The organism is Sphingobium sp. LSP13-1-1.1 (genome assembly GCF_040676415.1).
Classification (GTDB): Bacteria; Pseudomonadota; Alphaproteobacteria; order Sphingomonadales; family Sphingomonadaceae; genus Sphingobium.
The window spans coordinates 114,588-229,930 of record NZ_JBEGHU010000045.1; the positions used below are offsets into that span (position 1 = coordinate 114,588).

The window sequence follows — 115,343 nt, forward strand, 5'->3', positions numbered from 1 at the left end:
CCGCCCTCTATGCCGTGGTGAACTGCACCCTCTTCCTGGCGGCGGCGGATCAGGGGCCGGGCGCGATCGCAGCCGCCTTCACGCTCCGCGCCTGGTTGCTTTATCCGCTCTCCGTCCTGGGCGTGATCCTGTTGCTGCCGATCAGCTGGAAGGACTATTGGAAGGCCGTTCGGCCGGGCTTGTTCGCGTCCGCAGCCATGGCGGGATGCGTATTGGGCGCGCGGCCTTTTCTTGTCGAGATGGCGCCGGCGGAAGTCCTGACCCTCACTATCCTCATCGGAGCGCTGACCTATGGCATGGCCCTTTTGTTGCTCGGGCGAAACGCTCTGGTTCAGCTGTTGATGTTCGCCAAGGGGCGGTACGGAACAGTGTAACCTATGCTAGCATATTGCTCTTGGGCGATTTTGTTGCCGTAAAGATGTAAAATTCCGTAGCAATACCTACTAGGCAATCCCCGATCATGCTGTTACGACCATTGCAACGCAGCAATTTCCCTTAAGCTATTTCCCTTAAAGGGGCTGGCGTATGGGATGATGCATGAGCTGAGCCGGGCCGATCCCGGCCGGGTCCAATAAATACGGTAAACCGAGGTCGCAAGAAATAGTTCTGGGCTATAAGCGCGGAGTGAAAGACTATGCTTGCAACCGGCGCCGATGAGCGTCTTCAGCGGCGTTTCTCGCTGGCACTCATGCGTAATGCGTCGCAGCGGTTCACCCCTGCCGCGTGGATTGTCGAAGTGCGTTGGAGCGGCCTTGGCAAATATATTGCCTCGCTGATCATCGTCTTTCTCGCCTCCTCCTGGATTTTCCGCGACGGGGTCGCGTCGCTGGCTGCCGAGGACTATGCGATCCTGACCCTGATCGTGATTTCCGTCGCAACCCTGATGGGAATTGGCCCGGCCGCTGTCACTACTACCGGCCTGCTGACGGTCATCTACGCCATTGTCGACGTGCAGATCAGGGGCGGAAGCGGCGAGGACGGCCTGGCTTTCCTGCTGGTCATGGTGGCGGCCAATGGGGTGGCGTTTAAATCCACCTTCTGGCGCGCGCGGGCGGAGCGGCAAGGCGCCTATGTCAACCGGCTGACCGAGCAGTTGAAGCTGTTGACTGACGGATCGGTCAACTATGCCCTCTATATGACCGATGTGGAGGGGCGGGTCGTCCACTGGAACAGGGGCGCCCAACGCTTCACCGGTTGGGACAGCCGCGACATCATGAATCGCCCCGTATCGCTGCTCTACTCACAGCTTCCCGGCATGGGGGACAATATGGCCGAAGCCTTCGCCCTTGCCAAGGAGCATGGGAGTTGCGAATTCGACTGCTATTTCATCAGGAACGACCGTAGTGCCTTCATGCAGAATTGCGTGGTGACGGCGCTGCGGGACGGCAAGGGTCGGCTCCAGGGTTTCGCCAAGCTGGTACGCGACGTGACGGCGGAAAGGGCGCAGGAAGTCGCCCTGCAGGAACGGGAAGCGGAACTGCGCTCCATTCTGGAAACGGCCCCCGATGCGGTGTTCGTCGTCGATATTTCGGGGCGAATCGATTATATGAACAGCACCGCCTGTCGCATGTTCGGCTATGGTCTGCGCGAACTGGAAGGCGGAGAATTCGATCTTCTCCTGACCGGGGCGCAGCCGCCGCGAGAGGTTCGCGAAGAGCCTCTCCATGTCGAGAGCGATACCCCGCTATCCTATCCACGCAGGCTGATCGGTCGCCGCCGCAATGGCTCCAACTTTCCTATCGAGATGAGCTTCGTGAAGATGGAGGGCGCGCATGAGACGCACTATACTGCCTTCATCCGCGACCTGACCGAACCGGAGGCGACCAAGGCGCGGCTGGAACTGCTCCAGACCGAGATGCTGCACGGTACCCGCTACAGCGCAATGGGTGCGATGGCATCGATGCTGGCGCATGAACTGAACCAGCCGCTGACCGCGCTCGCCGCCTATATGGAGGGCAGTTCGATCCTGCTGATGCGCGGGCAGGAGGCCGACCGGCCGAAGCTGAACCGTATCTTCCGCTCTGCCGCGCAAGAGGCGGTGCGGGCCGGCGCGATCATGCGCCGCCTGCGGGATTTCGCCAGCGACGGCGAGGCGCTGTTGGAAATTCATGATGCGCAAGATGTGGTGCGCAGCAGCCTGGCGCTGATTGCGGCCATGGCCGCGGCGGCGGACATCACCGTGGAAATGGAGGTCGCGCCGGACACCGGGTCGATATTTGCCGATCCGATCCAGATTCAGCAGGTGATCGGCAATCTCTGCCGGAACGCCATCGACGCCATGCGCGACGAGCCGGAACGGCGACTGACCGTGCGGGTCGCGGCGGCAGATGACCTCACTACGCATTTTCTCGTTTCCGACACAGGCTCGGGCATTCCACCCGCGATCAAGGACCGGATTTTCGATGCCTTCGTCAGCAGCAAGGAAGAGGGTACCGGCGTCGGCCTGTCCATCTGCCGCACCATTGTCGAAGCCCATGGCGGACGGATCTGGCTGGAACCGAGCGCCACGGGAAGCTGCTTCGGTTTCAGTCTCAGACGCAAGAAGGGAAACGCCATTGGAAGTCACTAAGCTGATCCACATCGTGGATGACGAAGATTCCGTTCGCGCCGCAACGGCCTTCCTGCTGGAGCTGGAGGGCTATACGGTCCGTACCTGGCAGCGCGGCACGCATTTTCTGGCTGCGGCCGCGAATGAGCCGACGGGTTGCGTGATCATGGATCTGCGTATGCCGGAAATGGACGGGATAGAGGTGCAGCGGCGTCTGAACGAGGCGGAGCTCTATTTCCCAATCATCATGCTGACCGGCCACGGTGACATTGCCTCCACCGTGACCGCGATGAAGATGGGCGCGGTCGATTTCCTGGTGAAGCCGTTCGAGCGGGAAACGCTGCTGCGCGCGGTGGAAAATTGCTGGACGCTGTTCCAGGATAGCGGTGCGCGTCGTCAGCGGGCGATACGCGCCGGGGCCATGGTGGAAAAGCTCACGCCCCGGGAGCGCGACGTGCTGTCGGGCCTGACCATGGGCCTGCCTAACAAGCATATCGCGCTGCAATTGGGGATCAGCCCACGTACCGTGGAAATACATCGCGCCAATCTGATGTCCAAACTGGAGACGCGAAGCCTGTCCGATGCGTTGCGCGTGGCCTTTGCCGCAGGGATCGGCGGGCAGTTGGATTGTTGAGAAGACTGGCGATTTGCGACCTGTAGGTTTTCTGCGCTGAAGAGGCAGTTTCTTGAAAATGCATCGCGTTCGGCCGCCACTTCGGATGAATGAGTCATAAGAGCGGTTCGACCGGCAATGTTTTCGGTCGAACCGCTCTGTCGCGCCTGGATGCCGAGCCTTCGTCCTCCGTTCCATGGCGCGACGATGCCTTTTCCTTCTTGTTCTGGAAGTTCAGCGCGGTCGTCCTGCTGGCAATCTAATCGTGAACAGGGCATCGTCGGGCGCTGCCCCGTTCCTGACGACCTGCAATTGCGATCCGCCATTGGGGGCATGCGGCAGGCTGGTTTGCCTGCTTTTTCCGTCCAGCTGGACAGACGATTTCACCAGCCGCAGCGAGGCCCGTTTGGCGTGAGCCGACCGGCGCCATGAACGTCCTCTCCGCTTTCGCCTGATCAGATCCCAGGTGAGATAGGGCAGCGAAATGACCAGAAGATAAAGCGATACCGGCAACCATATGATCGCGAAGAGCCGATCGCGCCATCCAACCTTCACAATGTTCCGCGACTTGTTCTGCAATCGCCACAGATTGCAGGAACCATGAACCCATATCCCGGAGAGGACTGCCATCGCGATAATCATTGCCATCCTGCTCCATCATCCAATCGCAGCTCTTCGGGATGCGTCGCGAAGCTGTTTTCAGACAAAATATAGATGAAAGTAATCACCTGTCATCTACGCAGGAATACGCACCGATGGATATCGGGACGACCCGTCAACCCCTCTGTATTCTTCCGGATTGTACGTAAAGCGATAATATGTCTGATTTGGAGGGGGCAAGGATCGGTTGCAGGAACGGATATTCTGCGACAACTGCGTTTCGATCGAATGCGTGCCATGGCGCGGAGAGCCCTCCGAGCGCGCAAAATGAGGTGTGCATGTCGAGAATTGACCTGGCGATGGCGACCCGTCCAGCCGGCGGACGGGGTCCTGCCACGGCGCATCGCGCGGTGCGGATCGGGCTTTGCCTTGCACTTGCCCTGTGGGACATGGTGGCGTTGACATGCGGACTGAGCGTTGGACTGGCGCTTGCGCCCTTGGATGTCGGGCTTCGCGATAGCGGCGCTTCTGTCGCGGCGCTGCTCATGGCCTATCTCATCATCGCCTTCCACAATCAGGCCTATGACCCCCGCAGCCTTACCAACGCGACGACCAATTGCCGCAATGCCGGAAGGGCCTTCGCCGGCATGGTGCTGATCTTCTTCCTCCTGCTGTTCGCGGTGAAATCCGCCTCGACCTTCTCACGCACCGCAGTGCTGGCCGGGCTGAGCTGTGCGGGCGGGCTGCTGCTTGCGCAACGGCTGCTGCTGAGCCGTCTTATCGAACGTCATTTCGGGGATCGGCTGTTTGCCGAGTTGTTGATCGTGGACGATTGCCCGATCCCCGAGGATCCGGGCCGGTTGGCATTGATCGATGCGCAGGCCATCGGCCTTCGCGCTGATCTGGACGACCCCTATATGCTGCACAGACTGGGTATGCTGCTGCGTGATCACGATCGGGTGGTCGTCGCCTGTCCAGCTGATCGGCGTGTGGTCTGGGCGCAGATGCTGAAGGGCGGAAATATATTGGGCGAGATCATTTCTCCCGAAGTCGAATCCATGGCGCCGCTGACGGTCGGGCGCTGGCAGGACATGGCTACATTGGTAGTCGCGCGCGGGCCGTTGAACCTGGCGAACCGGGCGACGAAGCGACTGTTGGACCTGATCGTCACGGTGCCCTTGCTGATCGGATTGTTGCCGCTGATGATTGCCGTCGCCATTGCGATCAAGCTGGATTCGCCCGGTCCGGTCTTTTTCCGCCAGCAGCGGATCGGGCGGGGCAACACCTTGTTCAGCATCCTGAAGTTCCGCAGCATGAAGGCGGAGCGATGCGACCTGGACGGCGTCCGGTCGGCCAGTCGCACTGACGACAGGACCACGCGGGTCGGCCGGATCATTCGCCGGACCAGCATCGATGAATTGCCGCAGCTCATCAATGTCCTTCTGGGGGAGATGAGTCTTGTCGGGCCAAGACCTCATGCCATTGGATCTACTGCGGAGGACATATTGTTCTGGCGCATCGACCACCAATATTGGAAGCGGCATGCGTTGAAACCCGGAATCACTGGTCTCGCGCAGATTCGCGGATTCAGGGGTGCAACGGAAACCCGGGCGGATATTTTACGGCGGGTTGAAGCCGACCTTGAATATATGAATGGCTGGAGCCTGATGCGCGACATCGTGATCCTTTTCGGCACCATCCAGATTCTGATGCACAGAAACGCTTTCTGATCCCTTTGCAAGAAGTCATTTCAGGATAGGAAAAGGGGCAATCCGGCCGCATGAGATCAACCCCTCCATCCCAATTTTACCGCGTCCGCTTGAGCATTCCGTGCATGTCGATCCACCGCACGAAGGCATCGAACCAGCCGGTGCTGGTGGTCGCCTTCGGATACATGCCGAAGCCGTGGCCGCCCTTTTCGTACAGGTGGAATTCCACGGGGCGACGTGCTGCACGCCAGTCGTCGATCAGCTTGAAGTCGCGATTGCCGAACAGCGGATCGTCGGCGGCGATGGCCGCGAACATCGGCGGCGCGTCCTGGGGCACGGTCATGCTGCCCAGCGGGCCGTAGATGTTGCCGATGAAGGCGGGTTTCGCCTCCGTGGTCGACAGCGTCGTCGCCATGGTCAGCATCGCCCCGGCGGAAAAGCCGATCATGCCGATCCGGTCAGGATCGACATGCCACTGCGACGCGCGGGCGCGGATCAGGCGAAAGGCCGCCGTGGAATCCGCCAGTTGCGGAGCAAGGTCGGTCGCCGCGGAGGTGGGAGCGGGCAGCGGCGTCCTGGCCGCGCCGGAGAACATTTCCTGCATCGACCGTTCGAAACCAGCCATGTCGGCCGGTGTCTGGCGCAGCCGATATTTGAGGACGAAAGCCGCAACGCCCCTGGCGGCCAGCGCTCGCGCGACGTCATAGCCCTCATTGTCCATGGAAAGCGTGCGGAAGCCGCCGCCGGGCGCCACGACTACAGCTGCGCCCGACGCCTTGGCCGGATCGGGAAGGAAGGGCGTCAATGTCGCCACCGTGACATTGCGCGCAAAGCGGCTGCCATATTGGCGGTGCCAGCTTTCCTTTGCCGTGGCGCCGGGAAGCGCGCCGGTGCCCAGTTCGATCGCGTCGGGCTGGGCAGGGGCGGCAATAGGCGTCATCCTGTCGTCCTGTGCCTGCCCCGGTGACGGAGCAGCAAGGGCGCATGCGGCGATGCCGATGGCGAGGGCGCATGCCGCCGGGAAACGGAAGGGGCGCCGCAATGCGTCGCCGGCAGATAGAAGCATCATGTCATCCTCCTCTGATCATCCATTCTCATTGCAGATCCAGCACAACCACCGACTTGGGCGGCAACGTCACCGTCAGCGCGCCGCCGCTGATCTGCGCACCTGCAAAGGCCGCGGGCTTCACCACCTCCGGCGCGTCGAAGCTGTTGTGCGAATTGATCGCCGGGGCGGTCAGGACGCGGCCTGAGACGTTCGCGGCGTTCAGCCCGTCCAGCTTCACCGTCACCGTGTTGGCCTGGTTGGGGTCGAGGTTGGACAGGGCGACATGCACCTTGCCGTCCCGCGCCCGCACCGCCGATCCGCTGACTGCCGGCATGACGAACCTGTCCTTGTTGTACCAGGGCGTGTCGATGTCGATCGGCAGCACCGTCGCGTCCTGCCAGGGCTTGTACATCTCGAAGACATGATAGGTGGGCGTCAGCACCATCTTCCTGCCCTCGGTCAGGATCATCGCCTGGAGCACGTTCACCATCTGGGCGATGGCCGTCATCCGCACCCGGTCGGCATGCCTGGCGAATATGTCCAGGTTGACCGAGGCGACCAGCGCGTCGCGCAGCGTGTTCTGCTGTCGCAGGAAGCCGGGATTGGTACCGGGATCGGGCGCATACCAGGTGCCCCATTCGTCCACCGTCAGGAAGATGCGCTTCTGCGGATCATATTTGTCCATCACCCTGCTGTGGCCGGTGATAAGCTCGTCCATCTTCCAGGTGGCGGCCAGCGTGTCGGCCCATGCGGTCTCGTCGAAATTGACCGGGTCGGCCTTGGGCGGCCAGCCACCCTGCGGCAGCGTGTAATAATGGAGGGAGAGCGCATCCAGTTGCTTGGCGGCATCGCGCATCATCACTTCGGTCCAGTTATAGTCGCCGCCATTCGCGCCCGACGCGATCCGCACCAGCGTCTTGCCAGCGGGAACCTTCAGGAAGGTCGAATAGCGCTTCGTCACGTCGGCGGCATATTCGGCACGCATATTGCCGCCGCATCCCCAAAGCTCGTTGCCGATGCCGAAGGCGGGCAGCGCCCAGGGTTCCTTATGTCCATTCTTCGCGCGCTCATCGGCCAGGCTGCCGGCGGGCGCGGTGATATATTCGACCCACTCCGCCATTTCCTGCGGTGTGCCGTTGCCGACATTGCCGGAAATATAGGCTTCCGCGCCCACTTGCCGCAGCAACTCGAAATATTCATGCGTGCCCACGCTATTGGGCTCGGTCACGCCGCCCCAATTGGTGTTGACCTTGATCGGGCGCTTTGCCCTGGGGCCGATGCCTTCCCGCCAGTGATATTCGTCCGCGAAGCAGCCGCCCGGCCAGCGGATCACCGGGACGGAAAGGTTGCGCAGCGCGGCCACCACGTCATTGCGGAAGCCGTTGGTATTGGGGATCGACCGATCATTGCCCACCCACAGGCCGCCATAGATGCCATGCCCCAGATGTTCGGCAAATTGCGTGAAGATGCGGCGGTCATAGACCGGACCGGGCCGGTCGGCATGGACGGTGGCGGTGGTCGGCTTGCCGTTGGTATCGGCGCTGGCGGTCGTCGCTGCCAATGCGCTGGCACACAGGAGCAACGCGGCAGTCTTGCGGCGCAGGGTCTTGATCATGGTCGTCCTCTTGGGAAATTGGCGGCGGAATGGGTGAAACCTATTTGGGCAGGGGGATCATTTTGGTGATGGTGTAGCGGGCCTGTTGGCCCTGCACGCCCTCGTCCGGCTGGCCGCTGCCGACGCTCAGGCCATAGTCGCCCGGTATCAGGCCGCGCTCGCCCGCGATGGTGACGAAGCTGAGATCCCGGGGGCTCAAGGTGAATTCGACATTCCTGGTCTCGCCGGGCTTCAGCGTCACGCGCTGGAAGCCCCGCAGGGCAAGGCGCGGCGCGCCCTCGAAGCGGGGCGGCGTGATGTAGAGCTGCGCCACGTCGTCGCCGGCCCGCGCGCCCGTGTTCGTAATGGCGGCGCGCACATGCAGTCCATTCTCGACCGAACCGTTCACCGGTTCGACCGCCAGCAGCGCGTAGCGGAAGCTGGTGTAGCTGAGGCCGTGGCCGAAGGGATAGACGGGCTTCCCCCTGAAATAGCGATAGGTGCGTCCCTCCATCCCATAGTCGCCAAAGGGCGGAAGGTCGTTCACGCTTCTGTAGAAGGTGACAGGCAGCCGGCCGCCCGGATCAACCCTGCCCGACAGGACATTGCCTATCGCCAGCCCGCCCGACTGGCCCGGATACCAGGCCTCGACGATGGCGGCGGCATTGTCCTTCGCCCAGGACAGGTCGATGGCGCTGCCGTTCATGGCGACGATGACCAGCGGCTTGCCCAGCGCCTTGGCCTTTTCCAGAAAGGCGCGCTGGTCGGCGGGCAGGTCCAGCGTCGTCTTGTCGCCGCCGTCGAAACCATCGACCTTGATGGGCATTTCCTCGCCCTCCAGGTCGGAGGTCAGACCGACCACCGCGACCACGACGTCCGCGTCCTTCGCGCCGTTGGTCAGGTCACGGTCAACATCGTCAGTGACGCGCTTCCAGAAGATGGCCGGGCTGGCGGCGACGCCGCTCTCTCCCTGCAGGTGGATGGCGTAGCGCTCGCCCCTGGTCATCCGCACGTCGACCAGCTTGAGCGGTTCTGCCCAGCGCGAATATTCGCTGGCCGAGACGACGGCTCTGCTGTTCAGCGAAACGTCGCCCTTCACGCCGGTCAGGGCCAGCCGATAAACGCCGGTTTCGGGCGCAACCAGATAGCCGCTCCAGCGGACCCGATGCTTTTCCGATACCTGCCTGAACTCGCTCGCCCGCGACACGATGCTGGTCTCGGTCCGCGTCAGCACCGGACGGGTTGCAAACTGGTCCTTGCCCGTGGCGTTGAAATATTCGGCCTTGATGCCCGGCTTGCCAGCCGGCGTCAGCAGCGCGGTGCCCGGAACGAGGTCGCCGTCGGTGATGGACGGGCTGAAGGGGATCACGGTCACGGCACCCCCGCCCATGACCTGCTTCAGGCCTTCGGCAACGGAAATGGGCGGCGCGCTGCGGGCGGAGGAATAATTGCCGCGCAGCACGCGGGTCGCATCCGCCAAAGGTCCGGCCAGCGCGATCTTCGTGCCGGGCTTGAACGGCAGGACGCCGTTATTCTTGAGCAGCACGATGCTCTTTTCCGCCGCGCGCAGCGCCAGCGCCTGGTGATCGGGCGTGCCGATGGCGCTCGGCGGGGTCGCGTCGGGCTGACGGGATGACAGGCCCGGCAGGTCGCCATTGCGGTATCGCGCGGAAAAGAGCCGGACGAGGGCGGTGTCGATGTCGGCCATGCCGATATGGCCCCGCGCCAGCGATTCCTTGTATCGATCGCCCAGGTCGGTGCGCCCGCCCAGCGTCGCGTTGTTGCATTCGCTGTCGACCCCGTATCGCAGGGCAACGGCGACGCCGGTGGCGGCGTCGGGCGCATATTTGTGATGCTCGTAAATATCGACCACGGCGTCGCAGTCGGACACGACATAGCCGTTGAAGCCCCAGGCGCCGCGCAGATAATCCTGAAGCAGCATATGGCTGCCGCAGGCCGGTTGCCCGTCGACGCGGTTGTACGCGCACATGATTGACCCGGCCTTGCCCTCGACAATGGCGGCGCGGAAGGCGGGCAGATATGTATCCTCCAGATCGTGCGGCGTGGCGAAGATATTGTCGGTGTGGCGGCTGGGTTCCGGGCCGCTATGGACCGCGAAATGCTTGGGCGTCGCGACCACGAGCGGCAGGTCCGGATTGTCCCCCTGCATGCCCTGGATAAAGGCGACGCCGATCCGCGCTGTCAGATAGGGATCTTCGCCATAGGTTTCCTGACCCCGGCCCCAGCGCGGATCGCGGAAGATGTTGATGTTGGGCGACCAGCTGTCGAGGCCGGTGCCGATCCGTCCGAGATGTCCGGTCTGCCGCCCTAAAGTGTGCAGCGCGCGGACCTCTGTCCCGATGGTGGAGGCGACCTGATGGATCAGCGGCGCGTCGAAGGTAGCGGCGAGGCCAATCGGCTCCGGGAAATTGGTGGTGGGCACCGCACCGATCGCCCCGTGCAGGGATTCGGTCCACCAGTTATAGGCGGGTATGCCGAGCCGCGGAACGGCAGGCGCGACGTTCAGAAGCTGCGCGACCTTCTCGTCCAGCGTCAGCTTGTCGACAATCGCCCGCGCCTTGCTGTCGGCCTCCGCCCGAATGTCGCTGGCCTGGGCATGGGCCATAGGGGATGTGGCAAGGCACAATAAGGCGCCGGCCGCGCAAAGGGCGAGTGCGGTCTTCATGATCATTTCCCCATGAGCGCGCCGTTTTCGGCATCGCCCTTCGCTTTCAGTCAAACAGGTGGGCGCGGGGGATGGCACTTCCCCCGCGCCCGGCGCGCTCATTGGGCGGCGGCGCCCTTCGCGCCCTTGGCGACGAAGGGATTGATCGTCCGGATCGTGCCGTCGGGGTTATAATGCAGTTCGGTCACCTTCACGTTGCGCAGGCGGGTCTGGCCCGACAACTGGCTGTCGGCGTAGAACAGCCACCATTTCCCGTTCCATTCGACGATGGAATGATGGGTGGTCCAGCCTTCCACCGGGTCCAGGATACGGCCCTTGTAGGTGAAGGGGCCATAAGGGGAATCGCCGACGGCATAGACCAGATAATGGGTGTCGCCGGTCGAATAGCTGAAATAATATTTGCCCTTATATTTGTGCATCCACGACGCCTCGAAGAAGCGGCGGTCATGGTCGCCGCCCAGCAGCGGCTTGCCCTTGTCGTCCAGGATCCGGATCGCGCGGGGCGCTTCGCTGAATTCCAGCATGTCGCCGGTCAGTTTCGCGACGCGTGGCGCCAGCGCGGGCTTGTTGTCCTGGCCCAGGTCGGTCTTCGAACCGTCCGGATCATATGTGCCGCCGACATTGCGCTGAAGCTGCCCGCCCCAGATGCCGCCGAAATAGATGTAGCTCGAACCGTCATCGTCCGTGAAGACGGCGGGATCGATCGAATAGCTGCCCTTGATCGGCTGCGGCCGCGCCTTGAACGGGCCCATCGGGTTCTTGGCAGTGGCGACGCCGATGCGGAAGGCGCCTGCCTTGTCCTTGGCCGGGAAGTAGAGATAATAGGTGCCGTTCCTGTACGCCGCGTCCGGCGCCCACATCTGCTTGTCGGCCCAGGGCACGTCCTTGACGTCCAGCGCCACGGGACCGACGGTCACGGGGCCGCCGATCTTGTCCATCGACAGGATGCGATAGTCGCGCATCTCGAAATGGCTGCCCAGGTCATCCTCCGGCGTCGGCCCGTCAATGTCGTGGCTGGGATAGACATAGATCTTCCCGTTCCACACATGGGCAGATGGATCGGCGGTGTAGATGTCCTTGACGAGAGGCTGGGACAGATATTCGGACGCGTCGCGCTTCGCCTCAGTCTTTGGCTGGGCTTCGTTCGCCGGCTGCGACTGCTGGCACCCGGCGGTGAGCAAGAGGACGGCGAGCGGCAGCACTTCCAGGGCAGGTTTCGATCTTCTTGAACCAGATTGCCGCTCCCGATTCGCGGCCTGCGCAAATGTCCTGACCTGCGACCAGGCCCGATCGGCTGGAAATCGCTCTGCTGCGCGCAACATCTTGGGCATGCTGATCCTCTCCGTTATAACTACCAAGATAGCGCTACCATTTTGTGAACGCAATCTTCTCTGACAAATTATCCGGCACCGTCGACGATCTTCGATCGCCAGACCTGCAGGTCAGACGGGCTGCAACCCATGGCTCACGATCTTGTTGATCAGGTCGCGATGAGGCGGCAGGCCGGCGAGCAGCTTTGCTGTCATGGCCGCGTTTTCGCGCCGCGCGCGTTGTGCGAGATGAGCATCGCGCGCCAGTGCAGGCTCGTCCACCTCCGTGCGGAAGCCCATGCCGTAGAGTACATATTGATAACTCGCCGCGGGGAATATTTCCTCAACCCGGTCGAACTCGTCAAGGAACCAGGGCGACTGATAGCGCCATAGCAGCATCAACTCCTTCAGCCGATCGGGAATGCTGTCGTCCCGGATATTGTCGCGCCAGAATTCGCTGTCGGTTCGCTTGGTCAACACATAATGCAACTTCAGGAAATCAATGATCCTGCCCCAGCGATAATGGGTCGTCGCATTGAAGCGGGCAGCGACGATGTCCATCACCTCGCGACAGGCGGGCATCTGTTCGGCGATGATCTTGGCCGACAATTCGATCAGGACGATGGCGGATGCTTCCAGCGGTTCGAGGAAACCGGCCGCCAGCCCGACGGCGACGCAATTGCCCTTCCAGAAGGTTTCGCGATGGCCGGATCGGATCGCGATCTTCCGCGCGGTCAGCCCGTCGGCAAGCGGACCGATATAGGCACGCAGTTCCCGTTCCGCCTCATCCTCCGAAATATGGCTGCTGGAATAAACATGGCCGACGCCGCGCCGGGTCGGCAGGCCGATGTCCCAGATCCATCCCGCGCTCTGCGCCGTCGAAATGGTGTGCGACGCCATGGCACTGTCGGGTCGTTCATAGGGCACCTGCATCGCAAGCGCGGTATCGCAGAACAGCACGTCCCCGCAGTCCCTGAACGGCACCTTCATTGCGCCCTCGATCAACAGCGCCTTGAATCCGGTGCAGTCGACGAACAGGTCTCCCTCGATCTCGCCGGCCTGAATGGTGCGGATGGCGCGAATGTCGCCATCTTCCTTCATCAACAGCTGCTCCACATCGGCCAGGACATGACGCACGCCCAGTTTCTCGCAGCAATGGCGTTGCAGGAAGGGGGCGAACTTGCCGGCGTCGAGATGATAGGCATAGTTGGCCAGCGCATCATATTCGGCGGTGGCGATCGTCTTGGGCGCCAGGCCGTCGTCGCAGATGCGGCCCTGCGAACAGACGCTGTCGCAGAAACTTTCGTCCCCCTCGCTCGCCAGCCAATGGGGCGCAAGGTTCACCTGCCCGAAATTCTGGGGCAGCATCAGGGGGTGGTAATAGCCGTCGTCTGGCGTTCCCGTCGTCCAGCGGGCGAAGCGCGCGCCCTGCTTGAACGCGGCATCGCATTCGCGGAACAGGTCGGTTTCGGAAATCCCCATGCGCGACAGGGTCGCGCGCAGTGTCGGCCATGTCCCTTCGCCCACGCCGATGATGGGGACATTGGGGGATTCCACCAGCGTGACGCTGAATCCGCGGCCGATGCGGCTGCGATGGCGGGCAGCGATCACGCCTGCCGTCAACCAGCCGGCGGTGCCGCCGCCGACGATCACGATGTTGCGGACCGGATGGACCATATCGAAATTACCCGTAAAAAGGGAGGGGATGTCAACCGACATCCCCTCCAGGGCGAGATAGTTCAGAAGCGGTAGCGAACGCCCGCGGTGAACCGCCGGCCATAGCCATAGACGTCAAGCAGTTGATTGCTGAAGCGGCCATGGGTGCTGTAGGTTTCGTTCGTGATGTTCAGCGCTTCGCCAAAGACGCTGAACTGGTCGGTCAACCGGATATTGGTGCTGAGATCGATCTGAAGCGCGGAATTGACGAAGGTCGGTTCCGCACCGAAGGCCGAATTGTTCTGCGCCTGGCCGAATTGGAGCAGATATTTGTCGCGCCAGTTCACGGCAGTCCGGAATTCGAAGCCGTTCTTGTCGTAAAAGGCGACGAGGTTCGCAGAATTAGCGAGGCCCGTCACGGCAAAGCCGCTCTGCGACAGGTCGGCCCGATCGTAGGGCTTGTTGGTCTCCACGAAGGTGGCGTTGGCGTTGAAACCAAAGCCGCTGTCGCCGAACACATGCTGCCATGCCAGTTCGATGCCCTTGACCGTCGCATTGGGTCCATTCACGCGCTGCGACACGGTGAATATTGCCGGCTGGCCGGTCGTTGGATCGATGACATTGTTGATGGTCTGGCGCTGGGTGCCCGCGACGATGAAGTTCGACACATTCTTCAGGAACAGGTTGACCGCCGCGTAGGAGTTGCGCTGGTAATACCATTCCATCCCAAGGTCGAAATTATCGGCCAGATAGGGCTTGAGGAAGGGATTATTGCCCGTCGCGCCCAGTGCGCCCACGCGCTGGCCGGCGCCGACGTTCAGGACCGGCCCGAGATAATCGAGACGGGGCCGGGTCATGGTGCGCGACGCATCAAACCGCAGGTGCAGATTGTTCGTCAGTTCCAGCTTCATGTCCAGGGCGGGCAGGAAGTAGGAATATTTGTTGCGCTCCGTAACCGCCTGGTTCGGAGAGAAGGCGACGGTCAGCAGTGTGGGATCCGCCGCGCTGCCCGTGATCGATATCGGCAAGCGGCCGATGCCGGACGATACCAGGCTGGTGATCTCCTCGCGTGCGCCCGCGTTGAAGTGGAAGGGCATGCCGGCCACTTCGGTATTGAAGTTCACGCTGATCCAGGCAGACCAGCTCTTTTCCTTGATATCCTGGACGCTGCCCGGGTCGAGGGCGAGATCAAATGTACCGTTAAAGCCCGTGCAACAGCCGCTATTATATCCGGGGGTGTTCGGCCCGGTCCAGAGCCCTTCCAGATATTGCTGGTAAGCGCGCGCATCATAATTGAGCAGGACCGGCGGAAGCGAGCCGGAGAAGCCCGGAATCCAGCCTTTCGTGCTGATCGTGCCCTGGATCAGGCTCGCCGGGATCGGCACGCCGCTGGTACGGCCGGAAGGCGTGCCGTAACCGGCATAGGCCTGCCAGAAATTATTGGCGAATGTGTTGCTGTTCTGGAGGGTGAACCGATCCTCCATATAGCGACCGCCCAGCTTGATGGTGAGGTCGTCCTGCTTCCAGGTCGCGCCCAGCCGGAACTGCTTGATGGTGTCGCTGTTCTTCTGCGCCTGGCGGACGGTCACATGCGAACCGATGATCGACTGGTCGGTCCAGCGTGCCTGATCCCCCGCCGGGCCGTAGGTCGTCAGTTCCGGGAAGGAATTGCTGCTGTTGCCGGTGACGCGGACGCCCAGCGAGGTGCCGAGCAGGCCGCCATAGCCGATGTCGCCATTCTCGCTGCTGACCTGACCATCCGGGTTGAGCCGGCTCTTGGAATAGCTGGCGTCGGCATCGATCGTCAGATTTTCGGTCGCTTCCCATTTAATGTTGCCGCCGACCTGGTTGGTTTCCAGGATGTTCTTGTCGGTCCCGGCGGTAAAGTCCGTGGGCGAGCCTGCCTGGAGGAAGTTGACCGTGGTGCCGTTGCTGTCCAGTTCGACATTGCGCAGATCGCCCTGGTTGAACCAGATGCCGAAACCGGCAATGTCGGTCACCACCTTCTGGCGCGAATAATTGTCGTCGATCGTCAGCACGACATCGTCGGACGGCTGCCATTGGAAGGCGATCCGGCCGTCGAGGCGCTCATCCTTGGTATAACGCTGGTCCGCGCCATATTGCTGCTGGTACCAGCCGACCACATTCTGCCTGTTGGTCGGCGTCGCCCAGGCAGTGGAGGTGGGGTCGGAGGTGGGCGAACATGCCGCCGCGGTGCTGCCCGCGATCTGGCACGGCGCATAGCGGCCGCCCTGCCAGCCCGACACATAGACGCGGTTCGTCTGCGTGTCGCGACGGGTGTAGATGGCGTCCACCAATATGCCCATCGTGTCGTCGGCGAAGGTCGTGCTGAACAGGCCGCCCACGGTGGGGACGATCTTTCCGGCATCATCCTGGATCGATCCGGCGGCGCTCAGCGCCACATGGGTGCCGGGCTTGTCGAACGGCTTGGGGTAGGAAATGTTCAGCGTGGCGCCGATGGAACTGCTCGACAACGAAACTTCCGGCGTCTTGTAGACCGCGAGCTGCCCGACAAAGTCGGCGCCAACGGTGGTGAAGTCCACCGAACGACCGCCTGATGCAGTAGAAAGTCGTCGTCCATCCACCAGAGTTTCATTGAAGTCGCCACCAAAGCCGCGTACCGTTATTCCCTGCGGTTCACCGCGCGATCCATTGCGCTGGATCGACACGCCGGGCAGTCTTTGTAATGAAGCCGCAACGTTCGAGTCCGGGAATTTTCCGATATCTTCGGCAGAAATGACATCGACGACGCCGGATGATTCGCGTTTGATATCAAGATTGCGCTGCAGCGACCCGCGAATGCCCGTGACTATGATGTCCGCATCGCTCGCCGAAGGGGCGGCAGCATCCTTCGCCGTCTCCTGCGCATGGACCGGCGTCGCGATGGCCAGGACCAGCAGGCTTGCCGTGGCAGCAAGCGCGGCCCGGCCACGCCCCGACTGTGCTTTGTTCATTCTATGCGTCATGATCCTCCCCTTGTTCAGACAATATCTCGCCCGAACGCCGCTGCACTATTGCTGCGGCGATCATGTTTTCTTGATCGGGGTGATTTGCGCCGCTCTTTTTAAGCGGTTTTGATCATCCTCACCCTTCTCTTCTTTTTTCTGTGGGAAAATGTTAGCGCTATCTAAAAGCGTGATCAAGCGGAATTGTAGGTGTAATCATTATACGCCAGGATGCAGTCTCCGCATGCGCCTGAAGCTGGCCGGGAAGGCAAGTCGAATGGCGGCGAATCGGGAGGGTGAGGATATGGACAAGGTGGAACTGCTGAACAGCGCGCGTCACGCGGCCTTGCGGATGCGACCGGCATATAGGGAGGTTGATCCCTTCGTCCGTATCGTGATCAGCGAATTTCCGGCCGCCGCCATTGCCTGTCCGCTGCTTTTTTCCAAGCATGCGGATACCGGCGCATTCTATGTCGGCGCGCTCATGGGTTTCAGGAAGGGAGAATGCCTGATCGATTCGCCGGACGGGCGCCCGGCGTTCCGGCCGCTGGAGGCGGATCGCGCAGGCTTCTTCGCGATGGGGGAGAGTATCGCCTTCGACGCGGCGCACAGCCGTTTTGGCGAGTGGGACGGCGAATCGCTGTTCGACGCGCAGGGCGCGCCGACGGCATCGCTCAAGGCTGTTCAGAACGCGCTGGGGCGCCTTATGGCGGGGGCCGAGGCGACCGACGCCTTCATCGCGGCCATGCTGGAGCATCGGCTGATAGAGCCGATCGACATCTCGCTCAGCTTCGACGACGGGGATCGGCTGCGACTCGACGGCCTCTATACCATCAGCCTCGACGCGCTCGGCGATCTGGACGACGCGACGGTGCTCAGGCTGTTCCGCGCTGGCCATATGCAAAGCGCTTATGCAATGACCGGCTCGCTCCGGCATATCGCGCTGATGGCGCGCCGGCGCAATGAACGGCTGGCGGTGCCGGCCTGACCATGGGCGGCTCCGGGCCAATGGTGGAGCTTGCGGCAGCGGACATGGCGACCGCGGATGACCTGCGCTCGCTCGCCGCACTGTGCCGGCCCGCAGTGATCCGGCAGGGGTTCAGCGACTGGCCGGCGGTGGCGGCAGGCAGGCAAAGCGCCGCGTCGGCACTGTCGCACATCGCCCGTTTCGCGGCCGGACTGAGCGCGGAATATTTCACTGCCGGCGCCGAGCTGAGTGGACGTTATCATTATGGCACGGGGCCGGGCGGCTATAATTTCAGGCGGGAAACGGCCAGCGTCGGCGACGCGCTGGGCCGGATCGCAGCCAATGCGGAGAGCGGCGCGGAAACCGCCTATCTGGGGTCGCTGCCGGCAGATGCCTATTTTCCCGGTTTCGCGGAGGAAAATCCCTGCGGACTGGTGAGTGCAGGGGTCCATCCGCGCCTGTGGATCGGCAATCGATCGACGATTGCCTGTCATTATGACGGTTATGACAATCTCGCCTGCGTGGTGGCGGGGCGACGGCGCTTCACCCTCTATCCGCCGGATGCGATCGGTGATCTTTATGTCGGGCCGGTGGATCATACGCTGTCCGGTCAGCCCGTTTCCATGGCGGCGGGCAAAGCCGATGCGGCGACGACCTATCCCCGTTTCGCTGCCGCGCAGGCAAGGGCGCTGGTGGTCGACCTCCTTCCGGGGGACGCTCTCTACCTGCCCAAGCTCTGGTGGCATCAGGTCGAGGCCACGGATAACGTCAACATCCTCGCCAATTATTGGTGGGATGGGTTCGCGGCAGGGCCTGACGCGCCCTATACGGCGATGCTGCTCGCGATGATCGCAATTGCCGAGCGGCCCGCGCCTGAACGCGCCGCGTGGCGGGCCTATTTCGACCATTATGTCTTTCGCCCGAACGGGCATCCGCTGGCGCATCTGCCGGATGAACGGCATGGCGTCCTGGGTCCGCTGGCGCAGGGCAATTACGGCCGCATCCGAACATTGGTCATGCGCCTGCTGCGCGGCGGCTGAGCCGGAACGACAAATCAAAGGAAGAAGAGGGGACGATATGAAGAACAGGATCATGGCGGCGTTGATCGGGTCGGCACTGGCGATGGGCGCCGCGCCCGGCAAGGCGCAGCCGGCGACGGACGGACCCGCGGCCGCAGCAGGCGCGAAAGCCGCGACCATCGAGCGCATCAAGGTGCATGCGCCGACCATCCAGGGCAATCTGGAGGGAGACGCCGCCGATCGCGACGTTCTGGTCCTGTTGCCGCCCAGCTATGGCCGCGAACCGGCCAGGCGCTATCCCGTCATCTATGCGCTGCACGGTTATACCCTGAGCGCCGAACAATGGACGAAGGATCTCAACGTCCCGACGACTGCGCAAAATGCCTTTGCGAAGGGCACCAGGGAGATGATCGTCGTTTTTCCCGATTCGAAGACTGCGCATAACGGGTCGATGTATTCATCTTCGGTGACCACGGGCGACTTCGAAACCTTCATCGCGCGTGACCTGATCCGCTATATCGACGCTCATTATCGCACGATCGCCCGGCGGGAAAGTCGCGGCCTGGTGGGGCACAGCATGGGCGGCTATGGCGCCAGCCGCATCGGCATGAAGCATGCGGACATGTTCGGCGCCCTTTACATCATGAGCCCCTGTTGCATGTCGGCGCGCCCCGCCGGGCAGATGGACGCGGCAGCGATGAAGACGCTGGAGGCGCTGAAGGCCCCCGCCGATTCGGCTGGCCTGCCTTTCTTCCTCCGGGCGCAACTCGCAGCTGCTGCCGCCTGGTCTCCCAACCCCAAAAATCCGCCACTCTATCTGGACCTGCCGATCAAGGACGGCCAGATGCAGCCGCAGGTCCTGGCTCGCTGGGCGGCCAACGCGCCGCTTGCCTTTGTCGACCAATATGTCGGCAATCTGCGCCGCTACCGGGCCATCGCCATCGACGTGGGGGACAAGGATAGCCTGAAGGATGATACGCAGACGCTGCATGAAGCGCTCGACCGCTACGGCATTGCCAACAGCTTCCAGATCTATGACGGCGACCATGGCAACAGGATAACGCAGCGCTTTCAGGACGATGTGCTCCCCTTCTTCTCCACCCATCTTGATTTCGGAGCGACGAAATAGAACAGCCTTTGGGTAGCGATAACAAAAACGGTTGCCGCCGGAGGAAAGTGGATTATCCCGGCGCGCAACGGCCCGGCACAGGGCCATGCCAGAGGGAGGAGCAACGGCCCATGTTTTCCCGCCACATCATCCGCCATTCCGGCCTGACCGCCATATTGGCAGCGCTGGGTGCGGTTCCGGCATTGGCAGCGCCGCGCTTCGATCCGATGTTTGGCGATCATGCGGTGATCCAGCGTGACCATCCGGTGACGGTTACGGGCCGATCCGATCCCGGCGAAACCATCGCGGTCACGCTATCGGATCAGGTTCGTCAGGTTCGCGCCGACAGGGAAGGGCGTTTCGCGGCGTCCTTCGGTTCCCTCGCCACCGCTGGCCCGGTGGTGCTGGAGGCGCGCGCCGCTTCGGGCAGCATCGTCGCGCAGGACGTGATGGTGGGCGATGTCTTCCTCTGTTCAGGCCAGTCGAACATGGAGCTGGAGGTCCGCAACGCGCAGGATGCGGTTGGCCAGATTCGCGCTTCTGCCGACGCCCAGTTGCGCTTGATGCTGGTGCCGCGCGCGGTCGCGGACGTGCCATTGCGCGACTTCCCGCAGGCGCCGTCCTGGCGCCCGGCCGGACCCGACAGCGTCGCTGATTTTTCGGCGGCCTGCTATTATATGGCGCGGGAATTGCGGAAGATGACAGGGGCGTCGGCAGGGGTGCCGGTCGGCGCCATCGCCAGCAGCTGGGGCGGTTCGCGGATCAGCCCGTGGATGGGCGCGCAGGCGCAGGCGGTCATTGGCCAGGCGGCGCAATCCGCGCTCGTGTCGCTGCATGGGCGGGACCCCTTCGCGGCAGAACGGGCGGCGAGCGCCGAATGGGAAAAATGGTGGCGCAAGGAAACCGGCGACACCCCCGGCAAGGAACCCTGGCAGCCGGACAGCAGCCTTGCGTGGCAGGACGTGCCTCGCATAGGCCCCTGGGAAGAATGGGGTGTTCCCAGGCTGGCGGATTATAATGGCATGATCTGGTTCCGCCGTGAAATCGATCTGACGGCGGCGCAGGCGAGGCAGGCGGCCACGCTGTCCCTGGGTCTGCTGGACGATGTCGGGCGCGTGTGGATCAATGGCAAGCCGGTGGCGATGAGCGCGCGAAGCTGGCAGCCCAGCATGTTCGACGTGCCGCCCGGCATGTTGAAGCCGGGGCGCAATGTGCTGATCGTCAATGTGCAGGACAATTACGCCAATGGCGGGCTGTCGGGCCCGGCGGAGGTCATGAAACTGGGGCTTGGGCAGGGCGTGGAACTGCCGCTGGGCCAGGGTTGGCGCTATGCGGTGCCGGCGACTTCGCCTGCGGGCGCCCCGCGTGTTCCATGGGGCGACACGACCGGCTCCGGCACGCTTTATAACGGCATGATCGCGCCGCTGGGTTCCATCGGGCTGAAGGGCGTCGCCTGGTACCAGGGCGAATCGGATGTCGACCTGCCGGGTTATGCCGACCGCATGAAAGCGATGATGGAGGATTGGCGGCGGCAGTTCGGCGCGCCGGACCTTGCCTTCGTCGCCGTCCAGCTCGCCGCTTACGGGCTGCCGGTGACCCAGCCGGAGGAAAGCGGATGGGCGGCGATGCGGCAGGTGCAATATCAGGCGATGGCGCGGGATGCGCATGGCGGCCTCGCCACCGCCATCGATCTGGGCGACCCGTTCGACATCCATCCGGGCGAGAAGCAGGAGGTCGGTCGCCGCCTGGCCCGCGCGATGCGGGCCGTCGCCTATGGCGAGCCGGTGTCGCGCATCGGGCCGCAGGCGGCGCGGGTGACGGCCACCGCTGACGGCGGCGCGGCGGTCGAATTCACCGGGCTGACCGGAATGCTGCGCTTGCGCAGCGCGAGCCAGGCAATCGGCTTCGAACTATGCGGTACGCAGGCGGGAAGCTGCCGGTTCGTACCCGGCCGGGTCGAGGGGGCACGCGTCATGCTGGCGGGCGATGGCCTGCCGGCGACGCGTGTGCGCTATGCCTGGGCGGAATCGCCGGTCGTCAACCTCTATGATGAAGCGCCGCTGCCGGTCGGATCGTTCGAATTGCCCTTCACGCGGTGACGGGCGGAGAGGATCAGCGCTACAGCGCGGCGGATGGAGCTCATGGCCGCGCACCCTGCGGAAGCGGCATGAGGGTGAAGCTGTCAATGTCGAGATAACCGCCCGCCGGCGCGGGATTGTAGCAGGAAAGCGCGATCTGCTGCCCCTGGAACGTGCCGGTGCGCCAGTCGAAGGCGAGCGGGAAGGCACCGCCCGCCTCCGCCCATTTCCGGTTATCGAGGCTGTAGGCGACGCGCCCCCGGCTGCTGTCGAAATCCATGTCGATGCGCAGCCAGAGCGTGCGGCCGGGGATGGACAGGGCGGGGACGCGCACCTCCGTCCTGGGCCCGTCCTTCATGCTCTCGGTCAGCATCATGCGAAGCGACCGCCTGCCCCTGGCGCCGCCGACAACCGAAAGCTGGGCGCTATATTTGCCGAAGCTGCCAAGGCCGCAAACATCGCCCGGCCGCATACCGGCGGTGTCGATCTTCGCCACGGCGCGCATCCTTGGCCCCTGCGCCTTCTCAGTCAGCGTGTTGCGCGCGGTCCAGATGCCGTCGGCCTGCGTGGCGTGAAGGCGCAGATAGCCAGGACGCGCCGTCAGCGACCACTTGCGGTCGTCGGGATTATGGTTCCACTGCCATTGCAGGCCAAGCACGCGTGACGAGAAATCGTCTGAAGAGGCTGGTTCGGCGAAGCCCCGGCCCTTGATCGGCTTGGGCGATCGTTCGGGCACCTGGTCGGGCCGGTCGGGGGTGCCCCACCAGGGCCAGTCATCCTTCCAGAAGATCGGGCTGATGTTGGTCATGCGGCCGATCGCGCCCGCGTCCACCATGACGAAGCCGTACCAGCTGCCATCAGGCATATCGACGATCGCGCCCTGATGCCCGCCTGTCCTGTCGTCGATGGAGCGCTTTGTCTCCCATGGTCCCCAGAGGCTGCGGGATCGTGAGACGGTCATCGCCAGCTTGCCGGGAATGGCATTGAACAGATAGTACCAGTCATTATGGCGGATGATCTTCGATCCTTCCGCGCCCTTGTTGTAATAGGTGACCTTCGCGGCGGTGACGGCGCTCAAGTCCTTGTTGAGGGTCAGCAACGTCACCGTGCCGTCAGTGCCGATCGAGGTGCCGAGATAGGCGGTTCCGTCCGCATCGATGAACAGCGCAGGGTCGAAGGCTTCGCGGTCCAGTTCCCTGTAAGGCCAGGGGCCGGTGATGGACGCCGAGCGATAGATGCGCGTCCGGTGCCCGACGGGCGTCACCGCGACGTAGAACATGTCATTGTGGCGACGCAGGCTGGCGGCGTAGAAACCGTGGCGATAGTCCCCGCCATCCTTCAGGTCATAGCGCGGGTCGCCGTCGAGCCGGTCGACGACATGGCTGACGATGCGCCAGTTCACCAGATCCTTCGAATGCAGGATCGTGACGCCCGGGGAATTGGCGAAGGTCGTCGAGACGAAATAGAAATCCTCGTCGACGCGGATGATGTCGGGATCGGGATAGTCGGCGAAGAGGACGGGATTGCGATAGGTGCCGTCGCCCTGGTCGGCGCGCCACACCTGCGCGGGCGCGGCGGCGGCGAGGCTGGCGGCCAATGCGACGGTAACGGGGCGGAGCATGGTGCGCTTCCTCATGAGGCGGGCGTGTAGTGATAGGGGCCGACGATCGTTCCGACGAAGCCACCGGCCTTCTTCGTGCTGAGCAGCGTGGCGTCGACCCCCTGCTTCAGCGTCCGGGTCTTGCCGCCGACGCCATAGTCGAACGCCATCGTTCCGCCCGTGATGCGGATCGTGAGTGTCAGGGGGCTGCTCGTGGAGACTGGCGCGGCAGCGACCAGCGTGTCTGCGTCGGCCGCATCGCGGGTGTAGAGTGCAACGACCGGCTTCCCGGCCAGGCGGGTCAGGCCGAAGAAAAGGTCGCTGCGATCGCTCTGCACGGCGGCCAGCCCGGCGCGGTCGCCGTCCTTGACCGGCGTGTAGCGCAGGGTGGTGGAAAAGGTGGCATTGGCATGCTGCTGCCGTCGCCCGATGAAAGCGGGGACGCCGTTGAGGTCGCCGATCGGCGACCCGCTCTCCAGTTCCAGCGCGCCGCCGCTCAGCCGGTAGAAGGGTGCGTGCGGGGTGCGGATGCCGATCCACTGCATGGGGAGATGCGCGCCGTCGAATTCCTCGACATAGGAGAAGTCGCCGCTCGTCGGGATCGCCGGTCTGGGCTGCGGCGGCAGGTCGGGGATTTTCCCTGCATGGGGGATAGCCTGACCGCGGGGCAGGATGATCGGCCAGCCGTCCTTCCATGTCACCGGCAGCAGGAAGGTTTCGCGCCCGATATTATAGTGATCGGCGGCATCATAGGGGCGCACGGCAAGGAAGGTCGCCCACCAGTCGCCCTTTTGCGTCTCGACCAGCTGCGCATGGCCGGCCGCCGCGATCATGTCCGGGCGGTCGGGGTCGAGATCGCGCTGGGTGAGGATCGGATTGCCCTCATAGGCGGTGTAGGGGCCGCGCAGCTCCTTGGATCGGAACACGACCTGCGAATGGTTGACGCTGGTGCCGCCTTCGGCTGCGGTCAGATAATAATAGCCGTCCTTCCTGAAGATGTGCGGCCCTTCGATCCAGACCGGCTTCCGGCTGATGTCGACGCCGCCATTGATGAGCTGCGTGCTTTCCCCCACCATCTTGCCCGCGCGCCAGTCATATTCCTGGATCCAGATGGCGCGATGGCCATCATAGCGAGGCGACTCGTCGGGGGCGCGGTTGTTGACGATCCAGGCCTTGTCCCCTTCCCAGTAGAGGGACGGATCTATTCCCTCGAACGGCAGCCATATGGGGTTGGACCATGGGCCCGCGGGGTCTTTCGCCGTGATGATGAAATTGCCCCTGCATTCGACGCAAGTGTTGACGATGTAGAAGGTGCCGTCGTGCCAGCTTATGGCTGGTGCGAATACCGCCTGCGAAATGCGGCGGCCGTTGAAGTCGAGCTGTTCCGGCCGATCGATGGCGTTGCCGATTTGCGTCCAGTTGACGAGATCTTTCGACCTGAAGATCGGCAGGCCGGGATAATGGGCGAAGGAGGAGTTGACGAGATAATAGTCGTCGCCCACCCGCATGACCGATGGGTCGGGATAATAGCCGGTCAGGATCGGGTTGCGATACTCACCGGGCTTGACCGCGATCTTCTCGATCGATGTTCCCTCATAGGCAAAGCGATCGAAGCGGGCGGGCGCGGCGGCGGCGGCGCCCGGCATGGCCAGCGCAACGTACAGCAGCGCGGAGGAAAGGGGCAGAAGGCGCAGGGTCCGGTGCGTCACGATCAATCTCTCCTTGAAGTGCCGACCATCCTGCGGCGTCTTATATTGATAACGCTACCATCGCCATGTGTCGAGCGGGATGCTCAGTTCTGCGCGCGGGGCGCCGTGATGCCGGCCTCCGTCTGCACCACCGGCTTCAGGGTGCCGTCGGGATTATATTCCAGCCGCTCCACGGTGACGGCCCGGCGACCGATGGCGCCGTTGAGATCCCCGATCGCGAGCGAGGCGTTGTGCAGGAAAATATACCAGTCGCCCTTATATTGCGCGATCCCCGGATGGATGGTGAAGCTGTACTTGCCCGATCCGGTGAGTTCGCCGCGATAGGTCCATGGACCGTCAAGGGACGTTGCCGTCGCATAGGAGATGCGCTCGTCCCGGTGCGTCGCCCGGTCGAGGGAAGCATAGGTCAGATAATAGAATTTGCCGCGCTTGTGCAGCCAGGGGCCTTCCTCGAAATGGGGCGGCGTGATTTTGCGGATCGACCCGTCCAACTCGATCATGTTGGACTTCAACTTTGCGATATAGGCCTGACGATTGCCCCAGGCGATCCAGGTCGTGCCATCATCGTCCGTGAAAACTGTAGGATCGATGTCTTCCCAACTATGCGTGCCCTTGGGCGTCATCTGGTTGGTGATGAGCGCCGAACCCTTGGCGTCGACGAACGGGCCCGTCGGTTTGTCCGATACCGCGACGGCGATCGCCTTGCCCGGATGGGTCTGATCATGCTCGACAGCGGCGTAGAACCAGTACCGGCCGTTCTTCCTGATCGCCTGCGCCGCCCAGGCATCCTTCTTCGCCCATTTGAAGTCGGACACCTTCATGATCGGCCCATGGTCGGTCCAGTGGCGCATGTCGGTGGTGGAATAGACCAGCCATTCCTTCATGTTGAACATCTCGTCCCGCTGTGCCTCGTCATGGCCGACATAGAGGTAGAGGCGTTCGCCATCGACCATGGGCGCGGGATCGGCGGTGAACTTGTCGCGGATGATGGGATTGCTCCCGGGCGCCGCGTCCTGCGACAAAGCGGGCGCGGCCATGGCGGCAAGGGCAAGGAAGGGGAACAGCGATCGGCGCATGGGAGGAAAGTCCTTATGATGATGAGTTTGAAATGATATGGCGCCCGCGCACCAGGCCATGACGCGTGCTTGCAATGGCGTTGCACGGCTTCGCCACCCGGCAGCGCGGCCGCGCTACCCAGCGACGACGCCAACCGTGCCGGTACCTGCCTCTTTGCCCCTTTGCCGAAGGCGATCCTTGGCTTAGATCATTTGCGGGTTTGGCGAAGACTTGGGGGTGGACATGGCGAGACTGGAGCGTCCGGCGCGCGGGGCGACGATCGTCGATGTGGCGGCGCGGGCAGGCGTGTCGTCCATGACGGTGTCGCGCGTCATCAACGGGCGCGCGGGCGTCAGCGCCCAGGCACGCGCCGTGGTGGAAGAAGCGATCAAGGCGCTTTCCTACACCCCGAACGTCGCGGCCCGCAGCCTGGTGACGTCCAGCGAACTGAGGATCGGCGTCATCTACTCCAATCCCAGCGCCGCGTTCATGAGCGAATTCCTGACCGGGGTATTCGAGGAGGCGTCCGCCCGCAGCGCGCGGCTGGTGCTGCTCAAGGGGGAAGGGGGTCGGGCTCCGTCCGGCACCGCGCTGGAGGACTGGATCGATTCGGGGATCAGCGGCGTGCTGCTCGCGCCGCCGCTGGGCGAAGCGCCGGAGTTGCTCCGCGTCCTGCGGAACAGGGATTGCGTCATGGCGGCGGTGGGCGCCTATCAGTCGCCAGAGACGATTTGCGTGCGGATCGACGATCGGGCGGCCGCCTATCAGATGACCGGGCTGCTGCTGGACAAGGGGCATCGCCGTCTCGGGTTCATCCTTGGCAATCCCGATCAGGCGGCGAGCGCCGAACGCATGGCCGGTTTCTACGCCGCCGTTCGGGAGCGAGGCGGGGTGGAGGTGCAGGTCGCCCAGGGCGATTTCACCTATATGTCCGGCCTCGCCGCGGCGGAGCAGTTGTTGGGCGCGGACAAACCGCCCACGGCGATCTTCGCGAGCAATGACGACATGGCGGCCGCCGTGGTATCCGTGGCGCACCGTCGCCATCTCGACGTTCCGGCGGAACTGACCGTCGTGGGGTTCGACGATACGACCGCCGCCCAGACGCTGTGGCCGCCGCTGACGACCGTGCACCAGCCGGTGCGCGCATTGGCGGCGGAGGCTCTGAGCCTGTTGGTCGCGGAAATCGCGGCGGGGCCCCGTCGTTCCCGCGTTCCACGTGAAAGGATTTTGGAGCATCGGATCGTGGAGCGTCAGTCCACCGGAGCGCCGAATTCTTCCTCCACATAGACGAAGTTGGCGAAATCCGCTGGATGGGCCTGCCCCGACAGATCCTGACAGGCCAGGCCGATGAAGGCGCCGGTGAAATTCGGCAGTCCGGGATGGGTGACTTCGTCCGACAGGATGCTGGCGTCATGGACATCCGGAAGGATATGCCACCCCACCTCTCCATTGGCCCGCCAGGCGAAGGTCAGCCGGTCGCCATCCACATCGGCGCGCAGATCGATCGCGCCGTCGGGCAGCCGATCAACGGCGACGTCGAATCTGTTGCCCTCCGGATTTTCCGGTGACGCGGAAAGAAGCTGAAGCTGCCGCCGGCCTCCCTCCGCGCTGACGCACAGATAGTAGAATTTGGTGCTGTTATAATAATGAATCAGGCCCGCCGCCTGCTGGAACCCCTGGGGTTCGAAGGAGAGTGTGGTCGTCGCGGTAAAGCGGAAGGCGGTTTGCCGCCGGGCCACCAGCGCCTGTTCGAACAGGCTGCCAACGGTTTCGCGGCCGTAAAGCCGCAGGAAGCCGGGCCGCGCGGTCAAGCTGAACAGCCGTTCCGGGGCGGGGCTGCGCAGCCATTGCAGATCTTTTGGCAGATGGGGAAGGTCAAAGCGGCCGTCCCAGGCCTCGATATTCCATGGGGCGTGCGGCAGATCCGGCGCCGGCGGCGTTTCGTCGGGCTGCGCGTCGCCCGCAATGGTGCGCAGCCACCCGTCCTCGCCCCATCGCATCGGCTGTATCGCGGTCTCGCGCCCCATGATGCAGCGTTCGCGTCCCGGCAATGGCCGGCCGCATAGATAGGCGAGCCAGGGGCTGCCGTCCGCCAGTTCCACCAGATCGCCATGGCCGGCACGGGTGATGGGCGCGTCCCTGCGGCCCGCGCTGGTCAGCACGGCTCCATCCGGATGCACGTCATAGGGGCCGAGCAGGTCGCGCGAGCGGGCCATGACGACGGCATGGTCCCAGCCAGTGCCCCCTTCGGCGACAAGCAGATGATAGAAGCCGCCCCGCTTGTAGATATGCGGCCCTTCGGTAAAGCCGCGCTCCGTACCCTTGAAGATCAGCGTCGGTTCGCCGACCAGTTTCTGCGTCGCGCGGTCCAGCTCCTGCGCCTGGATTCCGGCGAACCGGCCATGGCCGGGGCGGTGGTCCCACAGCATGTTGAGCATCCAGCTGCGCCCGTCATCGTCATGGAACAGCGCCGGGTCGAAACCGCTGCTGTTGAGGTGCGCCGCGTCCGACCATTGACCATCGACCGTCTCGCAGGTGACGAGATAATTGGGGAAGTCGCGCAGCGACATGCCCTTCGCTCCCTGGACCGTGGTGGCCCCGTACCGCTTGACGTCGGTGTAGACCAGCCAGAAGCGGCCGTCCGCATGGCTGAGATCCGGAGCCCAAACGCCGCAGCCATCGGGATCGCCGCGCATGTCGAGTTGCGCGGCGCGATCGAGCGGGCGGGCGACGAGCCGCCAGTTCACCAGATCGCGGCTGTGGTGGATCTGCACCCCCGGATACCATTCGAAGGTGGATGTCGCGATGTAGAAATCGTCGCCCACGCGCACGATCGACGGATCAGGATTGAAACCCCGCAAAATCGGGTTGGAAATGTTTGTCATCGAGGTTTGCGCACCAGCGTCCACAAAAGGGCGGCGCCGACCAGATCGAGCACGCCGAGAAGGATGAAGAAGGGTTCATAGCCGACCCGGTCGACCATCTGCCCCAGAGAGAGGGAAAAGATCAGCACGCCCAGATTACCCGCCAGGCCCGCCATGCCGGCGGCGGTCGCCACCTCATTTTTGGCGAACAGATCGGACGCCATGGTGATGACCGTCACGGACAGGGTCTGATGGGCAAAGCCGCCCAGGCAAAGCAGCGCGATCGCGGCATAGGGATTGGTGGCAAGTCCGACAAAGGCCATGCCGGTCATCAGCACGGCGCCCAGCGTAAAGGCCGCGCGGCGCGCATCGATAAGGTCGATCCCCTTACGCTGGAGAAAGGCGACGACGGCCGGGCCGAACAGGCATCCAAGGTCCGCGGCCAGGAAGGGAAGCCAGGCGAATAGCGCGATCTGCCCCAGATCGAAGCCGCGCACGCGGGCGAGATAGAGCGGCATCCAGAAGGAGAGCATGCCCCAGACCGGATCGGCCAGCAGGCGGGGGAGCGCTATGCCCCAGAGGTCGCGCCGCCGCGCGAGGGCCAGCACCGAGGGCCGTTCCGCGCGAGCGGCCAGGCGCACTTCCTGGTTGTTCAATATATAGTCGCGTTCCGCCTGGCCCAGGCGGCGATGCCGCGCCGGGCTGTTGTAATTGAGGAACCAGAGGACCGACCAGATAAGGCCGATGCCGCCCGCGACGACGAAGGCCAGCCGCCAGCTATGCACCATTACGGCCCAGGCAACGAGCGGCGGAGCGAAGACCGCGCCGAAGGAAGCACCGATATTGTAGATGCCACCCGCGGCGCCGCGTTCCCTGGACGGGAACCATTCCGCCACCAGCTTCTGGCCGGCCGGCTGGGCCGATCCTTCCGCAAGGCCCAGCAGTCCACGTAGCGCGGCGAAGCCGAACCAGCCATTCACCAGGCCATGCGCCATGGTGATGAGCGACCAGAGCGCGACGCACAGGGCAAAGCCCACGCGCAGCCCCACGCTGTCGAGGAAATAGCCGGCGGCCGGCTGGAGCATCACGCCCAATTGGAAGGCGCCGGTGATCCAGCCATATTCGATGTTGCTGATCTTCTGCTCGGCCAGGATCACGGGCGCGGCGACGCCGAGCACGGAGCGCGAGAGATAGTTGATGACCATCGCGCCCACAAACAGGCCGATGATCGTCCAGCGGAACTTGCCGGCCAGGGTCAGCATGGCGCCCCGCTCTCCCGCGAAGCAAGGAGCTGCCGCCGTTTTCGGGCGTGGAGAGCCGGACGGCCATCGTCTGGCCACATCGCGCGATGTGGGCATTTGTGGTTCGAAAGCAACGTCCCCTCCCAATAATCTTGTAGGAGTATTGACAATAATCCCGCTCCAATCAATAGGGATTGTTAGCGCTAACTAAAAAACCGTCGATTCATTGTTATCGTCAGACGGAAAGGTGTGGCGTCGGGGCGGCTGCCCCACATTCAGATGCAAAGCATCATAATATTGGGGAGAGCAGGATGTCGGATTTCCAGTTCAAGCATAGCCTGATGCGCGCGGGTTGCGCAGTGGCAAGCATGGCGGCGCTCAGTGTCGGCCTTGTCCATGCGCCCGCTTTCGCGCAGGCGACGGCTCAGGATTCGGCGCCTCAAGGCGGTGAAGAGCGTGCCAGCACGTCGGACATCGTCGTGACCGGATCACGCATCAAGGCCAGCGGCTATACCGCGCCGACGCCCACGACCGTGATCGACGAAGGCTCGATCCAGGCCAATGCGCAGCCGAACATCTTCACCACCATCGCCCAGTTGCCGTCCCTCCAGGGGTCGAGCGGCACCACGGTCAACACTTTCAGCACGTCAAGCGGCCAACAGGGCCTGAGTTCCTTCTCGCTGCGTGGCGTGGGCGCGATCCGTACCCTGACGCTGATCGATGGCCAGCGGGTTGTCGGCGCGAACGTAACCGGTGTTCCCGATGTCAGCCTGTTTCCGCAATTGCTGATCCAGCGAGTGGACGTGGTGAACGGTGGCGCGTCCGCGTCCTACGGGTCGGATGCCGTGGGCGGCGTCGTCAACTTCATCACCGACACCCGTTTCAAGGGGCTGAAGGGCAATATCCAGGGTGGCATCAGCAAATATGACGACAATCAACAGGTGCTGGTCCAGCTTGCGGCCGGCACCAGCTTCCTGGACGATCGCGCGCATCTGGTGGTCAGCGGCGAATATGCCAATGAAGATGGCGTAGGGGGCGGCGAATGGGGCATCGGCCTGGCTGGCGGCCGCGACTGGTTCAAGCAGACCAGCCTGATCGACCGCGGCATCACCAATGACGGATCGCCGCGCTATGTGCTGCGCGATTATGCGCAGGCCTATAATTACACCAAATATGGTCTCATCACTTCCGGTCCGCTGCAGGGCACGGCGTTCGACCAGAACGGAAGCCCGTTCCAGTTCAACTATGGATCGAACGGGGTTCCCGCGCGGGACGGCACGACCAACGTGCGCGGTTGCTTCCCCGGATTCTGTCTTGGCGGAGACCTGTCGGGCAATGTCGACGCGGGCCGTTCGCTCCAGTCGTCGATAGAACGGATCAACACTTATACCCGTCTCGGCTTTGACTTTGCCGATAAAAACGAACTCTACTTCACCTTCAACTTCGGTCAGGTGAAGACGCAGAACCAGCCGGTGGGCGGCATGAACCGTCCGGGCCTGACCATTCAATGTTCCAACCCGTTCGTACCCGCGTCGATCGCCGCTGCATGTGCCACTGCGGGCATCACCAGCTTCGGCTACGGCACCAGCAACGCCTCGCTCGGCAATACGCAGGTCAACACCGACCGCCGCCAATATCGCGCGGTGATCGGCGCCAAGGGTCAGTTCGACTTCCTCGGCACCGAATGGTCCTACGACAATTATTATGAGCACGGCACGAACTATACCGACGTCGATGTCTCGAACATCCTGCTCACCAACCGTTTCAACGACGCGATCAACGCGACCACGCTGAACGGCGCGGTGGTGTGCGCCAGCGCGGCGGCGCGGGCGAACGGATGCCAGCCGCTCAACATCTTCGGCGGCAACCCGTCGGCGGGGGCCCTTGCCTATATCATGCCGGAGAACGGACCCTATCAGTGGACCCGCCAGACGCAGGACGTGGTCAGCATCAACATCTCCGGCTCGCCGGTGGAACTGTGGGCCGGGCCGCTGTCGATCGCGTTCGGCGGCGAATATCGCCACGAATTCTATCGCGTGAGGGCCGATCCCTATGGCGTCGGCACCAATTTCCAGCCGAACGAACCCGATTACCCGTTCGATCCTACGCTGCTGCCGGGGGGCAACAACTGGTATGCCGGCAATTACAAGAGCGGCGGCGGCGCCTATGGCGTGAAGGAAGCCTTTTTCGAAGCCGACCTGCCGGTCATCAACAGCGACGCGCTTGGTCGCGCCAATATCAACGGCGCGGTGCGCGTGACCGACTACAGCACGTCCGGCACCATCTGGGCGTGGAAGGTCGGCGGCACCTGGAACCTGCCGGTCGAGGGCTTCCGCCTGCGGGGCGTGACGTCCAAGGACGTTCGCGCGCCCAACCTATCGGAACTGTTCGCCGCGCCCGTCACCACGACATTGCCCAATTTCTTCGACCCGTTCCGGGGCGTCAACGTGCTGGCGATCCAGAACAGCATCGGCAACCCCAACCTGCGTCCGGAAACCGCGCGCAACACGACGGCGGGCATCGCCTTTTCCGGTGCATCATGGCTGCCGGGCCTCAGCGTCTCCGTCGATTATTACAAGATCAAGATCAAGGACGTCATCTCCAGCCTGGGCGCGGGCGACATCGTCAACCTCTGCTTCCAGAATGTCCGTCCCGAAACCTGCAGCGCGTTCAATCTGAACAACCAGCAGGGGCCGAACTTCATCAACGTACAGGCGTTCAACCTGGCGTCGATCGACACCAGCGGGTTCGACATAGAGGCGAGCTACCAGTGGCGCCAGCCTCTGGGACTGCCGGGCACCCTGACGCTGCGCGGCCTGGCGACGCATGTCCGCAAGTTCGTGACGGACTCCGGCCTGATCGGTACGATCCCGGTCGACAGCGCGGGCGTCAATACCGGCAACACGCCCGACTGGAAATTCCTGGCGATCCAGAGCTACGAGAATGAGAAATTCTCGTTCATGGTCCAGGAACGCTGGTTCAGTGATGGTGTGCTGGGCCATCAATATGTGGTTTGCCAACCGGGCACCTGCCCCGCATCCACCAACAATCATCCGACCATCGACCAGAACTTCATGCCCGGCGCCTTCTACATGGACATTGGTGGCACCTATAATGTCACGCCGCAGGTGACGGCCTATTTCAAGGTCGACAATCTGTTCGATCGTGACCCGGCCAAATCCCCATTCTTCGTCAATCCCGCGCTCTACGATGTGGTCGGGCGCATGTATCGGGCGGGCGTACGTTTCCGCTTCTAGGCGATTTCCAGGCAGCACGAAAAGACCATGCCGTGCGCGACGAAGCGCGCCAGACGGCATGACGCTGAACTGGGGAGAGGTTTGCGTCCGGGCCTTGTCCGGACCATGGCAGCGGCGGTTTCCCCCTCCCCCGCCCTGCCTTAGGCCTCTCCTCCCTCTTCCCGCGGCATCCAGCGATTTGCGCAGGGGCCGGCCGGGCACAAACCCTTTCTTCCGCCCGCAATATGTGGTAGCGCTCCCAACAATAAGAGGAGAGGGTGGAGATGGCTGGGGAGATTTTTCCGTCGCTGGCGAACATATTGGCGCCTCACGGGCCGCCGGTAGGCGCGAAACTGATGAGCTTCGTTCCCGGCGACTACAGCATTCATTTCTTCCTGCAACTCGCGCTCATCGTCCTTGCCTGCAGGGGGGTGGGCTGGTTCTGCCACAAATATCTGGCGCAGCCCCAGGTGGTGGGCGAAATGATCGCCGGCGTGATCCTGGGCCCCTCGCTGTTCGGCCTTGTCGCGCCCGACCTGCAGGCGATGGTCTTCCCCCGGGAAACCAACAATGTGCTTTATGCCGGCGCGCAATTCGGCGTCGCGCTCTATATGTTCCTTGTCGGCCTGACCCTGCGCCTGGATCATTTCCAGTCCAAGGCGCGGAATGCCGCGATGGTGTCGGCGGCGGGACTGTTCGCGCCTTTCGTCATCGCCATCCTGATCACGCCCTGGCTTGTCACCATGCCCGGCCTCTTCGCTGAGGGCATTGGCCAGGGCAGCGCGACGCTCTTCATGGGTGCCTGCATTGCGCTCACGGCTTTTCCGATGCTCGCCCGGATCATCAACGAACGGGGCTTGGCCGACAGCCCGCTCGGCACGCTCTCATTGACCGCCGGAGCATTTGATGACGCGGCGTCCTGGTGCGTGCTGGCTATCGTCCTCGCCCTGTTCGGCGGTGGCAGCGGCGTTGCCATTCTCGCGATCGTCGGCGCCTTCCTCTATGTCAGCTTCCTGCTGCTGTTCGGGCGACGCCTGCTCGCGCCGCTCGGGCGCGCGGTGGAAGCGCGGGGCGAAATGAGCATGACCGTGCTGGCGATCACGCTGGCGCTCTTCTGCCTGTCTGCCTTCATCATGGACGCAATCGGCATTCACGGCATATTCGGCGGCTTCATCCTGGGCGTGTTCATGCCGCGCGGGCTGTTCGTGGAAGAGCTGAAAAAGAAGGTCGAACCGCTTGCCGTCGTCATATTGCTGCCGATGTTCTTCACCTATTCCGGGTTGAACACGCGGCTCGACATGGTGAATTCCCTGTCTTTCCTGCTCATCGCCCTGGGCATATTGGTCGCCTCCATCCTCGCCAAGTTCGGCGCCTGCTATGCGGCGGCGCGCCTGTCGGGCGAGGATAATCGGACCGCGCTGGGGATAGGCGCGCTGATGAATTCCCGTGGACTGATGGAACTGATCATCATCAATATCGGCATTCAGAAGGGCATTATCCAACCGGCCCTGTTCTCCATGCTCGTATTGATGGCTATCGTCACCACCATGATGGCGGGACCGCTCTTCGAGATATTCTATGGAAGGCGGGCACGCGCCGATGGAGAGTTGGGCAGGCTCGGCGCCGCGACCTGATCTCCCGGTCGGGTCGCCTGATCGGCCGCTCAAGCCGAACGGATCGGCACAACCGCCAGCATGTCGGAGGATGTGAGGAACAGTCGCCGCTCGGCGCTGTCCAGCGCGCAATTGGCCACCGCCTTGCCCGTCCCGACCATGCCCAGCGCCCGGCCGTCCGGCGTCAGTATATGAACGCCCCCCGGACCCGTCGCGAATATATTTCCATGCCTGGACAGCTTGATGCCGTCGGGCAGGCCAGGCAGGCCTTTCTCCTGCTGGGCGCGCATGTCGTGGAACAGGCGCCGACCCGTGGGAAAGCCGCGCTCGTCCAGCGCATAGGCCAATATTTCCGGCTGCCGTTCATCCGACAGTGCAAGATAAAGCGTCCTGCCGTCAGGGGTGGTCGCGACGCCATTGGGCCGACGCTGGCTGCCGTCTAGCAACGACAGCCTACCGTCCGGGCTCAGCGCATAAAGGCCGCAATGCTCCAGTTCGCGCAGCGAAGATGCGTCGCCATCCGTCAGCCCATAGGGGGGGTCCGTGAAATAGATCATGCCCGACGGCGCGATGCACAGGTCATTGGGACTGTTGAACCGCTTGCCCTGGAACCGATCGACCAAGATGGTCCGGGCGCGCGTGCGCAGGTCGATCCGCACGATCGCACGCGTGCCGCTGTCGGCGGCGATCAGCGCACCCGAGGAATCGATCGCCATGCCGTTGACGCCCGGCTCCCTTATGCCCGGCGGAACGGCGCTCTGCAGCCCGGACGGAGACAGGAAGGGATGCACCCCATCCTTCGCCCGCCAGCGATACAGCATGTTGGAAGGTGGATCGTTGAACAGCAGGCAATTGTCCCGCTGCACCCAGACCGGACCCTCGGCCCATTTATAACCTCTGCCAAGGACGGTCACCACGGCCGATGGCGCAACGATCCGGTCCAGACCGGGATCGAGCCAGGTGATCGAGCCGATCGCGGAAGGGGCGGCCGCGTTCAGGCGGGCGCCGGCCGACAGGCTTGCCAGACCGGCCAGGACCATTCGGCGCGCGATCATGCCTTTACGGCGACTTCCCGCCGCTCGGCGGCTGAACGGTAAATCGCCTCGATGACGCGCATGTCGGCCAGGCCCTCCTCGCCTGGAACGATCGGGGTCGTGCCATTGACGATGCATTCGGCCATATGGTCCAGTTGCCCGGCAAACTGGTTTTTGGCAGCCGCCGGCAGCGTGCGCGGGGTCGAGACGCCGTCCTTGCGAATCGTCATCCTGTGCCCTTCATAGGGTGTCGCCGGTTCCATATCGATCCAGCCCTGCGCGCCGATGACGCGATAGCTGTTGTGCGAGGAACTGTAGCTGGAGATGCAGTTGGCGACGATGCCCGACGGAAAGCGCAACAGGAAGCTGATCCGGTCCTCGACCGTCCTGAACCGGGGGTCGGATCGGTCAGTCGACTCGACCGCGCTGACCGAAACCGGCTCTTCCCCGGTCAGGTATCGGGCCGCGTTCAGGCTGTAGATGCCGATGTCCATCATGGATCCGCCGCCCGACAGCGGCCGGTCGAGCCGCCACTGGTTCGGCCCGGCCGGAAAGCCATGTTCGGCCGTGATCAGGCGGGTAGGGCCGACATGACCACTGCGCGCCAGTTCGATGGCCAGGCGGTTATAGGGTTCGAAGCGCGAGCGATAGCCGATCATCAACTTGGTTCCGGCCTTGCGGCAGGCGGCGATCATCGCCTCGCACTCCGCGACGGAAACCGCCATCGGCTTTTCGCACATCACATGCTTGCCCGCCTGTGCGGCGCGAATGCTGTATTCGGCATGCATGCTGTTGGGCAGCACCACATAGACGACGTCGATATCCGGATTGTCGCGAATGCGGTCGAAGTCGGCATAGCTGTATCGATGGGTCTTCGGGATGCCATATTGCGTCCCATATTGGTCGAGCTTGGCAGGCGTGCCGCTCACCAGCGCCACCAGCCGGGCCTGCTCGCAACCGGCGAAGTTCGGCATGATCTGGCGCGTGGCGTAGGAACCGAGCCCGACCACGGCATAGCCGATCTTGCGCGCCGGTGCGGCGTTCGCATGCGTGCCCATGCCGGCCAGAACCATTCCGGCGCCAAGGCCGCCCAGAATTTCACGACGGGAAGTGATCGCCATGCGGGTCTCCCAATGTTCGGAGGATGAAGGGACTTTCAGAATGATTTCCCGGCAAGCTGAACCGATCGCTGGTCGGGAAATCGCGGGACAACGGGCAATCCGGGGCGACGATCCGATCCAGTCAGATCGAACCCCGTCCTAGTCGTTGGCGCGGCCTAGCGCAGGGCGAAGCCAACCCAGATTGCGCGCAACAATGGCGGCCTGGGTCCGGTTGCGAACGTTCAGCTTGCGCATCAGGGCCGTCATGTGGACCTTGACCGTCGCTTCGGCCATGCCAAGCTCATAGGCGATCTGCTTGTTCAGCAGGCCCGAATGGACACAGCGCAGCACTTTCATCTGGGTCGGGGTAAGCGGAGGTGGTTCGGCGGTCCTGAAGCCCTGGGGCCTTTGATCCTGATGACCGAGGCTCTCATGCAGATCCAATGCGATGTGCATCCTCTCTCTCCCTGTTATGCCCGGCCTGCTGCGGCGCGGATTTCGGCACGGCCGCAATACCGGATTCGATAACGCTAACATATCGGAATCAGTCAGACAGCTTCAAGCGGAAAATGCGATATACGACCCCATGATTGTGGTTTTGCGGTGAAATCGGGATTATGACCTGTCCAACAGGTTTCTGGAACGGCTGACCACAATATAGCCGGATCGCCATGTAAAGTGAGGGGAGAGGATGGCGTTTTCATCAGTCATGGCGGCGCTGGTTCCCAATCCGCCGCTGCCGCGCGCCAGGGTTGGAGCGGGCAAGCCATGAGCCCGGCGGATTACCGGCTGATATTGTCAGCCATCGTCGGCATAGCCTTGTCTATTGCGCTGATCATCCGGGGCAGGCTGCACCCATTTGTCGGCCTGCTCTGCGGCGCCTTCACGGTCGGCCTGCTCGCGGGCCTGCCGATGGAGGAAACCGCCAAGGCCGTGGAAAAGGGCGCTGGCGCGATCCTGGGCGGCACGGGTCTTGTCGTGGCCCTGGGCCTTGGCCTTGGCGCCATGCTCCAATTGTCCGACGGCGCAGGGGGCCTTGCCCGCGGGGCGCTGCGCATTTCGGGCATCAGGGGCGCCCCTTGGGCCAGCCTCTTCACCGCCATCGTGATCGGCCTGCCGCTCTTCTTCGAAACGGGGCTGGTGCTTCTGCTGCCCATCGTCGCATCGGCGGCGGCGGCCCTGCCCAATGGCCAGAACAACGACACGGCCAAGCTTCGCCTGATGCTGCCTGCCCTGTCGGGACTTTCGGTGGTCCATGCGCTGGTGCCGCCGCATCCCGGTCCATTGCTCGCGGTGAATGCGCTGGGGGCCAATCTGGGCCTGACGCTCGTCTATGGCCTGATCGTGGGCATTCCCACCGCGATCATCGCCGGCCCGTTGCTGGCGCGCTTCACCGCGCCCGGTGTGAAGCTCAGCCCGCCGCTGCTCGATCCGGTGCGGGTGGATGTCCCGACGCCCTCCGTGGGCCGTGCGCTGACCGCCGTGCTGCTGCCGGTCGTGCTGATCGCGGCGGGGCAGGCGGTCGCGCTGATGCCGCCGGACATGGCGGCGCTGTTCCAGTGGCTGCGCTGGATCAGCGACCCGGTGGTCGCGCTGCTCGTGGCGGTGCTGGCCGCATTGCCGCTGCTGTTCGGACGGCGCATCGCGGATCGGAGCATCCAGAACGCCATCTGGACGGAGGCGATGACGCCGGCGGGCGGCATCATCCTGGCCATCGGCGCCGGCGGCGCGTTGAAGCAGGTGCTGGTGACGGCTGGACTTTCCGACATGCTGGTGCGGCTGGCGCAGGGCGGGGCGATCTCGCCCATCCTGCTCGCCTGGGGCGTGTCCGTCTGCATCCGTCTGGCGACCGGATCGGCCACTGTGGCGACGATCACCACGGCGGGCGTGATGCAGGGGCTGGTCGCGGCCTCCGGCGTCGCGCCCGAATGGATGGTCCTCGCGATCGGGGCGGGGTCACTGTTTTTCTCTCATGTGAACGATCCCGGCTTCTGGCTGGTGAAAAGCTATCTTGGCACCGACATGCCCGGCACTTTCAAGACCTGGTCGATCATGGAAACGGTCGTCGCCGTCGTCGGCCTGCTTCTGGTGCTCGTGGCGAGCAGTATCTTCCAATAAGGGGGGCAGCGATGACTTGGGCAGACATGCAGGCATCCCGATGACGCAGGTACGACTTTCCGATCACGTCTATGCCGGCATAGTCGAGATCATCAAGTCCGAGGGTCTGGAGGTCGGGGAACGCCTGCCCTCCGAATCGCGACTGGCGGAAATGTTCGGCGTGTCCCGCGCCATCGTGCGGGAGGCTTTGGTCAGGCTGGCGTCGGACGGCATCACCGAGGCGCGGCGAGGCGCCGGCTCCTTCGTCAAGAGCCGCCCGTCGGAGCGGCTGACCGCCTTCATGCCGCTCAGCGAATTGCCGACGACGCTCGGCAGCTATGAGGTGCGCTTCGTGCTGGAGGCAGAGGCGGCTCGGCTGGCGGCGACGCGCCGCACCGCGGCGGAGATGGCGCATGTCGATGAAGGCCTGGTCCGGCTGCGCGAAGCCCTTTTGTCGAGCGAGCCCGCCCATGTGGAGGACATGGACCTGCATCGCCGCATTGCCGAAGCGACCGGCAATCCCGCCTTCGTGATCGCCTTCGATGCGCTCTATGGCGATGTCGAGAAGATCATGCGGGCCGGCGTCGACATCTCCCGCTCGCGCCCGCCGGAGGTTATCGCGACCATGCTGCGCGAACATGAACTGATCGTCGACGCGATCCGCGCGCAGGATCCGGAGGGTGCGGCCCTCGCCATGCGATGGCATTTGTGGGAAGGACGCCGCCGGCTGATGCCGTAAGGGCGATCAGCGCAACCAGTCCAGCGCGATGTCGTGCAACGCCTCGGCGGGCGTGTCGGAGATCAGGATCATCGCGCCTTCGTCGGGCAAGGGCCGCTCCAGCGTGGCGAGCTGGCTGTCCAGCAGGCAGGCGGGCATATAATGGCCGGGTCGGTTGCCGAGGCGCGCCAGCAGCAGGTCGCGGCTGTTTTCCAGCAGGATGAAGCGGACAGGTGCCCCGATCCCGACGCGCAGCCTATCGCGATAGCTTCTGCGCAGCGCCGAACAGGCAAGGACCACTGCGCCGTTCGCGGCCATGGTTGCCGCTGCCGCCTGTCCCAGCCGGTCGAGCCAGGGCCAGCGGTCCTCGTCCGTCAGGGCACGTCCGCCCCGCATCTTCTCCACCGCATCGGCCGAATGGAAATCGTCGCCTTCCAGGAACGGGCAGCCGAGCGTTTGTGCCAGCAGCGCGCCCAGCGTCGACTTGCCGCAACCGCTGACGCCCATGACGATGACGACGAGCGGCGGGGCAGGGGCAATATCGGCGGATGAAGGCAAAATGGCGTCCCTAGCAGGCGGGCGGCGGCACGCCCTGGCGGACCGCCCCCTTGTCGCTGTTGCTATAGCTTTGCGGACAGAGGGATGAAAACTACGACCTTTGTCGCAAGTGCCAAGGCGCGCCACTGGCTCTAGCCATGGATCGAGGCGACAACCATCTTGGGAGAGAGCGATGATCCGACCGGCCATGATGGCGGCTCTGCTGGCGGCGACGGCCCTGGCCGGGGCGGAACAGGCGCACGCCGAACAGGACCACGCCGAACAGGGCCACGTCGAACAGGTCCGGGCGAAACAGGCATCCCCTGCCGGCCGATCGCTCTTCCCCATCGCTCCCGACGAACCCAATGCCGTCACCGTCAGGGCGAAGGGCGACGGCCGTGCCGATGACAGCGCCGCGATCCAGCAGGCGCTCGACAGGGCGCGGGACCAGACCGGCCATGGCATCGTTTTCCTGCCGTCCGGCGTCTATCGCATCACGCGCACGCTGGTGATCCCGGCGGGCGTGCGCGTTTATGGCGTGGGGCCGACGCGCCCCGTGATCCTGCTGGGCGCCAATACGCCTGGGTTCCAGCAGGGCGTGTCGACCATGATCGTCTTCGGCGGCGGCGACCAGTATAATGTCGGCCAGGTGCCCGTGCCGGTGCCCACCATCGTCCCGCGCGAAAAGGTGGTGCGCGACGCCAATTCAGGCACCTTCTATTCGTCGATGAGCAATGTCGACATAGAGATCGCGCCGGGCAATCCGGCGGCCGCGGGCGTTCGCTTTCGCATGGCGCAGCACGCCTTCCTCAGCCATATGGAATTTCGCCTCGGCACCGCCTTTGCGGGCGTCTATCAGGCCGGCAACGTCATGGACAATGTGCATTTCCAGGGCGGCCGTTATGGCATCGTGACGGAAAAGACCTCGCCCGCCTGGCAGTTCACCCTGCTCGATTCCACCTTTGACGGTCAGCGCGACGCCGCCATCCGGGAACATGAGGTGGACCTGACGCTGGTCAACGTCACAATTCGCAACACGCCGGTCGGGATCGATATCGACCGGGGTTATGGCGACAGCCTCTGGGGCAAGGATGTCCGCTTCGAAAATGTATCGAAGGCGGGTGTGGTCATTTCCAATGAGAAGAATGTCTTCACCCAGATCGGCTTCGAAAATGCGATCGCTGCAAACAGCCCGGTCTTCGCGCGCTTCCGCGACAGCGGGCAGGCGGTGAACGGCAAGGGCAAAGTCTATAAGGTAACCTCCTTCTCCTACGGTCTGGACGTGCCCGCGCTCGGCCAGATGGGTGCGTACGGCACGCAGGCGGAGGTGGAGGCGCTGCCCGCCATGCCAGCGCCCCGCGCGCCCGCCATCCGCGCGCTTCCTGAAATGGCGCAATGGGTCAATGTCCGCACGCTGGGTGCGATGGGCGACGGCAAGGCGGACGACACCGCCGCGATCCAGAAGGCGATCGACAGCCACCCCATCCTCTATTTCCCGACCGGCTTCTACAAGGTCACCGACCGGCTGAAACTGCGCCCGGACAGCGTGCTGATCGGCCTGCATCCGGCGATTACCCAGCTCTATATTCCGGACAACAACCCCGGACATGCCGGCCTGGGCGCAGTGCTGCCCCTGTTGGAAAGTCCCAAAGGCGGCGACAATATCCTCTCGGGCCTGGGCCTCTTCACCGGCCGGGTGAACCCGCGCGCCTCCGCGCTGCTGTGGCGATCGGGTGCGAACAGCCTGGTGGACGACGTCAAGATCATGGGCGGCGGCGGCACGCCGACGGCCGACGGCAGGATGCTCGGCACCCTGCGCGTCCACACGGGCGATCCCGTCACGGACGACCGGCTGGACGCGCAATATCCCAGCATCTGGGTCACGGACGGGGGCGGCGGAACCTTCGTCGATGTGTGGAGCCCCAACAGCTTCGCGCAGGCGGGCTTCTATGTCACCGACACCAGCACGTCCGGCCATGTCTATGAAATGTCGGTCGAACATCACGCCCGCAATGAATTCGTGCTCGACAATGTGCACAATTGGGAATTTCTCGCGCCCCAGACCGAGCAGGAAGTGGGCGACGGGCCAGACGCCATCTCGCTCGACATCCGCAATTCCAGCAAGCTGCTGTTCGCCAATTATCACGGCTATCGCGTGACGCGCACCTATGCGCCGGAGGAAAGCGCGGTGAAGCTCACCAATTCGGGCGACATCCGCTTCCGCAACGTCCACATCAACGCCGAAAGCGGCTATGCGACCTGTGACGAGGAGGGCTGCGGCACTTTCCTGCGCGCCAGCAAATATCCGTTCGACAATGCGATAGAGGATGTGACGCGCAAGCTCTTCGTGCGGGAAAGGGAGTTCGCCAGGCTGGACATCGGCCCGGCGGGGAGCACGATCCCCGCAACGCCGCCCGGCAAGATGAAGGTGGAGAAGCTGGAGGACGGCTTCTGGTCGATTTCCGGCGCCGCGGTGGACCCGCAGGGCGCACTCTATTTCATCGACCGCCGTTTCCAGCGCATCCACCGCTGGAGCGAGGACAAGGGGCTGGAGATCGTGCGCGACCATGCGCTCGATCCTGTGAACCTCGCCATCGACGCGTCGGGCCATGTGATGGTGCTGTCCTCCCTGGGATCGAAGGCGGGCGTCTATTCCTTTGATCCGGCGGGGCCGAAGGACGCCATGACGCTGATCCAGCCCACCCCGGTGCGCAGCGGCGGTGCGGCCAGAACCTTGCTGCCCGTCAACTGGTGGAACAATGGCGAGTTTCGCGACCAGTTCGACTTCATGACCAATCAGTTCACGACGCTGGCGGAGATGTTCGCGCGCGATGCCGGAACGCCCAAGGCGCAGGAATATCTGTCGCCCGACGGCAGCCTCTCGCTGCCCGCCTTCCGCACCTGGCAGCAGGGGCCGGTCGACCATACGGGCTGGCGCTGGTCCGACAGCCTCAACGCCTATGGTTTCGTTTCGGGCAAGTCGGGCGATCGCCTGTTCGTCACCAATGCATCGGAAAACATGACCTACAGCGGCACCGTCGGCGCGGGCGGCGCGCTGACCGACCTTCATCGCTTCGCCAATCGCGGCGGGGAAAGCGTGGCCGTGGACGGGCAGGGCCGCGTCTATGTCGCGAACGGGCAGATCTTCGTCTATGGCCCCGACGGCCAGGAAAGCGGCCGGATCGACGTGCCGGATCGTCCCTTGCAGATCCTGTTCGGGGGGCGGGACAAGCGCATGCTGTTCATCCTGACGCATCACGCCCTTTACGCCGCGAAGCCATGAAAAACGCCGTGCCACCCTGCCTACGACCTATGTCGTAAGTGCGGTCGAACGGGCCGGAGGATAAGCTTTGCAGGATCGCCGGCGGGGGCGCGGTCAGCCGGCAACAGGCGGACAGATAACATAGACAGAAGGCAGGGAAGGATCCATGAAAGTGAAGATCGCACATCGACATCTGACGGGCGCCAGCCTGGCCGTCATGGCCAGCATGGCGCTGGCCGGCATGGCGCAGGCCCAGGACGCGGCAGCGCCCCCGGCCCCCGCAGCCGCGCCCCAGGCGCAGACGGAAGATGCAGGCGCGCGCCGCAGCGCCGACATTGTCGTCACCGGATCGCGCATCACCACCAGCGGCTTCAACGCGCCGACGCCGACCACGGTGATTGGTGAGGAGCAGATCATCAACAATGCGCAGCCCAATGTCTTCAACACCATCGCGCAGCTCCCCTCGCTGCAGGGGTCGACCGGCGCGGCGACCGGCACCTTCAGCACGTCGAGCGGCCTGCAGGGCCTCAGCTCCTTCTCCCTGCGCGGCCTCCAGCCGATCCGCACCCTGACCCTGCTGGATGGCCAGCGCGTCGTCGGCGCGAACGTCACCGGCGTTCCCGACATCAGCATGTTCCCGCAGCTTCTGGTGAAGCGCGTCGACGTGGTGACGGGCGGCGCCTCCGCCTCCTATGGCTCCGACGCGGTCGGCGGTGTCGTCAACTTCATCACCGACACCCGGTTCGAAGGCTTCAAGGGCAATATCCTTGGCAGCATCACGAAATATGGCGACGATGAAACCGCGCTGGTGCAGGCGGCCTGGGGCAAATCCTTCCTCGACGATCGTCTGCATGTCGTGGTGAGCGGCGAATATGACCATGAAGGGGGCGTGGGCGCCGGCAATTTCGGCACGGACCTTGCCGGCAGCCGCGACTGGTACCGCGCGACCACGCTGATGAACACCGGCCAGGCCAATAACGGCCTGCCGCAGTTCAATTATCGCGATTATGCGCAGCCCTATCAATATGCGCTGTACGGCCTGATCAACAACGGCCCGTTGCAGGGCATAGCCTTCGACCGGAACGGCATGCCCTATAATTTCAACTATGGATCGGGTGGCCAGCCCCTGGGCAATGGGCAGGTCAGCAATTGCTTCCGCGGCAACAGCTTTTGCGAGGGCGGGGACCTGTCGGGTGCGCCGGGGTCGGGCGCTTCGCTGAAATCGGCGCTGCAACGCATCAATGGCTATACCCGCATCGGTTACGACTTTGCCGACGACAATGAAGCCTATGTGACGGTCAATGTCGCGCAGGTGAAGACCAGCAACCAGCCAAGCCCCGGCTATAACCGGCCCAGCCTGACTGTGCAGTGCGCCAATCCCTTCCTGCCGCAACTGGTGCGTGACCGCTGCGCCACGGCGGGCATCACGGAATTCGGCTTCGGCTCCAGCAACGGCGCCTTCCCGGACCCCAATGTCCATACCGACCGCAGGCAATATCGCTTCGTCGGCGGCCTGAAGGGCAAGGTCGGCGTCGGCGGGACGGACTGGAATTACGACGCCTATTATGAACATGGCATCACCATCTCCGACATCCGGGTGCGCGATATCGTCCTCCAGAACCGCTATGTCGCCGCGACCAACGCCATCACGCTCAACGGCGCCATCGTCTGCGCCGATCCGGCGGCGCGGGCGGCCGGTTGCCAGCCGATCAACATCTTCGGCGGCTTCACCCCGTCGGACGCCGCGCTCGCCTATGTCGCGCCCCATGAGAACGGACCGTTCCAGCATACGAAGCTGACGCAGGACGTCGCCAGCCTGAACTTTTCGGGCAACCCCTTCGAACTGTGGGCCGGACCCGTCTCGGTCGCGTTCGGCGGCGAATATCGCCGCGAATTCTACCGCGTGAACGCCGATCCCTATGGCGCGGGCGTATCGCCGCTCAGCCCGAACAGCGCCGAATATCCCGCGGACCCGCTGCTCAACTCGACGCTGGGCAGCAACTGGGCAGCCGGCAACTACAAAAATGGTCGCGGCAAATATGAAGTGTGGGAAGGCTATGTCGAAGTCGACCTGCCGCTGATCAACAGCGACGCCATGGGTCGCGCGAACCTGAACGGCGCGGCCCGCGTCACCAACTACAGCACGTCGGGCACGGTCTGGACGTGGAAGGTCGGCGGCACATGGGACACGCCGCTCGACGGCATCCGCCTGCGCGCGGTGACCTCGCGGGACGTGCGCGCGCCGAACCTGTCGGAACTGTTCGCGGCGCCCACGGTGACGACGCTGCCCAACTTCAACGACCCGTTCCGCAACCAGGCGGTGCAGGTGTTCCAGAACACGATCGGCAACACCAATCTGAAGCCCGAAGTGGCGCGCAACACCGAACTGGGCATCGTGCTCGCGCGGCCGTCCTGGCTGCCGGGCCTCAGCCTGTCCTTCGACTATTATGATATCAAGCTGAAAGGCGTCGTCTCTTCCCTGTCCGCGGACCAGATCGTCCGCTTCTGCTTCGAGGGCAACCAGGCCTTTTGCGGCGGTTTCCAGCTTGATGGGCCGCAGGGCACCAACTTCGTCAATGTCCAGCCCTTCAACCTCGCCTCCTGGAAGACCAGCGGCTTCGACATAGAGGCAAGCTATCAGTGGCAACAGCCGCTGGGCCTGCCGGGCACCTTCACCATCCGGGCGCTGGGCACGCACATCCGCAAGTTCATCGTCAATGCGGGCATTGCGGGCGTTGATCCGGTCGATCAGGCAGGCGCCAACAACGGCGCGACGCCGGACTGGAAATGGCTGGCGGTGCAGACCTATGACAGCGGCCGGTTCAGCTTCACGGTGCAGGAACGCTGGATCAGCGACGGCACCTTCGGCAACCAATATGTGGTGTGCCAGTCGTCCTGCCCGGCCTCGACCGCCAACCACCCGACCATCGACTATAACAGGATGAAGGGCGCCTTCTACGTCGACATCGGCGCAACCTTCAAATTCGGCGACAATCTGTCGATCTACGGCAAGGTGGACAATCTCTTCGACAAGGATCCGGTGGCCGCTCCGCAGACCAACACCGGGCTGGACATCAACCCCGCGCTCTACGACACGCTGGGCCGCATCTACCGCGCGGGGGTTCGCTTCAACTTCTGACCTGCCACTCTCTCCCCCACCTCGTCCCGGCCTTCACCGGCCGGGACTTCTTTGTAACCGGAGTATGTCGATGGTTCGTGGATTGAGCGGGGCCTGCGCGGCGGCGCTGCTGTTGCTGGCGGCGCAGGAGCCTGCTCTCGCTTCGTCCTCTGTCTATACGCGCGCGCCCGACGAGCCGCGCGCCATTACCGTCAAGGCTGTGGGCGACGGCCGGGCGGACGACAGCGCGGCGATCCAGCGCGCCATCGACGCGGCGGCGGAAAAGGGCGGCGGCATCGTCTTCCTGCCGGCCGGCACCTACCGGATCAGCCGGACCATCTTCCTCTGGTCCGGTGTCCGCATCTTCGGCATCGGGGAAAAGCGCCCCGTCATCCTGCTCGGCAGGAGCACGCCGGGCTTTCAGCGCGGCGTCGCCCATATGCTGATGTTCACCGCCAACAGGCGCCAGACCGACGGGGATACCCCGCCTATTGCCTTCCCCCCGGCGGGCAGCGTTCCGTTCAACAGGAATATCGCGGACGCCAATTCCGGCACCTTCTATTCCGCGCTCGGCAATATCGACTTCCGCATCATGGACGGCAATCCGGCTGCCACCGCGATCCGCTTTCATTCCGCCCAGCACAGCTTCGTCAGCCATGCCGATTTCGACATCGGCTCGGGCCTTGCCGGCCTCTACCATGTCGCCAATGAAGCGGAAGACCTGCATTTCAGGGGCGGTCGCTACGGCATCCTCGCGGAAAAGTCGTCTCCCGCCTGGGGCTTCGCGCTGGTCGACGCCACGTTCGAGGGGCAGCGCGACGCCGCTATTCGCGAACATGAGGCCGGGCTGACGATGGTCAATGTCGCCTTCCGCAACGTGCCGGTCGGCATAGAGATCGACCGGGGCTATGGCGATTGGCTCTGGGGCCAGGACCTGCGGTTCGAAAATGTGGCGAAGGCAGGCATCGTCATCTCGAACGAAAAGAATGTCTATACCCAGATCGGTTTTCAGAACGTGCTGGCCGCCAACATGCCCGTCTTCGCCCGCTTCCGGGAAAGCGGCCGCACCATCGCGGGCAAGGGGCCGGATTACAAGGTCGCCTCCTTCACCCACGGCATGACGCTGCCGGGGGTCGGACAAATGGGCGCCTACCGGACGGACATGCAGGCGGAGGCCATGGGCGCCCTGCCGGCCCTGCCGGCTCCCGCCATCCGTCCCTTGCCGCCCGTGTCGGAATGGGTGAGCGTCCGCGCGCTCGGCGCCAAAGGGGATGACAAGACCGACGACACCGCCGCCATTCAGAAGGCGATCGACAGTCACCGCGTCGTCTATCTGCCCGCCGGCTTCTATCATGTCAGCGACACGCTGCGTCTGCGCCCCGATACGGTGCTGCTGGGCCTGCACCCCAGCCTGACGCAGATCGTGCTGCCCGACGGCGCGCCCGCCTGGTCAGGAGTGGGCGCGCCCAAGGCGCTGGTGGAAAGCGCGCAGGGCGGCGACGCCATCGTCGCGGGGCTTGGCCTCAACACCAACGGCGCCAATCCCCGCGCCACGGCGCTGTTGTGGAAGGCCGGCGCCCGTTCCATGGTCAATGATGTCAAATTCCAGGGCGGCCATGGCACCGACCGCTTCGACGGCAGCCGGGTCGATCCCTACAACAACAATGCGACCGGCGATCCCGACGCCGCCCGCCGCTGGGCCGGCCAATATGCCAGCCTCTGGGTCACGCAGGGCGGCGGGGGAACTTTCGCCAATATCTGGAGCCCCAGCACCTTCGGCCATCCGGGCATCCTGATTTCCGACACGGACACGCCCGGCCGCCTCATCCAGGTATCGGTCGAACATCATGTCCGCACCGAAATCGGCCTGAACCGCGTCGCCAACTGGGAACTGCTCGCCCCCCAGACGGAGGGCGAAGCGGGGGAGAGCGGCGATGCCGTGGCGCTGGAGATCAGGGATTCGCGCAACATATTGGTCGCCAATTTCCACGGCTATCGCGTCACCCGCACCCGGGAGCCCGCACCCGCCGCCGTCACCCTCTACAATTCCCATGACATCCGTTTCCGCAATGTCCATGTGAACGGCGAAAGCGGCCTTGGCACCTGCGATGAAAATGGCTGCGCGACCTTCCTGCGGCTCACCAAATTCCCGTTCGAAAACGCCATTCGCGACGTGACCCACGGGCTCGAGGTGCGTGAACGGGAATTCGCCGTGCTGGATGTGCCCGCCCGACCGGCGCCGGTGAAGTCCGCCAATTTCCTGGGTGGAAATGTGGAGAAGCTGGCCGACGGCTTCCATTCGGCAGGCGGCGGCGCGGTGGACGCGCAGGGGCGGCTCTATTTCATCGATCGCCGGTTCCAGCGCATCTGGCGCTGGTCGGACGCGGGCAGGCTGGAGATGGTGCGCGACGCCTCCCTTGATCCGGTCAACCTCAGCATCGACCGTTCCGGCAATCTGCTCGTCCTCTCCTCCTACGGACGCAACGGCACGGTCTACAGCGTCAGGCCCGGCGCGCCCGACAGCGAGATCAGCGTCATTCCGGCAACGCCCGTCGCCGCCCGCCCGGCCAGAAGGACGGTGCTGCCGGTCAACTGGTGGAACAATGGCGAATTCCGCGACCAGATCGATCCCCAAAGCTACGCGTTCACGACGCTGGCGGAGATGTTCGCGCGCGACATGGCATTGCCCAAGGCGAGCGAATATGTCTCCCCGGACGGCAGCATCTCCCTGCCGGCCTTCCGCACCTTCGCGCAGGGTCCGACCGACCATCGCGGTCTGCGCTTCTCCGATTCGCTCGACAGCTACGGCTTCATCCAGGGAGAGCCGGGCCAGCGCGTCTTCCTGACCAATGGTTCGGAAAACCGCACCTATAGCGGCCTGCTGGGCGCGAGCGGCGCGATCACCGACCTCCGGCCCTTCGCGGATCGCGGAGGGGAGGGCGTCGCGGTGGATGCGCAGGGGCGGGTCTATGTCGCCAATGGGCAGGTCTTCGTCTATGCCCCCGACGGTAAGGAGATCGGCCGCATCGATGTGCCCGAACGGCCCCTGCAACTTCTCTTCGGCGGGGAAGGGGGTAGAACCCTCTTCATCCTCTCGCACCATGGCCTGTACGCGGCAAGGCCGGGGCGCGATCGGTAAGAGCGATTTCCAAGCGATCGGAACCGATCGCTGGTCAAGAAATCGCGGCAAACAAGCAACCCGCTCTATGTTTTTGATGGCGCATCGTTTTTGCGCAAAACCGGTTCCCACTTTTGCGCACGATGCTCTAAGGTCCGCGACGCCGCCCAGGACGGGATCGGTCAGCCTCGCTTTTCCGCCATCCGCGTGCGTGCGCCCCAGCCCAGCAATACGCCGCTCAATATCAGCGCCATGCCAACCAGATGATAGGCGAACAGCGGTTCCCCCAGGATCATCGCGGCCAGGACGGCGCCCAGCAGCGGCATCAGGCTGATCGCCTGTCCGGCCGCGCCGGGCCCCACATGGCTGACCGCCGCATTGAACGACATATAGGCGAGGATGGAGGGAAAGATCGCGACATAGGCTATGGCGGCGACCATGTGTGTGTTCCAGTGCATCTGCGCGATCGCCTGCGCTTCGCTCAGGGCGCCGACACCCATTGCCAGCGCGCCGATGGCGAAGGTCACGAACAGGAAGACTAGCGGATCGATGGGTGGGCGCAGGCGGAGGGACGCGGTGTAGATCCCCCATGAGGCGCAGCCGCACAGCACCAGAAAGTCCCCCATGCCCAATCGCAGCCGCAGGATTTCGGACAGCTCGCCCCGGAACACGATGAACGTCACGCCCAACGTCGACAATGCGATGCCGGCGACCTGGCGCCAGGGCGCCTTGTCGCCGAAAACAACGCTGCCGACGATGACCACCAATGTCGGGATTAATCCCTGCAGCAACATGCTGTTCGCCGCGGTCGTGTAGCGCAGCCCCGAATAGAGGAAGCCGTTGAACGCAGCGACGCCGGCCAGGCCGAGGAGCAGGATCGCGCCCCAATGGCGGCGGATCAGCGCGCGCTGGGCGACGGCCCGGCGCCACGCGAACGGGGCCAGGATCAGGAGCGCCAGCGTCCAGCGGCTGAAGGCCAGCATCAGCGGTGGAATCTCGCCCCGTACCGCCCGTCCGACTATCACATTGCCCGCCCAGAAGGTCATGGTCATGCCCAGCATGGCATAGGCCCGTACCTGCAAGTTCAAAACCGGTCGCCTTTTCACTTCGCTTTCGTCGGCCGCTCCTTAGACGCGGGACGGCCGCGTTGCCAGCCTGCTCTCATCGTCCCTCTGCCGCCACCGGCCTGGGCTGAATGGGGCGGCGACGCTAGGCGATTTCGATCTGGATGTTGTGGCTATGCTGCCCGATTGGCCGGGGTCGATATGGCCTACCCCTCGGGCAGTCGACATCAGCGTCAGAGTTGTTGCTGGCGGCTGTCCGGGCGGGCATATGCAGGGGGATATTGTTCGGGGGACGTTGTGATGGCTGATGGCCAATCATTCATTGATTACTACAGTGTCTTGCAGGTCAGCCCGAACTGCGATGCGCGCAGGCTGGAGGCCGCCTATCGCCTGCTTGCGAAGATGTACCATCCCGATCATGCGGAAACCGCCGACGTCACGAAGTTCAACGACGTGGTTGCCGCATACAAGGCGCTCAGAAACCCGGAGCAACGCGCGCAATACGACCTCCTCTACTCGGCCAGGACAGGCTTTCGGTTTCAGGCGGAAGATGAAGGGGATGGCGAACAATCGGCTTATGACGACGCGGACGCCCACTCCAAAATTCTGCTGTTCCTGTACAAGAGGAGAAGGGAGAATGCGCAGGATGCCGGCGTGGGGCGCTATTATGTTCAAAAGATGCTCGGCTGTTCAGATGCGCATTTTGAATTCCATCTCTGGTATTTGAAGGCGAAGGGCCTCATCGAAATTACCGAGCATGGGACATTGGCGATCACCATTGAGGGCGTGGATCACGTGATTGCCATGTCTCAGACGGTGATGCGGGAAAAATTGCTGATCGGGCGGACGATCGACCCCTGAAGGCGATTCCAGCCATCGGCCCGAAGCCGTGCACCGGTGGTTTCGGGAAGCATGATTGTTCAGCTGCGACGAACCGACTCCCGCTCACGTCCCGCATGCGCTAAACATGGATCAGTTCGCCGGCGACTGGCGATCCTTTGTCGGAGCGTTCATGGCAGTCGAGATCGAACGGAAATTCCTGGTCGTGAGCGATGCATGGCGAAGGATGGCGGATGCCGGGCGGCCCCTGCGCCAGGGTTATGTCTCGCATGAAGGGCATGCCAGCGTCCGCGTCCGCCTGTCGGGGGACCAGGCATGGCTCACCGTGAAGAGCGCCCGTGCGGGCATGGTCAGGGACGAATTCGAATATGCGATACCGGCTGCGGATGCGGCGGACATGCTCGACCGGCTCTGCACCGATACGCTGATCAGGAAAACGCGTTACCGCGTGCCGCATGACGGCAAGATCTGGGAAGTCGACGTCTTTGCGGGGGCAGCTGAGGGACTGGTGCTGGCAGAGGTCGAGATGCGATCCCTGGACGAACGGTTCGACCTGCCCGATTGGGTGGGGGAGGAGGTGACCGACGACCTGCGTTTCCGCAACTCCGCCATTGCACTCATGCGGGGTTTCGAAGCGGCGGTTTGATCGCGGGATTTTGCCGCAACGGCATATCGGTCAGGGGCGCAGATCGATCGCCGGCTTCTCTGCGTCGGGCAGACCAGCGCCCATGATCCGCGCCAGCGTCGGGGCGATGGCGCGCATGTCGACCTGCCCCAGTTTCCGACCGGCGGGAATGCCCTCACCCATCAGCAGGAAGGTTGACTGCAGATGGGCTGGTCCCGGAAAATAGCCGTGCATGCCCTTGATCGGGGCAGGCGCGACCAGCGGCGCGGCAGGCCCGCGGAAGATGTCGGTCACGAAGTCAGGCTGGAGATCGACATAGAAGGCCGCCAGCGGATTGCCGCCCATCTGCGCGATCTGTGCGCGGTCGGCGATGCGCGCAATGCCATAAGCGGGGTCGGCCGCCAGCCTGTCGAGCAGCGCCCTGACCCGCGCGGCGAGCGCCCTGTCATCCGGCCGGGCCAGCATGATCGCGGCCGATCCGCCGGATATCCAGGGCATGGCCAGCCAGGAGGCGACCTTGCCGTCCTGCCCCAGCGTGATCAGCTTTTCGTCGATGAAGGGACGGAACAGGTTGACGGCGCTGTGCGTGGTCTCGAACCCGTGGTCGCTGACCAGCGCGATCACCGCATCGGGATGTGCCTTGCGTTCCGCGGCAACCAGTTGGCCGACGATCCCGTCGATCTGTTCCAGCACAGCATGGGCTTCCGGCGTGTCCGGACCCTTTGCGTGCTGCTCATGGTCAAGCGCGGTCAGATAAACGGTCAGGAAATCCGGCCGATGCGCTTCGATCAGCGCAGTGGCAAAGCGGCCGCGATTTTCATCGCCCGCCAGGCTTTCGTCTATCCCCATGGCATAGGATGTGCCGGTGGCGCGTTCCAGTTCTGCTCGCAGCCCGGGCGTTGCCAAAGCATCCAGCAGCTTGACGTCATCGGCATGGCCGGTGCGCCAGATTTGCGGCAGGTTCCAGGTCACGCCCTTCGCCGCGACGCTGACCGGCCAATGGACATTGCCGGTGGTGAGACCCGCTTTGCTTGCCTCTTCCCACAGGGTCGGCACCTGGATATCGGAAGCATACCAGGTCCAGCCGCCCTGGTTGATCCCGGTGGGATCAAAGCTGTTGTTGGCCGTGATCCCGTGCCGCGCAGGCGCCACGCCGGTGATCAATGTCGTATGGCTTGGATAGGTCAGGGTGGGCAGCACCCCGGTCACTCCGGAGGTGTATGCGCCCTCCCGAACGAAGCGGCGCAGATTGGGGATGGCAAGGCCGCGCTTGTCTGCCTCCAGCACGTCGCCGGGGCGCAGCCCATCGATGGAGATGAGCAGGACCGGGTTCGCCATGGCCGCTCCCGGAAGAGCGGCGAGGGCGGCCAGCAGCAGCGCGACCTTGTTCATCGCCTTAGAACCCGGCCTTCAAGGTGGCGAAGAATTGCGCGGGGGCCCCGACCAGCAGGGTCTGGGCGTCGCCGCTATTGCCGAAGCCGCCCGAACCGATCGTGCCGATATAGCGCTTGTCGAGCAGGTTGGTGGCGTTGAGCTGCAACTCCAGATTCTGGTTGAAGCGATAGCCGACGCTGGCATCCACGATCATCCGGCCCGGTACCGATTGATCATTGGTGTAGGTATAATAGCGGCGCGACATATAGTTGACGCCGATCCGCCCGAACGCGCCCTCATGGTCGTAGCTGATCTCGGCCCGGGCGATATGCTTGGGGCTGTCGACCACAGTCTTGCCCTTGATCGGCGTGACGGTGCCGCTGGCGTCAACCACATCGTCGCGATAGGTCGAATCCGTGTAGCTGTAGGAACCATAGAGGCTGAAACCGCGGCCGAGCGTCAGCGTGCCTGCCGCTTCCACGCCGATTGCGCGGACATTACCGACATTCTGAAGGGCGGATGCGAAGCCCTGAATGGGGCTGCCGACCTGCACCGCGAGGAGACGGTTGCGGAAGTTGACCAGATATGCGCCAATCACGCCGTTGAAGATGCCGTCATGATGACGCAGGCCCAGTTCATAGGTGTCCGACGCTTCGGGTTTCAGGCTGCCCTTGATCGCGTCGAAGCCGGCCTGGCTGGTCGAGAAGGGGCCGGTCGTCGTCGCGCTGGCGAAGGCGCGGGTCGCCTGGGTGAACCCGCCGAAAACTTCCGTCTGCGGGGACAGTTCCACCGCGAAACCGGCATGCGGCTGGAACCAGTCCTCCGCCTTGATGCGCCCCTCCGGGAAGCTGGCCTTGACGACGGCATCGGCTTCGTTCGTGACCTTGAAGCCTTTCCACCCCAGGTTGATCTTCACCATGCCAAGGTCGATCTTGTCCTGGACATAATATTGGGCGGTGTCGGTGGTGAAGTCGAATTCCCACTGCGTTGCAAAGGGATTTGTCGGATAGTCGCGGAAGCTGAGGCCCGGCTCGGTCCGGCTGGCGAACGCATAGAAACGGCGGGCCTGGTTGAACCTGTTGTTCTCATACCAACCCCCGATGGTGAAATTCTGTATGCCCAGCGCGACGTCGACGCTGCCGAAGACGCCGATCCGGTCCATCTCATATTCGGTGGTGCGAACCGACATCGGCACGCCATTGGGACTGGGCACATAGGGCGTCGCCCACAGGCCCATGCCCTTGTTGTGGTGGTAATAGCCCTTGAGCTTGAAGCTGGCCTGTTCGCCCAAGGGTGCGGCGATGCCGACCGCGCCCAGCCAGTCCTTGCGCAGGCCGGCGGCATCATAATAGGCGTCGTCCGCGCTGGTAACGTTGCCGGGATAGACCTGGCCCGTGGCGACCAGCGCGCCGCTATAGTCGTAGCGCCCATCGGGGAAGGGCGACCCGCCGCTGTTGCTGACCCGGTCCACGTCGTTGAGGCGGCTGGCATAATCGATCGCGCGGGCATAGTCGGGATAGGTGTTGTCCCAATTCCAGCCGAGCCGGCGGATCATGGACATCGACATGTCCTGATAATCCTGTTCACGCCGGTCGGAATAGCTGAGCCAACCGTCGACCGTCACGTCACCGACCGGGATCACGACCTTGGCATTGCCCATATGCTGGTCCTGCGTGCCATTGCCCTTATATTTGTCGGTCGAACCATAGGCATAAGAGGCATAGCCGCGGATGCCGTCGCGGCGGCCCAGCGCCAGGCGGGCGAAGGCGCGCCAGGTTTCATTGCTGCCATAGGTAAGGTTGCCCTGGCCAGCCAGCGCGCCGCCGCTCAGATAATCGGCCGGATCGGCGGAGAAGGTTTCCACAGTGCCGCCCAGCGCATTGGTCGCCTGGGTGCCGATGGAGCCGGCCCCCTGCGAAACGCGCACATTGCCGATATTTTCAGAACTGATGGCGCGGGTGATGTGCAGGCCATTATGGTTGCCATAGCTCATGTCGCCCAGCGGAATGCCGTCGAAGGTGAAGCCGAGCTGATTCTGGTTGAAGCTGCGGATGGTGACGCGCTGCGACCATTCATAATTGCCGAACGGATCAGCCGACTGGAAATTGACGCTGGGCAGCTTTTCGATGGCCTTCAGCGGGTTGGTGCCGGGCGTCAGCGTGACGATGTCCTGCGCCTGGATTTCCTGAACCTGACGGGTTTCGCCCCGGCCGAAGACGATGATGTTCGCATCTTCGGCTGCTGCTTCCGCCGCTGATGGCGCAGGCGCGGTTTCCTGCGCGAAGGCTGGCATGGCGATCATGGCCGTGGAGGCCATCAGCAAGGTTGTGGTGATACGCATGTGAACTTCCCCTTTTTCCGCAATCGTGGATTGGGGGGCGCCCTAGCGGCTCAATGTTGCACTGCGATGTGGAGTGTTTGACGGGAGGGAGACGTTTCCGTGACGGTGCTGTCACAATGCCGGTGCATGCATGGCCCGGCAGTGACGGCGTGAATTTCCCTAACCCTCGCGAGCGACCTGGAACCCGGCAAAGGACTGGGTGACCGGCATGAGTTCGATGCGATTGAGATTGATGTGGGGCGGCTGGCTGGCGACCCAGAACAGGGTTTCGGCGATATCCTCCGCCGTCATCGGATTGGCGGCCCCATAGAGCGCGTCCGAAGCCGCCTGGCTGCCGGTGCGGACCAGGGTGAATTCGGTTTCGACCATGCCCGGCTCGATCGACGTCACGCGCACGCCGGTGCCATGCAGGTCAGACCGCAGCCCCAGAGAAAACTGGCTGACGAACGCCTTGGTGCCGCCATAGACATTGCCGCCCGTATAGGGATAGGTCGCCGCGACCGAGCTGATGTTGATGATCACTCCCCTGCGCGCGATCAGGCGGGGCAACAGCTTGTGGGTGATGGTGACCAGGCTGGTGACATTGGTGTCGATCATCTGGCGCCATTGGTCGAGATCGGCCTGTTGTGCGGGCGCCGTACCCAGCGCCAGTCCGGCATTGTTGATCAACAGGTCGACATCGGCAAAGTCTGTGGGCAGTTCGGCCAGGGCGGCGTCGATGGCGCCTTCGTCGCGCATGTCGAAGCTGATCGCATGCACCTTGTCCGCGCCCAGTTCCCCGACCAACGCCTCCAGCCGTTCGGCGCGGCGGCCAGTGACGACCACCTTCCATCCGGCAGCGACAAAGCGCCGCGCGGACGCGGCACCGATGCCAGCGGTTGCTCCGGTGATCAGCGCCGTTCCTGCCATGCTTCATTCCATCCTGTCAGCCAATGACGGGGGATGTAAGCCGATTTGCGGCAATGCCAAGCGCCATTTGTCAGGCAATGGTCACGACGCGCGCATGTCCCTTCCGGTCGAGCGGCTTCACCACGACCTTGTCGCCCATCCGGTCGAAGGCGATGTCGACCGCCGCGTCCCCGAGGCGCAGGCCGTAGAGCGTCAGCTCGTCGATGAAGCGGGGCAGCGTGGGGTCGCGCAGGGCGATCTCCGCCCCCGCGACATCGAAGGTCAGGCCCAGGCTCGACTGGACCAGCGACAGGGGCGCCGCCGCGGACCATGCCTGCGGACTGCACGCCACGGGGTAGAAGGTTGGACCCTGCGCCCGCCGCCGGGGAAAGCCGCAGAACAGTTCGGGCAACCGCATCAGGTCGACATAGGTCGCGGCGGCGAACAGCCCTTCGAAAATCTGCGCCGCCTGCGCGCGATAACCATAGCGGGAGAAGCCTGCGGCGATCAGCGCATTGTCATGCGGCCAGATCGATCCGTTATGGTAGCTCATCGGGTTGTAGCGCGCCTCTGTCGAGGCGATGGTCCGCACGCCCCAGCCGGAAAAGGAAGCGGGCGCCATCAGCGTGTGTACCACCATATCCGCGCGCTCTTCCCTGGCGAGTCCGGTGAACAGCACGTGTCCGGCATTGGAGGAGCGGACGCGGCACGGCCTCTTTTCCCCATCCAGGGCCAGCACATAGGTGCCGATCCCGGCGTCGAAAAAGGCGGCGTCGAACAGGTCCCGCAGATCGTCCGCCCGCGCCCGATGGTTCAGCGCCTTGTCCCGGTCGCCCAGCGCAGTGAAGATCGCCTCCGCCGCCCGCCAGGCGCCGTAGACATAGGCCTGCACCTCCGCCAGCGCGATCGGGCCGCGCGCAATGGTGCCATTGGCGTGGAAGACCGAATCATGGCTGTCCTTCCACCCCTGATTGACCAGCCCCTGATCGGTCAGTCGACCATATTCCACGAAGCCGTCGCCGTCGCGGTCGCCATGCTCGTCTATCCATCTGAGCGCAGCCTCGACATTTGGCAGGATGGAGGCGATGAAGCCGCCGTCGCCCGTTCGTTCCAGATAGGCGCCGGCCAGCATGACGAACAGCGGCGTCGAATCGATGCTGCCATAATAATGGCGGAAGGGGACTTCCCCCAGTTCCGCCATTTCGCCATGGCGCACTTCATGCAGGATCTTGCCCGGTTCTGCATCGGCGGCGGCGTCGTAGGCGGTCGCCTGGTTCGCGGCCAGATAGCCCAGGACTCCCCGACTGATCGCCGGGTCCAGCCATAGCGTCTCCAACGCGGTGATGATCGCATCGCGCCCGAACACAGTGCTGAACCACGGAATGCCGGCATAGGGATAGGGCCCATATTCGGTGTCGGTCGACAACATGGTAATGTCGGCGACGGATCGCCGTGTAACCTCGTTGAACAACTGGTTGGATGATATGATGGTCGCCCCGCGCGTACGCGCCTGTTTCAACGCCTGCATCGATTCGCGCAGCGTCTTGAGGAAATGCTTGGACAGGTCACCTGCCGGCTCGTCGTCCCGCGGTTGACAACAGATGAGCAGGTAGAGCGTGCGCCGCTCACCGGGCGGAACGCTCACCTCGAACCGCGCCCGGCTTTCCGTCAGGATCTGCGGCGCCGGGTCGAAGCACAGCAAGGTTTCGCGCCGCATGTCGTCGCGCCCGTCATAGCCAAGCCGTACGGACCGGGGGCCAATCACCGGCTCACGCATGGTTCCGCGCCGCAGCCGGGTCATGCCGCGTATTTCGAACAGGTCCGCAAAATCAGCAGCGAAGCTGATATTCACCTCCACCGTGCGGACTTCCGTGTCGAAATTGCGGATCGTGATCCGTTCATGGACCGCACCTTCCCACAGGAAACGGGTGCGACGCAGGTGGATGAGATCATGTTCCACCGCCACTTGTCCGTCCTCGCCCGTGAAATCGGGATTGGTAAGGTCGCAGGTGAGCATCGCGTTATCGTCGCGAAGGCCTGAACTGAGCAGGATCGGCCGGGTGTCGTTGATGGTGAGATAGAGATGCGACAAATGCCGGGTGTCGCGATGATACAGCCCTTCCGGACTGCCCGGACCCGCGATCGCGTCGCCGCTATGGTCGAAGACGGCGAAGCTGTCTCCATGTTTCAGCGTCCGGGGGCGTCGCTCATGGAGCGACGCCGTCGCCGGAATGAAGAATTGCGTCTGCGCCTGCGATAGCGCCTGTCCTGGATTGCCGGTACCGGGGTCCATGGCGCCGGGATCGACATTCCGGACCGGAGGGGTCGGGTTTTCCGGCTGCAACTGGCTTGCCGTCATGCCTCTCTCCTGATCTTATCCCACGACCTGAAGTTCCGAACCTTCGCCGCGTAACCGGCGCAGCATCGCGGCCTGCGTCCGCGCACCGGGAAGATCGTGATAAAGCTGAACATAATCGGCGGCCATCCGCTCTGCCGTGAAGCGTGCGTCAAAGGCGGCGCGTACCTTCGCGCGGTCGAGCTCGTGAACCCCGTGGACCGCCTCGACTGCTTCGTCCTCGCTTTCGACGATATAGCCCGACCGGCCATGGTCGATCACTTCCGGGACGGACCCGCAGCGAAAAGCGATGACCGGGGTGGCGCAGGCCATGGCCTCTATCATCACCAGGCCAAAGGGTTCGGGCCAGTCGATGGGAAACAGCAGAGCGCTTGCACGGCTCAGAAATTCCGCCTTCTGCGCCTCGTTGATCTCCCCGACATAGTAGACATTGGGATAACGCTCGATAAGCGGTGCGATCTCCTGCTCCCAATAGGCGCGGTCCACCGCGTCGATCTTCGCCGCCATCCTGAGCGGCAATCCCGATCGCGCGGCGATGCGGATGGCCCGGTCGGGGCGCTTTTCCGGCGAAATCCGGCCAAGAAATGCGAGATAGCCCTCGCCCTGACCGATACGGGGCAGCAGCAGGTCGGCCGGCAGGCCGTGATGGATGGTCCTCGCCCAGTTCACCGGCGGCATCGGCAGCCGCTGATGGTCGGAAATGGACACCAGGCTGTGATTGGGAAAGGCGCGGTAGAAGGCGGGAAGATCAGGCAGGTCCAGCCGGCCGTGCAGCGTCGTCACGCAGCGGCCGAGGAAATCCTGCACCAGCGGCATGTGGATGAGGTCGATGTGGAAATGCAGGGCGTCGAATTCATCCGCCCTACGGCGCACCGCGTCGAGCAGGATCATATGGTAGGGAATGGGATCGCGCACGTCCGGATTGAGCCGCAACGCCATGTCGGTCACCGGCACCAGTTCCGCCTGGGTCACCGAATCGCCGCTGGCGAACAGCGTCACCTCATGACCCTGCCTCACCAGTTCTTCGGTCAGATAGGACACGATGCGTTCGGTGCCGCCATAAAGGCGCGGCGGCACGCTTTCGGCAAGCGGAGCGATTTGTGCGATTTTCATGGTCGGGGGCATCCCTTTCGTGAAGAGAGCGCCTCCACCGATCCCCCGACCTGCGATGGGCGCCCATCGTTAAAAGCGTGAACGGCCTGCAGGTTGCATGGCCATTGCGCTTTCATGTCAGGATTTTCCGATGGGTGAGCCCGCTCGGCCGGTCGCCGGAAAGCGCCCGTCCGCATCATTTTCCAAGCCGCTGACTTCGGTCTGACATAGTCGCCGCTTAGGAAAGCCTCAGCGAGAATCTGGCTGGCCGGTCCGAAGAGGGGGCGGACATGGCCTTGGAATATGGAGAGCGAGTTGACGATCCTCACGATCGATTTCGAGGCGTCGTGCCTGCCCCGGCATGGCCTGTCCTATCCCATCGAAGTCGGCATAGCCTGCAATGGCAAGGCGCGAAGCTGGCTGATCCGGCCGCATGACGATTGGGCGGGCTGGCATTGGTCGGCCGAGGCGGAGGGGCTGCACGGACTGACCCTCGATCGGATCTTCCGCGAGGGTTTGCCCGTCGAAACCGTGCTGGCGGAATTGACCGATGCCTGCGGGAAATCGCGGATGGTGGCCGACAGCATGATCGACCAATATTGGCTCGACACCCTGGCTGATGCGGCAGGGCAGGCCACGCCCTTCCTGATCGACCATGTTTCGCTGCTGCTTGACGAACATCGCGCAAGCGAGCAGCAGATCATGGATGCGGTCGCCTTTGCCGACGCGCTTCGCCCGCAACGTCACCGGGCGGCGAGTGATGCGCTATGGCTGTCGTCACTGCTGGAACATATCGCCAGTCACAAGGTCGAGGCTCCCATCCTGATGCGCATGGCGTGACAGATCGGCCATCGGAATAGATGGTGGGGAAGGATACGGGTCGCGTCTCATGTCCTCCCACCCGTCTGGGTCGGAAAATGCTTGAGCAACAATTTGTAACGCTCGGCAAATTTCGGAGACATTCAGTCCGCCTAAAGCCTGATGACCATTTCCGGTTGTCAGGGAGAAGGCTCCATGTTGCTCATTCTTGCGTCCAGCGCGGCGGCACTCGCCGTCGCCACGCCAATCCACAGCGCTGAAATCGCCCATGCATCGAACGCCTATCAGGCGCGCTACGAAACCGAATCGACCGTCCGCTTCCGTGAGGTCGAATCGCGTTTGGCCAATCGTCCGTCCATGCCGGTATGCCGCTGGCAGGCCGAACTGGTGGTGAACCGCGACGTCGCGACGCAGGGTCGCACGCTGGCTGCCGTCGCCAAGCCGATCCACCGCTTTGCTCCGCTGTCGGGCAGCCATGCCGGCAGCTGCACTGCCGCCCGCGATGAAATCCAGGCGGAAGTCGCACGCCATCACAGCGCCCGTGCGGCCCAGGCCGTGGCCGTGGCGCAGCAGGACCGCGCCGTGTTGCTGGGTGAACTGGACGGCATTCAGGCGCTGTCCACAAAGGGTTCGTAACCCGCGAATGAGTCCACCGCTCATTTTGATCGCGGAGGCCCAGCGGGATGCGCGCCACGACGTGCGCCAGTCGCTGGAGGAGAACGGGTTTCGCGCCCTCGCCGCCGCCTCCGCGAACGAAATCTGGAATGCGATAGACAGCATGCCCGTTGGAGCGGTCGTGCTGGATGCTGCTTTGCGTGGTGCGGACGGCATGGATCTGTGTCGCGACGTGCGCGAACGCAGCGACGTGCCGATCATCCTGGTCGGCGCCAACAGCAGCGAGGTCGACCGCGTGGTCGGGCTGGAACTGGGCGCCGACGATTACATGGCGAAGCCCTATTCGACGCGCGAGCTGGCCGCCCGCCTGCGCGCCGTGCTGCGGCGGGGACGTAATGAACGAGCCCTGGGCGCGCGCCGCCCGGCCGAGGCGCGGTTCGAAGGATGGGTGGTGGATTCTTCCCGGCGCGAAGTTCTCGATCCCGACGGTGCGCAGGTCGAGTTGACCGCAGCCGAATTTTCGTTGCTGCTGGTCTTGCTCGATCATCCGCAGGTGGTGATCGCCCGTCCGCGCCTGATGGAACTGGCCGGCGTGCGCGACACGCCATCCTCCGACCGCAGCGTCGACGTGCTGGTCAGCCGGTTGCGGCGCAAGCTGAGCCATGGCGGCCGGCCCGCGCCCATCGTTACGGTGCGCGGCGGCGGATATATGTTCAGCGCCGAGGTCGACCGGCGCTGATCCACCCGGGCGCGGCCGAATGTTTCTCTTCCATTGCATTGATTCTGCGGCAAAATCGGACGAACCGCGAGCTTGATCGCGCTTTCCATCGCTCAGACATATTATTTAACAAAGCCGCTGCGGCGCAGCAAAAACGCTTCCCTATTGTGCATCCTCAAGGCCGGTCTGCCCCTGACCGGTCACCAGACAAGAAGGATGCAACGACATGAACGATCTGATCGGTCGCGTCTTCAGCTTCGAAAGCCATGTCTTTCCGAACCAGAGCGCGCTTTACAACCGCCTCGCCAGCGATGGGCAGAACCCCAAGGCGCTGATGATCTCCTGCGCGGACTCGCGCATCGTGCCGGAACATATCATGCAGGCTGACCCGGGCGACCTGTTCGTCTGCCGCAATGCCGGCAACATCGTGCCGCCCCATGCAACGCAGAATGGCGGCGTGACCTCCACGGTCGAATATGCCGTCATGGTACTGGGCGTGCGCGACATCATCGTGTGCGGCCACAGCGATTGCGGCGCGATGAAGGCGCTGTCCACCAATGCCGACCTGAGCGCCATGCCCAACGTCGCCGCCTGGCTGCGTCACAGCCATGCCGCGCAGAAGGTCTGTCGCGAAAGCTACCCTGCCGATCTCAGCGATGCGGAGAAGCTGCGCAACATGGCACTTGAGAATGTGGTGGCGCAACTCGCCCATCTGCGCACCCATCCGTCCGTTGCGTCGGGCATTGCCCGCGGCGAGATCGCCCTGCACGGCTGGTATGTCGATATCCATGCCGGCCACGTTCTGGGCCTTGACGGCGAGACCGGCCGTTTCCTGCCTCTGCGTGAAGGTCAGCCGCTGCCCGTGGCGCTGCCCCACGCCAAGCGACTGGCGGTCGACATCGCCTATGCCGAGGCCGCGGAGTAAACCCATGCTCAAGGCATTTTCCGGCGGTACCTTCAGCCGCGACTTCACGGCCTCCATTGTCGTCTTCCTGGTGGCGATGCCGCTCTGCATGGGTATCGCCGTTGCTTCCGGGGTGCCGCCGGAAAAGGGTCTGATCACGGGCATGATCGGCGGTCTGATCGTCGGCCTGCTGGCGGGTTCGCCCCTTCAGGTCAGCGGCCCGGCGGCGGGCCTGGCGGTCATCGTCTTCGAAATCGTGCAGAAACAGGGGCTGTCCGCTCTCGGGCCGATCCTGATCCTGGCCGGTGCCATTCAGGTGATTGCAGGGCTGCTGCGGGTAGGCGGCTGGTTCCGCGCGATCTCGCCCGCGGTCGTGCACGGCATGCTGGCGGGTATCGGCGTGCTGATCGTCGTCGGCCAGTTTCATGTGCTTTTCGACGACAAGCCGCTTTCGAGCGGCCTTGCCAATCTGGTCGCCATGCCAGGGCAGATTTTCGGCCTCAGCAATCAGGACGCAGCCACTGCCTTCGCGGTCGGCCTCGTCACCATCGGCGGCATGCTGGGTTGGGAGAAGCTGCGTCCTGCCTCGATGAAGCTGCTCCCGGGTGCTCTTGTCGGCGTGGTGCTGGCGACCCTGGTCGCCTTTTCCCTCGGCTTGCCCGTCGCGCGCGTCGTGGTGCCGGAATCGATCGTCTCGGCCATTTCGCTGCCGGGCGATAACCTGGTCCAGCAGCTCCTGAATCCGACGACCATCACCACGGCCATCGCCATCGCCTTCATCGCCAGTGCCGAAACGCTGCTGTCCGCGGCGGCGGTCGACAGGATGCATGACGGCGTTCGCACCAACTACAACCGGGAGCTCAGTGCACAGGGCGTGGGCAACCTGCTCTGCGGCGTGGCGGGTGCATTGCCGATGACTGGCGTGATCGTCCGCAGTTCGGCCAACGTCCAGGCCGGCGCCCGGACGCGGTTGTCGGCGATCCTGCACGGCGTCTGGATTCTGGGCTTCGTCGCCCTGCTCCCCTGGTTGCTGCGCGAAATTCCCATGGCGGCGCTGGCAGGCGTCCTTGTGGTCACCGGCGTGCGTCTGGTGAGCGTCGACCATGTAAAGCATCTTCTCCACCGCTATGGCCCGCTTCCCGCCGTGGTGTGGGCGGCGACGCTGATCTGCGTCGTGGCGACTGACCTGCTGACCGGCGTTCTGGTCGGCATCGGCCTCTCGCTGCTGGAGCTTCTGCCCCATGCCCGCCGTCTCCGGTTGAGCGTGGACGAGGAAAGCCGCGAAGAAGCGCATGAAGTTGCACTGCACGGCACGGCCACTTTCCTCAACCTGCCGAAGCTGTCGGCCAGGCTTGAGGGGCTTCCTTCCGGAAGGCTCGTCATCCTGAACGTCGAGCGCCTGAGCCATATCGACCATACTTGTGCGGAAATGGTCCGCGAATGGGTGGACCGCCGTCGGGGTACCGGAGCGCAGGTCGAACTGTTCGGCGCCACCGGCCGCATGCGCCACCTCGCCGCCTGATACTACCCCCTCGTCAGGCGTCGAACGAGCCGCCGCATCGCTCCTGAAGCGATGCGGCGGTTTATTTATGATATATATTAGAAACAATATAGAAATATTAGGAAATCCAAAAGACAATAATCGTGTTGCAGGCAACACAGTGACGACATTCCTTCTCGCAGGTGCGAAAAGTCGTTTCCCCATTTGGCATAGTCCTCATAACCTGCCTGCGATCCGCCGTACCGACGACGACAACACAAAAGATCTTCGGACGAAATGGACGCAGGACGGAACATTCTTGCCTAAAAGGGGAATGTTCATGAAGTATCAGATTGCCTGTGCCGCGCTTGCGCTGCTTTCCAGTGCTCCGGCTTTCGCTCAGGAGGAGCCGGCAGGCCCCGTCACCGTTACCGGCAGCGTCGGCCTGGTGTCCGACTACCGCTTCCGCGGCGTATCGCAGAGCGACCGTGGCATGGCCATTCAGGGCGGTATCACGGCAACGCATGAAAGCGGCTTCTACATCGGCACCTGGGGTTCGAACCTCGGCGGCTGGGGTCGTTTCGGCGGCGCCAACATGGAACTCGACCTGGTCGGCGGCTATTCGACATCGTTGGGCGAGGGCACGACGGTCGATGTCGGCCTGACCTGGTACATGTATCCGTCGGGTGCCGACAAGACGGATTTCGCCGAGCCTTATGTGAAGCTGTCGCACCAGTTCGGTCCGGTCAAGGGCCTGGTCGGTGTCGCCTACGCTCCCAAGCAGCAGGCGCTGGGCAATTGGCAGAGCAGCGCATCCAGCGGCATCGACAATCCGGGTGACAAGGAAGACAATCTCTATGTCTGGGGCGACGTCAATGCCGCCATCCCCGACACTCCCGTCACGGTGAAGGCCCATCTGGGTTGGTCGGACGGCAATCCGGGCCTTGGTCCCAATGGCACTTCGATCGCTCCTACCGGCAAATATCTCGACTGGCTGGTGGGCGCCGACTTCGCCATTCCCGGCACGCCGCTGACCGTTGGCGTGGCCTATGTCGACACCGATATCGCGCGCGTGGAGGAAAATTATCTGCGCCCGAACTTCATGGTCAACGACAGCAAGGATTTCGGCAAGTCGATCGCGCGCAGCACGGTCCTCTTCTCGCTGACCGCTGCTTTCTGATCCCTTGCGCCGGGCCTGGTGGACCCAGGCCCGGCCATGCTTCTTTCCCGGCTGTGACAAATTGTTTCTGCTGTTGCATCCGGGGCTTTCCGGCCGCCCCTGCGGTTGACCATGGCTCCGGCCACCCCTATCCCGCTGTCATGCTCAAAGCCGTGCCGACATTGTCATGACCGCGCCGACCATAATCCTTGTCGAAGATGATCCGCCGCTGCGTACCCTGACCGCGCGCGCCCTGCAGGAGCATGGCTATCAGGTCCGCCCGGCTTCTTCCGGCCCCGAAATGTGGGTAGCGTTCGACGCCGGTCCTGTCGACCTTGTCGTGCTCGACGTCATGCTCCCCGGCACCAATGGCATCGATCTTTGCCGCCAGATCCGGCGCAAGAGCGACGTTCCCATCATCTTCATCAGCGCCAAGGGCAGCGAGACTGACCGTATCGTGGGGCTGGAACTGGGCGCCGACGATTACCTGCCCAAGCCGTTCGGCACGCGTGAACTCATCGCGCGCATCCGCGCCATATTGCGCCGCGTCGGGGTGGAACGCGGCCCGGACGAGCATCGCGAGAATGAAGCACGGTTCGACGGCTGGATCGTCAATTTCCCGCGCCGCGAACTGCGTTCGCCCACTGGCGCCATCGTCGACCTGACTGGTGCGGAATTCGATCTGCTCGGCAGCTTTCTCAGCCATCCGCAGCGCGTGATCGCCCGCGAACGGTTGATCGAACTTTCGCGCACCCGCATGGGCGACAGTTCCGACCGCAGCATCGACGTGCTGGTCAGCCGCCTGCGCCGCAAGCTCTCGACGCAGGATCGCGCGGCGCCGATCACCACCGTGCGGGGCGTCGGCTATATGTTCAATGCGGAGGTCAGCCGCGCTTGAGACGGCATGTCAGCCTGGTCGGGCAGATCTTCGCGATCCTGCTGCTGACCCTGACGCTGGAATTCGCCGTCGGCATCCTGTTGAACGAACGGTCCAATCATCTTTCGCTGCAGGATGACGAGGCCCGGCGCCTGGCCGAACATCTGGTGATTGCCCGCAAGTTGCTGACGGAGCATGCGCCCGATGAGCGGCATGCGCTGTCACTGCAACTCACCACGGATCGCTACGACGTGCACTGGACCCCGTCCTCGCCGCCGCCACCCGCGCTTGCGCCGGGGCTGGAGAGGATGCGGCGACAGATCGTCAACTGGGAACCGACCCTTGAACAGTCGGGCCTGTGGCTGCGTCTGGCCTCGCCCGGACGCGTTTCGGAGATCAACGGCGGCCTGCGCCTCGCGGACGGAAGCTGGCTCTATTTCGGCATGCGCCACAGCGGCGGCAAATGGACCTTCACCATCGGCCGCATGGGGCTCGCGTTGATCCCGGTGTTGGCGCTGCTGCTCGTGGGCGGCATCCTGATCCGGCGTACGCTGGCGCCGCTGCGCGACCTCACCCGCGCAACCGAACGCATCGGCCTTAGCGATGAAGTCATTGTGGAGGAGGGTGGCTCCAACGATGTCCGCAACCTCATCCGCGCCTTCAATGCCATGCAAAAGCGCATTCATCGGTTGATCACGGAACGGACGGAGACGCTGGCCGCCGTCGGTCATGACATGCGGACCCCGCTCGCGCGGCTGCGGCTGAGGCTGGAGAACCTGCCGGACACGGAAGCGCGGGAGGCGATCGAGGGCGACCTTGGCGAAATGGGCGAGATGATCGATTCGCTGCTTGCCTTCCTGGGTGGGGAGAAAAATGGAGAGCCGCCCGTCCGCACCGACCTCGCCGTGCTGGTCGCGACGGTGGTCGACGCCTTTCAGGACCAGGACAGGCCGGTCGATTATGTCGGGCCCGACCACCTGGAAATGGCGGTTCGGTCGCTCAGCCTGCGCCGAGCCATCGTCAATCTGATAGAAAATGCGCTGCACTATGGCAGCCGCGCCCGGGTCGCGCTGGAGCGTCGCGATCGCGAAGTGCTGATCCGGGTCGACGATGACGGTCCCGGCATTCCCCGCGACAAGCTGGAGGAGGTGTTGAAGCCCTTTGCCCGTCTGGATGAGGCCCGGCAGCGCAACACGCGTGGGCTGGGCCTGGGCCTTGCCATCGTTGCGCGCACCGTGGAACTGGAGGGTGGGGAACTGATCCTCGCCAACCGGCCCGAAGGCGGATTGCGGGCCGAAATATGCCTGTATCTTCCGGCCCAGCCCCAGAAGCACTGACAAAGAGAATCTGCCCACCCCCAAGCAAAACTCATTTACTGCCGGGCGCCATGCCGCGCTATGCCGGACGCCTGTTCGGAAAGAGGCATGTATGACGGCAGAAGGCGAAAAGGAAATCGCCCAGGGTTATTGGGACATTGACAGGCTGGCGGCCGAACTGGGCACGGTCCGGCGGCGTTGGCGCCAGGGTCAGGAACATCATGCCGAATATGGGGCGGAGGGTTTTCCGTCGCGCGCGACGCTGACCAAGATCATGGAGGCGCTTTGCGGCGCACTGTTTCCGCTTCGTCTGGGGCCCAGCTTCGTGCGTCTGCACAATGAGGACGCCTATGTCGCGCAAACCCTTCAGACGGTGCTCAGCCGCCTCTACGGCCAGATCCGGCTGGAGCTGATCTATGCGATGAAGGACGCACCGATAGAGCAGGTCGACAGGGAGGCGTCGCGCATCATCGGCGATTTCGCCGAAGGACTGCCAGCGCTCCGCGAACTGCTGGACAGCGACGTGGAGGCGGCTTTCCTGGGCGATCCCGCCGCGCGCAGCGTCGATGAGGTGCTGATCTGCTATCCCTCGATGATGGCGATCACGCACCATCGCTTGGCACATCGGCTGCACCAGTTGGGAGCACCGCTCGTGGCGCGGATCATTTCGGAAATCGCGCATGGCAGTACGGGGATCGACATTCATCCCGGCGCGAAGATCGGCCACAGCTTCTTTATTGACCACGGCACGGGCGTCGTCATCGGGGAAACGGCGATCGTCGGGGATCGGGTTCGCATCTATCAGGGCGTGACGCTGGGCGCGCGCAGCTTTCCGGCCGATGGCAAGGGCGCGCTGGAAAAGGCCCTGCCGCGTCACCCGATCATCGAGGATGATGTGGTGATCTATGCCGGCGCGACGATATTGGGCCGCATCATCATCGGTAGCCGGTCCGTGATCGGCGGCAATGTCTGGCTGACCGACAGCGTGCCGGCCGACAGCAATGTCCGGCAGGCCAAGGCGCATTATGAAGTGACCAGCCGGGTCGAGGTGTCCGCCCCCCATCGCGTCCACGCGCTGCTGGAGGAAGGACGCGATGGGATAGCGGAGAATATCTGAGGGCCTATGCGCAGGAATATGGCGCCGATGGCTGGAGCATTCTCACCATGAGCGGAAAAGCCCCAGCCATCTGATGCCGCGTTTCCGAGGCGTTGGCCTTAACGATCAGTTTGAAGATGCGTTATTCAGCGCAGCTATCCCCGTCGCCGGCGATCAGGTCAAGGCAGCGTCCGTCGATCTGGTCCTTTGCTACGGGCAATTTGATCAGCGCCGCCAGGGTCGGCAGGATGTCGACCGTTTCCACGCCGAGCGGCTGTTCGAAGTGGGGCAGCCCCTTGCGCCAGAACAGGATAGGCACGCGGCGATCCGTATCCCAAGGCGATCCATGGGTCGCGACCGACCCCATCACCGCCGCTTCGGGGATCGACATGACTCGCGGCTTCAGCAGCAGCAGCAGGTCGCCCGAACGCTGCGGGTCGAAGCTGGCTCTGGCCTCCTGGATCAGCGACCAGCTTTCCGGAGGACCGGATGGAGCGGGGGTGGCGGCGATCTCCGCCTTGGTGAAGACGGTCTGGACCTGCGGATGGACGCGGAGCAGGGCGAGAGTTGCCGCTTCCACCCTGGCGCGTTGCGCCGCCGTCAGGCCGCGGTCGAAATACAGGTCGCCCGCCGGGCCATCGCCCCAGATCAGCGTCCTGCCCGTGATGCCAGTCTTTTCCGCGATGGCGGCCGATAACGCCTTGGGCGTGAGCGTCTTGTCGACGCGCTGTTCCATCGGCATGGCGTTCAACCGGTGGCGTTCGGGCAGGTCATGCCCGCCATGATCGGCGGTCAGCACCACGGCATAGTCGATGCCGTCCTTGTCGAGTCGGTCGAAAAAGGCGCCCAGCTCGCGATCCAGCCGATCGACCTGTATGCAGCTTTCCGTACCCTCCGTGCCGTAGGTGTGACCGATATAGTCCGTCGCGGACAGGCCGATGGAGATGATGTCTGTCTGCGCCTGTTTGCCCAGCGCCATGCTCTCGATGGCGGCGGCGGCAAAAGCCAGGGTCATCGCATCCTGTTCCGGCGAGATGCGGAAGGCCTTGTAATCGCCCGCCGCCCGCGCGAAGCGACCTGTCCCGACCGTGCGATCTCCGGCCTTCACGGGGAAATCCTTGGCCGCGCATTGCGGCGGCAGCTCGAAGCCGGGATTGCCCTCTGCCAGCCGCCGCGCCATGACCTCATTGACTTTGGCGACCAGCGGTGGGGTCGCCACTCCCTTGTAGCTGACATAGCCCTCCGGTCCGCCCAGCCACCAGACCTGGTCGGCGGTTGGCCCGCCCATCATGATCGCCGCACGGTCCTTCCCCGCAATCGATACGACGCGTGTCGCCGGATTGGCGGCCTTCATCCGCCCGCCCAGCGTCGGCACCCTCAGATGTACGGGAGAAGCCTGATAATGTTCGCTGTCGGTGCCCGGCTGCGTCTCGTCCTCCGCGCAATAGACCAGCTTGTCGGCGCGCGCGGTGCCAAGGTCAAACCAGCTGTTGGCGATGATGCCGGTGCGCGAGGGGCGGCTGCCGGTCAGGATGGTGCTGTGTCCAGGACAGGTTTCGGTGGCGGCATGGCTTTGATAGCCGCGGGGGAAGACGATGCCCTGTTCCGTCAGCCGCCTGAGGCCGCCGCTGTAATATTGACGATATTCGCTGAACAGATCGGCCGAAAACTGATCCACCGCGATGGCGACGATCAGCCTGGGCGCCGTGGCGGGCGCGGCAGCCGCCACGGCGGGCGGAGCCTCGGTCTGGGCCAGGGCCGGCAGCGAACCGGCAAGAAGCAGGGCTGCCGCGACATTTTTCAACATTATGGAGTACCTTCTCATGCCTTGACGGCGGATGCATCGAGACCTAGCCCCCTTGCGTCCACCGGAACAGAGGCCCGATGCGCATTTTTCATGTCCTTCTGATGACAATGCTGCTGTTGCTCGCGCCGGTGGCGGCGCGGGCGGAGGGTGCGTTTGGCCAGGGCGTCCCCCACATTGCGGCCGAACTCACCGCCGAAAGCAATGCGCCGCGGCCGGGCCAGGATCGGGGCAGTGGCACGACGATCGCCTTTTCCATGACGCCGGAATCCGGCTGGCACGGCTATTGGGAAAATCCGGGGGATGCCGGCCTGGGCATGACGGTCAAATGGACGCTGCCCAAGGGAGTCATGGTCGGTCCCCTGCGCTATCCCGTGCCGGAGACATTGCTGATCGCCGGCCTCATGAACCATGTCTATGAGGGGCCTTATGGAGTGCTTGCAAAGCTGACCGTGGCGCCGGACGTGCCCAGGGGTACGAAGCTGCCGATCCGCGTCCGCGCCAACTGGCTGGCCTGCACCGACAAGGTTTGCGTTCCAGAAGGCGCGGAGCTGTCGCTGGACCTGATAGCGGGCGACGGATCTGTCCTGCCGGGCGGCAGGGCGCAGTTTGATGGCTGGCGCAGCCACTTGCCGCGTCCGCTGGGCAGCGATGCGACCTATGCCCTGGCTGACGGCCGCCTGCGCCTCTCCATCCCCTTTCCCGCAGCGGCCGAAGCCCGCGACGTCCATCTCTTCGCGCTGGCCGATGGTCTCACCCGTTACGCGGCTCCGCAGAGCGTCGCGCGGCAGGGTGACCGGCTGCTGATCGAAACCGAAGCCGGGCAAGGCCCGCTGTCCGGCCCGGTTCAGGCGGTGCTGCGCACCGGCGACCATGTCGGTTTTCTGCTGACGGCCCGTCCCGGCACCGTGCCTGCTGCTCGATCCGCCACTGCCCGGACCCTCTTCCTTGCGCTGGGCGGTGCACTGCTCGGCGGCCTGCTGCTCAACATCATGCCCTGCGTGTTCCCCATATTGGGACTGAAGGCGATGAAACTGGCGCGTGCGGGGGGGGACGAGCATATCGTCCGGCGGGAGGCGCTAGCCTACAGCCTTGGCATCATTCTCACCTGCCTTGCCCTGGGCGGCCTGCTGCTTGGCCTGCGCGCTGCGGGAACGGCGGTCGGCTGGGCCTTCCAGTTGCAGGATCCGCGCATCATCCTGCTGCTGCTGTTGCTGGTGACCGCGATCACGCTCAACCTTGCCGGCCTGTTCGAACTCAGCGCTTTCGGTGGCGGCGAGCGGCTGGCGGGAAAGGCAGGCGCGTCCGGCGCCTTCTGGACCGGCGCGCTGGTCGCTTTCGTCGCCACGCCTTGTACCGGGCCGTTCATGGGCGCGGCCATGGGGGCGGCACTGGTACTGCCGATCGGCGCCGCTCTGGCAATCTTTGCCGGGCTTGGCCTGGGCCTCGCACTGCCATTTCTGGCTCTGGCCTACATCCCCCCAATCCGTACACGCCTGCCGAAACCAGGCGCCTGGATGGGGCGGCTCCAGAAAATACTCGCTATTCCGATGGCGCTGACCGCGCTGGGCCTGTTGTGGCTGCTGGGGCAGCAACGCGGCACGGTTGCCATCCTGCTGGGGGCCGGCGCAGCCTTGATTCTGGCCGCTGTGCTCTGGTGGCTTGGGCGCAGGCAGCATCACGGACGGCACGGCGGATTTGCCGTGGTCTGCGCCGCGCTCATTCTCTTTGCGGGAATCGCCTTCGTGCTGCCGACCCATGCGCCTGCCATCACCGCCTCCGCCCATGGCATCCCCTTTGACGAGGCGCGTCTGGCCAGCCTGCGTGCCACCAAAAAGCCGGTTTTCCTTTATTTCACCGCCGACTGGTGCCTCACCTGCAAGGCGAATGAGGCCGCGGCCATCGACCGCAGTGAAACCCGCGCCGCTTTCGAGAAGGCGGGCGTCACCATGATGGTCGGGGACTGGACCAATGCCGATCCCGCCATCACCCGCTTTCTGGAGGCGCAGGGGCGTTCGGGCGTTCCGCTCTATCTCTGGTATGCGCCGGGCAGGGACGCGCAGACATTGCCCCAGCTCCTGACCCCTGCCACGCTGACGGCGCTGGTGTCCTGATGGCCAAGGTCCGCGCCGACCAGCTCCTCGTCGATAGCGGCTTGGCGGAAAGCCGCGCGCGCGCCCAGGCATTGATCCTCGCCGGCCTCGTTTTCCTGGGGGAGCGGAAGGTCGACAAGGCCGGGCAACAGGTCGCGGCCGATGCCGAGCTGGAGGTGAAGGGCCGTGACCATCCCTGGGTCTCGCGCGGCGGCATCAAGCTCGCGCATGCGCTGGAGCATTTTCATATCGACGTGTCGGATGCCGTCGCCATCGATGTCGGCAGTTCGACCGGCGGTTTCACCGACGTCCTGCTCACCAACGGCGCGGTGCGGGTCTATGCGGTCGACAGCGGCACCAACCAGCTTGCATGGAAGCTGCGTTCGGACCCGCGCGTCATTGTCCATGAACAGACCAGCGCCCGCATCCTCACTGCCGAACACATTCCGGAGCCTGTGGATGTCATCGTCTGCGACGCCAGCTTCATCTCGCTCGCCAAGGTGCTGGATTGCCCGTTGGGCTTTGCCCGTTCCGGCGCGTGCCTGATCGCCTTGATCAAGCCGCAATTCGAGGCAGGGCGAGAGGAAGTCGGCAAGGGTGGCGTCGTGCGCGATCCTGCCATCCATGAACGGGTGTGCAACGAGGTGCGGGACTGGGTGTCGGGTCGGGGGTGGCAGGTCGAAGGGATCACCGCCAGCCCGATCACCGGCCCGCAGGGCAATGTGGAATTTCTCCTCTTCGCAACATTTGGCGGATAATCGCACTCCGTTCGTTTCGCCGCTATGATTACCATTTGCGACAAATGCCGGTTTGAGTCGCTTGCAGAGGCCGATTAGCCTGATCCGATGCGCATTTTCCTGCCAATCTTCCTGATCGCGCTCAGCCTTTCCGCTTGCGGCGTGCCAAAGGAGAAAAAGCCGCGCCCTTCCGCGCTGGTTGAGGCCGCGCCCATTCTGCACGAAACCTTCACCGACAATCTGGATGCGGTCGGGACTGCATTCGCCAATGAGCAGGTGGTCTTATCCGCTCCCGTGACGGAGCGGATCACATCCCTCCATTTCAGCGATGGCGGTTATGTCAGCAACGGGCAGGTGATCGCCACCCTGGCCGTTGGGCAGGAGAAGGCGGAACTTGCCGCCGCCCAGGCCCAGGCGCTTGCAGCCCAGCAGCAACTGGAGCGTATTCAGGCCTTGAAGGCGCGGGGCTTTGCCACTGCTGCCAGCCTGGAGAGCCAGGTCGCGCTCGCCAACGCCGCCCGCGCCAGTGCACAGCAGGCCCGCGCCTCGATCGGCGACCGGGTGGTTCGCGCGCCCTTTGCCGGCTGGGTGAGCCTGCGCATGGTGTCGCCTGGCGCCATTGTCACGGCAGGCACGCCGATTGCCACGGTCAGCGACATCTCGCGGATCAAGCTGGACTTCACCATTCCGGAAACCCGCCTGTCGCTGGTGCGGGAGGGGCAGTCGATCAAGGCGGTGTCCGCCGCCTGGCCCGACCGGCGCTTCGCCGGCACGATCGCCACCATCGATCCCGTGATCGATCCTGCCACCCGCGCCGTCCGGATACGCGCCATTCTGCCCAATCCCGACCGCGCCTTGAAGCCGGGCATGCTGCTGACGGTAAATGTGGTTGCAGGGCAGCGCCAGTCACTGGCCGTTCCTGAACTGGCCGTGGTCGGCGACGGCAGCGACCATTTCGTCTTCCTGGTGGAGAAGGGCAAGGCCAAGCGGGTCAAGGTCGATACCGGCATCCGTCAGAACGGCCTGGTCGAGATATTGGGGGGAGTGAAGCCGGGCCAGACGGTCGTCACCGACGGCGTTGTCAAACTGACCGATGGCGTGCCGGTGCGCGTCCCGGGGGGCAAGCCGGAAGCAAAGAGCGCCAGCGCCGGGCAAGCGGCCGGCTGAGGAGGCGAGGCGATGCAGCTTTCGGACCTGTCCGTCCGTCGTCCGGTCTTCGCGGCGGTGGTTGCCGTGCTGCTCTGCATCATCGGCATTGTCGGCTATCTCAGCCTTTCCATCCGCGAATATCCCGATACCGACCCGCCCATCGTCTCGGTCGAGACCAGCTATACCGGGGCGGCGGCTTCGGTCGTGGAAACGCGCATCACCCAGATCATCGAGGATGGCGTCGCCGGGGTCCAGGGCATCCAGAACATCACCTCGACCTCGCGCGATGGCGTTTCTTCAGTCAGTATTGAATTCGACCCCTCGCGGGACATCGATTCGGCGGCGAATGACGTGCGCGATCGCGTGGGCGCTGTGGTGGAGGATCTGCCGGAGGATGCGCTCGCGCCGGAAATCCGGAAGGTCGACGCCGATGCGCGGGCGATATTGTTCATCGTCTTCACCAAGGATGGTTGGACCCCGACGCAGATTGCGGATTATCTGGACCGCAATGTGCTGGATCGCTTTTCCGCCATTGATGGCGTCGCCCGAGTCACCGGCGGGGGCGAGGAAAGGCCCTCCACGCGCATCTGGCTGAATGCGGAGAAGCTGACAGCCTTCGGCATCACGCCGGGCGACATAGAGGCGGCGCTGCGCGCGCAGAATGTGGAACTGCCGGCCGGGCGCTTCGAATCGAAGGACCAGAACCAGACGCTGCGCGTAGAGCGGGCCTTTTCGACGCCAGAACAATTTGCCGGGCTGGTCGTGGGACGCGGTGCGGACGGTTACCAGGTGAAGCTGGGCGACGTGGCGCGGGTCGAGCAGGGCGCCGAAAACCCCTATACGTCCTTCCGCTCCAACGCGGCGACGGGCATCGGCGTGGGCATCATCCGTCAGTCGGGCGCCAACACGCTGGAAGTTGCGGAGAAGGCCAAGGCGCTGATCGACGAGCTGCGGCCTACCTTGCCGCCGGGCATGAAGGTCACGATCGGATCGGACGAGTCGCTGTTCATCAGCCGCGCCATCGACAATGTCTATGATACGCTGGCCGAGGCGGCACTGCTCGTCGTGCTGGTCATATTCCTCTTCCTCGGCTCCCTGCGGGCGACGATCATTCCGTCCGTCACCGTGCCGATCTGCCTGCTGGCGACCTGTGCCGTCATGTGGCTGCTGGGGCTGTCGATCAACCTGCTGACGCTGCTCGCCTTCGTGCTGGCCATCGGCCTGGTCGTGGATGATGCCATTGTCGTTCTGGAGAATGTCTATCACCGCATAGAACAGGGGGAGGATCCGCTGGTCGCGTCCTATCTCGGCACGCGCCAGGTGGGTTTTGCGATCATTTCGACCACGCTGGTGGTCTGCGCGGTGTTCGTGCCGGTCATGTTCCTGGCGGGGCAGACGGGCCTGCTGTTCCGCGAACTGGCTATATCGATGATCGCCGCCATCGCCTTTTCGGGCTTCATTTCGCTCAGCCTGGCGCCGATGCTCTGTTCAAAGCTGCTGCGACGTTCGGAGCGGTCACGCCTGTCGCTCTGGGTGGATGCGCGATTCCAGCGGCTGGAGGGGACCTATGCGCGCCTTCTCGACCGGGTGCTCACGCGGCCTGCGGGCGCCATCGTCGCCGTTGCGCTGTTCCTTGCCGTCGCCGGCGGCCTGTTCACCATGCTTCCGACCGAACTGGTCCCAGCGGAAGATACGGGCGTCGTTGACGGCCAGGTGACGGCGCCTGAGGGCACCGGCTTCGATCGCATGAAAGGCTATATGCGGAAAATCGAAACCGATCTGCAGCCGCTTCGGGACGAGGGCACGCTCCAGGTGCTGAACATACGCGCGCCCGCCGGTTTTTCGAACAGCGACGATTTCAACGGCGGAAATATCATCGCCTTCCTGCGGCCGTGGGAGGACCGCACGATCACGACGGTGCAGGTGGCCGACATGATCAACAAGGTGATCGCCGACCAGCCCGGCGTCCGCGGTAATGTCGCGCCGCGTTCGGGGCTGGGCCGGGGAAGGGGCCTGCCGGTCAATCTCGTGCTGGCAGGAGCGACCTATGAGGGGCTGGTCGCCGCGCGTGATCGCATCATGGCCGCCGCGGCCGCCAATCCGGGCCTCATCAATCTGGATTCTGACTATAAGGAAACCAAGCCGCAGATGCGGATCGATGTCGATCAGCAACGCGCGGGCGATCTGGGCGTGTTCGCCAACGACATCAGCCAGGCGCTGCAGACGCTGCTTGGGTCCCGCCGCGTTACCACCTATGTCGACCGGGGCGAGGAATATCGCGTGCTGCTTCAGGCAGAGCGGGAGGGGCGCCAGACCCAGGCCGATCTGGAGCGGATCAACGTGCGCAGCCGCACCGGCGCGCTGGTGCCCCTGTCCGCCGTCGTCACGATTCGCGAAGTCGCGGGGCCGCGCCAGCTCAACCGCTACAACAAATTGCGCGCCATCACCCTGACAGCGGCTCTGGCGCCGGGTTACTCGCTGGGCGAGGCGTTGAACTTTCTCGAGGACCAGGCGCGCCAGTCACCGGAGATCCTTGCCGTCGGCTATAGGGGGGAGAGTCAGTCGCTGCGTGAAACCGGCGGATCGATCTGGCTGGTCTTCGGCCTGACCATATTGATCGTCTATCTGCTGCTCGCCGCCCAGTTCGAGAGCTTCGTCCATCCCGGCGTGATCATCGCCACCGTGCCGCTGGCCGTGGCGGGCGGGGTGCTGGGCCTTGCCTTGGCGGGCGGGTCGATCAATCTCTACAGCCAGATCGGCATCGTCATGCTGGTGGGACTGGCGGCGAAGAATGGCATCCTGATCGTCGAATTCGCCAACCAGTTGCGGGACGAAGGGCTGGAGATCAGCGCGGCCGTTCGTCAGGCTGCCGTCCGTCGCCTGCGCCCCATATTGATGACCTCCATCGCAACGGTCATCGGCGCTGTTCCCCTGGTCATACGGGGCGGCGCAGGCGCGGCGGCCCGGCATTCGATCGGGGTGGTGGTGGTTTCCGGCGTCAGCCTGGCGACATTGATCACGCTGTTCCTGATCCCGATTCTCTATTCACGGGTTGCAGGACGAACCGTTTCACCGCAAACCGTCAGTCGGCGGCTGGACTCGGCCTTGAAGGATTCGCCCGACGCCGCCGAGTAAAAGGTGGAGCTTCGTTGCCGATGAACGAGATTGCGTCTCCGGGTCAATTACGTCTTGCCTATGCGCGCTGGGCACTGGTTACTGTGCCGGCGCTTGTTTTCCTTGGCTTTCTTTCAGGCAAGCTCGCCAATAGCGGCTATGGCAATCGCTGGTTCGCGGCCTTGGCCAAGCCCGACCTGATCCCGCCCGGCTGGGTCTTTGGCCTTGCCTGGACCATCCTCTATATAATGATGGCGCTCGCCTTCGCCGTCGTGCTGCATGCCAGGGGCGCGAGGGGCCGGGGGATCGCGATAGTCGCATTCCTCGCGCAACTGGCGCTCAATCTTCTCTGGTCCCCGTTGTTCTTTCGTGCGCATCTGGTGGATCAGGCGCTGGTCCTGATCGTCGCGCTGTTAGGGCTTGTGGCCGTCACGATCCTGTTGTTCTGGCGCGTGCGGCGTGTCGCGGGGCTTCTGCTGCTGCCCTATCTGTGTTGGCTGGCCTTTGCCTCCTACCTCAACTATGAGATCGGCCGCCTCAATCCGGACGCGGAAAGCCTTGGCAAACCGGCTTTCCAGACCCAGATATGATTTTTGGCGCCACGACCGTGGTGCTGCACGGAAGGACATAGCATCATGCAGAGCGAAAACCGCTTTTTCGACGACCTTGCCAAGCTGGTGAACGGCGCGGCCGGAACGGTCGCGGGCATGAGCCGCGAATTTGAGAGCAACGCCCGCGAAAAGGCCAAGCAGTGGATCGGCGGCATGGATTTCGTCAGCCGCGACGAATTTGACGCCGTCAAGGCGCTGGCCGCCGCTGCTCGTGAAGAGGTGGAATCGCTGAAAGCCCGCCTCGATGCGCTGGAGGGCAAGGCGTCCGAACCCGTCAAGCAGACGGTCCGCGCCAAGCCCAAGGATGCAGAATAAGCGGCCGGTTTCGGGCGAAAGCGGAGTTGTCCACGCATTTTCCATGCCGCCCCGGTTTCCACCGGCGCAAAAAATGCTTTAAGGCGCGCAGATGATGGACAGCGACGAATTTGAAAATGGCGGTCAGGAGGCCGCACCGATCGACATGCTGGCCGCCTTTTTCGAGGCGCATGGCTGGAGCTACGATCAGGTCGGTGAGGACGAAATCGTCGCCAGTACCCAGGGATCCTGGGCACAATATGAACTTCGCGGCATCTGGCGTGACGAGGATCAGGTACTGCAAATGCTCGCCCTCCCCGACATAAGGGTGAACGACGACAAGCGCAGCACCATCTACGAAACGCTGGGCCTGATCAACGAACAGCTTTGGCTTGGCCATTTCGAACTCTGGTCCTCCAGCGGCATCGTGCTGTTCCGCCACGGCGCGCTGTTGGGGGCGGGCGGCACGCTGACCCTCGATCAGGCGCAGCTTCTTGTGGAAACCGCTATCGACGAATGCGAGCGCTTCTACCCGGTGTTTCAGTTCGTCCTCTGGGGCGGCAAGACGCCGACCGAAGCGATTTCCGCCAGCCTCATCGAAACGCGCGGCGAAGCCTGAGGCGCAATTCGATGACCGACATCTGGCCCGATCATCTCTTCCTTGTCGGCTGCGGCAATATGGCGGGGCAGATGCTGCAGCGCTGGCTCGCCTGCGGTCTTGATCCCGCAACAGTCACCGTACTGCGCCCCAGCGGCAAGCCGGTGGCCGAGGGAGTAAGAGTGGTCACCGACTATCCCGCCTCGCTGCCGGGCAGCACTACGGTCCTGCTGGGCATGAAGCCCTATCAGCTTGGCGATGTCGCGGGCTGTCTCGCGCCTCTTTGCCGCGGCGATATGCGGATCGCCTCGATTCTCGCGGGAACACGTCTGACCGAACTGCGCGCGGCCTTTCCTGCAGCAGGAGAAATCGTGCGCGCAATGCCCAACCTTCCGGTGGGTATCGGGGAGGGCGTCATCGCCCTGCATGCGGAAGACGCTTGCGCGGCGCTCTCGCGAAAAGCGGTCGAAGCCTTCATCGCTCCGCTCGGTCTGGCCGAATGGATTGAGGATGAAGGCCAGTTCAACGCGGTCACCGCGCTGTCCGGCTGTGGCCCCGCCTTTTTGTTCCGCTTCATCGATGCCCTGGCGCGGGCTGGCGAGTCGATCGGTCTGCTCGGCGATCAGGCAGAGCGTATGGCGCTGGCCACCGTGCGCGGATCGGCAAGCATGGCTGCCATGGCGCGCGAAAGCCCGGCGGTGCTGGCGGATCGAGTGGCCAGCCCTGGCGGCATGACGCGGCAGGGACTGAACGTGCTCGATGCCGACGATCGATTGCTGGATCTGCTCACCGACACGCTGGCCGCTGCCCGCGACCGGGGCGATGCGATGGCCCGGGGCGAATAGCGCCGACGCGGTTCACCTTGGCCTGGAAATGCTCTACGGGCTCGGCGTTCCTATGGGAGTCCTGCAATGTTGTCCCCCGAAATGCCCATTCTTGTCCTCACCACCGGGGGAACGATCGACAAGATCTATTTCGATGCACTGTCGGACTATCAGGTGGGTGAGACCGTAGTATCGAAGCTGCTCGACATCGCCCGGGTCAAGCGGCCATTCCGCATTGAGGAAGTGGTGCGCAAGGACAGCCTGGAGCTGGACGATGCCGACCGCGCCCTGATCCGCGACCGGGTCGCGACGGCGCCCGAAAGCCACATCATCATCACCCATGGCACCGATACGATGACCGAGACTGCGAAGCTGCTGTCCGCCATTGCCGGCAAGACAGTGGTGCTGGTCGGCGCGCTCGCACCGGCACGCTTTGGCGAGAGCGACGCCAGCTTCAACCTCGGCATGGCCTTTGCGACGGTGCAGGTCGCCGCTCCTGGGGTTTACATCACGATGAGCGGATCGGTGTTCCGGGCCGACAAGGTCGTGAAGGATAGGGAAAAGGGCGCTTTCGTCCCGACAGAAGGCTGAATTCGCAAGGGCAAGTGGCTGCCGACCCATCGTGGATCCGTCCGAAACCGCGTGAAGGTCAAAGACTACCCAGTACGCGCGCCGTCTCCACGAATTCCTCGACGCTGACGGTTTCGGCGCGGCGTTGCGGGTCGATGCCGACGGTCTCCAGCGCTTCCAGAGCGCCGGGCAGCCCTTTGAGGCTCTGGCGCAGCATCTTGCGGCGCTGGCCGAAGGCGGCGGCGGTGAGGCGTTCGAGATGCTTGAGCTGCACGCCTTGGGGGGCTGGCCTGGGCGTGATGTGAACCACGGCGGACATGACCTTGGGCGGTGGGGTGAACGCGCTGCGGTGGACCTTCATCGCGATGCGGGCGTCGCCGCGCCATTGGGCGAGCACGGCCAGACGGCCATAATGATCGCCATTGGGCTTTGCGACGATCCGTTCGGCGACCTCCATCTGGAACATGAGGGTCAGGCTCGACCACCAGGGGAGCGGAGACCAGTCGGCCGAAAGCCAGCCGATGAGCAGTGCAGTGCCCACATTATAGGGAAGATTGGCGATGATATGCGCCCCTTCGCCGGCTTCGGCGCGGACGTCGACGGCCATCGCGTCGCCGGAAATCACACGAAGCTGGTCCGGAAACGCCTCTGACAGTTCGGCAAGGGCGGGCAGGCAGCGCCGGTCGCGCTCCACCGCGACCAGCCGCGCCCCGGCGCGCAGGACGGCGCGGGTCAGGCCGCCGGGACCAGGCCCAACCTCGAAGGCAGGCTGGTCCTTGAGCGGTCCGGGAATGGCGGCGATCCTGTCCAGCAATTGCTCGTCCAGCAGGAAATTCTGGCCGAGCGCCTTGTTCGCCTGCAGCCCATGGGCGGCGATGACGTCTCGCAGCGGCGGGAGCTTGGGCGGTGACAGCCTGGGGTGGGTATCGGCGGTCATCGACCTTAGCAGCCAGGGGTCAATCGTGCACGCGCGGCCTCGGCCGCCATCTTGATCGCGGCCATCATCGCGCCGGGATTGGCACTGTCCTTGCCTGCAATGCCGAATGCGGTGCCATGGTCGGGTGAGGTGCGCACGATGGGAAGGCCCAGGGTGATGTTGACCCCCTCGTCGAAATTCAGCGTCTTGATCGGGATCAGCGCCTGGTCGTGATACATGCAGAGCGCCACATCATAGGTTTCGCGGGCGCGGCTGTGGAACAGGGCATCGGCGGCGATCGGCCCCTGAATGTCGTATCCTTCCGCCAGCAGCGACTCCACGGCCGGCCGGATGACATCGATCTCTTCCCGCCCCAGCGCGCCGCCCTCGCCTGCATGGGGGTTGAGGCCCGCGACGACCAGACGGGGACGACCGATGCCGAAATTGCGCTGGAGTCCCTTTGCCGTGGTAATGGCGCGGGCGCGGATCAGGTCGATCGTCAGCACGGACGACACCTCGGCCAGCGGGATATGGATGGTGATCGGCACCACCTTCAGCGATGGTCCCGCCAGCATCATGACGGCGTTATGCGGCGCAACGCCGCAGCGCTCCGCAATGAATTCGGTCTGTCCCGGATGGGTAAAGCCGACACCGTAAAGCTGTTCCTTGCCGACCGGGGCGGTGACGATCCCGGCGGCCGAACCGCTGCGGGCGAGGCCGACCGCCACTTCCAGAGCCTGAAAAGCCGTGCGCGCGCCGTCGATGCTGGGCATGCCGGGCGTGATCTCTCCCGCGTCGGCCACTTGCAGGCAGGGCAGGGCCTTGCCGAAGACTTCCGCGGCCTCCTCCGGCGTGCTGACCGGTTCGACCGGACCAAGCCAGACGGCGCGCAGAGAGGCTGCGTCGCCCACGGCGAAGAAGGGCGGCAGGCCTCGCGCCTCGCGCATTACCCAGCTCTTGGCGACGATTTCCGGGCCAATGCCGGCCGGATCGCCGAGCGAAACGGCGAAGGGCGGCCCCATTGCCGGAGGGGCCGCAGGATCAGTTATAGTCGATGACGGCATCGCGGCGAAGATCGCGCAAATAAATGCGGGCGCGCTTGTTCACTCGTTCTTCCTCAAGCTGCGCCATGATCTGTTCGGCATTGGGAGCAGCGGCGGTAGAGGCTTCGTCACGGCCGCAGACCACCAGCACGCGCACGCCGTCATTGATCGATCCGAATGGCGGCGTCGCTTCGCCGACCTGGAGGTTGATCAGGATTTCCTGCAATTGCGGTGGCAGGTCGCGCAGCTTCACATTGTCGTTGTCGACCACGTCCGCGCCGATCTTGCCGCCCAGTTCATTGGCCTGGCCGCATCCCTTGATCGCCTTGACCTGTGCGGCAAAGGCCGCGGCCTTGGTGCTCGCCTGCTCCTTGGTCGTGCCTGCCGGGAAGCTCACGGAGAGCTGTTTGAGACTGAGAAGCGCATCACGCGGATCGGCGGTCAGCACCTTCCGCTTGTCCATGACGTAGATGATCGATATGCCGCCGGGCACCCCGATGGGCCCGGCAATCTGGCCGACCTGCATTTCCGCTGCCGCCTGCGCCAGTTCATCGGGCAATTGCGCGGGGCGAACCCAGCCCAGATCGCCGCCGACCGCCGCCGTAGAGGCTTCGGAGAATTGCCGCGCGTAGGCCGCGAAGCTGCCGCCCTGCTTGATCTGTTCGATGATGTTGCGGGCGTTGGCGATGATCTGCTGTTGATTTTCCGGCGTGGCCGAAAGGTAGATTTCGCCGATGCGGAATTCGTCGCTGCCCTTCGCGGCGTTCATCCGGTCGACCACCGACTTCACCTCATCCTCCGACACGTTGACGAAGGGCTGGATGTTGCGGCGGAGCAGGCGGCTCCAGGCCAGTTCGCCCTCGATCTGGCGCCTGATGCTGGCGGCGGAGCTGCCCTGCTGACGCAGATATTGATCGAACTGCGCGGGGGACTGGCGGAAATTGGCCGCGACCCGTTCATAGCTCTGGTCGATCTCGGCCTTGTCCACCTTGATATCGTTGGCGGCGGCTTCCTGGATCTGCAGCGTCTCGTCGATCAGGTTGCGTAGCACCTGCACGCGCAGCCTTTCCTTTTCCTCGTCCGACACCTTGCCGCCATTGGCGGTGATGATGAGGGCGAGGCGCTGGTCGACGTCGGTGCCGGTGATGATGCGGCCGTTGACGATCGCCGTCGCCTTGCGGACATTGGGATCGCTCTTGCCGAAGATGGTCACGTCCTTGGGCAGGTTGAGCTGCTGGGTGGCGACATTGTCATCGTCATTCACCGTCTGGGCGAAACTTCCGGAGGCGCCGGTGGCCAGCAGGGCCGAGGACAGAAGCAGGGTGCGCAGGCCCTTGGCGGCGGCGCTGCCAATGCGGGAAAACCCTTTTAAGGCATAATGGGAAACGACAGGCTGCATCGTCGACAAAACTCTCCAATCGGGTCGGCACGAGATGCGCCGATCCGCCTTAACCGGCCCTGAGCAGGAAACGGGACGGCTGATCCTTATATGCCAATATTGCGAAAAGCCAGCCGAAGCTGGAAGCTGTTGCCCTTTCGTGCGTCGCCCAGCACCTGATAGTCGCGCCGCCAGGTCAGGCCGAGCGTCAGGCAGTCATCTTCATAAGTGACGCCCAGCCTGTGTCGGACGGGTTGATAGCCGTTGGCGACGCTCAACGGATCTTCCCTCGCATTGGTGAGGTCGATCACGGTGGAACCGAACAGCGACCAGAAACGCGCAAACTGCAAGCGGCCGCCCAGCCGGAGCTCCTCCCGGTTCCGCAAATCCTCCAGGCTGAGGTCGGCATTCCGGTTGAGCCGCAGATAGCTGACCATCGCATAGGTCTTCTTGCTGCCGATGGTGGCGTCGATCTCGTTCCGTCGGATGGCGAGATTATCCTTGTCCAGCCGGAAGCGGTGCGTGAAGCTGAGGAAATCCCGATAACGGATCGTGGTGCGACCGACGATGTCGGACAGCCGGTCTGACAGGCCCGTGCCCACCGGTAGGATATTTTCCCGGCTGTTCAGGCGGTAGCTCTGCCCGATCACGCTTTCGAGCGAGAAATGGCGCAGCGCCAGGCTATATTCCAGCCCATAGGTGACGCGGGTCGAATCCTCGAACCGGTCGTAGCCGGAAAAGCGATTGAGCGCGAAAAGGTTGCTGTCCTCCAGGTCGATGGAGCGGGCATCCTCGTTCGGGACGGTCAGATTGGCGATTCTGGGCGCCGCCACGATCTGCACGCGAGGGGCGATACGCTGCACGCCGCCAAAGGCCTCACCCATGAACGGCCAGCGGACGTCGATCGCCGCCGCCGCGATCCCGCGCGCCTGCCACCCGGGATCGCCGGCATAGCTGGCGACGGTGGCCAGCTGATTTTCGTCGCTGTGGTAGACATCGCCGCGCAAATAGGTCGTGAAGGTGACGTCCTGACCCATCGGCGTCAGCTTGCGCAGATTCCATTCGAACGCCGCGAAAGCGCGCTGCGTATCCTCTCCATGGGTGCGGGTGATCGCCAGGCTGTTGGCCTGGAACTGGATGACGCCGTCCAGCAGCGGGTCCTTCATCCGCAAGCGATAATCGACGACGGGCAAGGCGATCGGCATCTGCCCCTGAGGATCGCCGGTGCGCAAAGTCTGCACGGCCCACCCGGCGATCGAGAAATAGCTGTTGTCCCCGATCCGCTGCGCATTGATGGTCGATCGCAGCCGGTCATCATTGCTGATATAGTAGCGGCGCAGGAAGGTGCGGTCGGTCGTCGCGCGAATCGATCCGTTGATGCTCCATTCCGGCGTCAGCTGCAGCGCGCCGCTGGCATCGAGATAGCCGCGAAAATCCTTCTGCGTAGTGGTGGATGTGCTGCCGGTAGCGACGCGGCTGCCATAGGTGGCATAGCCGGTGATCTGATAGGCGCCCCGATCCCACAGGTGGCGGTAGTTGCTCTCCAGCAGGGGCAGGGCGTTGGTGAAGACGTGGGGCGTGACGGTGATGTCGCGATTGGGTCCCAGCTTCATATAATAGGGCAAGCCGAGTTCGAAGCCGTTGTTGCGGTTGTAGCGCAATATCGGCACCAGCAGGCCGCTGCCGCCATTGTCGCCGACCGGGTGGGAGAAGCCGGGCATCGGGATGAGCGGGAGGCCGAACAGCTCGACGCTAGCATTGGTATATTTGACCCTGGCCTTCACCGGATCATAGATGACCTTCACTGCCTTGATCTGCCAGGTCGGTTCCTTGGGGCAGCCCTTGTGATCCTCCACTGCGCAGCCGGTATAGACCGCCTTTCGCAGGGTGTAGACGCCGCCCTTCCGCTCGCCGTTCACGGCGGCCAGGCGCCCGCCCGACTGCAGCACCAGCAGCATGTTCTGGACCATGCCGTCCTGCAGGCTGTCGGTGACGTCGAACCTGTCGCCATAGGCGATATTGCCCTCGGGATCCGTGACGGAGACATTGCCGCTCGCCTCCACCTTGCCGGTATCACGGTTCCAGACGACCTTGTCGGCGCGCAGCCGGTTGCCGTCGCGCAGCAACTGCACATTGCCGTTGGCGGTCACGACCTCCTTATTGCTATCATATTCCAGCGCATCGGCGGAAAAGCCGATCTGATCGTCATTCTCCGGCACCGGGGCGTCGGGCGCGCTGATTGTCGTCTGCGGTTCCTGGAGTTGCTGGGCGGCGGCATGCGGGATGACCGCCAGGCACGGAAAGGCGACGCCAGCGGCCAAGAGCCGATTGAAACGCAAAAGGAAGGGGCGGTTCTGCAAAAGAATGGGGCCTCTTTGACGGGGCGTTCTGTTTCCCGGACTATTGCACTGCCCTATTGCACCGCTTTGTCTGCGCTGCAATCGTCTCGGCCAAGAGTTTTGCCGGAAAATCAGTCGAACGGCTTTGCCAGACCGGGCCGGCCGCACTATCTGGGCAGAGAGATACAAGCCTTGCAGGAAATAAAGGACCCCAGATGGAAATCGCGTTCAGCCCTGTCCGTCCCGAAGCCGATACACTGGTCTTCGCCGTGCCCAAGGGCGGCTTCGACGCCTTGCCCCTGAGCGCCGCGTCCGTGCTGGTCGGGGGGGCGGCGGCCGCGCGTTTCACGGGGGAAGCGGGATCCAGCTTCGAGAGCTTCGTGGACGAAGGCGGCAAGGTGCTGCGTGTCGTTCTGGTGGGTACCGGAGCTGGCGGTGATGTGGATTTCGAGCGGGCGGGCGCCGCGTTGACGGCCCGGCTGGCGACAAGCGGGGCGGTTCACGCTGCGGTGGAGTTCGTAGGCGCGCCCGGCGGCGAACAAGCGGCGCGCCTTGCCTTCGGCGCATTGCTGCGCGGCTGGCGGATCGACACCTACCGTACCCGGCAGGCGGAGAAGGCCAAGCCGACCCTGAAGCAGGTCACGCTGGTGTCGAGCGACGCAGGGGCGGCCTGGGAAAGACAGGCTGCCGTGGCCGCGGGCGTGGCCTTCACCCGTGAACTGGTGGCGGAGCCGGCGAACGTCCTCTATCCCGAGAGCTTCGTCGAACGGTGCAGGCATCTGGAGGAACTGGGCGTCAGGATCACCGTCCTGGACAAGGCGGCGATGGCGGAACTGGGCATGGGCGCGCTGCTGGGCGTGGCGCAGGGTTCCATGCGCGAACCGCGGCTGCTGGCGATGGAATGGGATGGCACAGATTCGGCGGGGACGGGCGGCGCGATCGAAAAGCCGCTGGTCTTCGTTGGCAAGGGCGTGACCTTCGACACGGGCGGCATTTCACTCAAGCCCGGCGCGGGCATGGAAGACATGAAATGGGACATGGGCGGCGCCGGTGCGGTCGCGGGTGCGATCAAGGCGCTGGCCGGACGCAAGGCGAAGGCCCGCGTCGTCGGCATCTGCGGCCTTGTCGAGAATATGCCCGACGGCAATGCGCAGCGTCCGGGCGACATCGTAACCTCCATGTCGGGGCAGACCATCGAGGTGCTGAACACCGATGCCGAGGGGCGGCTGGTGCTGTGCGACGTCATCACCTGGGCGCAGAAAACCTATGCGCCCGAGATCATCATCGATCTCGCGACATTGACCGGGGCGATGATCATCTCTCTGGGCAATGAATATGCAGGCATCTTCGCCAATGACGACGGGCTGGCCGACGATCTGATCGCGGCTGGCAAGGCGGCGGGCGATCCGCTGTGGCGCTTCCCTCTCGGGGATGCCTATAACAAGCTGATCGACAGCCCGATCGCCGACATGAAGAATATCGGGCCGCGCTATGGCGGGTCGATCACGGCGGCGCAGTTCATCAAGCGTTTCGTCGAGGAGGGCGTCAAATGGGCGCATCTCGACATCGCCGGCATGGTGTGGGCCGACAAGCCCGGCGCAACCTGGGACAAGGGCGCGACCGGCTATGGCGTGCGGCTGCTCGACCGTTATGTGGCTGACAAGATAGAGAAATAATGCAGGTCGATTTCTACCAGCTCAGCCGCGATCCGGTGGAACAGGTGCTGCCCGCGATTGCGGGCCGCATCCTGGCCATGGGCGCGCGGCTGATGGTGGTCGCAAGGGAGCCTGAGCGGCTGGATCGGATTTCCGCCGGGCTATGGGCCGGGCCGCCCGAAAGCTTCCTGGCGCATGGCCGGGCCGGCGAGGGTGCCGAATCGGTGCAGCCGATACTGCTCGCACAGGATTGCCCGGCGGGCGAGTTGGCCGCCAACGGGGCACGGCATGTCGCACTGGCGGATGGCCTCTGGCGTGAGCAAGCGATGGGTTTCGAGCGGGCTTTCTACTTCTTCGACGCTGAAACCATAGAGGGCGCGCGCTCCAACTGGCGCGATCTCTCGAAACGGGACGGGGTCCCCCCCCGCTTCTGGCGGCAGGAAGGCCGCAAATGGGTGCAAGGCCCCTAGCAGGGCCCTGCCCCATCAGCCCTCTTGCGATAGGCTCCGGCCCGGTCTAAAGGGCGCGCCAACTTATCCCAACAATTCGGAGCTTTTGAGCCTTATGGCCGTTACCCGCACCTTTTCGATCATCAAGCCCGATGCGACCCGTCGCAACCTGACGGGCGCCGTGACCAGGAAACTGGAGGAAGCGGGTCTGCGCGTTGTCGCTTCCAAGCGTATCCGCATGAGCCGTGAACAGGCTGAAGGCTTCTATGCCGTGCACAAGGAGCGCCCCTTCTTCGCCGATCTGGTTGCCTTCATGATTTCCGGCCCGGTTGTCGTCCAGGTTCTGGAAGGCGAAGATGCGGTGAAGCGCAATCGGGACATCATGGGCGCCACCAACCCGGCCAATGCCGATGAAGGCACCATCCGCAAGGAATATGCCGAATCGATCGAAGCCAATTCGGTCCACGGCTCCGACAGCGAGGAAAATGCCGCGATCGAGATCGCCTATTTCTTCAAGCCTGAAGAAATCGTCGGCTGATCGGGCACGATAATCTGGAAAAGGGCCGGGGGTGATATGCCTGCCGCCCCTTTTCCATGGCGGAAATGGCGGAACGGGCCATCTGCTCGCGACATTTGCCCAACCTCCGCAAATGACCGAAAACTTGCCTTATCCCAATTGCGGAGGCGCTTCGAAACGGTCGATCACCCATTCTTCCGCCTGTGCGCCGCCAATCCATTCCTGCATCCAGGGATGATTGATGATGGCGCGCATATAGGCTTCCGCAAAGCGGGCAACGGGGAGTTGATAGGTGATGAAGCGGGTCACCACCGGCGCGAACATCACATCGACCGCGCTGAAATCCCCGAACAGAAACTCTCCCTCGCCGCCATGGCGGGCGCGGGCCTCCGCCCAGAGTTGCATGATGCGCGCGATATCCTGAGCCGCGGCCTCGGATGGAGGGACGGGAGCATAGATCTGGCGGATGTTCATGCTGTGCTCACGTCGCAGCGCAGCGAAACTGGAGTGCATTTCCGCCGCCATTGACCGGGCCATGGCGCGCGCGGCGATGTCTGCCGGCCAGAATCGGTCGCCGCCCGACTTCTCGTTCAGATATTCGACGATCGCCAGGCTGTCCCACACGACGACGTCGTCGCCGTCCCACAATATTGGCACCTTCCCGGAAGAAGGGGCGAATTCGTCACCCTCGCGGCGCTTTTCCCACGCTTCGTCGTAAAGCGGCACAACAACCTCCTCGAAGGGGAGGCCGGACAGCTTGCACGCCAGCCATCCGCGTAGCGACCAGCTTGAATAGGCCTTGTTGCCAATGAACAGCTTCATCATGTCCCTGTCTTTACAGCCTGTTGGGAAATTCGCGGAGGAACGCATTTTGGCCAGATAGTCTCTTAGACGCCGGTGGCAAGGAAAGTCGAGAGCATCGCGTCACTCTTGCATTCAACAGCATTTGTTTTGGAGGCGATAAATTTCCAATCCAAAAGGGGGCTGGCTGGCGCGGTTTTTCGGTCCTACACATCGCGGATTACACGACGTAACGAATTTGGGGCGAAATATGGATTTGTTGCACGCGATCGCAGGCCTTTTCGTCGGCCTGATGGTCGGCATGACCGGAGTGGGTGGCGGCTCGCTGATGGCGCCGATTCTGATCCTGCTGTTCGGCGTCGCGCCCACCACGGCGGTCGGCACCGACCTGTGGTTCGCGTCGATCACAAAGGCGGTCGGCGGCGCGGTTCACCACCATCAGGGCGGTACCGAGGGCGGTCCGGATTATGAAGTCGTGAAGCGCCTGATGATCGGCAGCATCCCCGCCTCGCTGATCACGTTGGCGATCCTTTCGCAGATGCACCTTGGGCAGATCAAGACGGGCGTGATCACGGCGGCGCTGGGCGTGGTGCTGATCGCTACCGCAGGTGCGACCCTGCTGCGCGGCCGTTTCCATAGCTGGGCGCTCGCCCGCCGGGTGGGCACGGCCGACGGTTTCACCCGCTGGCAGCCGGCGCTGACTGTGCTGGCCGGCGCCCTGCTGGGGGCGATGGTGACGCTGACTTCGGTCGGTGCGGGCGCGATCGGTGCGACGTTGCTCCTGGCGCTCTATCCACTCCGCATGCGGATGCAGCGGCTGGTGGCGACCGATATCGTTCATGCCGTGCCGCTGACGCTTGTCGCCGGACTTGGCCATTTGTGGATCGGGAACGTCAATCCGGTGCTGCTGGTCAACCTGCTGGCGGGGTCGCTGCCCGGTATCGTGATCGGATCGCTGCTGGCCACGCGCACGTCGGATCGCGTGCTCCAGCCCCTGCTGGCTGCGGTGCTGGTGGTGGTGGGATGGCGGCTGATCGCCTAGCCGCGAAATATCTGCCGAGCCGGAATCCAACTTGCTACAGTTTTATATGAATTTTCGGTGCTGTCAGACAAAGGCGAACCGCTCTCCACACGATGCACTTCGGGCTTAGAACGGAGAAACTCAGCTCGCGAGAGACTGCCACTGGGCCAAGGCGGCCGAGCGTCTTTGCTTGTAAATCTCTCGATCGACGAGATGGCGCTCCAGGGCGAAGTGATTGTGAAAGTGGGCGTGGACGGATGCGAATTTCTGCAGGGATCGCATCTGTCGAAACCTGAGCATAGCCCGCTCCCGTCGTCGGAAGGGGAGATGGCTGTTTTCAACCCGATTGTTCAGCCACTGCCCCATTTCCTGCTGCTCGATATTGCCCAGGTCACGCATTGCTGCTGGATAGGATCGGAGTCCGTCGGTTACGATTTTTGCTGGTGATCCGTGCCGTTTCAATGCTTTCTTCATGAAGGCCAAAGCTGCCTTTTTATCCCGCTTCTTCGTAACGTAGCTCTCCAGAATTTCGCCTTCGTGATCGACGGCGCGCCAGAGGTAAACCATCTTGCCGTTGATCTTCACGTACATCTCATCAAGGTGCCAGCGCCAGTGGCGAAAGCTGCACATCTTGTTGATCCGCTGGCGTCGGATCTCGCCAGCAAACAGCGGGCCGAACCGGTTCCACCACAGCCGCACCGTTTCGTGGCAGATATCGACGCCACGCTCGAACAGCAGGTCCTCGACGTTCCGCAGCGACAGCGGGTAACGGACATACATCATCACCACCAACCGGATCACCTCCGGGGAGGAGTTGAAATACCGAAACGGACTAATGGTGGGCTTGGTCATGACCCACCATTTACCGAACCCCGGTTTGCTTTGACAGCACCGCGCCGCCATGCGAACTTTGCAGGCAACCTTCCCCCACGGCGGCTTTTTCGATAGCCAAACCCCTCGGCTCCATTGGGCGAGCGTGCAAATTATGGCACTGGACGACGATGTGGTGCACCGCCCGCTAAAGAGAGGAACAGGGTCAATCCTTGTGATGGAGGACAACGGAACGAAGGCGACCTATGCCGCCTTTCTGAGCTATAATCATAGGGACGTTGCGTGGGCGCGTCCGTTGCAGCGGCGACTGGAATCCTATCGCTTTCCAGGCAGGACGGTCCGTTCGGATGGTAAGCGCAAATTGGGGCCGATCTTTCGCGACCGCGATGAATTGCCCGCAACGGCCGACCTGTCGGAGGCCGTCAAGCAGGCGCTGTCAAAGTCCGCAGCATTGCTGGTCCTGTGCTCACCCAATTCAGCGGCGTCGCCATGGGTGGACAAGGAAATTCGCCTGTTCCGGGCCCTCCATCCCGATCGGCCGATCCTGGCGGCGATCATTGATGGCGAACCGACGGATGCCTTCCCGCCGGCGCTGAGGGATGGGGTCGAACCGCTTGCGGCCGACCTTCGGCGGGAGGGCGATGGCGTCCGGCTCGGCACCTTGAAGATCATTGCCGGGCTGGCTGGGATTGGTCTGGACCGGCTGGTGCAGCGCGACGCGCAAAGGCGCATCCGGCGCGTGATGGCTGTCACGCTGGCTCTGTTGCTGATCATGCTAGCTTTCGTCGCGCTGTCGGTTGCGGCTTTGCAGGCGCAGCGAGAAGCCGAGCGGCAACGCGCCGAAGCAGAAGGGATCATCGAATTCATGCTGACCGATTTGCGGGAACGTCTGCGTAGCGTCGGTCGCCTGGATGCCCTCTCTGTCGTCAACGACCGGGCAATGAACTATTATCGCGATCAGGGAAATCTCGACGATCTGCCGGACGACAGTCTGGAAAGGCGTGCGCGTATCCTTCAGGCCATGGGGGAGGATGACATTGCCCGTGGCAGCCTGCCTGCTGCACGGCGCAAGTTCGAAGAAGCGCATCGCACGACAACCGCACTGCTGAACGACGATCCGGAACGGCCCGAATGGATCTTCGTCCACGCGCAGAGCGAATTCTGGATCGGGCAGGTCGATCAGCTGTCCGGGCAGCCCGATAGGGCGCTCAACCATTATTGGGCCTATCTGCATTGGGCCCGTCAGCTTTTGCAGCATCAACCCCATGCCGCGCGCAGCTTTACGGAAGTGGGTTATGCGCTCAGCAATATCGCCTCAGTCCAATCGGAGGCGAAGAACGACCATGCCGATGCGATCCGGAATTATGAAAAGTCGCTTTACTGGTTCCAGCGAGCGCAGCAGGCCGATCCACGATCTCTCACCATTCGCAAGGAGGTGGCCGAACGCCACGCGCGGCTGGCCGACGTGCAGTATGACCGTCGTGATTTCCAGGCCGCGGCCCAGCATCGGCTGGAGCAATTAAGGCTGCTCGAGCCGCTGCGGCGGGAAGACCCGCAAAATGGCGACATTGCCTATGATACTCTGGTGGCGACTCGTTCCCTCGCGCGAATTGCGTTCGAAACCGGAGAGACGGCCAAGGCGGTCAGGCTGATTCAGGATGCGCAAATCCAGTCTTCGGCGCTCCGCCGGCGCGACCCGCAAAACCAGAACTGGTTCGAACAGCATCTGCGGCTGCTGATGGATGCGGCAGAGGTGGCGAGGGCGCGCCACCAGGGAGCAGAGGTCCATCGCCTCGTCGGCCAGGCCCGTCGGATCATGCACGACGCAAGCCCGAATGCCGCGGCAGATCCGGCATTTCGGATTACGTCGATCAAGCGTCTGGATGCTATAGCGCAGGCCGATAACAGGGCTTTGGCAAAGGGGGATTGAATGCTGCCTTACGGAAACAGTGTCAGGACCGTTGGACCCGGCGACGAGATCGACCATGTCACCTTGCTCTACATTCGCGTGCGGGAAGGCGTATGGAATGTGAGTCGCTGGTTCGCGACGATTTGCGAACGGGGGCTACAGGCCACCGAGGCGCGCCTGCTGAAGCTGGCGCAGTCGAGCGATCCCGCGCACCATGCCGAATTCAGGGGCTACGGATTCGAGAATATCGAGTTCATCGAATATATGTGCTTCTTCACCATCATCCTGGATGCGCCCGGCTACAGCTTCCATGATGGGAAGGATACCGATCCGCTCTGGTTCCTGGAGAAGAAGGAGAATAGCTCGCTGGCTCCGCCGCCCGCCCCGGTGGCGCCCAACCGCAGCTTCTTCGACCTGGAGATGATTGAGATTGGCGGCTATCCGGCGCTGCGGTGCCGTAACTATATGTGCAACGGCTATACGGGCGAACCGCTGAAGGAAGGGGAGGAGCAGGGCTTCATCTTCAACCTGTATATTCGCGGTCGCTATGAACATGGCGGCGATGGCGGCGTTGTCCTGGCAATCGATCCGGACGGCGTCAGCAAAGGGCCGCGCAAATAGCGCAGCGGGCGAATTCGGTGGCGGCGAACAGGCGCTTATGGGACAAGGCTGGCAATGATCAGGCCGCAGCTTAACAGCATTACGCGACTGGCGCGGGCGGGCGCGCTGGAACAAGCCTGGGCAACGTTTCATGCCGCCGGCCTGTCGCCACAGTCGGACGATCCGGATGTCCTGACGGTCTACGGGCGCCTTCTCAAGGATCGCGCGGCGGCGGAAAGCGGCACCGTGCGGGAAGATCTGCTGAACCGCGCGATCACCGCTTATGAGCGTGCTTCGGCTCTTTCGCGCGCGACCTATCCATTAATCAACGCGGCGACGCTCGCTTTTCTTGCCGGACGAGGCGAGGCGGCGACAACGTTGGCTCATGCCGTAATGGCGCTGCTCGATGATCCGCTGCGCGCCGCCGAGACGCCTTATTGGATTGATGCGACGCGCGCCGAAGCGCTGTTGCTGCTGGGCCGGACTCGGGATGCCGAACGGATGCTGAGGCGAGCGATCGGACATCAGCCCGAAGCATGGGAAGATCATGCCTCTACGCTGCGGCAGTTCGCCATGATCCTGGCCGAGGCGGGGCAGCCCGCCGACTGGCTGGACCGTCATCGCCCGGCCTCGCCGCTCTATTTCGAAGGCATATTGGGCCTTGCCACGGATGATGACCGGGCGGCTGAGGCGGTTGCCGGGGCGGTGGATGCATTGGCACCTTCCATGGTGGTCGGTGCGCTGGCGGCCGGGGCCGACATATTGGTGGCAGAAGCCGCCATCGTCGCGGGCCGACAACTGCATGTCGTTCTGCCCTGTCCGGCTGAACTGTTCCGGACCACCTCGGTCGAACCCTTCGGACCTAGCTGGGCCGATCGGTTCGATGCGCTGCTGGAGCAGGCAGTCGCGGTGAAGGAAATGGATGATTGGCAGCCGCTCAGCGATGCGTCCGTCGAGGTGTCGAGGCAGGCCGCCATGGGACTTGCCTTGTGCGAGGCAAAGCGCCTGCAATCTTCGGCCCGCGCCTTGCAGATCGTCGGACGGGGCGAAGAGCGCGGGAAGTGCATGGCCCGCTGGGAGGCCCTCGGGCTTCGGCTGGATCGTCTGGAACTCGAACGGAGCGACAGTCGACGGGTCACCCTGTCGACAGAGGCTGAGGCTGCTGCCCTGATCGCGATACCCGAATCTTTGCATTTCTGCTTGAATGGGGACGGCGTGGATCTGGCGAGGCAGGAGGGACAGCGCGCCTATCGTCTGCCTTCCCTCGGCGAAGCGGCTCGTCGGGCTTCCGACTTGCGGAGTGAATATCCTGATGCCCGGCTGGGACTGGATTACCGGGCCGTCTCAGATGCGCGGGCGGGGCGCTGGGATCGCGTGCTCATGGTTGCCGTGGCGGATCTCAGGGGGGCGGTGGTTCTCAGCGAAGCCGCCGCCCTGGCCCTTGCCTTGCATGCGCCGGAGGCAAATGTCCAACCGATGGGCGACATCAGGACGGCGCTGGGCGATCTGACGCTGTATGGCCTGTTTCCTTAATTAGGGCAGAGTCGCTGACTTTCAGCCCGCAACGCATGGAATGGTGCGAGCGGACCGACCGCTTTTTGAGCAAAGTCTTGGTTGGTGTTCTCAGGCTACCAAGTCGGCCAGCAGGCGGGGCGCCAATATGTTGAGTGCCTCATCGGTCCTGCTAACGATACCACGCCGCAACAGGTGTGCGATCGCCCGGGATGTCGTTTCGCGCGTGGTATGAACCGACAATGCAAGCGCCGACAGCACGGGTGGCGGCTCAATCCGGTTAGAGGGGCCGGCCAGGCGCAGCAGTTCGGCATAGACCCGGCCATAGGCGGTCAAAGTGGTTCGTGCAGCCATACGGTCAAGCATCACATCCAGCTGCCGGGCGAACAGCATGCTCAGGCCATGGGCAATCTCCGCGCTATATCGGGCAAGGTCCACCAGCGTCGCCGTTTCAATACAGAGTAGATGGAGCGAACCTTGGGCGACGATGTCGCTACGCAACACTGCTGGCACAGGGTAGCTGCCGAAGATTTCGCCGGGACCATGGGAAGCGAGCAACGTCCGTTGACCGTCAGCCGAGTTGATCTGGGCTTGCGCAGCCCCTTCCACGACGACCCAGCAATGATGGGCCAGGTCGCCCTGATGCGCGACGAAGGCCTTGTGTGGAAAGACCGCGTCGCGAACGGCAGATGCCAGAGACTCGGCACCCGCCTGTCCGCACGAGAACACGCTTCTGATAACGGCCAGCCGTTCCGCCTCAAGCAAGCTTTTCCCCCAAAACCCTGTGGGCCAGCGCGGTCGAACCTACCGGCTGATGGCTCTCAAAAAAAGGCCCAGCAGCGCGAAGGCTGCCGGGCCCAAAAGTTTGGAAATCAGGCAAGCCTGAATTCCTCGGGTCGCGGCCCGGACAATAAGCGTCTCTTCGGAGTTTGCGCGTGACGTGCATCACGCTTCACGGGTCGCCGGCCGACCTATCGAACCATCGGTCATCTCCTGTTCCGGCCCTAAGGTGGCGCCATGGCGTCCGATCCTGAAAATCTGAAGAACGCTAAAGGCCAGACCGCTGCCCGTCCTCGGTCAGAACAGCCGGTCGGTCTGCACCTTAAAGCCTGCGTAGACGAACCGTCCGACACCCGAAATCGGGTAGCTTAGTAGACCGATATCCGGCGTCTGGTCGGTCAAATTGTTGACGCCTGCGTAGAACTGAAACCGGTCGTTGACGTCATAGGCAAGGCGAAGGTCGTGTTGCTTGAGTTCCTTGTACCAGACATATTTGGGGTCCACGAGGTCCGGATTGGCCGCCAGTTGCTCGGTCGTGTAGCGGCGTGTCTTGCTGAAATAGTTGAACGAATAATTGGCCGTGAACCCCTTGAGCTTCCAGACGAGGTCCAGCGTTCCGCGCCAGCGCGGGTTGTAGGATTCGAGAATATCGTCATCCACATCAGCGCCGATAGAAGGCACCTCGGTTTTCTTGTCGAGATAGCCGCCGACAAGGCTGACGGCGAAGGAGCCCAGATTGCCCGCTGGAGTGAAGGCATAGCGAACGGAGAAATCGGCGCCCGCCGTTCTGATCGCTGCGACGTTTTGCGGCCGGACATTGAAGCCGATCCGCCGCTGGATATCGTCGCCATCGCCCAGGACGAAGCCGGTGCCCGTGTCGCGGAAGATGTTCTCGCAGAACACATTGTCGACCGTTGGCTGATCGACGCACAGTTCGGCGAGCTCGGTAGCCGTCGGTGTGTTGACCGCATCCTTGATCTTGATGTCGTACCAGTCGAACGTCAGCGTCAGCCCTGGAATGAAGCGCGGCTGGAGGACGACGCCCGCAGTCCAGGACTTGGCCGTTTCTTCCGTCAGGTCGGGATTGCCACCGGTCGTGCCGCGCCGTGATGTGGTGGCCTGCGGATCGGTTGTCGGACTGAAGGCGGCGATTTCTGCTGGTGACAACCCCAGCCCCGACAGGATGGTGGTGCAATTGGCCTGCCGATACTGTGTGCCGTCATTTATGCGGCGAAAATCGCAGGGATCATCGACAAAATCGAATGTTCCGGTAGCAGGTTGGAACAGTTCGCCGATGTTGGGCGCACGCACCGCCTGCGAGTAGGAACCCCGGAAACGGATATCGCGTATCGGGGCATAGATGCCGTCGACCTTCCATGTCGTCGTTTTGCCGACCGTGCTGTAGTCGGAAAAGCGGATGGCTCCGCCAACCGAGAGCAGTTCGGCAAAGCGCATATTGGACAGGATCGGAGCGTTCACTTCGGCGAAGAACTCCTTCACATTGAACTTGCCGCTGCTAGGGGACAAGGCCGCCGTGTCGCGGAAATCGCCATTCTGGATCAGCAGGTCGGGCGTATCGGAGCTTTTCTCGCGCCGATATTCCCCGCCCAGGGCAAAGCCGAAGGAGCCGCCGCCGGGGAAGGTGAAGGCAGAGTCGAGATTGCCCGAAATCGAGCCGGTAACGACCTCCTGAGTGATCTTCGATCGGCTAAGATTGTCCGCCAGCACGAAATCGAGCGCCTCCTGCGACGCCACGCCGTTACCCAGGATGTTGAGGGGACGGCAGGCGCTGCCGGCGCCCGGCGAGAAGGTGGTGGCCGGCCCGCCGAAATTGTCGGGATCGATCACGCCGTCATATTCAAGCGTCGACCGGCAGACGATCTGACCCGTCGTCGGATCGCGGACCGCGTCCAGTGCGGCATAGTAGCGATCACCGATCAGATTTGCCGTCTGGCGGTTCCGTACTTTCGTCTGGCCGTAAATGTAGGAAATATCATATTTGAGGTTGCTGCCCAGATCCCCGTCGAAGCCGGCAACGAAGCGCATCGTCTTGCGCTTTACGGTTTCACCGCGAATGCCGAAATCGAAATTGTCGCGCGAGACATAGGCGCCGTCTGGCGCTGCACCGGCGCCAAAGCGATCGACAAGATAAGCGTTGTCGGGCTGGAGATAAGTGAAAAAGTCAAAGCTGGGCTGTCCGACCGAATAGGCCTGCGTCGCGGCATATTTGCCTTCCGCGTAGAAGCGGATGGCCGACGAGAATTCATAGCTGGTCAACATGTTGAAAACATGCCGCTCGGTTTTGGGCTGCAGGTCGCCGAAATAGCCTGCGACCGGCGTGTTGGATCCGCCAACGGCGCGAGCGTTGCCGCCGATCAACGGGATGCCGCGATCATAAGGCAAACCGCTGCCAGTGAAGTCGGGAATGCCGTCGAGATCGATATCGACGGCGCCATCAGGTGCGCTGTCTGCCCATGTGAGATTTCGGTAGAGAATGCGATCAGGGACGCTCGGATCGTCGCCCAGATCGTCCTGATTCTGGAGGATTTCGCCATAGCGGGCGGGATCGCCCGAAAAGCTCCGCTTGAAGGGGCTGAGGCGGTCTGACTTGTTATATTCGTAAGCGAAAGCGATGTTGCCGCGATCTTCGCTGAAATTCTGGCCAGCCGTCAGGCTGAAATAGCGGTTCGCAGCATCCCCCTTTGAGGAGATGCCTGACTGGCCCCGGACGGAAAGCCCTTCGAAGTTGCGCTTAAGGATAAAGTTGACCACGCCCGACACGCCGTCTGCCCCGTATATTGCGGAGGCGCCGCCCGTGAGCACGTCGACCCTGTCGATCAGATCTTGTGGAATGGAGTTTATGTCAACCGCCGCGGAATTTGCGATTCCGGCGACGTGACGCTTGCCGTTCACCAAGACGAGCGTGCGATCAGTGCCCAGGTTGCGCAGGTTGAGCAGGTTTACGCCTGTCTCGCCGAAGCCCGCATCCGCGCCGCCTGCGAGCGAACTGCCGGTCGACGCCGACAAGGCCGGATTGCGTAGCAGGACGTCGGTGATGTTGGTGCGGCCGGTCTGCTCAATCTGCTCTGCGGTGACGGCGACAATGGGATTGGCGACATCGAGTTCGGGCCGCACGATGCGGGAACCCGTCACGATAATCGTTTCTCCGGCTTCCACGGTGTCTTGCTCATTTTGAGGCGCCTGTTCCTGCGCATGCAGTGACGCCTGCATCAAAGCGACCCCGGCTAGAGCCGTGGCTGCACCCGCGCGCAGGCGCGCGGTCTTCAAAATTCTGTTCATGCTCCAGTCCCCTTGCTCTGGAAGTACGCGCCCCCCGCCCACTATCCCGCCCCAACCGAACCCTTGCGGAATGCGATGGTCAGGTTAATTCCCCGAGCAAAGCTGTAAAGTATAAACTATTGTGATTTAAGAAATTTTCAAACAAGCTGTCACGCAAATGCCACAGGCTTGATATAACTTCGTGGCAGGAACCGATCCGAGATATTCGTGGCTTTTTGAAGCGCGTACGACATGGAAGGCTTCGGCGGATTAGCGGTCATCCTTTATGTGCAGTGCAATGGTGCATAATTGTTGTTTGAAACATTCGAACTTGAATAGATGTGTGAATGAATTCTAGCCCAGTCTGGCTGCCGATGGTTGCGGCCTATGGTGCCGCTTCTCGCCCTATCTAAATGCACGCAAATTTTTTCTGCATAGGGAGCGAGAAGGTCGCCACGTGGCACGTCCCCGGTCTCGTCTGCATGTTCCTCAAACCATTCCGACAGTCATTTCTTGATTGCCCTGATCGCCGCTGTCCGGTTGCTCATGTCCAGCGCGCTCAGTCGAGCGTCGCTATAGGCATATTTCGCGTTCCGGCCTGGACTACCGGCCCGCTTGGGTTTGATGCCGAGTTCCTTGATAACCTCGTCGGGGTCTTTCTCGATCTTGATCGCGCCGGAAATCCGGTTCCCGCCCGGCGAGACGCAAAGCGCCCGGACGGCGGCAAATTCCGACAGAAGCAGGACTCGTAAATTTCCGAAGAAATAACGGTGCTCCAGATAGATCGGGGTGCCCCTCCAGTTGCGGTAGTAGGCCCTTGGTGCGCTTTCGCGCTGGAGATAGGCAAAGAGCTTTTCAAGCGCTTCCCGCGTCTCGTCGGTGGCGTTCGCGTAGATTGGCTCTTGTGGCTTCCGCAGCCTGTCGGTCCCGTATTGGAAACGACGCCAGAGCCACGCCATGATCAGCGGAATGAGGCAGGCTGCGATGGCCATGTTCAAAAGGGTCTCGGCAACCGCTTTGGATGTCAGCGGGCCTCGCGAGGCCCCCAAGGTAGGGCCCCATCGTCTGCGGTCACAGGCAAATAGAGGCAGTCGCTGCCAATCAGCGATTACCTGTAAACTAGCGGAAATCATGGGTTTTTTCAATTATCAGCGAGCATTGGCTGACAGCAATCTGGAGGCCCGAGCCGGAATCGAACCGGCGTATACGGATTTGCAGTCCGCTGCGTCACCACTCCGCCATCGGGCCTCGGCGTGGGTGGCCGCAAATGTGCGGCTTTTGATGCAAAGTCAAGCAGCGCTGTGATATCGTAGCGCAAGATTCTGGTGTTGGAGAACGTAAAGCCGCTTGGCGTGGCTCGTTGGCTGATTTAGAGGTCCGATTTATATCTTTGCTGTATTGCTTTCCTAATACAGCTTTCCTAAAAGCTATCCCAGTCGAGGAATTGTCGTGACGGAGCAGAATTTTTCATCGATGCGGGCCGCCATGGTCGAAAGCCAGCTTCGCACCAGCGATGTGGATGATCAGCGCGTGATTGCGGCGATGGCGCATGTGGCGCGGGAGGAATTCGTGCCGGCTGAGCGGCGGGCTATGGCTTATGTCGATCGGCCGGTCCCGCTTGCGGGCGGTCGCGCGCTCAATCCGCCGCTGGTCACGGGCCGTCTGCTGAAGGAAGCGCAGATCGCCAAGGGCGACAGGGCGCTGTTGATCGGCGCGGCCACAGGCTACAGCGCGGCACTGCTGGCGACGCTGGGTGCGCAGGTCACCGCGGTCGAGGAAGAGGGCGGACCGGACATCGCGGTCGATGGCGTAACCGTGGTTCGCGGCCCTCTGAATGCTGGTTCTGCCGTTGGCGCGCCCTATGATGTGCTGTTCGTCGACGGCGCGGTGGAGGAAGTGCCCGCCGTGCTCGTTCAGCAGCTTGCTGATGGCGCGCGGGTGGTGACAGGCATTGTGGAGCGTGGCGTGACCCGCCTGTGCAGCGGTCGGGTGGTATCGGGGGTGTTGGGTCTTTCCCGCCTCGCCGACATGGAAATGGTCGTACTTCCGGGCTTTGCCGCACCGGAACGATTTGTGTTCTGAAAGGGCCTATGGGGGGGACATGACAGCAAGATCTTGGCTTTCGGGGCGTAATGCCCTCATCCTGTTGCTGTCGGTGTCCTCTGCCATGGCCGGGACGGTTCATGCGGAGACCCTGCAGGGGGCTCTGGCCAAGGCCTATCGCTCCAACCCGACGCTTACCGGCGCGCGTGCCGGGCAACAGGCGACCGATGAGGGCGTGCCTATCCAGAAGGCGGCGGGGCGACCCTCGCTTGGAGCGACCGGGACCTATACGGAAAGCATTCTCAAGCCGACGATCAGCTTCACGTCGCCGCAGCGGACGGTGGATGCGAATGCCCAGTTGACCGTGCCGCTTTATTCCGGCGGTGCCGTGCGTAACGGCGTGAAGGCGGCGAAGACCCGCGTGGCAGCAGGGCAGGCAGATCTTCGCGGGACGGAGGCGAGTGTCTTTTCCCGCGTGGTTGCCGCCTATATGGACGTGATCCGCGACAGTGCCGTGGTCGCGCTCAACCAGGCCAATGTGAGGGCGCTGGAGGTCAATCTCCAGGCGACCGGCGACCGTTTCGAAGTGGGGGACGTGACCCGAACGGATGTCGCCCAGTCCGAATCGCGATTGGCGCTGGCCCGCTCCAGCCTCCAGACGGCCGAGGCGAACCTGATCACCAGCCGGGAAAATTACATCGCGCTAGTCGGCGAGGCGCCGGACGATCTTCAGCCGCCGCCAGCGCTTCCGGGACTGCCGGCGTCCCCTGATGCCGCGGTACAGGTCGCACTGAAGGACAATCCGGATATCCTGGCCGCCGCCAAGAATCGGGAAGCGACGGCTTACGATGTCAATGTTGCCAAGGCAGCGGTATCGCCCACGCTCTCCGCCTTCACCCAGGCGGGTTACACCAATTATCTTGATACGCTGAGCGCCATGAACAGTGCCGACGGATCGCAGATCAACAAGCAGGCCTCGGCAGGCGTACAGCTTAGCATTCCACTCTACCAGGGCGGACGTCCGGCCGCGCAGGTGCGGCAGCGCCAGGCGCTCGAATCGCAGGCTATGGAGCAGGTGATCGAGGTCGAGCGCGGCGTGATCGCGCAGGCCCGTTCGGCTTATGCAAGCTGGCAGGCGTCGCTGGAGAGCATCCAGTCCAACCAGAAGGCGGTGGACGCGGCGAACCTGTCGCTGGAAGGCGTGAGAGCGGAAAATTCCGTCGGCAGCCGCACCATATTGGACATCTTGAATGCCGAGCAGGAAGCGGTGAACGCCAAGGTTCAACTGGTGACGGCGCGCCGCAACGCCTATGTCGCCGGCTTCAGCCTGTTGGCTGCCATGGGCCATGCCGAGGCGGATGACCTGAACCTCGAAACCGGTACGCTTTATGACCCGATGGTTAATTATGACCGGGTGAAGGGCAAATGGTTCGATTGGGATTTCGACCCAGCGCCAAAGGTTCAATCGACGCGGACCGTTGACTCCCCGGCGCAAAACGCCAATGTGGACCCCGGTTTGGCGCAGCCTTAACGCAATTTTAACCTCAGGAGCGTTCCTTGGTGGTATGGCGTTAACGGGGACAGGAATAGGGGTTAACCATGGGCGACATGAGCAAGGAACCCTCGATGGAGGACATCCTCTCGTCCATCAAGCGGATCATCGCTGAAGAGGGCGAGGAAGCGGTGCAGACCCTGCCACGCCGAGCACGCGGAGAAGCCGCGCAGAAGGTCCGGCCTGTTTCCGTGCCGGAGGCCCTGTCCGAACCAGCTGGTGACGAAGTGCTGGAACTGACCGACGAGGTTGCTGTGGAGGAACCCATGCCTGCTCATCGAACGTCCCGCGCGTCCCGGCCTGCTGCCGAGCAGGAGGATGCGTCCATCCTGTCCGTCGAAAGCGAAGTTGCGGCCCGGCATTCCCTGTCCGCCCTGTCATCCATGCTCGTTACGCCCAGGGAAGGCGAAGACAATACGCTGGATGGGCTGGTGCGTTCGATGCTGAAGCCGATGCTGAAGGAATGGCTGGACGCGCGCTTGCCGCAGATGGTCGAGGACATGGTCGCCAAGGAAATCGCCCGAATCACGGGCCGCTGAGTCGAGACGCTCTGATTCGCGCCATTGCGAGGTGCGGTTGCTTGCCTTCCGCCGCAATCATGCTGAACTGACCGCGATCATTCGGTCTTTGTTATTTTATTACGCACCAGTGACTGATCCTTGCGAGCCAGCCGGCGGCTGCCTACACCCTTGTTCATAGCTTCGTCGCCGCCGCGAAAAGCGGCGCGATCCGGTTCAAGGGTGTCATCGATGAAATCTCTTCTGCAAGCGGGACTTGGTGCTCTGGCTCTCGCTCAAGCGGCGTGGATCGCCGCGCCAGCCTCTGCCCGGCCATTCACGCCCGGCGATATGGTCGACCTGCGTCGCGTGTCGGCGCCGGCGCTTTCCCGCGACGGGCGATGGCTCGCCTATCAATTGCGAGCGACCGATCTTGCAGGGAACAGGGGAAGGACGGACCTGTATCTGCTGGACCTGAGCAAGGCGGGTGCGGCGCCTCGCATGATTGCCTCCCTCCCGGACAAGAATGAAAGCGCGCCAGCCTTTTCGACGGACGGCAGATCGCTCTACTATCTCTCCAACCGGAGTGGGGAAGACCAGCTTTGGCGGGTCGTCGTCCAGGACGGTAAGAGCGAGCAGGTGACGAAGGCGCCCGGCGGGATTTCGGGGTTCCTGCTCAGTCCGGCGGGTGATCGCGTCGCGCTGTGGGCAGACCGGCCCGTGGGTGCGAAGACCCTTGACGATGTAAAGGCCGCGCCCCCGCCCACGGCTGGCACGGGACGCGTCTATGACCAGTTGTTCGTGCGCCATTGGGATACATGGGCGGACGGGCAGCGCTCGCAGATCTTCGTGATGCCGCTGGGTGGCGGCAATGCCGTGTCGGTCATGGGTGCGCTGGTCGGAGACAGCCCGTCCAAACCCTTTGGCGGTGCCGAAGAGATCGCCTGGAGCGTCGACGGCAAGACTCTGTTCTTCACGCTGCGCGAGGCGGGGCGCATCGAATCCCTGTCCACCAACATGGATATTTTCGCGGTTCCCGCTGACGGGCGCGCGGCACCCGTCGATCTGACGGACGCCAATGATGCGATGGACAGCATGCCCGCGGTGTCGCCCGATGGAAAATGGCTTGCCTATGCCGCGATGAAGCGGCCAGGCTATGAGAGTGACCGGCAGGTGTTGATGCTGCGCGACATCGCGACGGGCGAGACGAGGGCGCTGACCGAGGCGTGGGACCGATCGGTCGCGTCCATTGTGTGGGAAGCCGATGGCAGGGGCATTCTGGTTACCGCCGATGATGTGCTGGACCATCCGGTATTCCGCGTGGACGCCGCGTCGGGCAAGGTCACGCGGCTGACGCAGGCGGGTCATGCGGGCAGCGTCCTGCCGCTGCCCAAGGGCGGCTTCGTCTACACGCTCGACAGCATTCAGTCGCCCGCCGATTTCTGGAAGATGCCGGGCGGCAAGGGCAGGGCCGTTCGGTTGACCAGCGTCAATGGGGACAAGCTGGCCGGGGTCGACGATGTGTCGGTGCAGCGATACAGCTTCAGGGGCGCGAATGGCGACATTGTCTGGGGCCAGATCGTGAAGCCGAAGGGGATTGGGGGCAAGCTGCCGGTGGCCTTGCTCGTCCACGGCGGCCCGCAAGGCAGCTTCAACGACAGCTGGTCCTACCGCTGGAATCCCAAGCTGTTCGCTTCCCATGGCTATGCAGCGGTCATCGTCGATTTCCATGGTTCGACGGGCTATGGGCAGGCCTTTACCGACAGCATCAACAAGGATTGGGGCGGCAAGCCTCTGGAGGACCTGAAACTGGGTCTGGCGGCCGCCGCGGCGCGGGACGCGCAGGTCGACGCAGGAAACGGCTGCGCACTTGGCGCCAGCTATGGCGGTTACATGATGAACTGGATCGAAGGGAACTGGCCCGACGGCTTCAAGTGCATTGTCCAGCATGACGGCGTGTTCGACGCCCGTGCCATGGCTTATGAAACCGAGGAATTGTGGTTCGACGAATGGGAACATGGCGGACCCTATTATGAAAATCCGCAAGAGTTCGAAAAATGGAACCCGGTCAACCATGTGACCCAATGGAAGACGCCGATGCTGGTGGTGACCAGCGAAAAGGATTTCCGCATTCCCTACACGCAGGGACTAGCGGCCTTCACCGCGCTGCAGAGGCGAAACGTGCCGTCAAAGCTGCTGATCTTCCCGGACGAGAATCACTGGGTGCTGAAGCCGCGCAACTCGCTGCAATGGTATGACGAGGCACTGGGCTGGCTGGATCGGTGGACGAAGAAGCAGGACCGGTGAGACTTCTATGGGTCTGCGCTCCAAATTAGGGCGGATCAGGCGATAGCGCGGATGAAGCCGGTCAGTATCTCCGCCAGCTTCTCCGGCGCCTCGACAGGCAGCATATGGCCAGCGCCCTCCACCACTTCCAGCCGGGCATGGGGGGCGCGGTCGACCATCTCCTGATGTTGGGCCGGGGGAGCCCAATTGTCCTCGCTGCCGGTGACCGCGAGGATGGGGCAGCTTATGGACGCAAGCAGGTCCAATCGATCCGGCCGGTTGAGCAGAGCCTTCTGCTGGGCTGCGAAAATATCGGCGTCGGCGCGCAGTAGCATGTCGGTGATGCCCTCGATCAACGCCACATCCTCCAGCCGGTGCGGCGCCAACATTGGGGGCATCCACTGTTTCGCGACGCTGCCCATGCCCTCTTTACGGGCGAGATCGACCAGTTTCAGGCGCCCTTCCGCCTCATGCGCCTTGGGGCCGCCCGCGCCCGTATCCAGCAGCGCCAGTCCCACCATGCGGTCCGCCACCTGGTCCGCCAGCTCCAGCGCGACCCGGCCGCCCATGCTGTGGCCGATGACCACCATCTGACCGCTGACCCTGTCCGCGATATTCCGGGCCATGGCAGCCAGAGAATCGCAGCCGTCGGTGCGGGCGATATGGATGGAGCCAAGGCGGCTCAGCGCGCCGATCACGCCGTGCCAGACCCAGCCATCGTTCATCAGGCCGGGGATCAGTACGATGGTCAGCGGCTTTGGGGATGCGGTCACGGCTTTTTTGCCTCATGGACGGAGGAAAGATGCAGCGGATATTTGACGCCGCCGCCGCCTTGCGTAAAGGCCAGCCTATGACCGAATTGCCCAAGACCTTCGACCCCGCCGAAATCGAGTCCCGCTGGTACGCCCATTGGGAGGAGCGGGGGCTGTTCCGCCCGGCCCGGCCCGATGCTGAACCCTTCACCATCGTCAACCCGCCGCCGAACGTCACGGGCAGCCTGCATATCGGCCATGCGCTCGACAACACCTTGCAGGACATCGTCATCCGCTACGAGCGGCTGCGCGGCAAGGACGCGCTGTGGGTGGTGGGGACCGACCATGCGGGCATCGCGACGCAGATGGTGGTCGAACGGCAGATGGAGGCGCAGCAGGACAAGCGCACCAACTACACCCGCGAGCAGTTCGTCGAGAAGGTGTGGGAATGGAAGGCGGAAAGCGGCGGTGCGATCACGCGCCAGCTTCGCCGCCTGGGCTGTTCCATGGATTGGGCCAATGAGCGCTTCACCATGGACGAGGGCTTTTCGAAAGCCGTCATCAAGGTGTTCGTGGAATTGCACAGGCGTGGCCTGCTGTATCGCGACAAGAGGCTGGTGAACTGGGATCCGCGCTTCCGCTCGGCGATTTCGGACCTGGAGGTTGAGACGCAGGAGGTGAAGGGCGGCTTCTGGCACTTCCGCTATCCGCTCGCCGATGGGGTCAAGCTCCCCAGCGGGGTCGACCATATCGTGGTCGCGACGACAAGGCCGGAAACGATGCTGGCGGACATGGCGGTCGCGGTTCATCCGGACGACCCCCGCTACCGGGACGTCATCGGCAAGGACATCCTCCAGCCGATCACTGGCCGGCGTTTCAGGATAGTGGGCGACGAGCATGCTGATCCTGAACTCGGATCGGGCGCGGTCAAGATCACGCCGGGGCATGATTTCAACGATTTCGAAGTGGGCAGACGGGCGGGCTTCCGCGCCGCCGAGATGCTCAACATGTTCGATGCCGACGCCAATGTGACCCAGACCGCCGACGGGCTGATCCCGGATCGGTTCCTGGGGCTGCACCGCTTCCGGAAGGATGGCGTTGACGGCGCACGCGAATTGGTGGTGGCGGAGATGAAGGCGCTCGGCCTGCTGGTGCCGCATGTTTCGAAGAACAAGGAAGGCGAGGAAGTCCTCTCCGACGCAGAGCCGCGCACCATCCAGACGCCCTTTGGCGACCGTTCGGGCGTGGTGATCGAGCCGTGGTTGACCGATCAATGGTATGTCGATGCGGAGAAGCTGGCGGTCGCGCCGATGCAGGCAGTGCGCGACGGGCGGATCGAGATCGTGCCCAGAACATGGGAAAAGACCTTCTTCAACTGGATGGAGAATATCCAGCCCTGGTGCGTGTCGCGCCAGCTCTGGTGGGGACATCAGATTCCCGCCTGGTATGACGAGGACGGCAATCCCTATGTCGCGGAGAGCGAAGCAGAAGCGCAGGCGATGGCCGGGAACAAGGCGCTGGTCCGCGATCCCGACGTGCTCGATACCTGGTTCTCCTCCGCGCTCTGGCCCTTTGGCACGCTGGGCTGGCCAGAGGAGACCGAGACGCTCAAGCGCCATTACCCCAATGACCTGCTGATCTCCGGCTTCGACATCCTGTTCTTCTGGGATGCGCGCATGGCGATGCAGGGGCTGGAGTTCATGGGTGATGTGCCGTGGCGCAAGCTCTATCTTCACGGTCTGGTGCGGGCCGCGGATGGGCAGAAAATGTCCAAGTCCAAGGGCAATGTCGTCGATCCGCTGGGCCTGATCGACAGGTTCGGCGCCGATGCGCTGCGTTTCTTCATGGCGGCCATGGAAAGCCAGGGGCGCGACGTGAAGATGGATGAAAAGCGCGTCGAGGGCTATCGCAACTTCGCGACGAAGTTGTGGAACGCGGCGCGTTTCCTGCAAGCCAACGGCGTCGCCGCATCGACCAGCCATGAGGCACCCCATGCGGAAGCCCCGGCCAATCGCTGGATCATCGCGGAGACGGTGGCGACCGTCCAGGCGATCGACACTGCCATGTCCGAACTGCGGTTCGACGCCGCGGCCAACGCCATTTATCACTTCGTCTGGGACCAGTTTTGCGATTGGTATATCGAGCTTACCAAGGGCTCGATGGACGAGGAAACGCGCGCCGTCGCGGGTTGGGCGTTCGACCAGATCCTGGTGATGCTGCATCCGTTCATGCCCTTCATTACCGAAGAGTTATGGAATCTGACCGGCAGCCGCGAAACAGAACTGATCGTCGCCCGCTGGCCGCAGGCGCTCTATGCCGTCGACAGCGAGGCGCAGGGGGAGATCGATTGGCTTATCCGGCTGATCGGCGCGATGCGGACGGCGCGCACCGAACTGAACGTGCCGCCCGGCGCGAAGCTCAGCGTGGTCGTGCATGACGCGGCCGAGGAAACCCGCCGCCGCATCGATCGCCAGGGGGCCGCATTGGCGCGTCTGGGCCGGGTGGAAAGCCTCTCCTTTGGCGATAGCGTCACGGGCGGCGCGGCGCAGATCGTGGTGGACGAGGCGACCTTCATCCTGCCGCTGGAAGGCGTGATCGACATCGCCGCCGAGAAAGCGCGGCTCGCCAAGGCCTTGGCGGCGGCCGAGAAGGAACGGGATTCGCTGTCCGGGCGTCTTTCCAATCCCAGCTTCGTCGAGAAGGCCAAGCCCGAGGCGGTGGCCAAGGCGCGCGAGGATCATGGTGAAAAGGCGGCAGAGGCGGAAAGATTGAAGGCGGCGCTGGAACGGCTCGCCTGACCGGCGAAGGAATCTGACCGGGAGTCACCGGGTCAGCCAGATGGTGCGAGTTGTCATCCGCAAGGGACAGGAGGGTTCATGGTTGCAGGGGAACAGCGGGCCAGAGACCTGACGCAAGGACCGATTGCATCGGCGTTGCTGCTGTTCGCCATCCCGACATTGGCGTCCAACATCCTCCAGTCGCTGAACGGATCGATCAACGCCATTTGGGTCGGCCGTTTCCTGGGCGCGCAGGCGCTAGCGGCGACCGCCAATGCGAACATCACCATGTTCCTGATGTTCTCCGTCGTGTTCGGGTTTGGCATGGCGTCGACGGTGATGGTTGCGCAGGCGGTAGGGCGGAACGATCTTGACGCGGCGCGCAGGGCTTTCGGATCGGCTGTTGGTTTCTGCACCCTGCTGGGTCTGGTCGTAGCGACCGCCGGATGGATCGGCGCGCCGGCCTTGTTGAGGCTGCTGGCGACCCCGGCGGAGGCGTTCGACCTTGCGCTCATCTATTTGCGGGTGATCTTCGTCGCCATGCCCGCTTCCCTGCTGAGCGTCATGATGATGATGGGCCTGCGCGGAACGGGCGATGCGCGAACGCCGTTGATCTTCATGCTCGTGAGCGTCGGTGTCGATCTGGTCCTCAACCCCGTGTTGATCCTGGGTCTTGGCCCGATTCCGGCCATGGGAATCGGCGGTTCGGCGGCTGCCACGGCGGCGGCGGGCGTGATCAGCCTTATCGGCATCATCCTCTACACCTATGCGAAGGATCTGCCGCTGCGGCTGCGCGGGCGGGAACTGGCATATCTGCGCCCGGCGCCGGACCAGATGCGGCTTCTGTTCGGCAAGGGGCTGCCCATGGGATTGCAGATGATCGTCATGTCCACGTCGGGACTGGTGATGATCGGCCTCGTCAATCGCGAGGGGTTCCTTGTCACTGCGGCCTATGGCGCGGCCCAGCAGATCTGGACCTATCTCCAGATGCCAGCCATGGCGATGGGCGCGGCGGTCAGCGCCATGGCGGCGCAGAATATCGGCGCTGGCCGATGGGATCGGATCGGCCGCATCACCGGCTATGGCATGGGCTATCTGTTTCTGATCACCGGCACGATGGTCGCTGTCATCCTGCTGTTCCACGCGCCGTTGCTGTCGCTTTTCCTGGGACAGAATGAGGCAGCGATCGCCGCTGCCTGGCACATGCAGCTTCTGGCGAGCTGGAGCTTCATGCTGTTCGGCGGCACGATGATCCTGTTCGGCGTGATGCGGGCCAACGGCGTGGTGGTGCGGCCGTTGCTGATCCTTGTGTTCACTCTCTTCGCAGTGCGGCTGGGCTTCTACCATCTGGGCTATCCGCATCTGGGTGCGGATGCCCTGTGGCTGAGTTTTCCTGCGGGTTCGGCTGCTGCCTTCCTGCTTGCCGGGCTGGTCTATCTGCAGGGTGGCTGGCGGAAGGCGAAGCTGCTCGTTCCCGTGAACCAGGAAGAGTGCCGCGAAAGCGTCCAGGCGGAGAGCGAACCAGCCGGGCGGGTCGTCCCGGCGGGATAGAAGCCTATCGCCCCTGGCTGCGCCAGCGCGTGATGGTGCGCGCCAGTATCTCCGCTTCTCCGCCCGACTGACGCCAGAGTTCCGTAAAGCTCGGATCGCCCGAAGCGGGACGACGTGCTTCCTCCAGATTGTCCAGCGCCACGCGGATCGGCACGGCGACGCCTTCGCCGCAGATGATCGCTTCCCGGTTGCGCAGCGCGGGGATGGAATCGAGGAAGCCGCGCGCGCCTTCCGGCATGGCAGCCTTCACAAATGCCTGGTCGCGGTCATTGTTGAGGCGCATGGAGATGATCGTGCCGCATTGCGACAGCACGCCTTCCGCAAGGTCCGACGGACGTTGGGTGATAAGGCCCAGCGACACGCCATATTTACGGCCTTCCTTTGCGATCCGTTCCAGGATGCGGCGAACGGCCTGCCCGCTGCCGCTGGTGCTGCTGGGGATGTAGCGATGGGCTTCCTCGCAGACGAGCAGGATCGGGCGCTGTGGCTCGTCCCGCGCCCACAGCGCATAGTCGAACACCAGCCGCGACAGCACCGACACCACCACGGAGGTGATGTCGGACGGCATGGACGACACGTCTATGATCGAGATCGGCTTGCCGCCGGAGGGCAGGCGGAAGATCTTGGCAAGGAATTCCTGCATCGAATCCGCGACCAGCATGCCGGAGAACATGAAGCTGTAGCGTGGATCGCTCCTGATCTCGTCGATCTTGGTCTTCAGCCGCATATAGGGCAGCGATCCGGTGCCCTTGTCCAGCTTCCCCATCTCGTTCTGAAGGATGTTGGTGAGATCCGACAGCATATAGGGCACAGGTGAGTCGACGGTCAGCCGGCCAATGCTCTCCGCCAGCCGGTTTTTCGACCGCGCGGCAAGCAGGCATTTGGCGAGGATGTCGCAATCCACCGTCCGCTCGGAGCCTTCCGAGGTGACGAACACCTCGCAATGCTCCTCGAAATTCATCAGCCAATAGGGCAGGGCGAGGTTGTTGACGTCGTAGACCGCGCCATTCTGCTGGAAGGCGGCGCCATATTCGCCATGGGGGTCGATCATCACGATATGGCCCTGCGGCGACAGGTCGCAGATGCGGTGCAGGATCAGTGCGGCGCTGGTCGATTTGCCGGTGCCGGTCGAACCCAGCAGGGCGAAATGCTTGCCCAGCATCGAATCGACATAGAGCGCAGCGCGGGTGTCGGACGTGGGATAAACGGTGCCGATCTGCACATGGGGCCGGTCGTCGGCGGAATAGATCTGCTGCATGTCCGCGCTCGACACCGGATAGACCTCCGTCCCCGGCGTCGGATAGCGGGTCACGCCGCGGCGGAAGCGGTAGATCCGCCCCGTCAGCTTCTCTTCATCGCCTTCGCCCAGAAAATCGATGTCGACAATGATGCTGTTGCTGTCCTGCCGGTCCATCGCCATGGCGCGGACGCTGGCGATCAGCCAGACGGGGCCAACGCGCATCTTGACCTGGCTGCCGACCTGCCCCGCCATGGCGAGCGAAGGGTCGGGATCATGCGCCAGTGACGCAATGCGGGCAGCTTCGATGATCAGTTGCGAACTGGATCCGGCGATCTGGAAAACCATTCCCATGGCATCGACAGGAGCCTGGAAGACATGCGGCTGCGCGCCGGCAAAATGGTCTGCACCGTGCATCTGGGTCATGAACCTGCTTTTCCCTCGACCGGACGGGATTCCGGCACGTTGGATCGATTTAACCGGCGACCGGTAAAGATTCTGCTTATCGCCTGCCCATGTTGTTGGTGCGGCCAGTCTGGCGCCGTGTTGGTCAGAGGAAATGCGTGTCAGGCTTGGCTGTTGAAACATTGACCGAAAGTCGGGGATATCCTGTGTCGCGGATGCCGATGACCGACGTGGCGCGGCAATCCGATGCGATTTCCATCGCGCGGGTGATCTGTATTCTGGGCGTGGTCTATGTACATGCATGGACAGGCCTTAACGGGCACGATCTGGAAAGCCTGCGGGGGACGCCACAGGACAGCTTGCGCTGGGGCCTGATGGAGGTTTTCGGGCGCAGCGCCGTACCTTTGCTGGGATTGATTTCTGGCTGGCTGGTCGCGGGATCGTCGCGAACGCATGACTGGCTGCGTCATGTCGGGCGCAAGGCGCGGACAATCCTGCTGCCGATGATCCTGTGGAATGCGCTGGCGATCCTGCTTGTGTCGGGTGCGGCCTGGGTGCTGGGCCTGTCGGCGCCAGTGCCTTCGTCCGGCGACTGGATGTTCCAGGAACTGTTCATCGTCAGCCGCAATCCCGACATCAATGTGCAGATGCCGTTTTTGCGCGACCTGTTCCTGTGCATGCTTGCGGCCCCCCTGCTCGTTCGCCTGCCCGGCTGGGCGCTGGCCATGGTCGCGGCGATGGCGGCGCTGTGCCAGATCATGGGCTGGGGACCGCCAGTGCTGATGCGAGCGTCGATCCTGTTCTTCTTCACCATGGGCATCATCGCACGGCGCGAGGGGCTGGCAAGCCGGATGTCGGCGCTGCCCTGGATCGTTGCGGCGCCGCCCTTTGCGCTGTTGATGACGGCACAGCTTTATATGTCCTTGCATCCGGGCGTCTTGCCACCGGGCATCGGGACGGGCGTGCTTGACATGATGGTGCGGATCGCGGCTGCGCTGTTCTTCTGGCGATTGGCCTGGTCGCTGGCGGCCAGCGCGGCACGGGGAATGTTGCTGCGAATCGAGCCGTTCGCCTTCTTCCTGTTCTGCTCACACCTCATTCTGATCTGGCTGGGAGGGCCGGTGTTGGGTCAACTGTTCGGAAAGCTGGGATCGCCCTTCTATCCGGCCTATCTGCTGGTTCAGCCGCTGTTGGTGCTGTTGGTCGTGGTGATGCTTGGATCCATGCTCAGCCGCGCCGCACCAGGGTTGGCGAAGCTATTGAGCGGGGGCCGGCTGATGTCTGTCTGACGCCGCCTGACCGGCTGCCATGGCGATCTCCAGACTGCGCTTGCGTGCAGCCAGATCGTGAATCTGGCCGCCGATGATGATTTCATCCACCTGAGTGCGGCGGATGAAGGCCGCCAGGTCGCGCTCCACATCGGCTTGGGTGCCGATGGTCGAAGCGCTCAATACATCGGCTAGCATCGCCTGCGCCTGCGGGGGCAGGCTTTCATAATAGCCGGGAACGGGCGGTTGTAGCTTGCCCGGCTGCCCGGTGCGCAGTCGAACAAAGGCCTGCTGCATGGATGTTGCGATCAGCCTGGCTTCGTCCATCGTATCGGCGGCGAAGACATTGTAGCCCGCCATCACATAAGGATGTTCAAGCTGC

The 115,343-nt window shown here is 63.5% G+C and carries 86 protein-coding genes and 1 tRNA gene (2 of these 87 cut by a window edge); 51 read left to right on the forward strand and 36 right to left on the reverse strand.

Annotation, left to right across the window (positions count from 1 at the left end; translation table 11 throughout):
• The 4 genes from MRBLSP13_RS17825 to MRBLSP13_RS17840 all read left to right on the forward strand — a co-directional run.
• Positions 1 to 374: the 3' end of a lipopolysaccharide biosynthesis protein gene (locus MRBLSP13_RS17825; protein WP_363737342.1), read on the forward strand. It extends 1,087 nt beyond the left edge of the window; the window shows 374 of its 1,461 coding nt (coding positions 1,088-1,461); its start codon lies beyond the left edge, outside the window; the stop codon is at positions 372 to 374.
• Positions 375 to 634: 260 nt separating this feature from the next.
• Positions 635 to 2,569, forward strand: a complete 1,935-nt coding sequence (locus MRBLSP13_RS17830) for a PAS domain S-box protein (RefSeq protein WP_363737341.1) — start codon at positions 635 to 637, stop codon at positions 2,567 to 2,569.
• A complete protein-coding gene (locus MRBLSP13_RS17835; protein ID WP_363737340.1) occupies positions 2,556 to 3,182 on the forward strand; it encodes a response regulator transcription factor in 627 nt (208 codons plus the stop codon). The genes MRBLSP13_RS17830 and MRBLSP13_RS17835 overlap by 14 nt, the downstream gene beginning before the upstream one ends.
• 89 nt (positions 3,183 to 3,271) lie before the next feature.
• Positions 3,272 to 3,424, forward strand: coding sequence for a hypothetical protein (locus tag MRBLSP13_RS17840; protein WP_363755888.1), 153 nt, complete (start codon positions 3,272 to 3,274; stop codon positions 3,422 to 3,424).
• Here MRBLSP13_RS17840 and MRBLSP13_RS17845 read toward each other — a convergent pair.
• Positions 3,421 to 3,822, reverse strand: coding sequence for a hypothetical protein (locus MRBLSP13_RS17845; RefSeq protein ID WP_363737338.1), 402 nt, complete (start codon positions 3,820 to 3,822; stop codon positions 3,421 to 3,423). The two genes, MRBLSP13_RS17840 and MRBLSP13_RS17845, sit on opposite strands and share 4 nt — an antisense overlap.
• A gap of 277 nt (positions 3,823 to 4,099) precedes the next feature.
• Here MRBLSP13_RS17845 and MRBLSP13_RS17850 point away from each other — a divergent pair, with 277 nt between their 5' ends.
• Complete coding sequence (locus MRBLSP13_RS17850; RefSeq protein ID WP_414714728.1) at positions 4,100 to 5,491, forward strand: sugar transferase; 1,392 nt, start codon at positions 4,100 to 4,102, stop codon at positions 5,489 to 5,491.
• 76 nt (positions 5,492 to 5,567) lie between these two features.
• Here the strand turns inward: MRBLSP13_RS17850 and MRBLSP13_RS17855 are convergent, their stop codons facing one another.
• The 6 genes from MRBLSP13_RS17855 to MRBLSP13_RS17880 all read right to left on the reverse strand — a co-directional run bounded on the left by MRBLSP13_RS17855 (position 5,568) and on the right by MRBLSP13_RS17880 (position 16,739).
• Positions 5,568 to 6,539, reverse strand: a complete 972-nt coding sequence (locus tag MRBLSP13_RS17855; protein WP_363737337.1) for an alpha/beta hydrolase — start codon at positions 6,537 to 6,539, stop codon at positions 5,568 to 5,570.
• 25 nt (positions 6,540 to 6,564) lie between these two features.
• Positions 6,565 to 8,133: an alpha-N-arabinofuranosidase gene (locus tag MRBLSP13_RS17860; RefSeq protein WP_363737336.1), complete on the reverse strand. Its 1,569-nt coding sequence runs from the start codon at positions 8,131 to 8,133 to the stop codon at positions 6,565 to 6,567.
• Positions 8,134 to 8,173: 40 nt separating this feature from the next.
• Positions 8,174 to 10,798, reverse strand: a complete 2,625-nt coding sequence (locus MRBLSP13_RS17865; protein ID WP_363755890.1) for a glycoside hydrolase family 3 C-terminal domain-containing protein — start codon at positions 10,796 to 10,798, stop codon at positions 8,174 to 8,176.
• A 98-nt stretch (positions 10,799 to 10,896) separates the two neighbouring features.
• A complete protein-coding gene (locus tag MRBLSP13_RS17870) occupies positions 10,897 to 12,129 on the reverse strand; it encodes a glycoside hydrolase family 43 protein (protein WP_363755892.1) in 1,233 nt (410 codons plus the stop codon).
• 111 nt (positions 12,130 to 12,240) lie between these two features.
• On the reverse strand, positions 12,241 to 13,827 hold the full coding sequence (locus tag MRBLSP13_RS17875; RefSeq protein ID WP_363755894.1) for a tryptophan halogenase family protein: 1,587 nt from the start codon (positions 13,825 to 13,827) through the stop codon (positions 12,241 to 12,243).
• A 20-nt stretch (positions 13,828 to 13,847) separates the two neighbouring features.
• Positions 13,848 to 16,739 carry a TonB-dependent receptor gene (locus MRBLSP13_RS17880; protein WP_363755896.1) on the reverse strand — a complete coding sequence of 964 codons (2,892 nt, stop codon included), beginning with the start codon at positions 16,737 to 16,739 and terminating at the stop codon, positions 13,848 to 13,850.
• Between the two features lie 268 nt (positions 16,740 to 17,007).
• On the opposite strand from MRBLSP13_RS17880, the gene MRBLSP13_RS17885 reads away from it, so the two are divergent.
• From MRBLSP13_RS17885 to MRBLSP13_RS17900, 4 genes are all read left to right on the forward strand, one after another.
• Positions 17,008 to 17,718 carry a SapC family protein gene (locus MRBLSP13_RS17885; protein WP_363737331.1) on the forward strand — a complete coding sequence of 237 codons (711 nt, stop codon included), beginning with the start codon at positions 17,008 to 17,010 and terminating at the stop codon, positions 17,716 to 17,718.
• Positions 17,719 to 17,762: 44 nt separating this feature from the next.
• Positions 17,763 to 18,737, forward strand: a complete 975-nt coding sequence (locus MRBLSP13_RS17890) for a cupin-like domain-containing protein (RefSeq protein ID WP_414714729.1) — start codon at positions 17,763 to 17,765, stop codon at positions 18,735 to 18,737.
• A 37-nt stretch (positions 18,738 to 18,774) separates the two neighbouring features.
• Positions 18,775 to 19,845 (forward strand): alpha/beta hydrolase, encoded by a 1,071-nt coding sequence (locus tag MRBLSP13_RS17895; RefSeq protein WP_363737329.1) that lies wholly within the window; start codon positions 18,775 to 18,777, stop codon positions 19,843 to 19,845.
• A 110-nt stretch (positions 19,846 to 19,955) separates the two neighbouring features.
• Positions 19,956 to 21,923 (forward strand): sialate O-acetylesterase, encoded by a 1,968-nt coding sequence (locus MRBLSP13_RS17900; RefSeq protein ID WP_363737328.1) that lies wholly within the window; start codon positions 19,956 to 19,958, stop codon positions 21,921 to 21,923.
• A 40-nt stretch (positions 21,924 to 21,963) separates the two neighbouring features.
• On the opposite strand, the gene MRBLSP13_RS17905 is transcribed toward MRBLSP13_RS17900, so the two are convergent.
• The 3 genes from MRBLSP13_RS17905 to MRBLSP13_RS17915 form a co-directional block, all read right to left on the reverse strand.
• The gene (locus MRBLSP13_RS17905) at positions 21,964 to 23,523 is read right to left on the reverse strand and encodes a glycoside hydrolase 43 family protein (RefSeq protein ID WP_363755898.1); all 1,560 of its coding nucleotides are present in this window, start codon (positions 23,521 to 23,523) and stop codon (positions 21,964 to 21,966) included.
• 11 nt (positions 23,524 to 23,534) lie between these two features.
• Positions 23,535 to 25,148, reverse strand: coding sequence for a glycoside hydrolase family 43 protein (locus MRBLSP13_RS17910; protein WP_363737447.1), 1,614 nt, complete (start codon positions 25,146 to 25,148; stop codon positions 23,535 to 23,537).
• 146 nt (positions 25,149 to 25,294) lie between these two features.
• Positions 25,295 to 26,287: a glycoside hydrolase family 43 protein gene (locus MRBLSP13_RS17915; RefSeq protein WP_363737326.1), complete on the reverse strand. Its 993-nt coding sequence runs from the start codon at positions 26,285 to 26,287 to the stop codon at positions 25,295 to 25,297.
• A gap of 223 nt (positions 26,288 to 26,510) precedes the next feature.
• Between MRBLSP13_RS17915 and MRBLSP13_RS17920 the strand changes: the two genes are divergently transcribed.
• Positions 26,511 to 27,554 carry a LacI family DNA-binding transcriptional regulator gene (locus MRBLSP13_RS17920; protein WP_363737325.1) on the forward strand — a complete coding sequence of 348 codons (1,044 nt, stop codon included), beginning with the start codon at positions 26,511 to 26,513 and terminating at the stop codon, positions 27,552 to 27,554.
• Here the strand turns inward: MRBLSP13_RS17920 and MRBLSP13_RS17925 are convergent.
• The gene (locus MRBLSP13_RS17925; protein WP_363755900.1) at positions 27,518 to 29,152 is read right to left on the reverse strand and encodes a glycoside hydrolase family 43 protein; all 1,635 of its coding nucleotides are present in this window, start codon (positions 29,150 to 29,152) and stop codon (positions 27,518 to 27,520) included. The genes MRBLSP13_RS17920 and MRBLSP13_RS17925 overlap by 37 nt on opposite strands.
• Complete coding sequence (locus tag MRBLSP13_RS17930) at positions 29,149 to 30,393, reverse strand: MFS transporter (RefSeq protein ID WP_363737323.1); 1,245 nt, start codon at positions 30,391 to 30,393, stop codon at positions 29,149 to 29,151. Before MRBLSP13_RS17930 ends, MRBLSP13_RS17925 begins: the two co-directional genes overlap by 4 nt.
• 290 nt (positions 30,394 to 30,683) lie before the next feature.
• Here MRBLSP13_RS17930 and MRBLSP13_RS17935 point away from each other — a divergent pair, with 290 nt between their 5' ends.
• Positions 30,684 to 33,629: a TonB-dependent receptor plug domain-containing protein gene (locus MRBLSP13_RS17935; RefSeq protein ID WP_363755902.1), complete on the forward strand. Its 2,946-nt coding sequence runs from the start codon at positions 30,684 to 30,686 to the stop codon at positions 33,627 to 33,629.
• 263 nt (positions 33,630 to 33,892) lie between these two features.
• Complete coding sequence (locus tag MRBLSP13_RS17940) at positions 33,893 to 35,242, forward strand: cation:proton antiporter (protein ID WP_363755904.1); 1,350 nt, start codon at positions 33,893 to 33,895, stop codon at positions 35,240 to 35,242.
• 29 nt (positions 35,243 to 35,271) lie between these two features.
• Here MRBLSP13_RS17940 and MRBLSP13_RS17945 read toward each other — a convergent pair whose 3' ends face one another.
• From MRBLSP13_RS17945 to MRBLSP13_RS17955, 3 genes are all read right to left on the reverse strand, one after another.
• Positions 35,272 to 36,261 (reverse strand): SMP-30/gluconolactonase/LRE family protein, encoded by a 990-nt coding sequence (locus MRBLSP13_RS17945; RefSeq protein ID WP_363755906.1) that lies wholly within the window; start codon positions 36,259 to 36,261, stop codon positions 35,272 to 35,274.
• An 11-nt stretch (positions 36,262 to 36,272) separates the two neighbouring features.
• Complete coding sequence (locus tag MRBLSP13_RS17950) at positions 36,273 to 37,376, reverse strand: Gfo/Idh/MocA family protein (protein WP_363755908.1); 1,104 nt, start codon at positions 37,374 to 37,376, stop codon at positions 36,273 to 36,275.
• A 138-nt stretch (positions 37,377 to 37,514) separates the two neighbouring features.
• The gene (locus MRBLSP13_RS17955) at positions 37,515 to 37,811 is read right to left on the reverse strand and encodes a response regulator transcription factor (protein ID WP_363737318.1); all 297 of its coding nucleotides are present in this window, start codon (positions 37,809 to 37,811) and stop codon (positions 37,515 to 37,517) included.
• Between the two features lie 312 nt (positions 37,812 to 38,123).
• On the opposite strand from MRBLSP13_RS17955, the gene MRBLSP13_RS17960 reads away from it, so the two are divergent.
• Together MRBLSP13_RS17960 and MRBLSP13_RS17965 are read left to right on the forward strand one after the other, a co-directional pair.
• Positions 38,124 to 39,473: a gluconate:H+ symporter gene (locus MRBLSP13_RS17960; RefSeq protein WP_363755910.1), complete on the forward strand. Its 1,350-nt coding sequence runs from the start codon at positions 38,124 to 38,126 to the stop codon at positions 39,471 to 39,473.
• A gap of 40 nt (positions 39,474 to 39,513) precedes the next feature.
• Positions 39,514 to 40,191, forward strand: coding sequence for a FadR/GntR family transcriptional regulator (locus tag MRBLSP13_RS17965; RefSeq protein WP_363737316.1), 678 nt, complete (start codon positions 39,514 to 39,516; stop codon positions 40,189 to 40,191).
• A 6-nt stretch (positions 40,192 to 40,197) separates the two neighbouring features.
• Here MRBLSP13_RS17965 and MRBLSP13_RS17970 read toward each other — a convergent pair whose 3' ends face one another.
• The gene (locus tag MRBLSP13_RS17970) at positions 40,198 to 40,728 is read right to left on the reverse strand and encodes a gluconokinase (protein ID WP_414714730.1); all 531 of its coding nucleotides are present in this window, start codon (positions 40,726 to 40,728) and stop codon (positions 40,198 to 40,200) included.
• Positions 40,729 to 40,900: 172 nt separating this feature from the next.
• Here MRBLSP13_RS17970 and MRBLSP13_RS17975 point away from each other — a divergent pair, with 172 nt between their 5' ends.
• The 3 genes from MRBLSP13_RS17975 to MRBLSP13_RS17985 all read left to right on the forward strand — a co-directional run bounded on the left by MRBLSP13_RS17975 (position 40,901) and on the right by MRBLSP13_RS17985 (position 50,226).
• On the forward strand, positions 40,901 to 43,990 hold the full coding sequence (locus tag MRBLSP13_RS17975; protein WP_363737315.1) for a glycosyl hydrolase family 28-related protein: 3,090 nt from the start codon (positions 40,901 to 40,903) through the stop codon (positions 43,988 to 43,990).
• A gap of 145 nt (positions 43,991 to 44,135) precedes the next feature.
• Positions 44,136 to 47,108, forward strand: coding sequence for a TonB-dependent receptor plug domain-containing protein (locus tag MRBLSP13_RS17980; protein ID WP_363737314.1), 2,973 nt, complete (start codon positions 44,136 to 44,138; stop codon positions 47,106 to 47,108).
• A 70-nt stretch (positions 47,109 to 47,178) separates the two neighbouring features.
• Positions 47,179 to 50,226, forward strand: a complete 3,048-nt coding sequence (locus MRBLSP13_RS17985) for a glycosyl hydrolase family 28-related protein (RefSeq protein WP_363755912.1) — start codon at positions 47,179 to 47,181, stop codon at positions 50,224 to 50,226.
• Between the two features lie 161 nt (positions 50,227 to 50,387).
• On the opposite strand, the gene MRBLSP13_RS17990 is transcribed toward MRBLSP13_RS17985, so the two are convergent.
• The gene (locus tag MRBLSP13_RS17990) at positions 50,388 to 51,293 is read right to left on the reverse strand and encodes a DMT family transporter (protein WP_363755914.1); all 906 of its coding nucleotides are present in this window, start codon (positions 51,291 to 51,293) and stop codon (positions 50,388 to 50,390) included.
• Positions 51,294 to 51,569: 276 nt separating this feature from the next.
• Here MRBLSP13_RS17990 and MRBLSP13_RS17995 point away from each other — a divergent pair, with 276 nt between their 5' ends.
• Together MRBLSP13_RS17995 and MRBLSP13_RS18000 are read left to right on the forward strand one after the other, a co-directional pair.
• Positions 51,570 to 52,130: a DnaJ domain-containing protein gene (locus MRBLSP13_RS17995; RefSeq protein ID WP_363737311.1), complete on the forward strand. Its 561-nt coding sequence runs from the start codon at positions 51,570 to 51,572 to the stop codon at positions 52,128 to 52,130.
• A gap of 106 nt (positions 52,131 to 52,236) precedes the next feature.
• Positions 52,237 to 52,755 (forward strand): CYTH domain-containing protein, encoded by a 519-nt coding sequence (locus tag MRBLSP13_RS18000; RefSeq protein WP_363737310.1) that lies wholly within the window; start codon positions 52,237 to 52,239, stop codon positions 52,753 to 52,755.
• A 30-nt stretch (positions 52,756 to 52,785) separates the two neighbouring features.
• Here the strand turns inward: MRBLSP13_RS18000 and MRBLSP13_RS18005 are convergent, their stop codons facing one another.
• The 5 genes from MRBLSP13_RS18005 to MRBLSP13_RS18025 form a co-directional block, all read right to left on the reverse strand.
• Positions 52,786 to 54,126 (reverse strand): alkaline phosphatase family protein, encoded by a 1,341-nt coding sequence (locus MRBLSP13_RS18005; protein ID WP_363737309.1) that lies wholly within the window; start codon positions 54,124 to 54,126, stop codon positions 52,786 to 52,788.
• 4 nt (positions 54,127 to 54,130) lie between these two features.
• Positions 54,131 to 56,449, reverse strand: a complete 2,319-nt coding sequence (locus MRBLSP13_RS18010) for a TonB-dependent receptor (protein ID WP_363737308.1) — start codon at positions 56,447 to 56,449, stop codon at positions 54,131 to 54,133.
• Positions 56,450 to 56,608: 159 nt separating this feature from the next.
• The gene (locus MRBLSP13_RS18015) at positions 56,609 to 57,358 is read right to left on the reverse strand and encodes an SDR family NAD(P)-dependent oxidoreductase (protein WP_363737307.1); all 750 of its coding nucleotides are present in this window, start codon (positions 57,356 to 57,358) and stop codon (positions 56,609 to 56,611) included.
• Positions 57,359 to 57,428: 70 nt separating this feature from the next.
• Positions 57,429 to 59,696: an amylo-alpha-1,6-glucosidase gene (locus MRBLSP13_RS18020; RefSeq protein ID WP_363737306.1), complete on the reverse strand. Its 2,268-nt coding sequence runs from the start codon at positions 59,694 to 59,696 to the stop codon at positions 57,429 to 57,431.
• A gap of 15 nt (positions 59,697 to 59,711) precedes the next feature.
• Entirely contained in the window at positions 59,712 to 60,806 is a 1,095-nt protein-coding gene (locus tag MRBLSP13_RS18025) for a glycosyltransferase family 4 protein (RefSeq protein WP_363737305.1), read from the reverse strand.
• Between the two features lie 282 nt (positions 60,807 to 61,088).
• On the opposite strand from MRBLSP13_RS18025, the gene MRBLSP13_RS18030 reads away from it, so the two are divergent.
• The 9 genes from MRBLSP13_RS18030 (at position 61,089) to epsC (ending at position 69,790) form a co-directional block, all read left to right on the forward strand.
• The gene (locus tag MRBLSP13_RS18030) at positions 61,089 to 61,625 is read left to right on the forward strand and encodes a hypothetical protein (RefSeq protein ID WP_363737304.1); all 537 of its coding nucleotides are present in this window, start codon (positions 61,089 to 61,091) and stop codon (positions 61,623 to 61,625) included.
• Positions 61,626 to 61,799: 174 nt separating this feature from the next.
• Positions 61,800 to 62,240: a hypothetical protein gene (locus MRBLSP13_RS18035; protein ID WP_363737303.1), complete on the forward strand. Its 441-nt coding sequence runs from the start codon at positions 61,800 to 61,802 to the stop codon at positions 62,238 to 62,240.
• Positions 62,241 to 62,247: 7 nt separating this feature from the next.
• On the forward strand, positions 62,248 to 62,958 hold the full coding sequence (locus tag MRBLSP13_RS18040) for a response regulator transcription factor (RefSeq protein WP_363737302.1): 711 nt from the start codon (positions 62,248 to 62,250) through the stop codon (positions 62,956 to 62,958).
• A 205-nt stretch (positions 62,959 to 63,163) separates the two neighbouring features.
• Entirely contained in the window at positions 63,164 to 63,862 is a 699-nt protein-coding gene (locus tag MRBLSP13_RS18045; RefSeq protein ID WP_363737301.1) for a carbonic anhydrase, read from the forward strand.
• 4 nt (positions 63,863 to 63,866) lie between these two features.
• Positions 63,867 to 65,363: a SulP family inorganic anion transporter gene (locus MRBLSP13_RS18050; RefSeq protein WP_363737300.1), complete on the forward strand. Its 1,497-nt coding sequence runs from the start codon at positions 63,867 to 63,869 to the stop codon at positions 65,361 to 65,363.
• A 292-nt stretch (positions 65,364 to 65,655) separates the two neighbouring features.
• The gene (locus MRBLSP13_RS18055) at positions 65,656 to 66,501 is read left to right on the forward strand and encodes a TorF family putative porin (RefSeq protein WP_363737299.1); all 846 of its coding nucleotides are present in this window, start codon (positions 65,656 to 65,658) and stop codon (positions 66,499 to 66,501) included.
• A 166-nt stretch (positions 66,502 to 66,667) separates the two neighbouring features.
• Positions 66,668 to 67,378, forward strand: a complete 711-nt coding sequence (locus MRBLSP13_RS18060; RefSeq protein ID WP_150290862.1) for a response regulator — start codon at positions 66,668 to 66,670, stop codon at positions 67,376 to 67,378.
• Positions 67,375 to 68,694, forward strand: a complete 1,320-nt coding sequence (locus tag MRBLSP13_RS18065; protein ID WP_363755916.1) for an ATP-binding protein — start codon at positions 67,375 to 67,377, stop codon at positions 68,692 to 68,694. The genes MRBLSP13_RS18060 and MRBLSP13_RS18065 overlap by 4 nt, the downstream gene beginning before the upstream one ends.
• A gap of 91 nt (positions 68,695 to 68,785) precedes the next feature.
• On the forward strand, positions 68,786 to 69,790 hold the full coding sequence (epsC, locus tag MRBLSP13_RS18070; RefSeq protein ID WP_363737297.1) for a serine O-acetyltransferase EpsC: 1,005 nt from the start codon (positions 68,786 to 68,788) through the stop codon (positions 69,788 to 69,790).
• 121 nt (positions 69,791 to 69,911) lie between these two features.
• On the opposite strand, the gene MRBLSP13_RS18075 is transcribed toward epsC, so the two are convergent.
• Positions 69,912 to 71,576 carry an alkaline phosphatase family protein gene (locus tag MRBLSP13_RS18075; RefSeq protein WP_363755918.1) on the reverse strand — a complete coding sequence of 555 codons (1,665 nt, stop codon included), beginning with the start codon at positions 71,574 to 71,576 and terminating at the stop codon, positions 69,912 to 69,914.
• 77 nt (positions 71,577 to 71,653) lie between these two features.
• Between MRBLSP13_RS18075 and MRBLSP13_RS18080 the strand changes: the two genes are divergently transcribed.
• From MRBLSP13_RS18080 to MRBLSP13_RS18120, 9 genes are all read left to right on the forward strand, one after another.
• Positions 71,654 to 73,687, forward strand: a complete 2,034-nt coding sequence (locus MRBLSP13_RS18080; RefSeq protein ID WP_363755920.1) for a protein-disulfide reductase DsbD family protein — start codon at positions 71,654 to 71,656, stop codon at positions 73,685 to 73,687.
• Complete coding sequence (locus MRBLSP13_RS18085; protein ID WP_363755922.1) at positions 73,687 to 74,424, forward strand: TlyA family RNA methyltransferase; 738 nt, start codon at positions 73,687 to 73,689, stop codon at positions 74,422 to 74,424. The genes MRBLSP13_RS18080 and MRBLSP13_RS18085 overlap by 1 nt, the downstream gene beginning before the upstream one ends.
• Before the next feature lie 87 nt (positions 74,425 to 74,511).
• The gene (locus MRBLSP13_RS18090) at positions 74,512 to 75,570 is read left to right on the forward strand and encodes an efflux RND transporter periplasmic adaptor subunit (protein WP_363755924.1); all 1,059 of its coding nucleotides are present in this window, start codon (positions 74,512 to 74,514) and stop codon (positions 75,568 to 75,570) included.
• Between the two features lie 12 nt (positions 75,571 to 75,582).
• Positions 75,583 to 78,687, forward strand: coding sequence for an efflux RND transporter permease subunit (locus MRBLSP13_RS18095; RefSeq protein ID WP_363737292.1), 3,105 nt, complete (start codon positions 75,583 to 75,585; stop codon positions 78,685 to 78,687).
• A gap of 20 nt (positions 78,688 to 78,707) precedes the next feature.
• The gene (locus tag MRBLSP13_RS18100) at positions 78,708 to 79,256 is read left to right on the forward strand and encodes a TspO/MBR family protein (protein ID WP_363737291.1); all 549 of its coding nucleotides are present in this window, start codon (positions 78,708 to 78,710) and stop codon (positions 79,254 to 79,256) included.
• 45 nt (positions 79,257 to 79,301) lie between these two features.
• The gene (locus tag MRBLSP13_RS18105) at positions 79,302 to 79,592 is read left to right on the forward strand and encodes an accessory factor UbiK family protein (protein ID WP_363737290.1); all 291 of its coding nucleotides are present in this window, start codon (positions 79,302 to 79,304) and stop codon (positions 79,590 to 79,592) included.
• 91 nt (positions 79,593 to 79,683) lie between these two features.
• Positions 79,684 to 80,190 carry a YbjN domain-containing protein gene (locus tag MRBLSP13_RS18110; protein ID WP_133652858.1) on the forward strand — a complete coding sequence of 169 codons (507 nt, stop codon included), beginning with the start codon at positions 79,684 to 79,686 and terminating at the stop codon, positions 80,188 to 80,190.
• A gap of 11 nt (positions 80,191 to 80,201) precedes the next feature.
• Positions 80,202 to 81,014, forward strand: a complete 813-nt coding sequence (locus tag MRBLSP13_RS18115; protein WP_363737289.1) for a pyrroline-5-carboxylate reductase family protein — start codon at positions 80,202 to 80,204, stop codon at positions 81,012 to 81,014.
• A gap of 66 nt (positions 81,015 to 81,080) precedes the next feature.
• Complete coding sequence (locus tag MRBLSP13_RS18120) at positions 81,081 to 81,584, forward strand: asparaginase domain-containing protein (RefSeq protein ID WP_363737288.1); 504 nt, start codon at positions 81,081 to 81,083, stop codon at positions 81,582 to 81,584.
• 58 nt (positions 81,585 to 81,642) lie between these two features.
• On the opposite strand, the gene rsmA is transcribed toward MRBLSP13_RS18120, so the two are convergent.
• From rsmA to MRBLSP13_RS18140, 4 genes are all read right to left on the reverse strand, one after another.
• Positions 81,643 to 82,500, reverse strand: coding sequence for a 16S rRNA (adenine(1518)-N(6)/adenine(1519)-N(6))-dimethyltransferase RsmA (rsmA, locus tag MRBLSP13_RS18125; RefSeq protein WP_363737287.1), 858 nt, complete (start codon positions 82,498 to 82,500; stop codon positions 81,643 to 81,645).
• Between the two features lie 5 nt (positions 82,501 to 82,505).
• Complete coding sequence (gene pdxA / locus MRBLSP13_RS18130) at positions 82,506 to 83,543, reverse strand: 4-hydroxythreonine-4-phosphate dehydrogenase PdxA (protein WP_363737286.1); 1,038 nt, start codon at positions 83,541 to 83,543, stop codon at positions 82,506 to 82,508.
• Complete coding sequence (locus MRBLSP13_RS18135) at positions 83,521 to 84,921, reverse strand: peptidylprolyl isomerase (protein WP_363737285.1); 1,401 nt, start codon at positions 84,919 to 84,921, stop codon at positions 83,521 to 83,523. The genes pdxA and MRBLSP13_RS18135 overlap by 23 nt, the downstream gene beginning before the upstream one ends.
• An 86-nt stretch (positions 84,922 to 85,007) precedes the next feature.
• Positions 85,008 to 87,260 (reverse strand): LPS-assembly protein LptD, encoded by a 2,253-nt coding sequence (locus MRBLSP13_RS18140; RefSeq protein WP_363755926.1) that lies wholly within the window; start codon positions 87,258 to 87,260, stop codon positions 85,008 to 85,010.
• A gap of 194 nt (positions 87,261 to 87,454) precedes the next feature.
• Here MRBLSP13_RS18140 and MRBLSP13_RS18145 point away from each other — a divergent pair, with 194 nt between their 5' ends.
• The 3 genes from MRBLSP13_RS18145 to ndk all read left to right on the forward strand — a co-directional run bounded on the left by MRBLSP13_RS18145 (position 87,455) and on the right by ndk (position 89,881).
• Positions 87,455 to 88,915 (forward strand): leucyl aminopeptidase, encoded by a 1,461-nt coding sequence (locus MRBLSP13_RS18145; RefSeq protein WP_363755928.1) that lies wholly within the window; start codon positions 87,455 to 87,457, stop codon positions 88,913 to 88,915.
• Positions 88,915 to 89,364: a DNA polymerase III subunit chi gene (locus MRBLSP13_RS18150; RefSeq protein ID WP_363737282.1), complete on the forward strand. Its 450-nt coding sequence runs from the start codon at positions 88,915 to 88,917 to the stop codon at positions 89,362 to 89,364. Before MRBLSP13_RS18145 ends, MRBLSP13_RS18150 begins: the two co-directional genes overlap by 1 nt.
• A gap of 94 nt (positions 89,365 to 89,458) precedes the next feature.
• Positions 89,459 to 89,881 carry a nucleoside-diphosphate kinase gene (ndk, locus tag MRBLSP13_RS18155; protein ID WP_133652867.1) on the forward strand — a complete coding sequence of 141 codons (423 nt, stop codon included), beginning with the start codon at positions 89,459 to 89,461 and terminating at the stop codon, positions 89,879 to 89,881.
• Between the two features lie 129 nt (positions 89,882 to 90,010).
• On the opposite strand, the gene MRBLSP13_RS18160 is transcribed toward ndk, so the two are convergent.
• A complete protein-coding gene (locus MRBLSP13_RS18160; protein ID WP_363737281.1) occupies positions 90,011 to 90,685 on the reverse strand; it encodes a glutathione S-transferase family protein in 675 nt (224 codons plus the stop codon).
• Positions 90,686 to 90,911: 226 nt separating this feature from the next.
• Here MRBLSP13_RS18160 and MRBLSP13_RS18165 point away from each other — a divergent pair, with 226 nt between their 5' ends.
• Entirely contained in the window at positions 90,912 to 91,703 is a 792-nt protein-coding gene (locus MRBLSP13_RS18165; RefSeq protein WP_363737280.1) for a sulfite exporter TauE/SafE family protein, read from the forward strand.
• A gap of 120 nt (positions 91,704 to 91,823) precedes the next feature.
• Here the strand turns inward: MRBLSP13_RS18165 and MRBLSP13_RS18170 are convergent, their stop codons facing one another.
• Positions 91,824 to 92,534: an IS6 family transposase gene (locus MRBLSP13_RS18170; protein ID WP_363737279.1), complete on the reverse strand. Its 711-nt coding sequence runs from the start codon at positions 92,532 to 92,534 to the stop codon at positions 91,824 to 91,826.
• A 196-nt stretch (positions 92,535 to 92,730) separates the two neighbouring features.
• On the opposite strand from MRBLSP13_RS18170, the gene MRBLSP13_RS18175 reads away from it, so the two are divergent.
• From MRBLSP13_RS18175 to MRBLSP13_RS18185, 3 genes are read left to right on the forward strand one after another with little or no spacing between them, the layout of a single operon-like run.
• Positions 92,731 to 94,443 (forward strand): TIR domain-containing protein, encoded by a 1,713-nt coding sequence (locus MRBLSP13_RS18175; protein ID WP_363737278.1) that lies wholly within the window; start codon positions 92,731 to 92,733, stop codon positions 94,441 to 94,443.
• Positions 94,444 to 95,043, forward strand: coding sequence for a hypothetical protein (locus MRBLSP13_RS18180; RefSeq protein ID WP_363737277.1), 600 nt, complete (start codon positions 94,444 to 94,446; stop codon positions 95,041 to 95,043).
• 54 nt (positions 95,044 to 95,097) lie between these two features.
• Entirely contained in the window at positions 95,098 to 96,555 is a 1,458-nt protein-coding gene (locus MRBLSP13_RS18185) for a TRAFs-binding domain-containing protein (protein ID WP_363755930.1), read from the forward strand.
• Between the two features lie 90 nt (positions 96,556 to 96,645).
• Here MRBLSP13_RS18185 and MRBLSP13_RS18190 read toward each other — a convergent pair whose 3' ends face one another.
• The 4 genes from MRBLSP13_RS18190 to MRBLSP13_RS18205 form a co-directional block, all read right to left on the reverse strand.
• Positions 96,646 to 97,299: a Crp/Fnr family transcriptional regulator gene (locus tag MRBLSP13_RS18190; protein ID WP_363755932.1), complete on the reverse strand. Its 654-nt coding sequence runs from the start codon at positions 97,297 to 97,299 to the stop codon at positions 96,646 to 96,648.
• A gap of 312 nt (positions 97,300 to 97,611) precedes the next feature.
• Positions 97,612 to 100,614 carry a TonB-dependent receptor plug domain-containing protein gene (locus MRBLSP13_RS18195; RefSeq protein WP_363755934.1) on the reverse strand — a complete coding sequence of 1,001 codons (3,003 nt, stop codon included), beginning with the start codon at positions 100,612 to 100,614 and terminating at the stop codon, positions 97,612 to 97,614.
• A 485-nt stretch (positions 100,615 to 101,099) separates the two neighbouring features.
• On the reverse strand, positions 101,100 to 101,585 hold the full coding sequence (locus tag MRBLSP13_RS18200) for a hypothetical protein (RefSeq protein WP_363755936.1): 486 nt from the start codon (positions 101,583 to 101,585) through the stop codon (positions 101,100 to 101,102).
• 182 nt (positions 101,586 to 101,767) lie between these two features.
• Positions 101,768 to 101,841, reverse strand: a tRNA-Cys gene (locus MRBLSP13_RS18205).
• Positions 101,842 to 102,042: 201 nt separating this feature from the next.
• Between MRBLSP13_RS18205 and MRBLSP13_RS18210 the strand changes: the two genes are divergently transcribed.
• From MRBLSP13_RS18210 to MRBLSP13_RS18225, 4 genes are all read left to right on the forward strand, one after another.
• Positions 102,043 to 102,675 (forward strand): protein-L-isoaspartate O-methyltransferase family protein, encoded by a 633-nt coding sequence (locus tag MRBLSP13_RS18210; protein ID WP_363755938.1) that lies wholly within the window; start codon positions 102,043 to 102,045, stop codon positions 102,673 to 102,675.
• A 19-nt stretch (positions 102,676 to 102,694) separates the two neighbouring features.
• Positions 102,695 to 104,167 carry a TolC family outer membrane protein gene (locus MRBLSP13_RS18215; protein WP_363755940.1) on the forward strand — a complete coding sequence of 491 codons (1,473 nt, stop codon included), beginning with the start codon at positions 102,695 to 102,697 and terminating at the stop codon, positions 104,165 to 104,167.
• A gap of 68 nt (positions 104,168 to 104,235) precedes the next feature.
• Complete coding sequence (locus tag MRBLSP13_RS18220; RefSeq protein ID WP_363755942.1) at positions 104,236 to 104,727, forward strand: DUF2497 domain-containing protein; 492 nt, start codon at positions 104,236 to 104,238, stop codon at positions 104,725 to 104,727.
• A gap of 210 nt (positions 104,728 to 104,937) precedes the next feature.
• Positions 104,938 to 106,992 carry a S9 family peptidase gene (locus MRBLSP13_RS18225; protein ID WP_363755944.1) on the forward strand — a complete coding sequence of 685 codons (2,055 nt, stop codon included), beginning with the start codon at positions 104,938 to 104,940 and terminating at the stop codon, positions 106,990 to 106,992.
• Positions 106,993 to 107,027: 35 nt separating this feature from the next.
• On the opposite strand, the gene MRBLSP13_RS18230 is transcribed toward MRBLSP13_RS18225, so the two are convergent.
• Entirely contained in the window at positions 107,028 to 107,744 is a 717-nt protein-coding gene (locus MRBLSP13_RS18230; RefSeq protein WP_363737242.1) for an alpha/beta fold hydrolase, read from the reverse strand.
• A 77-nt stretch (positions 107,745 to 107,821) separates the two neighbouring features.
• On the opposite strand from MRBLSP13_RS18230, the gene MRBLSP13_RS18235 reads away from it, so the two are divergent.
• Both MRBLSP13_RS18235 and MRBLSP13_RS18240 read left to right on the forward strand, forming a co-directional pair.
• Positions 107,822 to 110,521 carry a valine--tRNA ligase gene (locus MRBLSP13_RS18235; RefSeq protein WP_363737241.1) on the forward strand — a complete coding sequence of 900 codons (2,700 nt, stop codon included), beginning with the start codon at positions 107,822 to 107,824 and terminating at the stop codon, positions 110,519 to 110,521.
• Positions 110,522 to 110,599: 78 nt separating this feature from the next.
• Positions 110,600 to 112,051 (forward strand): MATE family efflux transporter, encoded by a 1,452-nt coding sequence (locus MRBLSP13_RS18240; protein WP_363737240.1) that lies wholly within the window; start codon positions 110,600 to 110,602, stop codon positions 112,049 to 112,051.
• A 4-nt stretch (positions 112,052 to 112,055) separates the two neighbouring features.
• On the opposite strand, the gene MRBLSP13_RS18245 is transcribed toward MRBLSP13_RS18240, so the two are convergent.
• Entirely contained in the window at positions 112,056 to 113,714 is a 1,659-nt protein-coding gene (locus tag MRBLSP13_RS18245) for an ATP-binding protein (RefSeq protein ID WP_363755946.1), read from the reverse strand.
• A 194-nt stretch (positions 113,715 to 113,908) separates the two neighbouring features.
• Between MRBLSP13_RS18245 and MRBLSP13_RS18250 the strand changes: the two genes are divergently transcribed.
• Positions 113,909 to 114,982 carry an acyltransferase family protein gene (locus tag MRBLSP13_RS18250; protein WP_363737442.1) on the forward strand — a complete coding sequence of 358 codons (1,074 nt, stop codon included), beginning with the start codon at positions 113,909 to 113,911 and terminating at the stop codon, positions 114,980 to 114,982.
• Here the strand turns inward: MRBLSP13_RS18250 and MRBLSP13_RS18255 are convergent.
• A protein-coding gene (locus tag MRBLSP13_RS18255) for an LLM class flavin-dependent oxidoreductase (protein WP_363737238.1) crosses the window boundary here: on the reverse strand, positions 114,950 to 115,343 show its 3' portion. It continues 623 nt past the right edge of the window; the window shows 394 of its 1,017 coding nt (coding positions 624-1,017); the start codon falls outside the window, past its right edge — the gene reads right to left on this strand; its stop codon occupies positions 114,950 to 114,952. The two genes, MRBLSP13_RS18250 and MRBLSP13_RS18255, sit on opposite strands and share 33 nt — an antisense overlap.

Coding starts and splice junctions, on each gene's coding strand:
- MRBLSP13_RS18195 (WP_363755934.1), bottom strand. CDS start 100,614: ATGAACAGAATTTTGAAGACCGCGCGCCTGCGCGCGGGTGCAGCCACG.
- rsmA (WP_363737287.1), bottom strand. CDS start 82,500: ATGACCGCCGATACCCACCCCAGGCTGTCACCGCCCAAGCTCCCGCCG.
- MRBLSP13_RS17845 (WP_363737338.1), bottom strand. CDS start 3,822: ATGATGGAGCAGGATGGCAATGATTATCGCGATGGCAGTCCTCTCCGG.
- MRBLSP13_RS18225 (WP_363755944.1), top strand. CDS start 104,938: ATGAAATCTCTTCTGCAAGCGGGACTTGGTGCTCTGGCTCTCGCTCAA.
- MRBLSP13_RS18080 (WP_363755920.1), top strand. CDS start 71,654: ATGCGCATTTTTCATGTCCTTCTGATGACAATGCTGCTGTTGCTCGCG.
- MRBLSP13_RS18035 (WP_363737303.1), top strand. CDS start 61,800: ATGTTGCTCATTCTTGCGTCCAGCGCGGCGGCACTCGCCGTCGCCACG.
- MRBLSP13_RS18160 (WP_363737281.1), bottom strand. CDS start 90,685: ATGATGAAGCTGTTCATTGGCAACAAGGCCTATTCAAGCTGGTCGCTA.
- MRBLSP13_RS18240 (WP_363737240.1), top strand. CDS start 110,600: ATGGTTGCAGGGGAACAGCGGGCCAGAGACCTGACGCAAGGACCGATT.
- MRBLSP13_RS18005 (WP_363737309.1), bottom strand. CDS start 54,126: ATGAACAAGGTCGCGCTGCTGCTGGCCGCCCTCGCCGCTCTTCCGGGA.
- MRBLSP13_RS18165 (WP_363737280.1), top strand. CDS start 90,912: ATGGATTTGTTGCACGCGATCGCAGGCCTTTTCGTCGGCCTGATGGTC.
- MRBLSP13_RS18115 (WP_363737289.1), top strand. CDS start 80,202: ATGACCGACATCTGGCCCGATCATCTCTTCCTTGTCGGCTGCGGCAAT.
- epsC (WP_363737297.1), top strand. CDS start 68,786: ATGACGGCAGAAGGCGAAAAGGAAATCGCCCAGGGTTATTGGGACATT.
- MRBLSP13_RS17890 (WP_414714729.1), top strand. CDS start 17,763: ATGGCGACCGCGGATGACCTGCGCTCGCTCGCCGCACTGTGCCGGCCC.
- MRBLSP13_RS17980 (WP_363737314.1), top strand. CDS start 44,136: ATGAAAGTGAAGATCGCACATCGACATCTGACGGGCGCCAGCCTGGCC.
- MRBLSP13_RS18100 (WP_363737291.1), top strand. CDS start 78,708: ATGAACGAGATTGCGTCTCCGGGTCAATTACGTCTTGCCTATGCGCGC.
- MRBLSP13_RS18235 (WP_363737241.1), top strand. CDS start 107,822: ATGACCGAATTGCCCAAGACCTTCGACCCCGCCGAAATCGAGTCCCGC.
- MRBLSP13_RS17840 (WP_363755888.1), top strand. CDS start 3,272: ATGAGTCATAAGAGCGGTTCGACCGGCAATGTTTTCGGTCGAACCGCT.
- MRBLSP13_RS18215 (WP_363755940.1), top strand. CDS start 102,695: ATGACAGCAAGATCTTGGCTTTCGGGGCGTAATGCCCTCATCCTGTTG.
- MRBLSP13_RS17930 (WP_363737323.1), bottom strand. CDS start 30,393: ATGCTGACCCTGGCCGGCAAGTTCCGCTGGACGATCATCGGCCTGTTT.
- MRBLSP13_RS18025 (WP_363737305.1), bottom strand. CDS start 60,806: ATGAAAATCGCACAAATCGCTCCGCTTGCCGAAAGCGTGCCGCCGCGC.
- MRBLSP13_RS17885 (WP_363737331.1), top strand. CDS start 17,008: ATGGCGGCGAATCGGGAGGGTGAGGATATGGACAAGGTGGAACTGCTG.
- MRBLSP13_RS18180 (WP_363737277.1), top strand. CDS start 94,444: ATGCTGCCTTACGGAAACAGTGTCAGGACCGTTGGACCCGGCGACGAG.
- MRBLSP13_RS17935 (WP_363755902.1), top strand. CDS start 30,684: ATGTCGGATTTCCAGTTCAAGCATAGCCTGATGCGCGCGGGTTGCGCA.
- MRBLSP13_RS18045 (WP_363737301.1), top strand. CDS start 63,164: ATGAACGATCTGATCGGTCGCGTCTTCAGCTTCGAAAGCCATGTCTTT.
- MRBLSP13_RS17995 (WP_363737311.1), top strand. CDS start 51,570: ATGGCTGATGGCCAATCATTCATTGATTACTACAGTGTCTTGCAGGTC.
- MRBLSP13_RS18095 (WP_363737292.1), top strand. CDS start 75,583: ATGCAGCTTTCGGACCTGTCCGTCCGTCGTCCGGTCTTCGCGGCGGTG.
- MRBLSP13_RS17940 (WP_363755904.1), top strand. CDS start 33,893: ATGGCTGGGGAGATTTTTCCGTCGCTGGCGAACATATTGGCGCCTCAC.
- MRBLSP13_RS18145 (WP_363755928.1), top strand. CDS start 87,455: ATGGAAATCGCGTTCAGCCCTGTCCGTCCCGAAGCCGATACACTGGTC.
- MRBLSP13_RS18120 (WP_363737288.1), top strand. CDS start 81,081: ATGTTGTCCCCCGAAATGCCCATTCTTGTCCTCACCACCGGGGGAACG.
- MRBLSP13_RS17850 (WP_414714728.1), top strand. CDS start 4,100: ATGTCGAGAATTGACCTGGCGATGGCGACCCGTCCAGCCGGCGGACGG.
- ndk (WP_133652867.1), top strand. CDS start 89,459: ATGGCCGTTACCCGCACCTTTTCGATCATCAAGCCCGATGCGACCCGT.
- MRBLSP13_RS18000 (WP_363737310.1), top strand. CDS start 52,237: ATGGATCAGTTCGCCGGCGACTGGCGATCCTTTGTCGGAGCGTTCATG.
- MRBLSP13_RS17830 (WP_363737341.1), top strand. CDS start 635: ATGCTTGCAACCGGCGCCGATGAGCGTCTTCAGCGGCGTTTCTCGCTG.
- MRBLSP13_RS17910 (WP_363737447.1), bottom strand. CDS start 25,148: ATGCCGGGCGCCGCCGCCGCCGCGCCCGCCCGCTTCGATCGCTTTGCC.
- MRBLSP13_RS17925 (WP_363755900.1), bottom strand. CDS start 29,152: ATGACAAACATTTCCAACCCGATTTTGCGGGGTTTCAATCCTGATCCG.
- MRBLSP13_RS17955 (WP_363737318.1), bottom strand. CDS start 37,811: ATGCACATCGCATTGGATCTGCATGAGAGCCTCGGTCATCAGGATCAA.
- MRBLSP13_RS18020 (WP_363737306.1), bottom strand. CDS start 59,696: ATGACGGCAAGCCAGTTGCAGCCGGAAAACCCGACCCCTCCGGTCCGG.
- MRBLSP13_RS18055 (WP_363737299.1), top strand. CDS start 65,656: ATGTTCATGAAGTATCAGATTGCCTGTGCCGCGCTTGCGCTGCTTTCC.
- MRBLSP13_RS18040 (WP_363737302.1), top strand. CDS start 62,248: ATGAGTCCACCGCTCATTTTGATCGCGGAGGCCCAGCGGGATGCGCGC.
- MRBLSP13_RS18135 (WP_363737285.1), bottom strand. CDS start 84,921: ATGCAGCCTGTCGTTTCCCATTATGCCTTAAAAGGGTTTTCCCGCATT.
- MRBLSP13_RS17900 (WP_363737328.1), top strand. CDS start 19,956: ATGTTTTCCCGCCACATCATCCGCCATTCCGGCCTGACCGCCATATTG.
- MRBLSP13_RS18015 (WP_363737307.1), bottom strand. CDS start 57,358: ATGGCAGGAACGGCGCTGATCACCGGAGCAACCGCTGGCATCGGTGCC.
- MRBLSP13_RS18220 (WP_363755942.1), top strand. CDS start 104,236: ATGGGCGACATGAGCAAGGAACCCTCGATGGAGGACATCCTCTCGTCC.
- MRBLSP13_RS18150 (WP_363737282.1), top strand. CDS start 88,915: ATGCAGGTCGATTTCTACCAGCTCAGCCGCGATCCGGTGGAACAGGTG.
- MRBLSP13_RS17960 (WP_363755910.1), top strand. CDS start 38,124: ATGAGCCCGGCGGATTACCGGCTGATATTGTCAGCCATCGTCGGCATA.
- MRBLSP13_RS18185 (WP_363755930.1), top strand. CDS start 95,098: ATGATCAGGCCGCAGCTTAACAGCATTACGCGACTGGCGCGGGCGGGC.
- MRBLSP13_RS18010 (WP_363737308.1), bottom strand. CDS start 56,449: ATGCGTATCACCACAACCTTGCTGATGGCCTCCACGGCCATGATCGCC.
- MRBLSP13_RS17895 (WP_363737329.1), top strand. CDS start 18,775: ATGAAGAACAGGATCATGGCGGCGTTGATCGGGTCGGCACTGGCGATG.
- MRBLSP13_RS18050 (WP_363737300.1), top strand. CDS start 63,867: ATGCTCAAGGCATTTTCCGGCGGTACCTTCAGCCGCGACTTCACGGCC.
- MRBLSP13_RS18245 (WP_363755946.1), bottom strand. CDS start 113,714: ATGACCCAGATGCACGGTGCAGACCATTTTGCCGGCGCGCAGCCGCAT.
- MRBLSP13_RS18075 (WP_363755918.1), bottom strand. CDS start 71,576: ATGTTGAAAAATGTCGCGGCAGCCCTGCTTCTTGCCGGTTCGCTGCCG.
- MRBLSP13_RS17975 (WP_363737315.1), top strand. CDS start 40,901: ATGATCCGACCGGCCATGATGGCGGCTCTGCTGGCGGCGACGGCCCTG.
- MRBLSP13_RS17870 (WP_363755892.1), bottom strand. CDS start 12,129: ATGCCCAAGATGTTGCGCGCAGCAGAGCGATTTCCAGCCGATCGGGCC.
- MRBLSP13_RS18030 (WP_363737304.1), top strand. CDS start 61,089: ATGGAGAGCGAGTTGACGATCCTCACGATCGATTTCGAGGCGTCGTGC.
- MRBLSP13_RS18085 (WP_363755922.1), top strand. CDS start 73,687: ATGGCCAAGGTCCGCGCCGACCAGCTCCTCGTCGATAGCGGCTTGGCG.
- MRBLSP13_RS18170 (WP_363737279.1), bottom strand. CDS start 92,534: ATGACCAAGCCCACCATTAGTCCGTTTCGGTATTTCAACTCCTCCCCG.
- MRBLSP13_RS17915 (WP_363737326.1), bottom strand. CDS start 26,287: ATGCGCCGATCGCTGTTCCCCTTCCTTGCCCTTGCCGCCATGGCCGCG.
- MRBLSP13_RS18105 (WP_363737290.1), top strand. CDS start 79,302: ATGCAGAGCGAAAACCGCTTTTTCGACGACCTTGCCAAGCTGGTGAAC.
- MRBLSP13_RS17905 (WP_363755898.1), bottom strand. CDS start 23,523: ATGCTCCGCCCCGTTACCGTCGCATTGGCCGCCAGCCTCGCCGCCGCC.
- MRBLSP13_RS17985 (WP_363755912.1), top strand. CDS start 47,179: ATGGTTCGTGGATTGAGCGGGGCCTGCGCGGCGGCGCTGCTGTTGCTG.
- MRBLSP13_RS17875 (WP_363755894.1), bottom strand. CDS start 13,827: ATGTCGGTTGACATCCCCTCCCTTTTTACGGGTAATTTCGATATGGTC.
- MRBLSP13_RS18090 (WP_363755924.1), top strand. CDS start 74,512: ATGCGCATTTTCCTGCCAATCTTCCTGATCGCGCTCAGCCTTTCCGCT.
- MRBLSP13_RS18060 (WP_150290862.1), top strand. CDS start 66,668: ATGACCGCGCCGACCATAATCCTTGTCGAAGATGATCCGCCGCTGCGT.
- MRBLSP13_RS17865 (WP_363755890.1), bottom strand. CDS start 10,798: ATGAAGACCGCACTCGCCCTTTGCGCGGCCGGCGCCTTATTGTGCCTT.
- MRBLSP13_RS17920 (WP_363737325.1), top strand. CDS start 26,511: ATGGCGAGACTGGAGCGTCCGGCGCGCGGGGCGACGATCGTCGATGTG.
- MRBLSP13_RS17855 (WP_363737337.1), bottom strand. CDS start 6,539: ATGATGCTTCTATCTGCCGGCGACGCATTGCGGCGCCCCTTCCGTTTC.
- pdxA (WP_363737286.1), bottom strand. CDS start 83,543: ATGCCGTCATCGACTATAACTGATCCTGCGGCCCCTCCGGCAATGGGG.
- MRBLSP13_RS17945 (WP_363755906.1), bottom strand. CDS start 36,261: ATGGTCCTGGCCGGTCTGGCAAGCCTGTCGGCCGGCGCCCGCCTGAAC.
- MRBLSP13_RS18110 (WP_133652858.1), top strand. CDS start 79,684: ATGATGGACAGCGACGAATTTGAAAATGGCGGTCAGGAGGCCGCACCG.
- MRBLSP13_RS18250 (WP_363737442.1), top strand. CDS start 113,909: ATGCCGATGACCGACGTGGCGCGGCAATCCGATGCGATTTCCATCGCG.
- MRBLSP13_RS18200 (WP_363755936.1), bottom strand. CDS start 101,585: ATGGCCATCGCAGCCTGCCTCATTCCGCTGATCATGGCGTGGCTCTGG.
- MRBLSP13_RS17880 (WP_363755896.1), bottom strand. CDS start 16,739: ATGAACAAAGCACAGTCGGGGCGTGGCCGGGCCGCGCTTGCTGCCACG.
- MRBLSP13_RS17950 (WP_363755908.1), bottom strand. CDS start 37,376: ATGGCGATCACTTCCCGTCGTGAAATTCTGGGCGGCCTTGGCGCCGGA.
- MRBLSP13_RS17860 (WP_363737336.1), bottom strand. CDS start 8,133: ATGATCAAGACCCTGCGCCGCAAGACTGCCGCGTTGCTCCTGTGTGCC.
- MRBLSP13_RS18175 (WP_363737278.1), top strand. CDS start 92,731: ATGGAGGACAACGGAACGAAGGCGACCTATGCCGCCTTTCTGAGCTAT.
- MRBLSP13_RS17965 (WP_363737316.1), top strand. CDS start 39,514: ATGACGCAGGTACGACTTTCCGATCACGTCTATGCCGGCATAGTCGAG.